Source organism: Xanthomonas sp. WHRI 8393, from assembly GCF_040203315.1.
GTDB lineage: Bacteria > Pseudomonadota > Gammaproteobacteria > Xanthomonadales > Xanthomonadaceae > Xanthomonas > Xanthomonas arboricola.
The window spans coordinates 115344-230686 of record NZ_JBEGGL010000001.1 but is presented as its reverse complement, the minus strand read 5'-3'; the positions used below and the strand labels follow the sequence as shown (position 1 = coordinate 230686).

General features: G+C 65.9%; 99 protein-coding genes (1 of these 99 only partly in view). 52 read left to right on the top strand and 47 right to left on the bottom strand.

Annotation, left to right across the window (positions count from 1 at the left end):
* Positions 1–54: 54 nt before the first annotated feature.
* From adh to ABQ137_RS00930, 4 genes are all read right to left on the bottom strand, one after another.
* Positions 55–1584: an aldehyde dehydrogenase gene (gene adh / locus ABQ137_RS00945; protein WP_184515260.1), complete on the bottom strand. Its 1530-nt coding sequence runs from the start codon at positions 1582–1584 to the stop codon at positions 55–57.
* 222 nt (positions 1585–1806) lie between these two features.
* Complete coding sequence (locus ABQ137_RS00940) at positions 1807–2187, bottom strand: cupin domain-containing protein (protein ID WP_039517928.1); 381 nt, start codon at positions 2185–2187, stop codon at positions 1807–1809.
* Between the two features lie 123 nt (positions 2188–2310).
* Positions 2311–2610, bottom strand: a complete 300-nt coding sequence (locus ABQ137_RS00935) for a hypothetical protein (RefSeq protein WP_104577484.1) — start codon at positions 2608–2610, stop codon at positions 2311–2313.
* A 285-nt stretch (positions 2611–2895) separates the two neighbouring features.
* Entirely contained in the window at positions 2896–5034 is a 2139-nt protein-coding gene (locus ABQ137_RS00930) for a TonB-dependent receptor family protein (RefSeq protein ID WP_349780963.1), read from the bottom strand.
* A 157-nt stretch (positions 5035–5191) separates the two neighbouring features.
* Between ABQ137_RS00930 and ABQ137_RS00925 the strand changes: the two genes are divergently transcribed.
* Both ABQ137_RS00925 and ABQ137_RS00920 read left to right on the top strand, forming a co-directional pair.
* Complete coding sequence (locus ABQ137_RS00925; RefSeq protein WP_102250676.1) at positions 5192–6394, top strand: amino acid aminotransferase; 1203 nt, start codon at positions 5192–5194, stop codon at positions 6392–6394.
* Between the two features lie 266 nt (positions 6395–6660).
* Positions 6661–7677 (top strand): class 1 fructose-bisphosphatase, encoded by a 1017-nt coding sequence (locus ABQ137_RS00920; protein WP_024940474.1) that lies wholly within the window; start codon positions 6661–6663, stop codon positions 7675–7677.
* 144 nt (positions 7678–7821) lie between these two features.
* On the opposite strand, the gene ABQ137_RS00915 is transcribed toward ABQ137_RS00920, so the two are convergent.
* Entirely contained in the window at positions 7822–8463 is a 642-nt protein-coding gene (locus ABQ137_RS00915) for a TetR/AcrR family transcriptional regulator (RefSeq protein ID WP_184515251.1), read from the bottom strand.
* A gap of 178 nt (positions 8464–8641) precedes the next feature.
* On the opposite strand from ABQ137_RS00915, the gene ABQ137_RS00910 reads away from it, so the two are divergent.
* The 11 genes from ABQ137_RS00910 to ABQ137_RS00860 all read left to right on the top strand — a co-directional run bounded on the left by ABQ137_RS00910 (position 8642) and on the right by ABQ137_RS00860 (position 24395).
* Positions 8642–9556, top strand: coding sequence for an NmrA family NAD(P)-binding protein (locus ABQ137_RS00910; RefSeq protein ID WP_349781489.1), 915 nt, complete (start codon positions 8642–8644; stop codon positions 9554–9556).
* A gap of 1 nt (position 9557) precedes the next feature.
* Complete coding sequence (locus tag ABQ137_RS00905; RefSeq protein ID WP_349780962.1) at positions 9558–10712, top strand: epoxide hydrolase family protein; 1155 nt, start codon at positions 9558–9560, stop codon at positions 10710–10712.
* A gap of 195 nt (positions 10713–10907) precedes the next feature.
* Positions 10908–12536: a TldD/PmbA family protein gene (locus ABQ137_RS00900; RefSeq protein WP_180968548.1), complete on the top strand. Its 1629-nt coding sequence runs from the start codon at positions 10908–10910 to the stop codon at positions 12534–12536.
* Positions 12537–13084: 548 nt separating this feature from the next.
* Positions 13085–14719 carry a TldD/PmbA family protein gene (locus tag ABQ137_RS00895; RefSeq protein ID WP_164739551.1) on the top strand — a complete coding sequence of 545 codons (1635 nt, stop codon included), beginning with the start codon at positions 13085–13087 and terminating at the stop codon, positions 14717–14719.
* Positions 14720–14733: 14 nt separating this feature from the next.
* Positions 14734–16068 (top strand): TldD/PmbA family protein, encoded by a 1335-nt coding sequence (locus ABQ137_RS00890; protein WP_039517956.1) that lies wholly within the window; start codon positions 14734–14736, stop codon positions 16066–16068.
* Complete coding sequence (locus ABQ137_RS00885) at positions 16065–16883, top strand: DUF4159 domain-containing protein (protein WP_184515242.1); 819 nt, start codon at positions 16065–16067, stop codon at positions 16881–16883. Before ABQ137_RS00890 ends, ABQ137_RS00885 begins: the two co-directional genes overlap by 4 nt.
* 244 nt (positions 16884–17127) lie before the next feature.
* The gene (locus ABQ137_RS00880; protein ID WP_024940482.1) at positions 17128–18120 is read left to right on the top strand and encodes an AAA family ATPase; all 993 of its coding nucleotides are present in this window, start codon (positions 17128–17130) and stop codon (positions 18118–18120) included.
* Positions 18121–18133: 13 nt separating this feature from the next.
* Positions 18134–19030, top strand: coding sequence for a DUF58 domain-containing protein (locus ABQ137_RS00875; protein ID WP_184609679.1), 897 nt, complete (start codon positions 18134–18136; stop codon positions 19028–19030).
* A 43-nt stretch (positions 19031–19073) separates the two neighbouring features.
* Positions 19074–20261 carry a BatA domain-containing protein gene (locus ABQ137_RS00870; RefSeq protein ID WP_349780961.1) on the top strand — a complete coding sequence of 396 codons (1188 nt, stop codon included), beginning with the start codon at positions 19074–19076 and terminating at the stop codon, positions 20259–20261.
* Positions 20258–22525, top strand: coding sequence for a hypothetical protein (locus ABQ137_RS00865; protein ID WP_349780960.1), 2268 nt, complete (start codon positions 20258–20260; stop codon positions 22523–22525). Before ABQ137_RS00870 ends, ABQ137_RS00865 begins: the two co-directional genes overlap by 4 nt.
* A 115-nt stretch (positions 22526–22640) precedes the next feature.
* A complete protein-coding gene (locus ABQ137_RS00860) occupies positions 22641–24395 on the top strand; it encodes an amino acid adenylation domain-containing protein (protein WP_349780959.1) in 1755 nt (584 codons plus the stop codon).
* A gap of 121 nt (positions 24396–24516) precedes the next feature.
* Here the strand turns inward: ABQ137_RS00860 and ABQ137_RS00855 are convergent, their stop codons facing one another.
* The gene (locus tag ABQ137_RS00855; protein WP_349780958.1) at positions 24517–25161 is read right to left on the bottom strand and encodes a DUF938 domain-containing protein; all 645 of its coding nucleotides are present in this window, start codon (positions 25159–25161) and stop codon (positions 24517–24519) included.
* A 213-nt stretch (positions 25162–25374) separates the two neighbouring features.
* Positions 25375–26169 (bottom strand): EcsC family protein, encoded by a 795-nt coding sequence (locus ABQ137_RS00850; protein ID WP_104569358.1) that lies wholly within the window; start codon positions 26167–26169, stop codon positions 25375–25377.
* Between the two features lie 172 nt (positions 26170–26341).
* Here ABQ137_RS00850 and ABQ137_RS00845 point away from each other — a divergent pair, with 172 nt between their 5' ends.
* Positions 26342–26815 carry an SRPBCC family protein gene (locus ABQ137_RS00845; protein WP_184380671.1) on the top strand — a complete coding sequence of 158 codons (474 nt, stop codon included), beginning with the start codon at positions 26342–26344 and terminating at the stop codon, positions 26813–26815.
* Between the two features lie 127 nt (positions 26816–26942).
* On the opposite strand, the gene proP is transcribed toward ABQ137_RS00845, so the two are convergent.
* The 5 genes from proP to ABQ137_RS00820 all read right to left on the bottom strand — a co-directional run bounded on the left by proP (position 26943) and on the right by ABQ137_RS00820 (position 31520).
* Entirely contained in the window at positions 26943–28433 is a 1491-nt protein-coding gene (gene proP, locus ABQ137_RS00840) for a glycine betaine/L-proline transporter ProP (protein WP_349780957.1), read from the bottom strand.
* Positions 28434–28790: 357 nt separating this feature from the next.
* A complete protein-coding gene (locus ABQ137_RS00835) occupies positions 28791–29126 on the bottom strand; it encodes a thioredoxin family protein (protein ID WP_047126468.1) in 336 nt (111 codons plus the stop codon).
* Positions 29127–29147: 21 nt separating this feature from the next.
* Positions 29148–29546 (bottom strand): host attachment family protein, encoded by a 399-nt coding sequence (locus ABQ137_RS00830; RefSeq protein WP_016902952.1) that lies wholly within the window; start codon positions 29544–29546, stop codon positions 29148–29150.
* Positions 29547–29646: 100 nt separating this feature from the next.
* Positions 29647–30783: an alpha/beta hydrolase gene (locus tag ABQ137_RS00825; protein ID WP_260214081.1), complete on the bottom strand. Its 1137-nt coding sequence runs from the start codon at positions 30781–30783 to the stop codon at positions 29647–29649.
* 281 nt (positions 30784–31064) lie between these two features.
* Positions 31065–31520 carry an NUDIX hydrolase gene (locus tag ABQ137_RS00820; protein ID WP_184380669.1) on the bottom strand — a complete coding sequence of 152 codons (456 nt, stop codon included), beginning with the start codon at positions 31518–31520 and terminating at the stop codon, positions 31065–31067.
* Positions 31521–31841: 321 nt separating this feature from the next.
* On the opposite strand from ABQ137_RS00820, the gene ABQ137_RS00815 reads away from it, so the two are divergent.
* The 4 genes from ABQ137_RS00815 (at position 31842) to ABQ137_RS00800 (ending at position 35535) form a co-directional block, all read left to right on the top strand.
* Positions 31842–32498: an SDR family oxidoreductase gene (locus ABQ137_RS00815; RefSeq protein WP_184381371.1), complete on the top strand. Its 657-nt coding sequence runs from the start codon at positions 31842–31844 to the stop codon at positions 32496–32498.
* Positions 32499–32608: 110 nt separating this feature from the next.
* Positions 32609–33679 (top strand): M4 family metallopeptidase, encoded by a 1071-nt coding sequence (locus ABQ137_RS00810; protein WP_349780956.1) that lies wholly within the window; start codon positions 32609–32611, stop codon positions 33677–33679.
* Positions 33676–33987 carry a protealysin inhibitor emfourin gene (locus ABQ137_RS00805; RefSeq protein WP_026064425.1) on the top strand — a complete coding sequence of 104 codons (312 nt, stop codon included), beginning with the start codon at positions 33676–33678 and terminating at the stop codon, positions 33985–33987. Before ABQ137_RS00810 ends, ABQ137_RS00805 begins: the two co-directional genes overlap by 4 nt.
* 387 nt (positions 33988–34374) lie before the next feature.
* Positions 34375–35535 (top strand): HDOD domain-containing protein, encoded by a 1161-nt coding sequence (locus ABQ137_RS00800; protein ID WP_349780955.1) that lies wholly within the window; start codon positions 34375–34377, stop codon positions 35533–35535.
* Between the two features lie 68 nt (positions 35536–35603).
* Here ABQ137_RS00800 and ABQ137_RS00795 read toward each other — a convergent pair whose 3' ends face one another.
* Positions 35604–37892: an ATP-binding protein gene (locus ABQ137_RS00795; RefSeq protein WP_349780954.1), complete on the bottom strand. Its 2289-nt coding sequence runs from the start codon at positions 37890–37892 to the stop codon at positions 35604–35606.
* A gap of 169 nt (positions 37893–38061) precedes the next feature.
* Here ABQ137_RS00795 and ABQ137_RS00790 point away from each other — a divergent pair, with 169 nt between their 5' ends.
* Entirely contained in the window at positions 38062–38241 is a 180-nt protein-coding gene (locus ABQ137_RS00790; protein ID WP_016902944.1) for a CsbD family protein, read from the top strand.
* 267 nt (positions 38242–38508) lie between these two features.
* On the opposite strand, the gene ABQ137_RS00785 is transcribed toward ABQ137_RS00790, so the two are convergent.
* Positions 38509–38886 (bottom strand): winged helix-turn-helix transcriptional regulator, encoded by a 378-nt coding sequence (locus tag ABQ137_RS00785; protein ID WP_349780953.1) that lies wholly within the window; start codon positions 38884–38886, stop codon positions 38509–38511.
* 92 nt (positions 38887–38978) lie between these two features.
* Here ABQ137_RS00785 and ABQ137_RS00780 point away from each other — a divergent pair, with 92 nt between their 5' ends.
* The gene (locus ABQ137_RS00780) at positions 38979–39386 is read left to right on the top strand and encodes a DoxX family protein (RefSeq protein WP_102596585.1); all 408 of its coding nucleotides are present in this window, start codon (positions 38979–38981) and stop codon (positions 39384–39386) included.
* Between the two features lie 358 nt (positions 39387–39744).
* Positions 39745–40191, top strand: a complete 447-nt coding sequence (locus ABQ137_RS00775) for a hypothetical protein (RefSeq protein ID WP_184380659.1) — start codon at positions 39745–39747, stop codon at positions 40189–40191.
* Between the two features lie 6 nt (positions 40192–40197).
* On the opposite strand, the gene ABQ137_RS00770 is transcribed toward ABQ137_RS00775, so the two are convergent.
* From ABQ137_RS00770 to ABQ137_RS00755, 4 genes are all read right to left on the bottom strand, one after another.
* Entirely contained in the window at positions 40198–40737 is a 540-nt protein-coding gene (locus tag ABQ137_RS00770; RefSeq protein WP_167763428.1) for a hypothetical protein, read from the bottom strand.
* A 144-nt stretch (positions 40738–40881) separates the two neighbouring features.
* Positions 40882–41217, bottom strand: a complete 336-nt coding sequence (locus ABQ137_RS00765; RefSeq protein ID WP_115510107.1) for a hypothetical protein — start codon at positions 41215–41217, stop codon at positions 40882–40884.
* A gap of 177 nt (positions 41218–41394) precedes the next feature.
* Entirely contained in the window at positions 41395–42132 is a 738-nt protein-coding gene (locus tag ABQ137_RS00760) for an RNA polymerase sigma factor (RefSeq protein WP_349780952.1), read from the bottom strand.
* Positions 42133–42192: 60 nt separating this feature from the next.
* Positions 42193–42546, bottom strand: a complete 354-nt coding sequence (locus tag ABQ137_RS00755; RefSeq protein ID WP_349780951.1) for a SymE family type I addiction module toxin — start codon at positions 42544–42546, stop codon at positions 42193–42195.
* Positions 42547–43156: 610 nt separating this feature from the next.
* On the opposite strand from ABQ137_RS00755, the gene ABQ137_RS00750 reads away from it, so the two are divergent.
* On the top strand, positions 43157–43372 hold the full coding sequence (locus ABQ137_RS00750; RefSeq protein ID WP_349780950.1) for an XAC0095 family protein: 216 nt from the start codon (positions 43157–43159) through the stop codon (positions 43370–43372).
* Positions 43373–43496: 124 nt separating this feature from the next.
* Here the strand turns inward: ABQ137_RS00750 and ABQ137_RS00745 are convergent, their stop codons facing one another.
* The 3 genes from ABQ137_RS00745 to ABQ137_RS00735 form a co-directional block, all read right to left on the bottom strand.
* The gene (locus tag ABQ137_RS00745; protein ID WP_349780949.1) at positions 43497–46784 is read right to left on the bottom strand and encodes a DEAD/DEAH box helicase; all 3288 of its coding nucleotides are present in this window, start codon (positions 46782–46784) and stop codon (positions 43497–43499) included.
* 574 nt (positions 46785–47358) lie between these two features.
* Complete coding sequence (locus ABQ137_RS00740) at positions 47359–47502, bottom strand: hypothetical protein (protein WP_181109670.1); 144 nt, start codon at positions 47500–47502, stop codon at positions 47359–47361.
* A 199-nt stretch (positions 47503–47701) separates the two neighbouring features.
* Positions 47702–48049 (bottom strand): winged helix-turn-helix transcriptional regulator, encoded by a 348-nt coding sequence (locus tag ABQ137_RS00735; protein WP_349780948.1) that lies wholly within the window; start codon positions 48047–48049, stop codon positions 47702–47704.
* Between the two features lie 86 nt (positions 48050–48135).
* On the opposite strand from ABQ137_RS00735, the gene ABQ137_RS00730 reads away from it, so the two are divergent.
* Positions 48136–48462 (top strand): nuclear transport factor 2 family protein, encoded by a 327-nt coding sequence (locus ABQ137_RS00730; protein WP_349780947.1) that lies wholly within the window; start codon positions 48136–48138, stop codon positions 48460–48462.
* A 146-nt stretch (positions 48463–48608) separates the two neighbouring features.
* Here the strand turns inward: ABQ137_RS00730 and ABQ137_RS00725 are convergent, their stop codons facing one another.
* Positions 48609–49085, bottom strand: coding sequence for a hypothetical protein (locus ABQ137_RS00725; RefSeq protein ID WP_349780946.1), 477 nt, complete (start codon positions 49083–49085; stop codon positions 48609–48611).
* 134 nt (positions 49086–49219) lie between these two features.
* Positions 49220–49972 (bottom strand): SDR family oxidoreductase, encoded by a 753-nt coding sequence (locus ABQ137_RS00720; RefSeq protein WP_349780945.1) that lies wholly within the window; start codon positions 49970–49972, stop codon positions 49220–49222.
* 140 nt (positions 49973–50112) lie between these two features.
* On the opposite strand from ABQ137_RS00720, the gene ABQ137_RS00715 reads away from it, so the two are divergent.
* The gene (locus ABQ137_RS00715; RefSeq protein WP_184609645.1) at positions 50113–51006 is read left to right on the top strand and encodes a LysR family transcriptional regulator; all 894 of its coding nucleotides are present in this window, start codon (positions 50113–50115) and stop codon (positions 51004–51006) included.
* A gap of 10 nt (positions 51007–51016) precedes the next feature.
* Here ABQ137_RS00715 and ABQ137_RS00710 read toward each other — a convergent pair whose 3' ends face one another.
* Positions 51017–51730 (bottom strand): hypothetical protein, encoded by a 714-nt coding sequence (locus ABQ137_RS00710; protein ID WP_349780944.1) that lies wholly within the window; start codon positions 51728–51730, stop codon positions 51017–51019.
* 456 nt (positions 51731–52186) lie between these two features.
* Here ABQ137_RS00710 and ABQ137_RS00705 point away from each other — a divergent pair, with 456 nt between their 5' ends.
* Complete coding sequence (locus tag ABQ137_RS00705) at positions 52187–53257, top strand: ATP-grasp fold amidoligase family protein (protein WP_349781486.1); 1071 nt, start codon at positions 52187–52189, stop codon at positions 53255–53257.
* 158 nt (positions 53258–53415) lie between these two features.
* On the opposite strand, the gene ABQ137_RS00700 is transcribed toward ABQ137_RS00705, so the two are convergent.
* Positions 53416–53712, bottom strand: coding sequence for a YciI family protein (locus tag ABQ137_RS00700; RefSeq protein WP_039529401.1), 297 nt, complete (start codon positions 53710–53712; stop codon positions 53416–53418).
* A gap of 134 nt (positions 53713–53846) precedes the next feature.
* Positions 53847–54650, bottom strand: coding sequence for an SDR family NAD(P)-dependent oxidoreductase (locus ABQ137_RS00695; protein WP_349780943.1), 804 nt, complete (start codon positions 54648–54650; stop codon positions 53847–53849).
* Between the two features lie 233 nt (positions 54651–54883).
* Here ABQ137_RS00695 and ABQ137_RS00690 point away from each other — a divergent pair, with 233 nt between their 5' ends.
* The 4 genes from ABQ137_RS00690 to ABQ137_RS00675 all read left to right on the top strand — a co-directional run bounded on the left by ABQ137_RS00690 (position 54884) and on the right by ABQ137_RS00675 (position 56871).
* The gene (locus tag ABQ137_RS00690) at positions 54884–55321 is read left to right on the top strand and encodes a winged helix-turn-helix transcriptional regulator (RefSeq protein WP_349780942.1); all 438 of its coding nucleotides are present in this window, start codon (positions 54884–54886) and stop codon (positions 55319–55321) included.
* Between the two features lie 170 nt (positions 55322–55491).
* Complete coding sequence (locus tag ABQ137_RS00685; protein ID WP_016902924.1) at positions 55492–56013, top strand: hypothetical protein; 522 nt, start codon at positions 55492–55494, stop codon at positions 56011–56013.
* Between the two features lie 85 nt (positions 56014–56098).
* The gene (locus ABQ137_RS00680) at positions 56099–56572 is read left to right on the top strand and encodes a hypothetical protein (protein WP_228315113.1); all 474 of its coding nucleotides are present in this window, start codon (positions 56099–56101) and stop codon (positions 56570–56572) included.
* Complete coding sequence (locus ABQ137_RS00675; protein WP_349780941.1) at positions 56569–56871, top strand: type II toxin-antitoxin system RelE/ParE family toxin; 303 nt, start codon at positions 56569–56571, stop codon at positions 56869–56871. Before ABQ137_RS00680 ends, ABQ137_RS00675 begins: the two co-directional genes overlap by 4 nt.
* Positions 56872–56952: 81 nt before the next feature.
* Here the strand turns inward: ABQ137_RS00675 and trhA are convergent, their stop codons facing one another.
* Positions 56953–57615: a PAQR family membrane homeostasis protein TrhA gene (trhA, locus tag ABQ137_RS00670; protein WP_184432719.1), complete on the bottom strand. Its 663-nt coding sequence runs from the start codon at positions 57613–57615 to the stop codon at positions 56953–56955.
* A gap of 173 nt (positions 57616–57788) precedes the next feature.
* Between trhA and ABQ137_RS00665 the strand changes: the two genes are divergently transcribed.
* On the top strand, positions 57789–60284 hold the full coding sequence (locus tag ABQ137_RS00665; RefSeq protein WP_349780940.1) for a DEAD/DEAH box helicase: 2496 nt from the start codon (positions 57789–57791) through the stop codon (positions 60282–60284).
* Positions 60281–61789, top strand: coding sequence for a ribonuclease H-like domain-containing protein (locus tag ABQ137_RS00660; protein ID WP_349780939.1), 1509 nt, complete (start codon positions 60281–60283; stop codon positions 61787–61789). Before ABQ137_RS00665 ends, ABQ137_RS00660 begins: the two co-directional genes overlap by 4 nt.
* Positions 61790–61823: 34 nt before the next feature.
* On the opposite strand, the gene ABQ137_RS00655 is transcribed toward ABQ137_RS00660, so the two are convergent.
* From ABQ137_RS00655 to ABQ137_RS00645, 3 genes are all read right to left on the bottom strand, one after another.
* Complete coding sequence (locus ABQ137_RS00655; protein ID WP_349780938.1) at positions 61824–62954, bottom strand: saccharopine dehydrogenase NADP-binding domain-containing protein; 1131 nt, start codon at positions 62952–62954, stop codon at positions 61824–61826.
* Between the two features lie 211 nt (positions 62955–63165).
* Positions 63166–65010, bottom strand: a complete 1845-nt coding sequence (locus ABQ137_RS00650; RefSeq protein WP_349780937.1) for a M56 family metallopeptidase — start codon at positions 65008–65010, stop codon at positions 63166–63168.
* A 2-nt stretch (positions 65011–65012) separates the two neighbouring features.
* The gene (locus ABQ137_RS00645) at positions 65013–65411 is read right to left on the bottom strand and encodes a BlaI/MecI/CopY family transcriptional regulator (protein ID WP_024940429.1); all 399 of its coding nucleotides are present in this window, start codon (positions 65409–65411) and stop codon (positions 65013–65015) included.
* Between the two features lie 439 nt (positions 65412–65850).
* Between ABQ137_RS00645 and ABQ137_RS00640 the strand changes: the two genes are divergently transcribed.
* The 4 genes from ABQ137_RS00640 to ABQ137_RS00625 all read left to right on the top strand — a co-directional run bounded on the left by ABQ137_RS00640 (position 65851) and on the right by ABQ137_RS00625 (position 76264).
* Positions 65851–66681 (top strand): S1 family peptidase, encoded by an 831-nt coding sequence (locus tag ABQ137_RS00640; protein ID WP_349780936.1) that lies wholly within the window; start codon positions 65851–65853, stop codon positions 66679–66681.
* Positions 66682–66813: 132 nt separating this feature from the next.
* Positions 66814–75474 carry a glycoside hydrolase family 94 protein gene (locus tag ABQ137_RS00635; RefSeq protein ID WP_503021174.1) on the top strand — a complete coding sequence of 2887 codons (8661 nt, stop codon included), beginning with the start codon at positions 66814–66816 and terminating at the stop codon, positions 75472–75474.
* Entirely contained in the window at positions 75471–75692 is a 222-nt protein-coding gene (locus ABQ137_RS00630) for a hypothetical protein (protein ID WP_046345213.1), read from the top strand. The genes ABQ137_RS00635 and ABQ137_RS00630 overlap by 4 nt, the downstream gene beginning before the upstream one ends.
* Positions 75693–75919: 227 nt before the next feature.
* On the top strand, positions 75920–76264 hold the full coding sequence (locus ABQ137_RS00625) for a hypothetical protein (RefSeq protein WP_024940425.1): 345 nt from the start codon (positions 75920–75922) through the stop codon (positions 76262–76264).
* A 201-nt stretch (positions 76265–76465) separates the two neighbouring features.
* Here ABQ137_RS00625 and ABQ137_RS00620 read toward each other — a convergent pair whose 3' ends face one another.
* Positions 76466–77743, bottom strand: coding sequence for a DNA topoisomerase IB (locus ABQ137_RS00620; RefSeq protein WP_179464965.1), 1278 nt, complete (start codon positions 77741–77743; stop codon positions 76466–76468).
* Between the two features lie 58 nt (positions 77744–77801).
* Between ABQ137_RS00620 and ABQ137_RS00615 the strand changes: the two genes are divergently transcribed.
* The 4 genes from ABQ137_RS00615 (at position 77802) to ABQ137_RS00600 (ending at position 86281) form a co-directional block, all read left to right on the top strand.
* Positions 77802–78182: an I78 family peptidase inhibitor gene (locus tag ABQ137_RS00615; RefSeq protein WP_016901590.1), complete on the top strand. Its 381-nt coding sequence runs from the start codon at positions 77802–77804 to the stop codon at positions 78180–78182.
* Between the two features lie 202 nt (positions 78183–78384).
* Positions 78385–82857 (top strand): glutamate synthase large subunit, encoded by a 4473-nt coding sequence (gltB, locus tag ABQ137_RS00610; RefSeq protein ID WP_065033297.1) that lies wholly within the window; start codon positions 78385–78387, stop codon positions 82855–82857.
* Positions 82858–83033: 176 nt separating this feature from the next.
* A complete protein-coding gene (locus tag ABQ137_RS00605) occupies positions 83034–84515 on the top strand; it encodes a glutamate synthase small subunit GltD family protein (RefSeq protein ID WP_102580105.1) in 1482 nt (493 codons plus the stop codon).
* A 680-nt stretch (positions 84516–85195) separates the two neighbouring features.
* Entirely contained in the window at positions 85196–86281 is a 1086-nt protein-coding gene (locus ABQ137_RS00600; RefSeq protein ID WP_349780935.1) for an acyltransferase family protein, read from the top strand.
* A gap of 188 nt (positions 86282–86469) precedes the next feature.
* Here ABQ137_RS00600 and ABQ137_RS00595 read toward each other — a convergent pair whose 3' ends face one another.
* Complete coding sequence (locus ABQ137_RS00595) at positions 86470–87528, bottom strand: NAD(P)-dependent alcohol dehydrogenase (RefSeq protein WP_039514696.1); 1059 nt, start codon at positions 87526–87528, stop codon at positions 86470–86472.
* Between the two features lie 309 nt (positions 87529–87837).
* Here ABQ137_RS00595 and ABQ137_RS00590 point away from each other — a divergent pair, with 309 nt between their 5' ends.
* From ABQ137_RS00590 to ABQ137_RS00565, 6 genes are all read left to right on the top strand, one after another.
* Positions 87838–88911: a glycoside hydrolase family 5 protein gene (locus ABQ137_RS00590; RefSeq protein ID WP_349780934.1), complete on the top strand. Its 1074-nt coding sequence runs from the start codon at positions 87838–87840 to the stop codon at positions 88909–88911.
* A 23-nt stretch (positions 88912–88934) separates the two neighbouring features.
* On the top strand, positions 88935–89171 hold the full coding sequence (locus ABQ137_RS00585) for a hypothetical protein (RefSeq protein ID WP_349780933.1): 237 nt from the start codon (positions 88935–88937) through the stop codon (positions 89169–89171).
* A 532-nt stretch (positions 89172–89703) separates the two neighbouring features.
* On the top strand, positions 89704–90693 hold the full coding sequence (locus ABQ137_RS00580; protein ID WP_184457943.1) for a glycoside hydrolase family 5 protein: 990 nt from the start codon (positions 89704–89706) through the stop codon (positions 90691–90693).
* A 148-nt stretch (positions 90694–90841) separates the two neighbouring features.
* Positions 90842–91066, top strand: coding sequence for a hypothetical protein (locus ABQ137_RS00575; RefSeq protein ID WP_349780932.1), 225 nt, complete (start codon positions 90842–90844; stop codon positions 91064–91066).
* Between the two features lie 108 nt (positions 91067–91174).
* Entirely contained in the window at positions 91175–92236 is a 1062-nt protein-coding gene (locus tag ABQ137_RS00570; protein WP_104608597.1) for a glycoside hydrolase family 5 protein, read from the top strand.
* 337 nt (positions 92237–92573) lie between these two features.
* The gene (locus ABQ137_RS00565) at positions 92574–93023 is read left to right on the top strand and encodes a PepSY domain-containing protein (RefSeq protein WP_026064113.1); all 450 of its coding nucleotides are present in this window, start codon (positions 92574–92576) and stop codon (positions 93021–93023) included.
* 361 nt (positions 93024–93384) lie between these two features.
* On the opposite strand, the gene ABQ137_RS00560 is transcribed toward ABQ137_RS00565, so the two are convergent.
* Both ABQ137_RS00560 and ABQ137_RS00555 read right to left on the bottom strand, forming a co-directional pair.
* On the bottom strand, positions 93385–95181 hold the full coding sequence (locus ABQ137_RS00560; RefSeq protein WP_349780931.1) for a M28 family metallopeptidase: 1797 nt from the start codon (positions 95179–95181) through the stop codon (positions 93385–93387).
* Between the two features lie 60 nt (positions 95182–95241).
* Complete coding sequence (locus ABQ137_RS00555) at positions 95242–95898, bottom strand: DUF4097 family beta strand repeat-containing protein (RefSeq protein WP_349780930.1); 657 nt, start codon at positions 95896–95898, stop codon at positions 95242–95244.
* Positions 95899–95995: 97 nt separating this feature from the next.
* Here ABQ137_RS00555 and ABQ137_RS00550 point away from each other — a divergent pair, with 97 nt between their 5' ends.
* Entirely contained in the window at positions 95996–97294 is a 1299-nt protein-coding gene (locus ABQ137_RS00550) for a murein hydrolase activator EnvC family protein (protein ID WP_349780929.1), read from the top strand.
* Between the two features lie 142 nt (positions 97295–97436).
* A complete protein-coding gene (locus ABQ137_RS00545; protein ID WP_349780928.1) occupies positions 97437–98945 on the top strand; it encodes a S41 family peptidase in 1509 nt (502 codons plus the stop codon).
* Positions 98946–99149: 204 nt separating this feature from the next.
* On the opposite strand, the gene ABQ137_RS00540 is transcribed toward ABQ137_RS00545, so the two are convergent.
* The 3 genes from ABQ137_RS00540 to ABQ137_RS00530 all read right to left on the bottom strand — a co-directional run bounded on the left by ABQ137_RS00540 (position 99150) and on the right by ABQ137_RS00530 (position 101217).
* Positions 99150–100136 (bottom strand): D-2-hydroxyacid dehydrogenase family protein, encoded by a 987-nt coding sequence (locus ABQ137_RS00540; RefSeq protein ID WP_046345202.1) that lies wholly within the window; start codon positions 100134–100136, stop codon positions 99150–99152.
* Positions 100136–100456: a DUF1820 family protein gene (locus tag ABQ137_RS00535; RefSeq protein WP_016901574.1), complete on the bottom strand. Its 321-nt coding sequence runs from the start codon at positions 100454–100456 to the stop codon at positions 100136–100138. Before ABQ137_RS00535 ends, ABQ137_RS00540 begins: the two co-directional genes overlap by 1 nt.
* Before the next feature lie 68 nt (positions 100457–100524).
* Positions 100525–101217, bottom strand: a complete 693-nt coding sequence (locus tag ABQ137_RS00530) for a rhomboid family intramembrane serine protease (RefSeq protein WP_024939139.1) — start codon at positions 101215–101217, stop codon at positions 100525–100527.
* 217 nt (positions 101218–101434) lie between these two features.
* On the opposite strand from ABQ137_RS00530, the gene ABQ137_RS00525 reads away from it, so the two are divergent.
* Together ABQ137_RS00525 and ABQ137_RS00520 are read left to right on the top strand one after the other, a co-directional pair.
* Positions 101435–102775, top strand: coding sequence for an outer membrane protein transport protein (locus ABQ137_RS00525; RefSeq protein WP_024939140.1), 1341 nt, complete (start codon positions 101435–101437; stop codon positions 102773–102775).
* A 120-nt stretch (positions 102776–102895) separates the two neighbouring features.
* A complete protein-coding gene (locus ABQ137_RS00520; protein ID WP_349780927.1) occupies positions 102896–103600 on the top strand; it encodes a 2OG-Fe(II) oxygenase in 705 nt (234 codons plus the stop codon).
* Positions 103601–103685: 85 nt separating this feature from the next.
* On the opposite strand, the gene ABQ137_RS00515 is transcribed toward ABQ137_RS00520, so the two are convergent.
* The gene (locus ABQ137_RS00515; protein WP_349780926.1) at positions 103686–104780 is read right to left on the bottom strand and encodes a PA0069 family radical SAM protein; all 1095 of its coding nucleotides are present in this window, start codon (positions 104778–104780) and stop codon (positions 103686–103688) included.
* A 135-nt stretch (positions 104781–104915) separates the two neighbouring features.
* Between ABQ137_RS00515 and cls the strand changes: the two genes are divergently transcribed.
* The 3 genes from cls to ABQ137_RS00500 all read left to right on the top strand — a co-directional run bounded on the left by cls (position 104916) and on the right by ABQ137_RS00500 (position 107498).
* Positions 104916–106376 (top strand): cardiolipin synthase, encoded by a 1461-nt coding sequence (gene cls, locus ABQ137_RS00510; protein ID WP_349780925.1) that lies wholly within the window; start codon positions 104916–104918, stop codon positions 106374–106376.
* Between the two features lie 74 nt (positions 106377–106450).
* Positions 106451–106720, top strand: coding sequence for a hypothetical protein (locus ABQ137_RS00505; protein ID WP_024939143.1), 270 nt, complete (start codon positions 106451–106453; stop codon positions 106718–106720).
* A gap of 10 nt (positions 106721–106730) precedes the next feature.
* Positions 106731–107498: a pyridoxine 5'-phosphate synthase gene (locus ABQ137_RS00500; protein WP_349780924.1), complete on the top strand. Its 768-nt coding sequence runs from the start codon at positions 106731–106733 to the stop codon at positions 107496–107498.
* 127 nt (positions 107499–107625) lie between these two features.
* Here ABQ137_RS00500 and ABQ137_RS00495 read toward each other — a convergent pair whose 3' ends face one another.
* The 9 genes from ABQ137_RS00495 to gyrB all read right to left on the bottom strand — a co-directional run.
* Positions 107626–108033, bottom strand: coding sequence for an ExbD/TolR family protein (locus ABQ137_RS00495; protein ID WP_166771431.1), 408 nt, complete (start codon positions 108031–108033; stop codon positions 107626–107628).
* Between the two features lie 354 nt (positions 108034–108387).
* Positions 108388–108798: an ExbD/TolR family protein gene (locus ABQ137_RS00490; protein WP_011035269.1), complete on the bottom strand. Its 411-nt coding sequence runs from the start codon at positions 108796–108798 to the stop codon at positions 108388–108390.
* Positions 108799–108801: 3 nt separating this feature from the next.
* Positions 108802–109224: an ExbD/TolR family protein gene (locus tag ABQ137_RS00485; RefSeq protein ID WP_011035268.1), complete on the bottom strand. Its 423-nt coding sequence runs from the start codon at positions 109222–109224 to the stop codon at positions 108802–108804.
* Positions 109225–109269: 45 nt separating this feature from the next.
* Positions 109270–110031: a TonB-system energizer ExbB gene (exbB, locus tag ABQ137_RS00480; protein WP_005912445.1), complete on the bottom strand. Its 762-nt coding sequence runs from the start codon at positions 110029–110031 to the stop codon at positions 109270–109272.
* 85 nt (positions 110032–110116) lie between these two features.
* Positions 110117–110788 carry an energy transducer TonB gene (locus ABQ137_RS00475; RefSeq protein ID WP_046345197.1) on the bottom strand — a complete coding sequence of 224 codons (672 nt, stop codon included), beginning with the start codon at positions 110786–110788 and terminating at the stop codon, positions 110117–110119.
* Between the two features lie 153 nt (positions 110789–110941).
* Positions 110942–112138, bottom strand: coding sequence for a tetratricopeptide repeat protein (locus tag ABQ137_RS00470; protein WP_065033262.1), 1197 nt, complete (start codon positions 112136–112138; stop codon positions 110942–110944).
* Between the two features lie 152 nt (positions 112139–112290).
* Positions 112291–113097 (bottom strand): M48 family metallopeptidase, encoded by an 807-nt coding sequence (locus ABQ137_RS00465; protein WP_016901838.1) that lies wholly within the window; start codon positions 113095–113097, stop codon positions 112291–112293.
* A 62-nt stretch (positions 113098–113159) separates the two neighbouring features.
* Positions 113160–113996 carry a CPBP family intramembrane glutamic endopeptidase gene (locus ABQ137_RS00460; RefSeq protein ID WP_102255252.1) on the bottom strand — a complete coding sequence of 279 codons (837 nt, stop codon included), beginning with the start codon at positions 113994–113996 and terminating at the stop codon, positions 113160–113162.
* 67 nt (positions 113997–114063) lie between these two features.
* Positions 114064–115343 carry the 3' portion of a DNA topoisomerase (ATP-hydrolyzing) subunit B gene (gene gyrB, locus ABQ137_RS00455; protein WP_349780923.1) on the bottom strand. 1165 nt of this gene lie beyond the right edge of the window, so the window shows 1280 of its 2445 coding nt (coding positions 1166–2445); its start codon lies off the right edge, out of view — the gene reads right to left on this strand; the stop codon is at positions 114064–114066.

Genomic DNA, 115343 nt, shown 5'->3' with positions numbered 1-115343 from the left:
GTTCCTGTGCCCGATCCATCACGCATTGCAGTCGAGCAGTAGCGGGCCTACGCATCAGAAAAACCCTAGCGCCTTCGGCGAATAGCTCACCAGCAGGTTCTTGGTCTGTTGGTAATGGTCGAGCATCATCTTGTGATTCTCGCGGCCGATGCCCGACTGCTTGTAGCCGCCGAACGCGGCATGCGCCGGGTAGGCGTGGTAGCAGTTGGTCCACACGCGCCCGGCCTGGATCGCGCGGCCCATCCGGTACAGGCGCGACGCATCGCGGCTCCACACACCGGCACCCAGGCCGTACAACGTGTCGTTGGCGATCGCCAGCGCCTCGGCCTCGTCCTTGAAGGTGGTCACCGACACCACCGGCCCGAAGATTTCTTCCTGGAACACGCGCATCTTGTTGTGGCCCTTGAACACCGTTGGCTTGACGTAGAAGCCCTCGGCCAGCTCGCCATCGAGCGTATTGCGCTCGCCGCCGATCAACACCTGCGCGCCTTCCTGCTTGCCGATGTCGATATAGGACAGGATCTTTTCCAGCTGCTCGCTGGAGGCCTGCGCGCCGACCATGGTGTTGGGATCGAGCGGGTTGCCCTGCTTGATCGCGGCCACGCGTGCCAGCGCCTTTTCCATGAACCTGTCGTAGATCGATTCCTGGATCAGCGCGCGCGAGGGGCAGGTGCACACCTCGCCCTGGTTGAAGGCGAACAGCACGAAGCCTTCCACCGCCTTGTCGAGAAAATCGTCGTCTTCGGCCATCACATCGGCAAAGAAGATGTTGGGCGACTTGCCGCCCAGCTCCAGCGTCACCGGGATCAGGTTCTGGCTGGCGTATTGCATGATCAGCCGGCCGGTGGTGGTTTCGCCGGTGAAGGCGATCTTGGCGATACGCGGGTTGCTGGCCAGCGGCTTGCCGGCCTCAAGCCCGAAGCCGTTGACCACGTTGAGCACGCCCGGCGGCAACAGGTCGCCGATCACCTCCATCAACACCAGGATCGAGGCCGGGGTCTGCTCGGCCGGCTTCATCACCACGCAGTTGCCGGCGGCCAGCGCCGGTGCCAGCTTCCAGCACGCCATCAGCAGCGGAAAATTCCACGGGATGATCTGCCCGACCACGCCGAGCGGTTCGTGGAAGTGATAGGCGATGGTGTCGCTGTCGATCTCGGAGATGCCACCTTCCTGCGCGCGGATGGCGCCGGCGAAATAGCGGAAATGATCCACGCACAGCGGCACATCGGCATTGAGCGTCTCGCGCACCGGCTTGCCGTTGTCCCAGGTCTCGGCATAGGCGAGCAGCTCCAGATTCTGTTCGATGCGGTCGGCGATCCTGAGCAGCACATTGGAGCGCTCGGTGGTGGAAGTCTTGCCCCATGCGTCCTTGGCCGCATGCGCCGCATCCAGTGCGGCTTCGATGTCCTGCGCGTTGGAGCGCGCGATCGAGGTGAACACCTTGCCGTTGATCGGCGTGGTGTTGTCGAAGTACTGGCCGCTGTGCGGCGTCACCCACTGGCCGCCGATGAAGTTGTCATAACGCGGTTTAAAGATGGACTGCGGGTCGGTGTTGAGCGGTTTTGCAGAGGCAAGCGCGTTCATCATGGTCTCCTGCGGAGGTGGTCCGATGCGCACGTGTATACCCGCGCGAGCGCTAGCGCAATGTCATGTCATGCGCTGTTGCGCTGCGTCATTGCAGCGCAGCCGTGTTTCCCCGCGCCGTGGTGGACGTTGCGCTGCAGCGCATCATTGCGTGCACGCGGCGAGGGCTCCGCAACCAGGCGCCGGATCGGCCGCCGTGCACCAGCACGCATTGCACAACCATCAAATCCAGACGTCGTTGTCTGCGGTGTATGCGCCGCCCGCATCGCCGGTATTGACCACGCCGCGCGGCTCGACCAGCAGCACGCTGCATTCGTGCTCCGCCGCCGGGCGGTGTTCGACACCCTTGGGCACCACGTGCATCTGCCCGGCCGACAGCGCCACCACGCCGTCGCGAAACTCGATAGTCATGTTGCCGTCAAGCACGATGAACACCTCGTCCGTGTCCGCATGCTGATGCCACACGAACGCACCTTGCAGCTTGACCAGTTTGAACTGGTAGTCGTTCATCTCCGCGACGACACGCGGGGACCAGTGCTGCGACAGCAGGGCGAGCTTGTCGCTGAAATCGATCGGGGCGTAGCGCGTGTTCAACGGAAACATCCTTGTGCGGGGAATGCGCTTGCAAGCTTAGTGCATCGCATTGCCGGCAGTCACCGCTGCATCAACGCGGCGCATTGCAGCCGCGCGGCGAACAGCGCAAGCGGTTTGCCCGGCGCGATGGGTTCATGCGCGTGCGGTGCTGGCGTCTGCCGCGCGCCACGCCCGCACCGCTGCGATGACCTGCGCACCGTGGCTGGCGCTGACATCACGCGCGGCAAAGTCGTGCGGCCGCCATTGTACCTGCGCGGCCAGCCGTGCGCAGGCGGCATGCCCGTCTGCCAGCACGTCGGCCTGCTCGGTTGCGTTCAACGCCAGCAGGAGCGAGAAGCCGGTGGCCGAGATCGTGCAGTTGATGTCCAGCCAGTAGCGGTTGTCCGCACGCAGCAGAAACCAGTCTGCGGGGGCGTGATCGATGACGATCATGGTGGGGCCTGATGTGGTGGTCATAGGTGTGACGTGTCGATGGCAGACCGTGCGTTGGCGGGATGGCTTTGTCGCGCCCGGGGGCGCTCCTACGGGCGGTGTGCATGTTGTTGAATGCGCACCGCCTGCGGCCGGATCAGCCGCCGAAAGCACGCTGCAGGCCGAGCGTTTATTGGAGGCGCATCGCCGTGGCGACGCGCGCGTTGGCGGGACGGCTTTGTCGCGCCCGGGTGCGCTCCTACGGGCGGTGTGGGCGGTGGTGTGCACGCACCGCCCATTGACGGCTCAGCCGCCGAAATCCCATTGCAGGCCAACCGTGTAGGTGCGGTCCGGACCCGGTTCGTAATAGCGCCCGTTGCCGTCGTTGACGATCACCGAGCCGATGTAGTGCCGGTCCAGCGCATTGTCGATGCGGGCGAAGGTGCGCAGCCCGCCCAGCGTAGTGGTCCAGCGTCGGGAGGCTTCCAGGTTGACCAGCGCGTAGCCGGGCGCACGCTCGCTGGCCAGGTCGTTGACCACGGTGGCGTCGGAGGCCACCGTTTCGGCGGCGAACTGCCACTGCGCCGGCTGCCACTGCCAGCGCGCGAACAGCTGCTGGCGCGGCACGCCCGGCAGGCGCGCGCCGCTGGCCACCGGCGCGGTGGGCGTGGCGCAGCCGCTGCTGGCGCAGGTGAGGTAGCCATCGCGCACGGTGGCATCGACGAAGGTGTAGGCCAGCTGCAGCTGCTGGGTGGTGCCCACCGGTTGATTCCAGCTCAGCTCCGCGCCCTGGCGGCGGGTGGCACCGATGTTGCGATAGGTGCTGCGGCCATTGGTGTTGCTGGCCACGGCCAGTTCGTCGTCGGTGTCGGCGCGAAACAGCGCCACTTCCACCGCTGCGCCGCTCTGCGCGCGCCACTTGCTGCCGATCTCGTAGTTGCGGCTGGTCGCCGCGCCCAGATCCAGCGCCAGGCCGGCGCCGCCATCGCTGCGATAACCGAGCTCGTTGAAGGTGGGCGTTTCGAAACCGCGGCCGACCGAGGCGTAGAAACGCAGGTCCTCGGCGGCACGGAACACGATGCCGGCCACCGGCGTGGTTGCCGAATAATCGCGCTGGCCGCTGTCGTCGGGATTGCGCCCGAGGATGTAGTGATCGTCCGAGTCGAAGCGCACCTGGCTATGGCGCACGCCCAACAAGGCGGACCAGCGCGCGCTCCATTGCCACCACGCCTGCGCAAACTGGTCCACGTTCTCGACCTGGTCGCGCTGGTTGCGGCGCAGCGCGCCCTTGACGCCGAGCGTGTCGCCAACAAAGTTTTCGTAACCGGTGCGGTGCTGGCGCTGGCGATCGACGTTCGCGCCCACGGTCAGCTGCAACGGCCGGCCCAGCGCCTCGCCCTGCCAGGCCCAGCGTGCGTCGGCACCTTCGTAATTGCTGTCCAGATCGATCACCCCGCCCGAATGCAGCGGGTTGCGCTGCACCGCCACCGGGATCGCCAGGAACTGCTCCACGCTGCGCTGCCCGCCGTAGGCCATCAGCCGCAGCGTCTGGCTGTCGAACTGCTGGGTGAAGATGGCGCCGGCCTGCGACTGGCGCACCGATTTGCGGGTGTTGAACTGGGTGGCCACCGCCGTGGCCTGCGCCGGGTCGGCATTGAACTGCGCGCGGGTCAGGCCGAGCGGGTCCTGCGCATCCGGTGCGTCCAGATAGTTGAGCACCAGGTCCAGCCGGCGGCCCTCGGCCAGATCGAAGCCGAGCTTGGCGTTGACCGAATCGCGCTTTGCGCGGCTATGGGCGCGGAAGCCGTCGGTTTCGAAATGATTGGCGGCCAGGTTGTAGTGCACCGCGCCCTGCTGGCCGAGCAATTGCGCACCCGTGTTGACGGTGGCATTGCTGCCATAGGTGGCGCGCAGCCGCCACGGGTCGCCCGGCGCGCCGTCAGCGCTCCACAGCTGCAGCACGCCGCCGGAGGAGTTGCCGTACAGCGCCGAAAACGGCCCGCGCAGCACTTCCACCCGCTCGGCGCCCAGCACGTTGAAGTGCGAGAGCTGGCCCTGGCCATCGGGCATGCTGGCCGGGATGCCGTCGACCAGCAGGCGCACGCCGCGCACGCCGAAGGTGGAACGCGCACCGAAGCCGCGGATCGACAGCTGGGTGTCCTGCGCGTAGTTCTGGCGATCGCGCGCCACCAGGCCGGGGATGCCGTCCAGCAGCTCGGACACCTGCGCGCCGCGGCGGTTGTCGGCATCGGCCGCCACCACGGTGAAGGAGGCCGGCAGGTCGAAGTCGTCCACCCCGCGCACGCGTGCGGCGTCCACCTGCACGGTGGGCAATCGCTGGATCGGCGTGGAGGCGGGCGGCGCCGGATCGGCGGCCAGGACGGGCGGCGCGGCGCTCGTGGCGAACAGGCCGCAGGCGGCGGCCAACAAGGTAAGTCTGGGCATGGGCGTAGTGTCCCTCATCCGTACTGTGGCCGCATCGTTGCGTACGGAACGAAGCATGCTACGCCGGCCATGGGCTGCTACGATGAAGTGGTTTGGCCCAGCCGCGGCCGAGCATCCCGGAAGTCCCTCACTCTTTCGTCCTTCAGCGAGTCATGCCGTGTCCTTCTTTGCAAACGTGGAACAGGTTCCAGGCGACCCCATCCTGGGCCTGACCGAGGCCTACAACGCCGACAGCCGCCCCAACAAGGTCAACCTGGGCGTGGGCATCTATTACGACGAAAACGGGCGTATCCCGCTGTTGCGCGCCGTGCACAAGATCGAGCAGCAGCTCGCGCTGGACGCCAAACCGCGCGGCTACCTGCCCATCGACGGCCTGGCCGCCTATGACAAGGCCACCCAGGAGCTGCTGTTCGGCGCCGAGTCGGCGCTGGTGGCCTCCGGCCGCGTGGCGACCTCGCAGACCGTCGGCGGCAGCGGCGCCTTGCGCGTGGGCGCGGACCTGCTCAAGAAGCTGCTGCCCACCTCCACCATCGCCATCAGCAACCCGAGCTGGGAAAACCATCGCGCAGTGTTCGGCGCGGCCGGCTTCGAGGTCGTGGACTACACCTATTTCGATGCCGCCAGCCATGGGCTGAACTTCGACGGCATGCTCGCCGACCTGGCAAAACTCGAACCGGGCACGGTGGTGCTGCTGCACGCCTGCTGCCACAACCCGACCGGCGCGGACCTGAGCAAAGAGCAGTGGAAGCAGGTTGCCGGGCTGTTGAAGGAACGCAACCTGTTCCCGTTCGTCGACATCGCCTACCAGGGCTTTGACAAGGGCATCGAGGCCGATGCGTATGCGGTGCGCCTGCTCGCTGCCGAAGGCATCGACAGCTACGTGGTCGCCAGCTCGTACTCCAAGTCGTTCTCGCTGTATGGCGAGCGCGTGGGCGCGCTGTCGGTGGTCTCGGCCACTGCGGCCGAAGCCAAGGCCGTGCAATCGCAGGTCAAGCGCATCATCCGCACGATCTACTCCAGCCCGTCCACGCATGGCGCCGCTTTGGTGGCCGGCGTGCTGACCAGCCCGGAGCTGCGCGATCTGTGGGAGCAGGAGCTGACCGAGATGCGCGAGCGCATCCACGCCCTGCGTGCGGGCCTGGTGGCCAAGCTGGCCACGCTGGGCGCGCCGGAGTTCGACTTCATCCAGCGCCAGGCGGGCATGTTCTCGTACTCGGGCCTGACCAGAACGCAGGTGGACCGCTTGCGCGAGGAATTCGCGATCTACGCCGTCGGCACCGGCCGTATCTGCGTGGCCGCGCTGAGCCAGCGCAACCTGGACTACGTGGCACAGGCCGTGGCCACCGTCAGCCGCATGTAAGCGAGCGCATCGCGATCGGCCACCGCGGCCGACGCCTGCAAACCGGGAGCGCGCCAGCCTCCCGGTTTTTTTATGCGTGTTCGCAGCTCCTGCGCGTGTGCAGAGCTGCGCCAAGACCGCGTGGTACATGTCGGCAACCCCAGTCTTGGGCACCACATTCGCGCATGTTCGATCAGGTTTGCTGCAAAACGCGCATCCAGTGATCGAAATCTAACGGCGCAATGGCGACAATGGCGGACCACTTCCTACACAGGCTGCCCGCTCCCATGTCGCGTCCCTCGCTGACCCGCTTCCTGATCGAAGAGCAACACGCCGGCCGTATCGACCCGGAATTGCGCCAGCTGATCACCATCGTCTCGCGCGCCTGCAAGCGCATTTCCATCGCCGTGAGCAAGGGCGCCCTGGGCGGCGTGCTCGGCGATGCCGGCACCGGTAACGTGCAGGGCGAGGCGCAGAAGAAGCTCGACGTGCTCAGCAACGACATCCTGCTCGAAGCCAACGCCTGGGGCGGCCACCTGGCTGCGTGCGCGTCGGAAGAAATGGATCACAGCCAGCCGGTGCCCGACCAGTACCCCAGCGGCGATTTTCTGCTGCTGTTCGATCCGCTGGATGGCAGCTCCAACATCGACGTCAACGTCTCGGTGGGCACCATCTTCTCGGTGCTGCGCGCGCCCAAGGGCACCGAGAAGCCCGGCGACGAGCACTTCCTGCAGCCGGGCACCCAGCAGGTTGCCGCCGGCTACTGCATCTACGGCCCCAGCACGATGCTGGTGCTCACGCTCGGCCACGGCACCCACGCCTTCACCCTGGAGCGCGAGGAAGGCAGCTTCCTGCTGACCCAGGCCAACATGCGCGTGCCCGAAGACACCGCCGAATACGCCATCAACATGTCCAACCAGCGCCACTGGGAACCGGCCATGCAGTCCTATGTCAGCGACCTGCTGGCCGGCAAGGACGGCACCCGCGGCAAGGACTTCAACATGCGCTGGATTGCCAGCATGGTCGCCGACGTGCACCGCATCCTCACCCGCGGCGGCATCTTCATCTACCCCTGGGACAAGAAGGACGCGTCCAAGCCGGGCAAGCTGCGCCTGATGTACGAGGCCAACCCGATGAGCATGCTGGTGGAACAGGCCGGCGGCGCAGCCACCACCGGGCGCGAGCGCATCCTGGACCTCCAGCCGACGCAGCTGCATCAGCGTGTGCCGGTGTTCTTGGGGTCGAAGAACGAAGTGAACGAGGCCACGCGCTATCACCTTGAGTTTGATAACGCACAAGGCTGATATTTCAGGTCTTTTTAGCGGCCCTACGGGCGCGGCATCCGAGACCTGATTCCGGATGCCGGTTCCATGGAGCCCCATCGCCATGCGTGGGGACTGTCGCGGCGTTCCGCTGCGTTGTACAAGGATTCCTGCAATTCCAGGGTGTCACTGAGGACTTCCGGTCTCCAGCTGGCCAGCATCCTTGAGAAGTGCAAGCGCCCACTCCACACGGGCCGATGCGGTGGCGACCAGGTCGTCCGGGTGTTCGCCCAGCAGCGCGCGCAGTTGGTGCGGGGCGAACACCAGGTCGACGAAGTGGCTTGCCAACGCAGACGGATTGGCCGGTTGATCCGGGCCGTCCAGGATCGTCATCTGCACGCGTCGTAGCCCGCCCTCCCAGCCGATGCGGTTGACTTCAGCGGCAAGCGCCGGCGCGCGGATGGAGGTGCCGACGACCAGGCGCATCATGGCCACCGTCTGGGGCTGTAATGCATGCGCAAGTATTCCTTGTCCTGCGTGTCTCAGGCGCCCCTCCAGATCCATGGGGACGCTGGCTGCGGCAGGCAGCGGCTGGGTGTCGACATCGCGACGGACCACCGCCTCGAAGATGGCGTCTTTGTTGGCATAGCGCGCGTAAAAGCTTGCCTTGCCCGCGCCTGCTAGCCGCGCGATGTCCTCGCACGAGGTGTGCTCGAACCCGCGTTCCAGGAAAAGTTGCAGTGCCGCATCGAGTAAGCGCCGTTCGACATCGCCCGCCTTATCGAGTGGCGGCCGTCCGCCTTTTGATTTTTGCTTGACCGCTTTCATGCACGAAAACTTACACGCCGCTTGCATTGCCATCAACTGAACGTTATCGTTCAGTTATTCGCTGCGTGGTCTGCCAAGCCGGCGAATGGCCTGGGTGCTGCGTGACAGACAGCTCGCATCTTCTGTTGCAGTTCCCGTTGCCGTCGTTGGCGCAAAAGACCCAAGCGAGAGGCAAATCGTGACGTCAGATGTGAGATCCCCAATCGTTGTTGCAGGCGCCACCGGCGACCTGGGTTGCCGCATCGCCTTTGCCCTGCAGGACCAGGGCGCCGCGGTGGTTGCGCTTGTTCGGCAAGGCGCAGGCAAGGACCGTATTGCGGCCTTGCAACGCAGGAACATCACGATCCGCTACGTCGAGATGGAAGACGCCAACTCGTTGCGTGAAGCGGTCGGGAATGCGGCATGCGTCGTTTCCGCGCTCAACGGCCTGGAAGACGTCATGCTGGGTCAACAGGGAAAGCTGTTGCATGCAGCGGTCAGTGCCGGCGTGCCTCGCTTCATCCCGTCTGATTTCTCGCTGGACTATACGAAGACACGGCCGGGCGACAATCGAAACCTGGATTTGCGGCGCCGGTTCAGAGACCAACTGGATGCCGCGCCGATCGCGGCCACCTCGGTTCTGTGCGGCGGTTTTCTGGAGCTTCTCGAGGGCAGTGCGCGCCTTGTGGTGCCGGGCCGTCGCGTCATGCATTTTGGCGACGCCGACCAGCAGCTCGATTTCACCGCCAAAGATGACGTTGCCAGCTACACGGCGGCGGCGGCACTGGATTCCACGGCACCACGGGACCTGCGCATTGCCGGCAACAGCATTTCGCCCAACGACATCGCGCAACTGCTCACCCAACTCACCGGGCAGCGCTATCGCACGCTCAGGCCGGGCGGGCTCGGGACGATGTCGGCAATCATCAGTGCGGTGCGTGCACTCACGCCCGCAAGCGATGATCCCTTCCCTCCCTGGCAGGGCATGCAATATCTGCGCGACATGATGAGCGGGCGCGGCAAATTGGTCCCACTGGATAACGATCGCTACGGTGCGCGCTCCTGGCAAACAGCCCGCCAGACACTGGCCAATACGTACGTACGGGAGTCTTGAGATGCGCGATGGCATTGCAGCATTCCACATCCAGGTTGCACAGGCCGAGCTGGATGACCTCGCACACCGGCTCAGGCAAACGCGGTGGCCGAGTAAGGAAACCGTGGAGGACCACAGCCAGGGCCCGCAAAGCGAGCGCATCCGGCGCCTGGTGGACCGCTGGCAGTCTGGCTACGACTGGCGTGCGACCGAGCGGTTATTGAACGGCTGGAACAGTAGTCGCACCACGATCGATGGACTGGAGATCCAGTTCCTGCATGTCCGCTCGCCGGAGCCAGACGCGCTTCCGTTGCTGCTGACGCACGGGTGGCCCGGATCGGTGCTCGAATTCCGCGAGGTGATCGGCCCCTTGAGCGATCCGGTGGCCCATGGCGGGCAGGCGTCGGACGCCTTCCATCTCATCATCCCATCCTTGCCTGGCTTTGGTTTCTCTGCAAAGCCAACCGCCCGTGGCTGGGGCGTCGGGCGCACAGCTGCCGCATGGGTCGAACTGATGCGCCGTCTGGGTTATGGCGAGCGTTGGGCCGCACAGGGCGGCGATTGGGGCAGTGCGATCACCACCGCGCTTGGATTCATGCAGCCACCCGGCTTGCGGGGTCTCCATCTGAACATGGTGATGTTCGAACCCAGCACGCAGGACATCGCCGAGGCCACACCGGGCGAGCAGAAGATGCTGGAAGACGCCCAGCGCTACTACGCGGAATTTTCCGGCTACATGAAGCTGCAAAGCACACGGCCGCAGTCGGTGGGCTTCAGTTTGGCTGACTCCCCGGTAGGCCTGGCTGCATGGATCTATGCACTCTTTCAGGACGTCTCACAAAGCGACGGCGAACCGGAGAACGTGTTCGCCCTGGACCACCTCATCGACGACATCATGCTGTACTGGCTCCCGAACGCAGGGCCCAGCTCTGCACGCCTGTATTGGGAAGCCGCGCATGAGGCGATGGCGGAGATGCCTTCGCATCCAATGCCCACACCCACCGGCATCAGCATGTTTCCCGGGGAGCAGGTGCGCATTTCCCGGCGCTGGGCAGAGCGACGCTTTGCCGACCTCCGCTTTTTCGGCGAAGCGGAGCGGGGCGGACATTTTGCGGCAATGGAGAATCCGCCGGTGTTTGTCGATCATCTGCGAACGACCTTTCGGTTGCTTCGGTAACGGCGGCCGAGCCCGGCATGCCGGCACGGCCTTCGCGCCACGGCCCTGCCGACGCTGCCGATGTCTCCGCTTTGCAGCTGGAGTTGCCTGACGCCAGGCCGGCATTGCCCCCTTGACCGCCGTCGCCTGCACGGGCCAGTCTCGGGGGCTGGCGCGGCGGGGAGTCGTGCCGCTGGCCTTCAACGGAGAACCGCCGTGGACCGTCGTACCTTCCTCACCTTGTCCGGCATCGGTGCTGCCGGGCTGCTGCTGCCGAACACGCGCCTGATCGCGGCCGAGCAGTTGCTCACACCCAACGATGCCGCGCGCAGCCGTCGCTTGTCCGATACCGCGCTCAGCACCGCCAAGGCGGCCGGTGCCAGTTATTGCGATGTGCGCGTGGGCCGCTATCTGCGCCAGTTCGTGATCACCCGCGAGGCGCAGGTGGAGAACGTGGTCAACGCCGAATCCAGCGGTGTGGGCGTGCGCGTGCTGGCCGATGGCGCGTGGGGGTTTGCGGCCACCAACACGCTGACCAGCGATGGCGTGGCCACCGCCACCCGCCAGGCGGTGGCGATCGCCAAGGCCAACGCGCGGCTGGGTGGCTCGCCGGTGCAGCTGGCGCCGGTGACGCCGGCCGGACAGGTCAGCTGGAAGACGCCGATCAGGAAGAATGCAATGGAGGTGCCGCTGCAGGACAAGGTGGCGCTGCTGATGGACGTCAACGCGGCCGCGCTCACTGCCGGCGCCACGTTCGTGGCTTCGCGCCTGTTTGCGATCAACGAGCAGAAGTACTTCGCCAGCAGCGATGGCTCCTATATCGATCAGGACGTGCACCGGTTGTGGCTACCGTTCACCGTCACCGCGGTGGACAAGGCCAGCGGCAAGTTCCGCACCCGCGACGGGCTGTCCTCGCCGATGGGCATGGGTTACGAATACCTGGATGGCGATGCCAGCCAGAAGCACCGGTTGCCTGGCGGACTCATCGGCTACGGCCACAGTTACGACGCGCGCGAGGATGCGATCGCCGCCGCCAAGCAGGCACGCGCCAAACTCACCGCACCGTCGGTGAAGGCCGGCAAGTACGATCTGGTGATCGACCCGAGCAACCTGTTCCTCACCATCCACGAGTCGGTGGGCCACCCGCTCGAGCTCGATCGCGTGCTCGGTTATGAGGCCAATTACGCCGGCACCAGTTTTGCCACGCTGGACAAGCGCGATGCCGGTTTCCGCTGGGGCAGCGATGCGGTGACCTTCGTCGCCGACCGCACTCAGCCCGGCAGCCTGGGCGCAGTGGGGTACGACGATGAGGGCGTCAAGGGCAAGCAGTGGGAGCTGGTGAAGGACGGCATCCTGGTCGATTACCAATGCACGCGCGATCAGGCACATCTGCTCGGCAAGACGGCATCCGATGGCTGCAGCTATGCCGACTCGTGGTCCAGCGTGCAGTTCCAGCGCATGCCCAACGTCTCGCTGGCGGCAGGCAAGACGCCGCTGGCTGTTGCCGACATGATCAAGAACGTCGAGCGTGGGTTGTACATCCACGGGCGCGGCTCGTATTCGATCGATCAGCAGCGCTACAACGCGCAGTTCGGCGGGCAGTTGTTCTACGAAATCGAGAACGGCCAGGTCACGCGCCTGGTGGAAGACGGCGCCTACCAGATCCGCACGCCGGAATTCTGGAATGCCTGCAGCGCGGTCTGCGATCAACGCGATTTCCGCCTGGGCGGCTCGTTCTTCGACGGCAAGGGCCAACCCAGCCAGGTATCAGCGGTCTCGCACGGGTCGTCCACGGCGCGCTTCGATGGCATCAACGTGATCAACACCGCGCGCGCCTTGGGTTGAGAGAAACTGGTCGGTCGCGGGCGCGGTGTCCTCACTAAGCAGTTGATTGGTTGCCTTGTTTAAAACCATGCACCCCGACCATCGTGACTGGTCCTTGCCCGCCCACCGTCGCGGGACCTTACGCGGCATGGATGCCGCGTAAGAGCCTACACGGACGTACTTGCGGCGTGTCCTGCGATGGTGGGCGGGCAAGGGCCCTGCAACCAAGCAGCAGATCAAACGCTTTCCAACCAGAGCCCCCTACAGCGCCACCGCCCCCGATGACCTGCTGATCGCACATGCACGATTGCAAACAAACCACGCATGCCTGACATCCAGAGCTCTCGACGCGCAGCCACATCCATCGCAGCCGGTCAGCAGCGCTCGCCACACGCGCAGGCTTGCTGCGCTACTCGCTTCATGCGGGTACAGCGTTTGCGCACGGACCCCTGCCGAAAGTCATTTGACGCAGCGTTCATCGCCCGGCAAGAATCGGCGATACCGCGCAGATAGCGATCTGTGCGTCACCACACTACCTGCGCGCCGCGCGGGATCATTGGGGAGTTGCCGTGCAGCGACGTGATTTCCTGGCCCTGACCGGGCTGACCATGGGCGGCCTGATCGTGCCCGCCTACTTCGGCAAGGCGATCGCCGCCGAGCAGTTGGTGACGCAGCTGGATGTGGGCCGCAAGAAGCGTCTGGCCGACGCCGGCCTCAACGCCGCGCGCCAGGCCGGTGCGAGCTATTGCGATGTCCGCATCGGCCGTTATCTGCGCCAGTTCGTCATCACCCGCGAGGACAAGGTGCAGAACGTGGTCAACACCGAATCCATCGGTGCGGGCGTGCGCGTCCTGGTGGCGGGCGCCTGGGGATTTGCCGCCACCAACGAGCTCACCGAACAGGGCGTGGCCAAGGCCGCCTCGCAGGCCGCCGCGATCGCCAAGGCCAATGCCAAGGTGCAGGGCACGCCGGTGCAGCTGGCGCCCACGCCGGGCGTGGGCGAGGTCAGCTGGAAGACGCCGATCAAGAAGAACGCGATGGAAGTGCCGATCAAGGACAAGGTGGACCTGCTGCTGGGCGTCAACGCTGCCGCCACCGCTGCCGGCGCCAACTTCGTCAATTCGATGCTGTTCGTGGTCAACGAGCAGAAGTACTTTGCCAGCACCGACGGCTCGTATATCGACCAGGACGTGCACCGCATCTGGGCGCCGCTGAGCGTGACCGCCATCGACAAGGCCAGCGGCAAGTTCCGCACCCGCGACGGCTTGTCCGCGCCGATGGGCCTGGGCTACGAATATCTGGATGGCGCCGCCTCGGGCAAGTTCGTCTCGCCCAATGGCGTGGTGAATTACGGCCTGTCCTACGACATGAAGGAGGACGCGATCGCCGCGGCCAAACAGGCGCAGGAAAAGCTCAAGGCGCCGTCGGTGAAGCCGGGCAAGTACGATCTGGTGCTGGACCCCTCGCACACCTGGCTCACCATCCACGAGTCGGTCGGCCACCCGCTGGAGCTGGATCGCGTGCTCGGCTACGAGGCCAATTTCGCCGGCACCAGTTTCGCCACGCTGGACAAGCTCAAGGCCGGTTTCCAGTACGGCAGCGACAAGGTGCATATCCTGGCCGACAAGATCCAGCCCGGCAGCCTGGGCGCGGTGGGCTACGACGATGAAGGCGTCAAGACCAAGCAGTGGGATCTGATCCGCGACGGCAAGCTGGTGGACTACCAGGCCATCCGCGACCAGGCGCATATCCTCGGCAAGACCGCCTCCGATGGGTGCTGCTACGCCGACTCGTGGTCGAGCGTGCAGTTCCAGCGCATGGCCAATGTGTCGCTGGCCGCCGGCAAGACACCGTTGAGCGTGAGCGATCTGATCAAGAACGTGGAAAACGGCATCTACATCATCGGCGACGGCTCGTTCTCCATCGACCAGCAGCGCTACAACGCGCAGTTCGGCGGCCAGCTGTTCTACGAGATCAAGAACGGCGCGATCACCCGCATGCTCGAGGACGTGGCCTACCAGATCCGCACGCCGGAATTCTGGAACGCCTGCAGCGCGGTGGCCGATCAACGCGACTACCGCCTGGGCGGCTCGTTCTTCGACGGCAAGGGCCAGCCGAGCCAGTCCTCGGCGGTCTCGCATGGCTCGTCCACCGCCCGTTTCGACGGCATCAACGTCATCAACACCGCCCGCTCGCTCGGCTGACAGGAGAAACCCACATGAGCATCCTTACCGAAGCGCAGGCCAAGGCCATCCTGGACAAGGTCATCAAGCTGTCCAAGGCCGACGAGTGCACCGCCACGCTCAGCGGCTCGATCGACGGCAATATCCGTTTCGCACTCAACAACGTGTCCACCAGCGGCATCGTCGACAACACCGACCTGCAGGTGCAGGTGGCGTTCGGCAAGCGCGTGGGTATCGCCACCATCAACGAGTTCGACGACGCCGCGCTGGAGCGCGTGGTGCGGCGTGCCGAAGACCTGGCGCGGCTGGCGCCGGAAAACCCGGAATTCATGCCGGCGGTGGACAAGCAGACCTACAAACCCAGCCCCACCTTCAGCGAATCCACCGCCGCCATCGACCCGGCATTCCGTGCGCAGGTGGCCGCCGATTCGATCGCCCCGTGCAAGGGCAAGGGATTGATCGCGGCCGGCTTCCTGGAAGATGGCCAGAGCTTTACCGCGTTCGCCAACAGCAAGGGCAACTTCGGCTACCAGCGCGGCGCGCGTTTCGACTACACCTGCACCGTGCGTACCGAAGACGGTCGCGGCTCGGGCTGGGTGGGCCGCAACCTCAAGGATGCCGCCGACTTCAAGGCCGAGCAGGACATCCGCATCGCCATGCGCAAGGCCAGCGACTCGTCCGAAGCCAAGGCGCTGGAACCGGGCAAGTACACGGTGATCCTGGAGCCGGCAGCGGCGGCAGGCCTGATTTCTTTCATGATGCGCTACTTCGATGCGCGCATGGCCGACGAGGGCCGCAGCTTCCTGTCCAAGAAGGGCGGCGGCAACAAGCTGGGCGAGCAGGTCTACGACCCGCGCGTGAACATCACCGCCGACCCGTGGGATGCGCGTGCCGCCGTGCTGCCATGGGACGAGGAAGGCCTGCCGCGCGAGAAGATGCCGATCGTGGAGAACGGCAAGATCGCCAACCTGCAGTACTCGCGGTTCTGGGCGCAGAAGAACGGCAAGCGCGCGGTCGGCGAGCCCGGCAACCTGCTGATGGCCGGTGGCGACAAGAACATCGCCGAGCTGGTGCGCGGCACCGAGAAGGGCATCCTGGTCACGCGCACCTGGTACATCCGCATGGTCGATCCGCAGACCGTGCTGCTGACCGGGCTGACCCGCGACGGCACCTTCTACATCGAGAACGGGCAGATCAAGTACCCGGTGAAGAATTTCCGCTTCAACGAATCGCCGATCATCATGCTCAACAACATCGACGAGCTGGGCAGGCCGGTACGCGTGGCCGGCGATGAATCCAGCTACGTGATGATGATCCCGCCGATGCGGTTGCGCGACTTTACGTTTACCTCGTTGTCGGATGCGGTGTGACTGAGAGCCGGGAATCGGGATTGGGGAATCGGGAATGGGAGAGCGGAGCAAGCTCTTCGCGGCCCGATGGTTTTCCTGCACATCCCGTTCCCGGTCTACACGCCCTGGCGGCGCACGCGACGCGCCGTCATTTCCTTGGGTTGCTGCTCGGTAGCGTCGCTGCGTTGGCGTTACCGCGGCAGGCGCGGGCGGCGGGCAATTACGATTTCTGGTTTACCCGGCTGCGCTACGACTCGGGCGATTGGGATGTGGATGCGCGCATGCCGTCCAACCTGATCACCTCGCTGATCGACTACACCCAGCTGCGCGTGGACCCGCAGGAACATGTGCTGGATCTGGCCGATCCGCGCATGCTGCAGGCGCCGTTCTGCTATCTGTCCGGGCACAAGCTGGTGGAGTTCAATCCCGCCGAGCGGCGCTACTTCGAGCGCTATGTGCGCAATGGCGGCTTCGTGTTCGTGGACGATTGCAACCACGATATCGACGGCCTGTTCGCCACCTCGTTCGAAGCGCAGATGACCTCCATCTTCGGCAAGGCCGCGCTGCAGAAATTGCCCAAGAACCATCGTCTCTACAGCGCATTCTTCAAATTCCCCGACGGCCCGCCGGCCACCAGTTTCGAGCTCAACGGCTGGGGCGACGACCTGGTGCACGATTATCTCAGGGGCATCAGCATCGACGGCCGGCTCGGCGTGTTGTACAGCAACAAGGATTACGGCTGCGAATGGGATTACGACTGGCGCAACAAACGCTTCCTGGCCGAAGACAACACCAAGTTCGCAGTGAACATCGTGATGTATGCATTGACCAACTGAAATCGATCCGTAGGAGCGCGCTGGCGCGCGATGCCGTACCGGTAACACCGCCTCGCGCGCCAGCGCTCCTGCACACATCGCGTGAGATGTTTTGCAGGCACGGGCACGGCATCCACCGCCAACCACCGCCATCGCACCCGCGAGCCCCGCACGCCTTTGTAGGAGCGCGCCTGCGCGCGATGCCTTATCGCTAACGCCGCATCGCGCGCTCTTACGCCAGCAGTCCCACAACGAGACGTTTCCCATGACTTCCCCCAACGACGACACCCTCACCCGGCAGCTCTCCCAACTCGGCGCGTTGCGTGCGGCCCTGGCGCAGGCGGTGGTGGGCCAGGACGCGGTAGTGGAGCAACTGCTGATCGGCCTGCTCGCCGGCGGCCACTGCCTGCTGGAAGGCGCGCCCGGCCTGGGCAAGACGCTGCTGGTGCGCTCGCTGGGGCAGGCGCTGGAGCTGCAGTTCCGCCGCGTGCAGTTCACCCCGGACCTGATGCCCAGCGACATTCTCGGCACCGAGCTGCTGGAAGAGGATCACGGCACCGGACATCGCCAGTTCCGGTTCCAGCAGGGGCCGATCTTCACCAACCTGCTGCTGGCCGACGAGCTCAATCGCACCCCGCCCAAGACCCAGGCCGCGCTGCTGGAGGCGATGAGCGAGCGCACGGTGAGTTACGCCGGCACCACCTATGCGTTGCCGGCGCCGTTCTTCGTGCTGGCCACGCAGAACCCGATCGAGCAGGCCGGCACCTATCCGTTGCCGGAAGCGCAGCTGGACCGCTTCCTGCTGCATGTGCGGGTGGACTATCCCAGCGAGCAGGAAGAGCGCGACATCCTCAGCCAGACCACCGGTACCAGCAGCGCGCAGGTGCCCAGGGTGATGGACGCCGATAGCGTGCTGGCGCTGCAGCAACAGGTGCGGCACGTGCACGTGGGCGCGGATCTGCTGACCTGGATCAATCGCCTGGTGCGGGCCAGCCGCCCCGGCCCGCAGGCCAGCGAGGACGTGCGCCAGTGGATCAAATGGGGCGCCGGCCCACGCGCCGGGCAATCGCTGGTGCTGGCGGCCAAGGCGCGTGCGCTGTTGCATGGCCGCCTTGCCGCCACCCGCGAGGATGTCGTCGCGCTGGCCGCGCCGGTGATGCGCCATCGCCTGTTGCTGTCGTTCGCCGCCGAGGCCGAACAACGCAGCGCCGACGATGTGGTCGCCGCGCTGCTGCGCGCCGTGCCGTTCCCGGCGTGAGGCGCGTTGCGGCGTGAGCATGGACGTGCCGGCACTGATTCCCGCCGAGCTGCGCAGTCGCCTGCGCGGCCTGCAGTTGCGTGCGCGGCAGGCGCAGGGCGCGCAGGGGATCGGCCAGCACGCCAGCCGCAGCCGCGGCGCCGGTCTGGAATTCTCGCAATACCGCGCCTACGAGCCCGGCGATGCCTTGCGCCAGATCGACTGGAAGCTCTACGCCCGTTCAGACCGGTTCTTCGTGCGCGAGGCCGAGCGCGAAAGCCCGCTGACGCTGTGGGTGTTGCTCGACGCCACCGCCTCCGCCGGCCAGGCCGACCAGGCGCGCCCGCAGGTCACGCGCCTGCAGGCGATGGCGACCCTGGCCGCGTGCGCTACCGAGGTCGCGCTGCAGCAAGGCGACCAGGTCGGCCTGTTCGCGGTGCATGGCAATGGCCTGGTGGCCGTGCCGGCCGGTGGCGGGCCGCGCCAGCGCGACCGGCTCTGGCTGGCCCTGCACGGGCTGCGCGCCGGTGGGCGCTGGCCGGGCATGGACGCGCTGCGTCCACTGTGGGAACGCATCGCCGCTCATTCACTGGTGCTGTCGATCGGCGACGGCTTCGACCAGGACCTGCTCGGCGCGCTGGAAAAACTCGCCGCCGCACGCCGCGAGGTGATGCAGCTGCAGGTGCTGACCTGCGACGAACGCGATTTCCCCTTCAGCGGCGGGCATCGCTTCCGCGACCCGGAAACCGGCGAAGAACTGCTCGGCGACGGCGCCGCGATGCGCGCTGCGTATCTGCAACGCTTCGGCGCTGCCCAGCGCGCGTTGCAGGCACGCTGGCAGGCGGCCGGCATCGCGCACGCGGTGCACTACCTGGATGCGCCACCGGATGCGGCATTGCGCGAGCTGTTTGCACACGGTGCGCGGCGATGAGCCAGCGCACCGGCGCCAGTGCCGCAGCTGAGGGAGCGCAGCAATGAACCTGCTCCTGCTGTTCCCCGCCGGCCTGGCCGCGTTGGCCGCACTGCTGCTGCCGTTGCTGATCCATCTGGCCCGACGCAGCGAACACCGGCCCACCGACTTTGCCGCATTGCGCTGGCTGCGCGCGCAGCCGCGGCCCCGGCACCGGCTGCGTTTCGACGAATGGCCGCTGCTGCTGGTGCGCCTGCTGCTGCTGGCCGCAGTGGCGCTGCTGCTGGCCGAGCCGGCCTTGCGCGACCACCAGCAGGCGCGCCCGCGCGTCGCGGTCAGCCCCGGCGTGGATCTGGCCGCGGCCCGGGCGCTCAGCCACGCGGCCAACGCGCAGTGGGTGTGGCTGGCCCCAGGCTTCCCGCCGATCGCTGCCGATGCCGCACACCCACCCGCCACGCCCGCCGGCACCTCGCCGCCGGTCGGCAGCCTGCTGCGCGAACTCGATGCCAGCCTGCCGCCGGAGACCGCGCTGCGCGTGATCGTGCCCAGCCAGTGGGGGCCGCTGGATGCGCAACGCCTGCAGCTGTCGCGCGAGGTGCGCTGGCAGGTGCTGCCCGGCCAGTCGCCGGCGGCCGCCGTGGCGCCCGTCCCACCGTTGCGGCTGCAGGCAATCGCCGATGCCCCCACCGAGCCGGCCCTGCGCTATCTGCGCGCCGTGCATGCCGCCTGGGCACTGCCCGGCGCATTGCCGGTAAGCACCCCCGACGCAGCCGAGCCGGCACGCTGGCCAGCCGGCACGGTGGTGGCGTGGCTATCGCAGCGCCCACCACCGGCGCCGGTCATCGCCTGGGTCGCGGCCGGCGGGCAACTGCTGCTCGATGCGCAGACGCCGGCCCCGCCCGCACTGGCGGGCCCGCTGCAAGCGCTGCTGCAGGACGCACACGGCGCCGCGCTGATCGATGCCGCAACGGTCGGCCGCGGCCGCCTGCTGCGCTGGGCCGCGCCATTACAGCCGCAGCGGCTGCCGGCGCTGCTGGATGCCGACTTCCCCACCCGCCTGCACGACGCCCTGCAGTCGACACCCGCACCACAGCGCGCGCTGGCGCAGACCCAGCAGCCGCAACGCGGCCCCGCCATCCGCCTGGCCAGCGCCCCCTGGCCGCTCGCGCCATGGTTGATCGGCCTGGTGCTGCTGCTGTTTGCGATCGAACGCTGGCTGGCCACCGCGCCCCGCCGGAGCCGCGCGGCATGAGCACGCCGGCCCTGCACCACGCCTGGCAGGCCGCGCGGCGGCGGCAGGCCGCAGGCGTGCTGCTGTGCGGGCTGCCGCTGGCCGCGCTGCCGGCGCTGCTGGTGTGGCGCACCGGTCCGCAGCCGGCGATCCTGCCGTTGCTGCTCCTGGGCGTGCTGGCGCTGATCGGCGTGGCGCTGCTGGCGGCACGCCGGCTGGACCAGACCTGGCTGATCCGCCGGCTGGATCGCGACGCGGATCTGGAAGACAGCAGCGACCTGCTGTTCGCCCCGGCAGGGCAGCTCGGCCCGTTGCAGGCCCTGCAGCGCCAGCGCCTGGAACAACGCCTGCGCAGCACCCCGCGTGATCTGCGCCCGGCCTGGCCCTGGCGGCGCGCCTGGGCTTGGGGCCTGCCCGGCCTGCTCGCCTGCGCCGCGGTGCTGCTGTGGCCGCACCCCGCTCACCGCCCCACCGCAGGCAACGACCGGATCGCCGCCGCCCGCGCCGGCACCGGCGCCCCCACCCTGGGTCAGGCGCGGCTGCACAGCACCCCGCCCGCCTACACCGGCCTGCCGCCCGCACGCCTGCCCGGCCTGGATGCACGCGTGCCGGCCGGCACCCGGCTGCACTGGCAGCTGCAGGTCAACCCGGCTCCGCGCAGCGTGGCGCTGCGGCTCAGTGACGGCCGCAGCATTGCGCTGGCCCGGCAAGGCAGCACCGATCAATGGCAGGGCCAGTGGGTCGCCGAGCGTGCCAGCCTGTACCGCATCCTCATCGACGGCGCGCCGGCCGACCGCCAGCTGCACCGCCTCGACGTGCTGCCGGACCGCCCGCCACAGGTGCGCGTGCTGGCGCCCGAAGAGAGCCTGGTGCTGTGGACGCCGTCCCAGACCGGCAATCGAGGCTGGGCGCTGCGCTTCGAAGCCAGCGACGACTACGCGGTCGCCGCCAGCGCCGAGCTGCGCCTGACCCTGGCCCAGGGCAGCGGCGAAAACATCACCTTCAAGACCCAGCGCCGCACGCTCGGCGGCAGCGGCCCGGCCCGGCTGCGCGGTTTTTCCACCACGCTGCAGCCGCAGGCGCTGGGCATGGCCGCCGGCGACGACCTGATCGCCCAGCTCATCGTGCACGACACCCGCCAGCCCGGCCCGCAGGAAGGCCGCAGCGCCAGCGTGATCCTGCGCTGGCCACCGCCGGAGCAGACCATGGCCGCCGGCCTGGAGGCCAGCGTCAAGCAGACCTTGCCGGCCTACTTCCGCAGCCAGCGCCAGATCATCATCGACGCCGAGGCGCTGCTGAAGGAAAAGCCGCGCCTGGACCCGGCCACCTACCTCAAGCGCGCCGACGCCATCGGCGTGGACCAGCGCCTGTTGCGGCTGCGCTACGGCCAGTTCCTGGGCGAGGAGAGCGAAGGCGCGCCCAAGGGCCCGCCGACCGCCGACGAAGCGCCGACCAGCGACGCCCCGGCCGAGGATCTGCCCACCGCCGACATGCCCACCGCGGATGCGCCGGCAATGCCTGCGGCGCCCGCGCCCGCCCGGGACGAACACGGGCACGATGCGCACGACCACGCCGCCGAGTCCGGCGCTGCCGCGCTGGACGACCACGACCATGGGCATGGCGACGGGGCGCCGGAGCGCGGCGGCTTCGGCCAGGCGCAGGACGTGCTGTCCGAGTTCGGGCACACCCACGACCATGCCGAAGCCGCCACCCTGCTCGACCCGCAGACCCGCGCGCTGCTGCGCGCCGCGCTGGACCAGATGTGGCAGTCCGAGGGCGAGCTGCGCCAGGGCCATCCGGAGCGTGCGTTGCCGTTTGCCAACAAGGCGCTGGGCTTCATCAAGCAGGTGCAGCAGGCCGAACGCATCTACCTGGCGCGGGTCGGCACGCAGTTGCCGCCGATCGACCCCGGCCGCCGCTTGAGCGGTGACCGCGCCGGCCTGGGCGACCGTGCCGCCGGCCTGGACAGCCGCCCGGATCCGGACCCGTCGGCGCTGCAGTTGTGGGACGCCCTCGGCGAGCAGGCCCCGGTACCCGACGCCACCCTGGCCCACTACGCGCAGTGGCTGCAGGCCCAGCAGGAGCGCCTGCAGGATCCGCTGGGCCTGGCCGCGGCGGTGGAAACCCTGCGCGCCGAACCCGATTGCGCCAGCTGCCGCGCCCAGCTGCGCGCCCAGGTCTGGCGCACGCTGGTCGCCCCGCCGGCCCCGCTGCACCGCCGCGCCCCTGCCGACGCGCGCGGCCAGCGCTATCTGGATGCCCTGCGCCAGGAGCCGCAACCATGATGCTGCCACCACCCCGGTTGACCGCACGCGGCAAGTTCCGCCTGCTGCACGCGCGCGCGGCGACCCGGCGCCTGGGGCCACGGCGGGCTGGATGTACGCAAGCGGAGCCGCAGGCATGACGCTTGCGCTGCCCTGGCTGGTCGGCAGTGCCTTGCTGCTGCTGGTGATGCTGAGCTGGTTCCGGCTGCTGCGCGCACATACCCGGCAACCACGCGCGCGGCTGTGGCTGTTGCTCGCCGCCCAACCGCTCCTGGCCGGCCTGCTCTACCCGGTGCTGCTGCCGCCGCCGCGCGCCGGTAGTGCGAGCGAACTGCATGTCGCCACCGCAGGCACCCAGGCAGACCAGGTTCGCCCGACTGCTGCGGCGTGGGTCGCCCTGCCCGAGGCGCCCACCTTGCCCGGCGTGCCACGCGTCCCGGACCTGGCCACCGCGTTACGGCGCGCGCCCGGCACCACCGCGCTGGTCGTGCATGGCAGCGGCCTGCCGGCGCGCGACCGCGACGGCCTGCGCGTCCCTGTGCGGCTGGCGCTGGCTCCGGCGCCGACCGGTCTGGTCGCCGTCTCCACGCCGCCGCCGGCCGCACCCGGCGAACGCATCGCCATCAGCGCGCGTGTGCAGGGCCTGCCGGGCGCGCGGGTGGAGCTGCTGGATCCTGCCGGGCAGGTGGTCGACACCGCCACCGCCGATGCGGCCGGCCAGGTGCAGCTGCGTGGTCCGGCGCGCGCACCGGGGCAGGTGCTGTTCGCGCTGCGCCTGCGCGATGGCGCAGGCGCCGAACGCGGCCGCGTGCAGGTGCCGGTGCTGATCGCCGCGGTGCCGTCCGCACGCGTGCTGTTGCTGGCCGGCGCGCCGCAGCCGGAATTGAAATACCTGCGCCGTTGGGCCAGCGATGCCGGCATGCAGGTGCGCAGCCAGATCGCCATCGGCCCGGGCGTGCAACTGGGCGAGGGCGCTGCACTGGATGCCGCCAGCCTGGATGCGCTGGACCTGCTGGTCATCGACCAGCGCCGCCTGGTCGCCCTGGGCAACGCGCAGCGCCAGGGCCTGCGCGCCGCGATCGGCCGCGGCCTGGGCGTGCTGGTGCGCACCGACGGCCCCCTGGATGCTGCCGCCCGCGCCGCGCTCGGCGAGCTGGGCCTGGCCGTGACAGGCGGCAGCACCGGCGCAGCGGTCCCCGCGCCGCGCTCGCTGGCATCGCCCGGCGCCAGCGACGCAGCCGCAGCGCCGGCCGACGCCGCGCCACTGCCGCCCCTGCAACGCCGCACCCTGCAGCCGCAACAGGCCGATGCCGTGATCGCCGCACGCGCAGACGACGGCAGCGCGTTGGGCTGGTGGCGGCCGCAAGGCCGCGGCCGCATCGGCATCGGCCTGATCGAAGACAGTTTTGCCCTGGTCCTGGCCGGCCGCAGCGACCTGCATGCCGCGCTGTGGGCGCAGCTGGTGAGCGCTGTCGCCCGCGCAGGCGGCAGCGCGCAGGCTGCGGTGCAGACTGGCTGGTCGCAGCACCGCATGACGCTGTGCGGTGTCGCCGCGGACGCGGCCGTCATCGGCCCTACGGGCGCATCTCAAGCGCTGCTGATCGATCCCACCAGCGGCGCGCGGGCCTGCGCCGCCTACTGGCCCACCACCGCAGGCTGGCATCGTCTGCAGACCGGCACCGAACAGCGCTGGCTCTATGTCCGCGCGCCCGGCGATGCCCCCGCGCTGCACACCCAGCAGATCCGCGACGCCACCGTTGCAATGGCCGCCGTCGACGCGCCCGCAAGCGTCGGCGCGCCAACAGCACAGCCCGGCGCCCGCTGGCCCTGGCTGCTGGCCTGGCTCACGCTGGCCGCAGCACTGTGGTGGCTGGAACGACGCCGGCGCTGACTGCGGCAGTGCACGGCCACATCAGCGCAGGCCCGCGTGCGGCGCGCTTTCCAGGGCCTTTGCACTCCACTGCACTGGAAAACAGCAGTGCTGCAACATCGGCAACGTCTTGGTGACACATTCAACGCGACTGACGCGACCACACCCGGCAACAGTTGTTCGCCGGCAACGCCACATCGTCGATCAACTGCAAGCCCACCGACGCCGCCAGTGCATCCACCGCTTCGGCATCGCGAATGCCCGATGCGGCATCGCGTTCGCGCAGCATCGCATCGAACGCGCGATTGCTCTGGCTGGTGAATTGGCCATCGCGGTTGAACGGCCCATACACCACCAGCAGCGCATCCGGTGCCATCACCGCCGGCAGCCCTGCAAACAGCGCCTGTACCTGCGGCCAGCCCATGATGTGCAAGGTGTTGGCGCTGTAGACCGCGTCGTAGCCGGCAGGCTCGCCCGCCTGCGCAGGCGGCAATGGCGGCGTGGGCGCCAGGCCCGGTGTCGGCGTCAGCACCGCCTGCAATGCAATCGGTGGCGGCGTATTCGGTAATGCCGCCTCGTCCAGCCACTGCGTCATGCCCGGCAGATGGTCGGCATGATCGCTGGCCTGCCAGCGCAACCACGGCATCGCCGCGGCAAAATGCACCGCGTGCTGCCCGGTCCCGGCGCCGACTTCCAGCACATTGCGGCGGTCGGCAAAGTGCCGTTGCAACACCTCCAGGATCGGGTCGCGGTTGCGCGCGGAGGCTGGCGAAAAGGGTTTGGTCATGGAAGACATCCAGGAAGAGCGAACCCGATTGTCGCGCGCGGCGGCGGCGTTGCGCAGTGCGCACGAGGGCATCGATGCGGCACCGCGCCCGCATGCGCGTGCGAGTGCGCGTGCATCAATGCAGGCCCGCAAATTCCGTGGATGCTTGCAGGTTGCCTGGATGGCGCCTGCAGCTTGCCCGCCGCAGATGTGCGGCACCGCCTGGCGTTAGGTTCAACGCGCCGCCGGCAATGCGTCATACGCACGTCGCACCGCGTCCTCGCCATAGCGCCGCTCCAGCCGGCGCACGATGAAGTGCCCGCGCGCCATCGCCTGGAAGTGGCGCATGAACACCGTATTGAGGGTTGCGCCGCTCACCGCACCGACCAGCGGCACTGCCTGCACGGCGAGTTTTTCGCCGACATTGACCGAGAACTTGGCCGCAACGCGCGACACCAGCGACACCAGCACCGGCGCGCCCTTGCTGGCAAACCCGTGTGCGGCAACGTATTGCGCCGCAGCGCTGAGTTGTTGCGCCATCGCCGCGCGTACCGCGAAGTAGCCCGATTCGGCGCCATCATCGCCGACACTGCGCCCGCCATGCGCCAGCACTTCCAGGCAGGCCAACGCGGTGTCCGGATCGTGCAGCGATTCCCCTTCGGAACGGGCGATATCGGCGATGGAGCGCAACATCACCGTGGTGGTCACCGGCAGCTCCACCAACAGCCCGGGCAGGCCGAAGAATCCGCCCGCACCACCGGCGACAGCCACCGCCATGGTGTGGCGTGCGGTGGACGCAGGCTGCTGCAGATCGGTCTTGCCGCGCAGGCTCAGTAATGCCGATTTCATCGCCACCTGCAGCGCGCGGCGGGTCACGCCGTCGATGCTGCGGGTGACCAGCTTCGGCAGCCGTCGGCTGATCAGGCTCTCGATCGGCGCGCCCATTGCATTGGCCAGTCGGGCGGCCACGCCGGGGTTTTCCAACAGCGCGTGCGCGGTGGCCAGATCGCGTTGCGCGGCAACGTCCATCACCGGGATCGGAAGCGTCGTCATGCCTGCTCTTCGTCGTTGGGGGCTTGCACCGATGGTACCCAGCGCCATGTGAGCGCCGGACGAGCGAACTCGGCAAGCGAAAACGCCGCCCTGCAATTGGCTGGCAAAATGCGCCATCATCGGGGTTCAAGCAGCTAATGCCGATCAGATGAATCGTGAGATCCGCCACAGCATCGTCATTGCGGCCGCGCCGGAAGTGGTCTGCGCCGCTTTGTCAGAGCCCATGCAGCTGGCGCGCTGGTGGACGCGCGAGGTGAGCCTGGTCGAGAACCGGGTGCGGCTGGACTGGAGCCGGCAGGGCTGGCGGGTGGAGCTGAGCATCGACGACGGTGCCGACTACCGCCTGGTGCGCTGGCGCTGCCACGCCTCCAACATGCTCGACACCGACGCCTGGGAGGGCACGGTGATGCGCTTTGACCTGCGTTCCACCAGCCAGGGCACGCAGGTGGAGTTCGAACACTCCGGCTATCGCGACTCGCCCTGCAAGGAAGCCTGTGCGCGCGGCTGGCGCTTCTTTTTGGGCAGCAGCCTCAAGCGCTATGTGGAAACCGGCGAAGGCATGCCGTCAGCCGACATGCGCAGCCCCGAGCTGCCCGACAGCGGCGGTAGCGTACCGCGCTAGCGGCGCCGACTGCAGGGATCCATTGGCATCGCGGCGTGCACGCTCGCCCGCCTCTGTGTGCATCCAACCGGACTTGTGTGCCAACCGCGTTGGCGACCTCATGGCAGATCGCTCACGCCGGGTCCGCTTACGCCGTATGCGGCTGGCCCATGGCAGGCGCCGTGCTGCCGGGCAGCTGCGCATCCACCGTCACCGGGCTGTCGCTGCGCAGCAATGCGCGCGCCTCGGCGTCGGTGGCCACCGCCGGCGGCGAGCCGCGCAGCGGCAGGCCGGCGGTTTCGCGCACGAACAGCATGGTCACCAGGCCGATCGCCGCCGCGCCCATCAGGTAGTACGCCGGCACCAGCGGGTCGCCGCTGCGCTCCACCAGCCAGGCGGTCACCAGCGGCGTGGTGCCGCCGAACAACGACACCGACACGTTGAAGGCGATCGACAACGCGCTGTAGCGCACCGGCGTGTAGAACAGCGCCGGCAGCGTGGACGGCATCGAACTGGTGAAGCACACCAGCGCCAGGCCGAGCAGCATCAGGCCGGCGAAGATCAAGCCGTCGTGGCCGCTGCCGATCAGCAGCAGGCAGGGGATGGCCAGCGCGAACAACGCGACGCAGGCGCCGATGATCATCGGCCGGCGGCCCAGCCTGTCGCTGAACAGGCCGCCGACGATGTTGAGCGGCATCATCACCAGCATCACCAGAATGATCAGCAACAGGCCCTTGCTCTCGGCATAGCCCATGGTCACGCTGAGATAGCTGGGCATGTAGGTCAGCAGCATGTAGTCGGTGACGTTGAACACCAGCACCAGCCCCACGCACTTGAGCAATTGCGGCCAGTGCAGGCGCAGCATCGTCAGCAGGCCCTGCGCGGCGGTTTCGCGCTCGCGCTGTTCGGATTGCTCGGTATAGGCGCGAAATGCCGGGGTTTCTTCCAGCTTCATACGCATGTACAGGCCCAGCAGCCCCAGCGGGCCGGCAATTAGGAACGGCACGCGCCAGCCCCAGTCGAGCATCTGCGCCTGGGTCACCGTCATGTGCAACACCGTCACCGTGGCGGCGCCGGCGATGTAGCCGCCCAGGGTGCCGAATTCCAGCCAGCTGCCCATCAATCCACGATTGCGGTCGGTGGCGTATTCGGCGATGAAGGTCGCCGCGCCGCCGTATTCGCCACCGGTGGAAAACCCCTGCAACAGCCGCGCCAGCAACAGCAGCGCCGGTGCCCACAGACCGATCTTGGCGTAGGACGGAATCAGGCCGATGCTGAAGGTGCCCAGGGCCATCAGGATCATGGTCGCGGCCAATACCTTCTGCCGCCCGTAGCGGTCGCCGAGCGGGCCGAACACCAGCCCGCCGATCGGCCGCACCAGGAAGGCGACGGTGAAAGTGGCAAAGGTGGCGATCAACTGCGCGGTGGGATTGCTGGCCGGGAAGAACACCTGCCCCAACGTCACCGCCAGATAGCCGTACACGCCGAAGTCGAACCACTCCATCGCATTGCCCAGCGCGGCGGCGCCTACTGCCTTGCGCAGCATGCCGCGGTCCACCACGGTGACTTCGTCCAGTTGCAGTTGGCGGCGGCGCTTGAACCAACCGAAGTGCGAGGCAATCGCGCGCGCGTCGTGCATGTGTTGTGTCTCCATGTGCGGCCATCGCTGCCCGCTCGCCCTGGCAACGCACAGGACACGGCGCATCACGCAGGCATGGCAATGGCACATGCACAAGATGACGCCGGAGGCATTCCCGGACGGCCGCGTGGACTCAGCGACGCTGCGGGACAGACGACCAAGGGATGGGCAATGCCCAAGGGCTTGATCAGCCCGTTATGGTACTACAGCGCGCAGATCGCTGCAGCCGCGATGGCGGCGCATCGCTCAAAAGTGCTTATTTCACGGCATCTGGCGCATTTGGCGCGTACATTGCGCCCTCAGTGCACTGCGCATGTCCTGCCGTAGTGCGCGCCATCGATCAGGCGCTGTGCATGCTTACACCAGCGCCTCACCCAGCTGCGACAGCAGCGGCTGCAGATCCTCGCGCGTCTGCGGGCGCACGGCGCGCGCCACTTCCACACCGTCGCGCAGCAGGATGATGGTCGGCCATAACTTGACGCGGAACGAGCGGCCCAAAGGCCGCCCTTTTCCATCTTCGATCTTGCGGTAGTCGAGCGCCGCCACGCCACCCAGCAGTTTCTGCAGCAGCGGTTGCGCGGCAATGCAGTGGCCGCACCAGTCGGTGCCGAACTCCAGCACCTGCAGACCGGCCTGTGCATCCACCTCACTGCGTTCGGGCGCCTGGGTGGCGTAGTCGCGAACAAACCCCATGGTCTAGCCGCTCCGGTGTGCTTACGACAACGCGCGCTGGATCTCTTCCAGCGGCAGGTTGGTCAGGTCCTTGGCCAGATCGCCGACCAGGCGCTGCTGGGTTTCCTTGTGCAGCAGCGGGCGCACGCGGCCCAGCGTGGTCGGGTCGGCGACCAGCACCAGATGCGTGTACTCGTGCTTCAGCGCGCCATCGTTCAAGGCGTGCGACAGCTGCTTGGCGAAGGTCATTTCATCCATGTCCGCCTCACTGAGATCCTGCGGCGCCTTGCCGGCCGGGCCATCGTCGTCGACGTTCTGCACATCGGTGCGCGCGTGCTGGCGCAGCACCACCTTGGCTTCGTTCCCGGTGTTGGTGAACCAGCGCGCTTCGCCGCCATCGGCCACCACCACCAACGCACCCTGAGGAATTTGCAGACTCATTCGATTCTCCTGATAGAACGGCGCTGCATGTGCAACGCCAGTCGGCCTCAACCTAGGTGAGAGGATGTAAGCGCCGCGCCTAGCCGGTGTCAGCGTGGCGTTAGCGTGGTGCGGCCAGCGGCGGAGGCGGCAGGCCCAGGTGCTTGCTGAAGAAACGCGCGGCTACCCGCAGCGCCTGCTGGCTCTCCGGCAGTGCATTGGTGAGGTGGAAGGCGTGCCCCAAGCCATCCCACACATGCAGGTCCGATTCGCGGCCCAGATCCACCAGGCGCGCATGCGTGTAGGCGGCATTGCTCAGCTCGGCAGCACGCGTGGCGGTCAGAAACAGCGTTGGCGGGAACTGCTGCAGCACCGCATCGGAAAACACCGGCGACACCAGCGGATCGTGGAAGTCCACGTTGTCGCCGTAGTACAGGTCTTCCCAGATCGGCAACGCACCGGCCTTGTCCGGCAACAAGGCATCGTTGACTGCCGCCACCACAATGCGCGAATCGCCGCGGTAGCGCGCATCGCCTGCGGCGCAGAACAGCCCGGCCGCCGCCGGCATCGGCAACTTTTCCTTGGCAAACCACGCCAGCGATTCACCGGTGAGCACGCCGCCGGCCGAACAACCGAACAGGCCGATGCGCTCTGGCGCATAGCTCTTGAGCGCGGCGCGATACACCGCCGCCACATCCTCGCTGGCAGCCGGGAAATGGTGCTCAGGCCCCATGCGGTAATCCACCGCGACCACGGTCATGCCGGTCATCGCCGCCAGCGGAATGGCTTCCATCAAGCCGAACGAGGCCGCGCTGCCCATCACGAAGCTACCGCCATGCAGTTCGATCAACATGCGCTTGGCCTGCTCGGGTGTGCGCGTGCGCGGCTCCACCCGCAGCACCGGCACACCGTTCCAGGTTTCGGGCGTGATCTCCACCGCGTAGCGCGTGCGCAGCTGCGCAATCACGCCTTTGGCCCAACGCTCGGTGTCGGCGCGGATGCTCGGCAATTGCTTGAGCAAGGTGGCGTTGTCGGCCTTGTCCAACGGATCGGCACGGGCCACCCCGGCGGCCATATGCGCACGCGCAGCCGGGCTCAGATATTCCGACACCGGCAGGTCGAACGCAGGCACATGCCGGATGCCATCGGGGGCCGATGCGGCCGCCGGTGGTGCCGGCTCGGCGGCGATTGCGTGCACGCTGCACGCGGTACAGATCAATGTGAGCGCCAGCGTCTTGTTCAACCAATGACGTGTCATGCAGTGCCCTCCCAGGCAAGTCGAACCGCCAAGGATACCGTCAGCGGCCGGCTTGCATCGCGTGCAGACAATGGCGCTGCATGTAACGACGCGATGTAACGAAAATGCTGCAACTACGCACACCACAGCGTGCAATCGGACCATCGCATCAAGCGTGCGCTAGCGTTCTCTATCGCAGGCAGGTGGATGCGTTTGCTTGCATCCGGCGGACATCGACATCGCGATCAACGGCACCGCCACGGCGTGCGCCGGTGCATCGACGCATGCACAAAGCGCTGCGCTCAGGCAGGTGTCGACGCTGCAGTCGGTGGCAGATGCTGCAATGCCTGCAGCGTGGAGGTGGTTAGTGGCGACGGCAGTGCGTCCAGTGCGAACCAGCCGATGTCGGCGATCGCCTCGGGCTCGCGGCGCTCGGCGTGCTCGCTGCCCTGGATCGCGGCCAGATACACCGGCGCAACCCAATGCTGCGGCGGCGTCAGGTCCGGCTCGAAGTAGCTGACGATGCACAGCACGCCTTGCAGTTGCACGTGCAGGCCGGTTTCTTCCAGCACTTCGCGCACCACCGCGTGTTCCACCGTTTCCATCCAGTCCACCTTGCCGCCGGGCAGGCCCCAATGGCCTTGCTCGGGCGCACGCCCGCGCTGCACCAGCAGCAGGCGGCCATCGGCGCGGCGGATAAACGCGCCGCAGCCAACGCGTGGACGTAGGTCGGTATCGATTGAGTTGGACATAGGCATTCCGGACGTTGTGGCGCGTAGTGTCCCAGATGTGCGGCAGGCAGGTGGTGCATCTGCGCCCTGCATGCCGGTGGCGAGGATGCCGGCAAGGCTGCGCGATGCCGCAAGTCGATGCGGTGCCTCGCACGCGCCTGCTCGCGTGATGCGCAGGGCGATCGCCATGGCGCCGCACTACGCAAGCACCCGCTGCATCGAATCCACGCACCTGCAAGTGCATGCGCATACGGAGCGCCTGTCCACGCCATCCACGCTGCCTTAGCGCCAGGTTGGCGAGGATGCGTGCAGCCCGCGCCGTGATGGCGCACCGTCTTGGAGGTTGGAATGTCGCGTATCGTCGTGATCGGTGGCCATGGCAAGGTCGCGCGTCTGCTGACGCCGTTGCTGGTGCGTGGTGGGCACTCGGTCACCGCACTGTTTCGCAATCCTGCACACGCAGACGATGTGATTGCCGACGGCGCCACCCCGCAGGTGTTCGATATCGAACAGGCCGACACCGATGCGATCGCCGAGCAACTGGCCGGCCACGATGCGGTGGTGTGGTCGGCCGGCGCCGGTGGCGGCAATGCGGCGCGCACCTATGCGGTGGACCGCGATGCGGCGATCCGGTCGATGCATGCCGCCGCGCAGGCACGCGTGCGCCGCTACGTGATGGTGTCTTATCTCGGGGCCGGGCTGGAACACGGCGTCGGCCCAGACGATGGCTTCTTCGCCTACGCGCAGGCCAAGGCCGCCGCCGATGCGCAGCTGCGCACCACCCCGCTGGACTGGACCGTGCTGGGGCCGGGGCGGCTCACGCAGGAGCCGCCAAGCGGCCGCATCACCCGCGATCCGGGCAGCGATGCCGATGGCGGCGTGTCGCGCGCCAACGTGGCGCAGGTCATCGCCGCGGCACTGGCCATGCCGGCCACCATCGGCAAGACGGTGGGCTTCATCGACGGGCAGACGCCGATCCAGCAGGCCTTGTCGCAGCTGGAATGAACGCCAGGCCTATCGCGATGCCTGCGCGCGGTGCACCGTGCGCCGGCCTAACGAATTCCTAAAGCCGGCCTCGGCATAGTCGCGGGCGCAGCCCATTGTGGAGGTCGCTTATGTCTGCATTCGTCACGCCACGCCGTGCCGGCATCCTGCCGCCGTACCTGCTGGACCATGTGGCCCAGGCCGCGCCCGAGCGTGCGCGCCAGTGCGCGCTGCTGTCGCGGCAGATCACCGCGCAGCTGCGCCAGCAGCGCGCGCTCGGCCTGCTCGCACGGGCCCAGGCGCTGGCCGCCGATGCTGCCAGCACGCCTACCGTGCAGGCCGTGCAGCGGCAGATCTACGACGCCCAACAAGGCACCGCACTACCCGGCACCCTGGTGCGTGCCGAAGGCGCTGCCGCCACCGACGATGTGGCGGTGACCGAGGCCTACGATTATCTCGGCGCCACGCACGACTTCTTCCAGACGGTGTACGGGCGCAATTCCATCGACGGCGACGGCATGCCGTTGATCGGCACCGTGCATTACGAGCGTGGCTACGACAACGCCTTCTGGAACGGCGAGCAGATGGTGTTCGGCGATGGCGATGGCGAGGTCTTCAACCGCTTCACCATCGCCATCGACGTGGTGGGCCACGAGCTGACCCACGGCGTGACCGAGCGCACCGCCAACCTGATCTACCAGGGCCAGTCCGGTGCCTTGAACGAGTCGCTGTCGGATGTGTTCGGCGTGTTGATCAAGCAGTACTCCTTGCAGCAGCAGGCAAGCGAGGCAGACTGGATCATCGGCGCCGGCTTGTTGATGCCCGGCATCAACGGCGTGGGCCTGCGTTCGATGCGCGCGCCCGGCACGGCGTACGATGACCCGGCCCTGGGCAAGGATCCGCAACCGGCCAGCATGGCCGGCTACGTCGACACACAAGAGGACGATGGCGGCGTGCACTACAACTCCGGCATTCCCAATCACGCGTTCTATCGCGCGGCCGTGGCCATCGGTGGCTACGCCTGGGAGAAGGCCGGGCGCATCTGGTACCGCGCGCTCAGCGGCGGCAACCTGGCCGCCGGTGCGGACTTCGCCACCTTTGCCGCGCTCACCGTCAGCATTGCCGGTGCGGACTACGGCGCCGGCAGTGCCGAGGCAACCGCGGTGCAACAGGCCTGGCGCGACGTGGGCGTGCTGGCATGAGTCCACAGCGTCCACCGGTGGATGCAGGCGTGACCTTGCGGCTGGCACGCGAGGGCGGGGTGGCCGCCTTCCCCGCCATGCGGCGCGAACGCCAGCTGGTGATGGATGACCTGGACGAGGCGCAGCGCCTGCAGCTGCGCACCTTGCTGGACCAGTGCCTGGTGCATGCGCTGCCGCGCCCGCAGGCCGGTGGCGGCGACCGCCGTTATTTCAGCATTGCCTGGGACGGTGCCAGCGAACCGCTGCGCATCCCCGAAGAGCATGCACCGGCCGCGATCGTGCGGCTGTGGAAACAGGGCACGCTGTAGCGCGCCTGTGCCGCAATGCCGCCGCAAGCGATGCCGCGCGCGTGCCCATCGCCATCCACAAACGAAGACACCGCGCAGTGCGCGGTGTCTTGGTATCGAAAGTGGTCCAACTGCGGATGCCTGCACCCTTTAAGCTGCCTAGATGCTCTAGGGCTGCACAGCTGGTGACGCATAGTGCGGCCTGCGGCGTTAGCGCCACGTGCAGCGCAGCGGTCAACTTGAAGACACCCTACTCATCGCTGCAGTGCAGCAGGTCATTGCCGTTGTCCGGGCCTGGCGCGCGCGTGGCGGGCGCCATTGGCATCGCACGCCGCCGCATGCCTGCATTGCCGTCAACACCGGCTTCGCGGATAGTCGCTGCACCGATCGGACGACTCCTGGACCTTTGTGATTGTGTTGCTGCTTGCTGCCGGACTGCTTGCCGGCCTGGGACTCGCCGGCGTCGTCGCCTGGCTGCTGCTGCGCCAGCGCGCGCGCACCACGGCTGCCTCTGCCGCGTCTGCCACCGTCACGCATGCCGCACCAGCGCCGCACGTGCCGCAGCCGGCGGCTGAGCAGGTGCCGGCGCCGCCGCAGGCCCAGGCGCATGCCGCCGCTGCAGCACAGCCCCTGCCGTCCGGGCCGCCACCGATGCAGCCGCTGCTGCGCCGCATGTATGCCGCGGTGATGTCCACCCCGGCGCTGGCCGACGGCCACCTGCCGACCGACCCGGCCCAGGCCGCGGTGCTGGCGGCGGTCGGCGCTGCGCTCGACCACGTGGACCTGCGCCCGCAGCTGTTACCGCGCCGCCCGCAGTTGTTGCCGCAGCTGATGCGCGCGGTCAACGACCCGGATGCTTCCGGTCGCGGCATCGCCGCGATCATCGCGCAGGACCCGGCGCTGGCCGCCAACCTGCTGCGCATCGCCAACAGCGCGCTGTATCGCCCGCAGGGCGGCCCGCTGGAAAGCCTGGAGCGGGCCGTGGTGCATATCGGCACCGAGGGCGTGCGCCAAATCGTCGCCGCCGCGGTGATGCAGCCGGTGCTGAGCCTGGAGGGCGGCCTGTACGCGCGCCTGTCGGCCGCGGTGTGGGACTACGCCCTGCGGACTGCCGCCGCCGCAGCCGCCTACATGCGCGAGCGCGGTGGCGACACCTTGTCGGCGCAGCTGGCCGGCCTGCTGCAAGGCCTGGGCGCGGTGGTGATCCTGCGCGTGCTGCGCGATACCTATGCCGAGCGCCCGAGCCTGCCCTACAGCCTGGAAGTGGCCGCCGCGCTGGTCGAGCGCCACACCGCCGCAGTCGCCAAGACCATTGCCACCACCTGGGACCTGCCCGCCGCGCTGGGCACCGCGCTGGACGAGCAACGCCCCGAGCACGACACCACCCTGCTCACCACCTCACTCGGCATGGCATTGCGTTACGGCCGGCTGGCCGCCGCGCTAGCCATGCTCGCCCGCCACGGCGCCGAGCAGGAGGAGCATGCGCTCAGTGTGCTGTCCACGCTGGAGCCAGACCACGCGGCCAATGCCGCGCTCTGGCAACGGCTGGTCGCCGCCAGCGTGGAGTGAGGCCGGCCCGGTCGCCGCAGGCCGGGCACACGCACCCGCCCTGACAGGCGCATGCGCAGCGCCACCGCTCAGCACTCGCTCGCAATCATCTCCTTGACCCGCGCCGCCAGCAGGCTGACGCTGAACGGCTTGGCCAGCACCGCCATGCCCGGTTCCAGGTGGCGGTCGTTCAACTGCGCGTGTTCGGCAAAGCCGGTGATGAACAACACCTTGAGCCTGGGCCGGCCCACGCGCGCGGCATCGGCCATCTGCCGGCCATTCATGCCGCCGGGCAGGCCCACGTCGCTGATCAGCAGGTCGATGCGAGCCGGCGACTGCAGGATGCCCAGCCCGGTGGCGCTGTCGCCGGCTTCCAGCACGGTGTAGCCCAGCTCTTCCAGCACCTCGGTGAACAGCAGGCGGATGGACGGTTCGTCGTCGACGATCAACACGGTTTCGCCGGCCAGCGAGGGCGCCAGTTCCAGCGTGGCGGCACCGCCATCGCTACTGTCGTCGGCACCGGCATGCTGCGGCAGGTAGATGCACACCGTCGAGCCCTTGCCCACTTCCGAATGGATGCGCACCTGCCCGCCGGATTGCTTGGCAAACCCGTAGATCATCGACAGGCCCAGGCCGGTGCCCTCGCCGATCGGCTTGGTGGTGAAGAACGGATCGAACGCGCGCGCCACCACGTCCGGCGGCATGCCGGTGCCGGTATCGCTCACGCACAGCGACAGGTAGTGGCCTTCCGGCATGCCCAGCTGCTGGCCCATCTCGCGGTCGATCCGGCGGTTGCTGGTCTGCACGCACAGGCGCCCGCCGTCGGGCATCGCATCGCGCGCGTTGATGCACAGGTTGAGCAGCGCGTTCTCCAGCTGCGGCGCATCCACCAGGGCCAGCCACAGCTCGGCCGCGGCAAGGTTTTCCACGCAGATCCCCGGGCCCACCGTGCGCTGGATCAGCTCCAGCATGTCCACCACCAGCCGGTTGACGTTGGTCGGCTTGGGCAACAGCGTCTGCCGCCGCGCGAATGCCAGCAGCCGGTGGGTCAGCGCGGCCGCGCGCGTGGTGGCGCCCTGCGCGGTGGCCACGTAACGCTCCAGGTCGCGGAAGCGGCCTTGTTCGATGCGCAGGCTCATCAGCTCCAGCGCGCCGGAAATGCCCGCCAGCAGGTTGTTGAAGTCGTGCGCCAACCCGCCGGTGAGCTGCCCCACCGCTTCCATCTTCTGCGATTGGCGCAGCGCTTCTTCCACCGTCATCAGCTCGCGCGTGCGCTCGGTGACCCGCTGCTCCAGCGTGTCGCTCAGCTCGCGCAGTGCCGCCAGCGCGCGGTCGCGCTCTTCCGACAGCGCGTGGCGCGCCTCAATGTCCAGCAGCACACCGGGAAAGCGCAGCGGCGTGCCATCGGCGCCCTTTTCGACCCGGCCATTGGCTTCCAGCCAGTAGTACTTTCCGTCGCGCCGCTTGACCCGGTACTGGTGCGCGTAGGCACCGCCACGGGCGAGCGCTTCGCCAATCGCCACGCGCAGCCCCTCGCGGTCGTCCGGGTGCACGGTCTGGATCACCTGCTCCAGCGACAGGCCGGTGCGGCTGGTGGACGGATCGAAGCCGAAGTTCTGCGCAAACGCCTCGTCCACCGAAAACGCGTCGGTGGGCAGGTCCCAGATCCAGGTACCGATGATCGCCCCGGCCGCCAGCGCCAGCTGCACGCGCTCGGCGTTGCGGCGCGCCACGGTTTCCGCCTCCAGCGCGCGATCGCGCTCGCTGGTGCGGTTGACCACCTCGTGCACCAGGTGGGTGTTCTCGTTGCTCAACATCGCGTGCTGGATGTCGCGGTTGCGCTCGGCCGCCACCTGCGCGGTGGTTTCGATGGCGATATTCATCAGCCCCACGATGCTGCCGTCTTCGCCGCGGATCGGCGAGGCGGTGGCATTCCAGTAGGTCATCTCGCTGACGCCGTTGCGCAGCATCGGCAAGGTAATCACTTCCTGCCCGAAGCCTTCACCGGTCTGCATCACCCGGGCGAAGGCCTGCGCGATCGGCGCGTAGGTTTCCTTCCACACCTCGGTCACCGGCTGGCCCAGCGCCTGCGGATGACGGTCGCCCATCGATTGCACGTACACGTCGTTGTAGAGCAGGCGCAGCTCCGGCCCCCACAGTACTGCACCGAGCAGGGTGGAGTTGAGCACCACCGACAACGACGAGCGCAGCGACTGCGGCCAGGTCTCCGGTGCGCCCAGCGGCGTGGCGGCCCAATCGTGAGCGCGCATCAACGCGCCCATCTCGCCGCCCCCCGCAAGAAACTCCAGGCCGGCGGACTCGGTGGCGGGGCGCTGTGTGCTCACGTGACGGCATTGCCTGGCGGAAAGTGCGCGCATTGTGGCACGCAGCGACCTCAGCAAGCCGTGCAGACACGCGCGTGCCCCGCGGTGGCGCCGCGCGCGGCAGTTGGGCGTGCTGACGCGGGGATGACGGCATGCCCACGTCGCACTCACGTCCTGCGGGTACAGACTGGGCTGCAACATCCCCAACCGTATGAGGCACCCCGTGGACAAGAACCGTATCGAAGGTACCGCCAAGCAGGTCAAGGGTTCCATCAAGGAAACCGTTGGCCGTGTCACCGGCGACAAGAGCACCGAGCTGGAAGGCGCTGCCGAAAAGAATGTCGGCAAGGTGCAGAACAAGGCTGGCCAGGTCGCCGACAAAGTGCGCGACGCCGCCAAGTAACGCTGGCAAGTCAGCACTATAGGCAGGCATTACGCCCGCCGCGCTGAAGCAGTGGATCGGCCGTCAGGCGTCACGCATGACGACGTAGACGATGGATTCCACTTCGGCGAGAGATCGCACCGACGCCCCGACATGATCGGGGCGTTGGCGTTTTGGGCTTTGGAAATGGTGTTTGATTTACCAGGCTGACGGTCAGGATTGTTTGCACGTCGCCGCAACAATGATCAAGCCACGTGCACGCGCACAACGCACTCCCTGGGCTGCGTCCTAAACGCGGGGCTTGCGCCCGCGTGCAGCGGGCCGCTTCGCAACGCTTTTGCCATGTTGCTGCCACCACGCGGTCAGCGCTTCCATCGTTGGGCCCAGTCCGCGCGCCTTTGGCGTGATGGTGTATTCCACGCGCGGTGGCACCTGCGCAAACACGGTGCGCGTGATCAGGCCATCTGCTTCCAGCTCGCGCAATTGCGCCGTGAGCATGTGCTGGGTAACACCGGGGATGGCCTTGCGCAGCTCGCCAAAGCGATACACGCGCTGATTGAGCAGCCACATGATTTCCAGCTTCCATTTGCCAGACAGCAACGCAAATGCACGGCGCATCTGTTCGTGCATGTTGCGCTCGCCGTCCTCAATGGTCTGCTTTTTCATACTAGGCCCTGGTGATTCATCCTACTTTTCAATCGATATCTTAGGCGACATTCTGATGGCCGGTTGCATTTAAATATTGACTGGCAAACACCATGAGCATTTCTATTTACTGGATCAGTACCGCATTGCTGTGCCTGTTGTACCTGGCTTCTGCCGGCATGTATCTGGCCAAGGGCGAGTTCGTGCGCAAGGCGCAAGCCGAGCTGGGGTATTCGGCACCGTTGCTGGTGCCCTGGATGATCGTCATCAAGATCCTGGGCCCGGTGGCGATTGTGTGGCGCTTCAACACCGCGTTGAGCGATCTGGCCTACGCCGGCATGTTCTACCACCTGCTGTTGTCGGGCATGGCGCACCTGGGTGTGCGCAAGCCCAAGGGCGCGGTACCGGCCGCGTTGGGGCTGCTCTTCCTGCTCGCTTCGTTCGGTACGCAAAACGCCGCGCGCCAGCCGCCCTCGCCCTATGCACCAACTGCAGCGGCCATCCACGCAACGCTGCAGTAACGCGACACAGGGTGGACGCTGCCAGCTGGGCGGCTGTACCGCACCAACTCCCGGTCAGCACCCTCACCCGCAAGCTAGTTCCAGATCGCTGGGTACGCGTCTTCAATGCATCGGTGAGGCCATCGATTTGCTCGGCACCGGCAGGCACGGCAAGGCGCGAAGCATGGGGTGGCTCTGCCCGATAGCTGAGCCCCCTGCGCGCTGCTACGCGTCTGCGGTCATATGTTCCGAAATGGAACCCTCCTCCCGCATCCCGCTGGGTGGTGCAGCGACAGTTCCCCCGGCTCGGCACCAAGCGGGCTGAACCACCCGCGTGCGCGGCGCGTAGTCTAGGATCGGTGCGTACAGGGGGAACACCATGGACAGGATCATCACCGCGCGCCGTGTCGCGCTGGCACTAACAACGCTGTGCTTGCTTGCGTGCGCACAAGGCTTGTCGGCGCAGAGCATGCGCTCGGCCACAGGTAAGGCGAACAGCAAGTACATCCCGCCAACACGGCAGCCGTACAACTCCATGGCGCGCGACACCACGCCCTTCAATTGCGAGCAATACCGTGCGCACCCGCACCCGGGCATGGTGCGTTACTGCCAGGGCATCGAGAACATGATGCTGCGTAATGAGGCGCGCAGCCAGGGGCGCCCCGCTCCTTCCGATTCCATCATTGCGCTGCCGGGGCTGGGGACTGCAGAGGCCAAACAGCTGGGCTATGCGTGTGTGGGCGGGCAGGCGATGAAGCGGCTGCGCAATGGATGGGAGCAGGTGTCGGCCGCTGCGGGTGGATGGCAGCGGTGTCAGGGTGGGTAAGTAAGCCTACGCTGCGCTGGCTCTAAACGAGGCTAATAGACGCCAATAAATGGCGGCACTGATCAACAAGGAAATCCCCACCGCTAGCAGCGGAGCGAAACGAAGTGGCGCACGGTTGAAGCTTGGCCACGAGAATGCCCGCTTGGTCAGCAAGAGCGGATATCCCAGTACAAAGGCGAACAGGATCGGATTCCAACTGAATCCGGCGCCATGTGGTACGCCATTGAAGACTACCTCAAGGCCAACATAGAGCATGTAGGCAGCAAGGCCGATGAGTATCGCAGCATGGACTTTGAGGGTGGTGCCAAGCTTTTCCCGGCGAATGAACGCAAGCACCGAGAATGCCAAGGCAATGATCACAGCGGGTACAGAGACATAGGCAATGGCAACGCGTTGCGCCATCTCGGGCACCTTGCCGGTGCTAACCAGCAGCAAGGCACCCCCATGCGCGAGGAGTACGAACGCACACAATGCAGAGTTTATGCAGAGCATCGCAAAGGAACTGATGCGGTCCAGCCCATCCATCAATGAGTCAATAACTTTCACGGCTACCTGATTAGTTGTGCAGTGACGCGAAGCGGCTATTTTCGACTAGCTCGTTCAACATGCTAGTCCACGAGGTTGAACCTGGCTCGTGCCCACCTGGCAGGTTAAGCCTAGGCAAGAAGCGGACTTGGCTTGGGTGAAGTGTCACGGCGCGGCATCGGATTGATTGACTTTTTTGGGCTTAAGCTCGTCCAGCCGGGCGCGTAAACTTTGGCGATCGAGATGACCACGAACCAGGGGCCACTGTCTCGCCCAGCAGGCAGCGTAGCCTACCCATGCGCCAACAAGGCCCAAGGATAGAGAACCTAGTGCAAGAGCAACTGGATGGACTGTGTAGCCCTGAGCAATTTGAAAGACAAGCATAATAAACGCTACAAAAGCCAGATTGAGCAACACTAACGGCCAGCGTGTTGCAAGCAGCCGGGGATTCGGACGATCCATGCGTGCTAGAAGTGCTGATAAGAATTTGCGCTCATCCATAATATGTCTCTTGAACCCTAACTGCTGTTGCGCTGGTTGGAATGCGGCCTAGCATAGGCCGCACTTAGTCATCGATCGCTGTCAGTTTCTTTCACTGCGCCACTTTCCGATCCTGCAAAAAGATTGGGGGTCAAAGCGGAACTCGCTGCCGACGCCGACCTGTGCAGTGCCCCAATATTACTCGCCCACCGCCGCGCGGCAGGCGGCCAGGGCGCGGCTGATGTGTTTCTCCACCATCTTGACCGAGATGCCCATGACGGCGGCGACTTCCGGGTAGGTGAGGCCGTCGAAGCGATTGAGCATGAAGGCCTGGCGGCATTTGGGCGGCAGCGCGGGCAGCGTGTGGGTGTGCAGGTACTGCAGGGTGCGGCGGGCGTCCACCAGCTGGTCCACCGCCGTGCCGGCGGCGGCGAGCGGTTCGCTGCCCTCCAGCGGCACGTGGCGGGAGGCGTGCCTGCGGTGGCGCGTGCGCCAATGCTCCAGCACCACGTTGTGGGCGATGCGGTACAGCAGCAGCTTGTAGCTGTGGATGTCTGGCGTGTCGCGGTAGGCCAGCAGGCGCAGCAGCGCTTCCTGGGCGAGGTCAGCGGCGGTGTGCGGGTCGCGCAGGCGCCGCCGCATGTAGGTGAGCAGCTCCGCCTGCAGCTGCACCACGGCCTGGTCGAAGCGTTCCCTGGCTGGCGCGCGCTCCTCGCGCACCTGCCAGCGCGTGGTGAAGCGGCCAAGCGCGTAGATGCCCGCCATGGGCGCGCGAGCCGGCAGCTCGCGCACGGCGTAGGCGCAGCGGTGGCGCCACGGGCGGCTGCCGTAGCGCTCAACCGGCACCGCGCTTGCGGCGTACGCGCGCGCCGCGACCGTCTTGCCGATAACACCGTGGCGGTCTGCACGCGACGCGCCGGTCATGCCCTCACTCATCATGCGACGTCTCCAGCAACGGGCCGGGCACATGCGGTGCGCGCATGCGCTGCGGCGTGATCAGTGTCGGTCTACAACGCTGATGACCAGTTCGCCATCGCGCTGGCGGATGTGCAGCTTGCTGCCGATGGCAAAGCCCAATTGTTCCAGCCAGCGGCCGCGCAGGCGCAGGGTGGGAATGCGCTGGTGACTGTCGGGATAGTACCCATAGCCGACGGTGCACTGCTGCGGCGCACGCGGGCGGCCGGGCCGCCGCGGTGTGCGGGGTTCGGCGCGAGGTTCGGGGATGGGCGTGCGCTCGAGGTAGCGCCGCGGCTGGATCGAGGGATCCAGCGAACGCCAGACGACTTCGGTAGGCGGTGGTACCGTGGCGCGCTTGCGCGATGGCTTGGGACTGGACGTGGACCGACGCATGGCAAAGCCCTCCTTGACGAACAAGCCCCGTCGCACGACGCGACGGGATGTCGGGAGGCTAGAAACCATAGACAGACTTCAGAATTGTTTTCCCAAACATCTTTGCATTAGCTGCACTCCGACATAGGCATCGCGTCGGCTGCACTCGTACAAAAAGTCCAGGCACAAAAAACCCACCGGTTTGACGGAGGTGGGTACCGCTGTCTGAGGAGTTTCTAGGCTCCTTGCAGCCGAGATTGCTACCTGTTTGGGGATGTGTCAACTGATAACTGGTGCGTCATTGCCGTCGCACGTCCATTCGAAAAATTACGTGCAAAGCCGCACATGTGGGCGCCGGACATCGCTTCAACTTGACCCAACTCACCGCCACACGCACACTTCCGCTCGGAGCCTAGAAACTCCACACAGACAGCGGCACCCACCTCCGAAAACTTGGTGGGTTTTTTGTGCTCGGCCATCTGGCCTGGCACTGCTCGGCGTTCTTGCGCCGGGAGGGCGGCGAATACAACACCCGCAAGGGGAATAAGCCCGCCGGCTGTCTGCGGTTTCTAGCCTCCCGGCATCCCGCTGCGTTGTGCAGCGGGAGCTGCCTCACGGCAAGGAGAGCGGCATGCACGACGAACCCGGTTACTGGATGTCCGAAGGCACGCAATACCACCTGCTCCGCGTACGCGACCAACTGCGCCTGCTCGCTACCTTGGCTACACCGCGCGCGCGCGACGAAGGCGCCATGGGCATGCCGGCCATTCCACTCCAGCAATGGGCGCACTGCCTGCAACACCTGGCCGAGCAGGTGGACGATGTACTCGAAGACTTGAATGGCTGAACGTAGTTGCTTTACTCCAGTGTCGGGAGGTTTTGGTACAAATCCCTTGTAATGCTCATAACCCTTGGGACTGAACAGGTAGCGATTGGTCTGGTCCGTTTAAAAATCGTCAGCTTTCACTTCTTCAGCGGCTTCCAATTACTCCGAGGCGACGCCCCGTAAATTCAAGAACAAAATTATCTGCCGCACCCAATATCGATGAGAGATCAGGCGTAAGAGCCTTGGCAGACAGCCCAGGCTGAACAATATATACATTTAAATTCATTCGGTAATTTGATGCGGTCTTCTGAAGAGAAATAATTTCTGACTCGCTACCTTTTTCGAATCGTGATGGACGCCCACCAAGCTTTTTTTCGCGCCGCAGGATATGCCCAATCAAGTCCTCTGGCCTGTTAACCATACGGCAGCTCTTTATCGCTTGCCCACAGACTTCATAGAGGTCAGCCACTCTACTGCCTGGTGCAGAACCATGAGAATACTTACAATGGTAAAAAGAAACATTGAGAACTTTCGCCGATTGATCCACTTCGATCGCGATTATGTCAGCAACCTCACCGCTATCGTCATCGTCAATGACATAATTACTTGATCCATTAATCAGCATGGATATTATAAATCCTTGCACCGAATTTGCTCTTGCAACTCCGGCCTTCCACTTTGACTCTGTAACTATATTAGTTTTCCCCCAGGCCAAAACCTGCATAGAGGCGGAACTATAAGTGTAGATAGGCGAAGATGAATATCTATAATGATATTTTCCTATTAATTCAGATCCGTCAACTAGTATGAAAGAAGGAGGATTTTTGGATAGATATTCTTGAAGAGAAACTTCTTGGCCGTCATCCAGAATATACAAATCCGGGCCCGATACGCGAGAAATCTTAAATCCATTTGCCCAAGTAATTTTGAAGACGGCGCTGCCCCGCCCGTCAGATGAGACCTCAAAATTTAGTGAAGTTTTATCTGCTGATTTAAAATTGAAATCTAAGAAAGATTGAGTAACAGTCGAGGTCGAGCCAGTATATCTAATGTGTTTTTCGCCGTGATAGCTACCAGGCAATAGTTCGTCTGGTGGAATACAAGAAAAAACTCTCACTTGAGGCGGCGAATTAATCTCAACTGGAATTAGAGTAAAGGATAGGAAACTATTTGTCGCTATGCTAGCGTCAAACACTTTGGTTGTTACCTTTTTTGCCCAGGATATCCAAGCAGGGATAGATGCCGACGTCATTGACCAGACGCTGCCTTTGAACGAAGCACCGATAGTCTCTTTTACACCATCGTCGTAACCTGCGGCAAAAAGATTAGATTTTGAGCTCCCCACCTGAACAGCCTGCGAAACATGTTCGCCCACGTCTATTCCCGCGGTCATTTGAAATCGCACTTGTCCGCGTTTGTAAAGACCTACGTTATGAAGAATTGCCCGTCTGAGCCCGTCAAAAACCCTGAACATTTTTTCGCCGTCAATCTGAAACGCATCTTTTCCACCAACGGCTCGTACAAGACGAAGATTGCTACTAGCTCCTAAAGTACTATTCACCATTAGAATGTGACGATTCGAGTCGTAAGCAGCGATAAATAGGTTCCAGCTAAATCCCAGAGCCTCTTTACTCTTTGACCAGTCTGGTGATGAAAAATCCCTAGTGATCGCAATTACTATTTCACGATCTTGATCGACCCAACTCTGATGTAATATTGAGTTCCTTCCAACGCCTTTGATTAGTGAACCTGGTTCAAACTTCCCGACCTGATACAAAAGTAATGATAATCCAGGAGAAAGAAGAGATACCTCAAAAAACTTATCGTCGGGTGCAACCACTTGCCTAAGATTTTTGGCTAGATCTTGGAGCTCTATATCCGCATCGATTGCGCTCGCACTGAGCTGTGGAACAAGCTCATTCCAGTCCGCGTCTTCCGCAAATAAATCTGAGACGGCCGTACCCGCCATAGGCGCACTCATATTTATTACTACAGTTGCAGACCCGACTCCATCCGCAGCGCGGGTAAACCTACCGATGAACTGAAGGGTGACTGGTAGACTTTTATGTAGCTCGTGCATGGCAGCGATTTTTAACGCCGACAAGTCAAACCCTTCACCGAGCATATCCACACATACCACTACTCTGCTTTCCAAATTTCTTAGGGCCGATATTGCCTTATTTTTTTTTGCATCACTTAACCCCGTATATAAAAGAACGGGCGACAAATCGGGCGCAATAGAATTGTAAATTTCAAAAATTCTATCGGCGTGCTCGATAGACTTGGATCGCGCAAGAATAATGTGTTTGAACCCGTTCTGCTGATCTTTCCGCAAAGTACTTACAGCTGCATTAGCTATGTCTATATCCGCAATTTCAGATGCAGACTGGTCAACTCTCAGAACATCTATTTTTGTAAAATATCCATACTGCTGGGCAATTCTAAGGGGGAATTGATAAATAAGCTCGCCAGAAAGTCGTTTCCCATCGTTCCTATATGGAGTGGCAGTTAGAGATAGCACTTTTGTTGTGTCCGCAATCGCCTTGCTAATTCTTGTCCAAGAAGGAGCTGGCAGGTGATGCGCCTCATCAAAAGCGATAAAATCGAATATTCCCAAAAAATCGCCCAATAGTGATGAACTAATATTTAGCAACATTTGCGTGGTTGTGATGACGACGTTGGCCCGCATAAGCGGCTCAAAGTCGTCTCTACCTTTAGGTTTCTTCTTAAAAACTCCAACGACAGGGTTTAAACAACTTTCTGATATAGATCCAACATCCTCTAATATTCCCAAACTTATGAACTTATTTTTTATTTGTGTGCGCAGAGCATCACTAGGCACTAGCACAAGCGTTCGTTTTGCGGATGCGAGCAAAGCGGCTGCGATGATTACATCTGTCTTCCCAGTTCCTGTCGGCAAAACTACAAGTGCATGATTTTTCTTTACGCTCCAGTGTGCTGCGATTGCGTGAAGTGCACCAGCTTGGGCAATCCGAAGACCTTTTCTTACTACGTCGCCTTGGTTATTTCTTAATTCTTCTTTCAAGACTGGGTACCCGCACCAGGACTCTGCCACCTTCTCCCTTCTGTTTCCGGTGACCAAGGCGTCTTTGTGTGGATGCTGTTTCCATTCTGCAGATTTCCCGAGATCCAAGACCCCATTTTCGATTGCTGCTAAAGGTGCGTGAAGCGCTCTTTCGAATGTACCCACTTTATAATTTCGTTCAAAACAGATGGCTACTTTCACGCCATCAATTTCTATAACTGCGCTGGTCACCTTTCCCGCACGTTCCCCCAGGGTTGTCAGGGTCGCGCTTCCTTCAACTTCTTTTTCAACACAGACGACGATTTCAACTGAATCGGTATTCTCAGAAAATTTGGCGGCTGGTATTTTAGTTTTTATGCTGTGTACTGCGTCATCCGAGGCAATCATCCCATTTCCTTATTCTGATAGCTGATGCCGCCTTCGACTCAACCCATTTTTTTTTACGCTGCGAAGCCTTGGTAGAAGAGGGTGTGCTCACCAGTAGTATCAACGGGCGCAAAAGCTGGTAGCAGAGCTCATGTGGTGCGAGTATCGAGTAGTTGCACTGCTGATAGCCGCCGACAAGCGGAGCAAACATGGTCAGCAAACACATGCACGCCATCATCCATGCGATGCGAGCGATTCACTAATATTTGATTGAGTTCTTGTTCGATTGGGCCGCTGGTGAGGCAGCGGCATAGCGCGCCCATACAGATGGCGAATAAAGCGCCAACCTCCACAGCGAACCCAAGCGGCCATGGTAATGGCCGCACAGCTGTAAACTCGGTACTTCCCCATCTGCTTTCCATGCATGAAACCCCCGTTCCAGCCTGTACCCTATCGTTAAGTAGTGGTTTTGTCAGCGGGGTACCGGACATTTTGTCTCAGCGGTGTCATCCGCTGTGATTGCACGCACTAAATTGCATGACTAGAGACGCCCACCGTTGTGCGAACGCCTCTACTCATTTACTGCAGCGCTCGCTTACTTCTTTTTGCTTTTCTTGTCCGGTGCTTGACTCAAAGCGGACGCGGCCGCTGTTTTTGAATCCTTGCCGGTACTGCCGCTACGCAAGACCTTGCTTGCGGCCTTGGCCGCTTTGGGGCCGGTTTTCTCGTTGGTCGCCATGCGTGTGACCTCCTCGCCACCGAATGGTGACGTGGCGAAACTAGGCCGATTATGTTGGCCGCACAAGTCTGGTTGCAGCGCGCGAGACGGCAGATACCGCAAGACCGCCGGTGTGTTAGCTGGGCAAGTTATCTGGCGACATGCGTGGCGCTAGTGCCTGATGTTTTAAGGCCGGCGTGCACAGCAGTGCGCCAAGCGTTTACTGCGACGACGTGTCGGGCAACGGCTGCCGCGCCTGGCCCCAGGTGAGCATTGCGTCCAGCGCGGGGCACAGGGCCTGGCCCCATGCCGTCAGGCGGTAATCCACCTGCGGCGGTACCTGCGCGTAGACGGTGCGCAGCACCAGGCCGTCGCGTTCTAGCTGGCGCAGCTGTTGGGCCAGCATCTTTTGCGAGATGGCGGGAATCAGCCGCTCCAGGTCCGAGTAGCGCTGCACCTTGCCGTCGAACAGGTGAAACAGCAGCAGCAGTTTCCAGCGGCCTTCGATGAGTTTGAGCAGGGCTTCGACATCGCACGCGGCGGTGTCCGGGGTATGCGGCTTTCCCATGGGTGCGTGACTTACCTTTGCGTGCGTTCTTGCGGCAGGCGATGCCGCTGCCGATCATGGCATACCGTTTCCACCGGACCGCCACCATGTCGCTTGCCCTGCCCGCCGCCATTGCCTGCTTTTTTACCGCCAGCAACGCCGGCGATGCCGCCGTGCTGCTGCCGCACCTGGCCGACGATGCGGTGGTGCACGACGAGCACCGCCAGCACCGTGGCGCTGCCGCCATTGCGGCCTGGCTGGCACAGACGCAGGCCGCCACGCCGTATCGTGCGGTGCCGGTTGGCGTGCACACCCAGGGCGAGCAGGTGAGTGTCACCGCGCAGGTGTCTGGCGATTTCCCGCAGAGCCCGCTGCAGCTGGAGCATGTGTTCCAGCTGGTGGGCGGCAAGATTGCGGCGTTGCGGATTCAGTGACGCGGCATGCCGGCGTGTTGCGCCGGTAGCACGTGCCCGGATGCGGACCTTCCACAGCCGCATGACGCAACCGCACGCGCGGCTAGTGAGCGGTTGCTTGGTATCTCGAATGCGCGTTGCGCCTCTGAGCAAAATGTAGGGTGGTGCTAGTCGCCTTCTGCCTGAAGTCGAAACACCCTGCCGCCCTGTTCCGTCTCTTCGCCAAAGGTGACTGTGATCGTCGCGCCTGCGTTGATGGCCTCATGACGAAAGGACAGCTCGGCGTGATGCAGTCTCAGGCTGCTATCAAATGTGGTGCCGCTCGCTAGGCAGGCCACCGAGTCCATTACCGTGGCGTCTGCAAGCTCTGTTTGCCCATGCTGCATCAGGTAGGCGCAGACGGCCTGCGCGGCAGGGTCGCCACCGTGCTCACACCGTTTGGCGGAAAGCGCCTGCTCTTGCGCATGCTTGAAGTTGGTTCCCCATGAGGTGTGGAACGCAAAACTACGCACCTGGCCCGGCTGTACTGCACCGACAAAGGCGCGCAAGACCTCGCATAACTCAGCGGCAGGGGCTGCATGGGCGGTTGCCACCGCCGTTAGCAGGATCGCGGGGACAGCGGCATAGACGAATAAAGCGCGCACGTGTCATCCGCTGAAGAGGGCGTGCGCATTATTGAGTCGCGGCACTTGCGCCGCAACGTGGACCCACACTGCAGCGCTCGGTGTCGCGCTTGAGGTGTGGGGTGGCCGTTCGCCTGCTACTGCCTTCGAAACACTCAGCCGTTGAGCGTGCGGCCGCCGTCGACGATGAGTTCCGAGCCCACCGTCCAGCGGGATTCGTCCGAGGCCAGGTACAGCACGGCCTTGGCTACTTCGTCCGGGGTGCCGAAGCGGCCGAGCGGGATGGTGGCGGCGATGTCCTGGTTGACCTGGTCGCGGTACGCGGCGGGGATGCCGAGCTTGTCGTACAGCGGGGTTTCCACCGGGCCGGGGCTGACCGCGTTGAGGCGGATGCCGCGCGCCAGCAGTTCGCTGGACAGGGTCTTGGTCATGCTCAGGAACGCCGCCTTGGTGGCCGCATACACCGATGAGCGGGCCGCGCCCACATGCGCATTGATGGAGGTGTTGAGCACCACCGCGGCGGGGTTGGCGAACACCGGCAGCAGCGCCTGCATGAGGAAGTACGGGCCTTTGACGTTGATGGCGAAGGAGGCGTCGAAGGCCTGCTCGGTCCAGTCTTCGATCGCTGCCCATACCGACACGCCCGCATTGAGGAAGGCGATGTCGAGCTGGCCGTAGTGCGCCTGCACCGCCTGCGCCAGCTGCTGCTGCGCGGCGACGCTGGCCGAATCGGCCCGCAGCACCAGCACCTCGGCGCCCAGCGCGGCCTTGGCGTTGGCGATGGACTCGGGATTGTTGCCGGTGACGATGACGCGGGCGCCTTCGGCCAGGAACTGGCGGGCGGTTTCCAGGCCAATACCGCTGGTGCCGCCGGTGATGAGGGTGCGTTTGCCTGCTAGACGGGACATGGGGTGCTCCTGGGAGGGTGGCAGGCCCGCCGCATGTGGCCGGCCTTCGATGGGGTGCAGCGTGCGCCCATGCCGAATGTGGCGGAAGACCGCGCGGGCACATACCATTCATGCGGTATGCGCATGAATGAGGATGGGCGATGGACCGGTTTCTGCTGATGACCTGCTTTGCGCGTGCGGTGGAAACCGGCAGCTTTTCAGCGGCCGGGCGCGACCTGGGCCTGGGCCAGCCCAATGTCAGCCGCCACGTGGCGGCGCTGGAAGAGCACCTGCACACCCGGCTGCTCAACCGCTCCACCCGCAAGCTGGTGCTGACGCCGGAGGGCGAGCGCTACTACGCGGAGGTGCGCCGCATCCTGGATGCAGTAGGCGAGTCGGAGATGGCGCTGCACGACAACGTGCAACCGTCCGGCTTGCTACGGGTGGCCTGCCCCACGGCGTTGTCGCACCACTATGTGATGCCGCTGGTGCCGGAATTTTTGCGGCGCTTTCCGGGCCTGGAGCTGGATCTGCAGATCAACGACCGCTTCGTCAATCTGCTCGACGAGGGCGCGGAGCTCGCCATCCGCATTGGCCACCTGGAAAACAGCGCGCTGCGCGCACGGCGGATCGGCACGTTCAAGCGCGTGTGCGTGGCAAGCAACGCCTATCTTGCCGAGCGTGGCGTGCCCCGCGTGCCCGACGACCTGCGCCAGCACGATTGCGTGCTGTACACCCTGCTGGCCTCCGGGGCGACGTGGCGTTTCAAGGATGTGGAGGTGCCGGTGTCCGGCCGGATCCGGGTCAATTCGCCGGAAGCCGCGCGCGAGTCGGTGAGCGCGGGCCTGGGCATCGGGCAGGGGCCGGAGTGGTTGTTCGAGCAGGGGCTCAAGGCCGGGCAGCTGCAGATCGTGCTGGGCGCCTTCTCCGCACCTGCGGTGCCCATGCACATCCTGTATGCGGCCAACCGGCTGGTGCCGAAGCGGGCGATCGTGTTTATGGATTTTATTGCCGAGGCGTTTGCCAAGATTCCGCAACTGAATGTGGGAGGCTGATCGCCCGGCGTTATTCCAGCGGCCGTGGCGAGGGGCGCTGGTACTTGGAAAACGTCTTGTGCAGTGACGCGGCGCGCTCGTCGGCAACGACGTTTTCAACACTGCTCAGGCCACGCGATGCGATGACGGCCGAGGCTTTTGCATCGCCCAACAGGTAGGCCAGGCGCAGGTAGGCCAGGCTGTCGACCAGGTTCTTGTTTGCGGTGTCGCTGACGTATACGTCCGACAGCCCGTAGTACGCGTACAGGTTCCCCGCCACCGCGGCCCGCCGCAGGATGTCGATGCCCTGATAGAAACGGCCCGCCAGTGCGGTCTTTTTGCCGTAGATCACCGTTGCGGGCTGGTTGCCTGCCTGCGACTCGGCCTTGAGCTGATCCAGCGTCAGGGTTTCCAAGCGGGCCAGTTCGTGCTCCGTCGGGTAGCCGTGGCGCAGCAGCCACTGCGCCTCTGCATCGGAGTTGGCGATCAACGGCCCACCGGCCGGGCAGGCATTGGGGCCCTGCGGGCAGAGATAGCGCCTTGCCTGCTGGCTGACCGAAGGCGGCCTGCTATTGGTCGCCTGGGCGGGCGGCAGTGCGGCGACGTTGCCATCTGCGGTGGCGGGGCTGGCTGCTGCCTGCGCCGATGTGGGCGCCTTATCGGCTTGTGCGGGCTGGTCTGTGTCTGCGCAGGCGGCAAGCGCAAGGCACAGCGCTGCCAGGGACAGGAGTTTGGTGACGTGCATGGGCCATCCGTTGCAGGCTGCAGTGCCGGTGCGTGATGTTGCGCGATGCCGGCCTGCGATGCGACTGCCTCCCCTTGCCGGCCGCGCCGGCATTTGCTCCCACGCACTGCCGCCCAGGTGGCGGGGCATGCGTGCGCCATTGCGCGCCTGCCCCGCAGCCCGGGCCTGCGCACCCGGCGCGGCGTTGTGCCGGTTGCTGGTGCCGCACGCGCCAGGCGGCCGGTCGCAGGCCCTGGCCTGCGCAGGTTTGCGCGGCGCACAAAAGCGGGCGCTAGCGCGGGCCCGGGCGCCGGCCTTTATGCCCAAAGCGACGCGATCTTTGCGCAATCGGGTCGCTTAAGACGATTCGCAACCCTGGTCTGCGTCTTTCCGTATACCGTGACACACATCACACTCAAATGTGATGCAAGTCTCACTTCACTACGGACGAGGGATCTGGCGATGGCCGACAACGGGATGGGGCTGCAGGCGCAGCCGCTGGGCGCGCACGGTGGGGCAGGTCAGCCGTGGGCTGCGCTACTGCCGGTGTTGACGACGTCTCCGGGCGACGGCCGCGCCACGCCCACGGGCACCGACGTGGCCGGCCTCAAGCGCCTGCTGCGCAAGGGCGCGCGCGGCCTGCTGCGCACCCTGCCCTGGCGGCACCAGGACCGGCTGTACTACCTGCACACCTTCGGCCGGCTGCCGGATCTGTACGCGCCCAAGTGCTTCAACGAGAAGATCCTCTACCGCAAGTGCGTGCACGGCGATTACCCGCTGTACCGGCGGCTGGCGGACAAGTTTGCGGTGCGCCCGTATGTGGCGGCCAGGATCGGCGAGGCGCACCTGATCCCGCTGCTGCTGGACAGCACCGACCCGCAGGAGCTGCTGCGCCTGCCGCAGTGGCGGCAGACCGTGATCAAGGCCAACCATGGCGCGGCGATGGTGGAGGTGGTGCGCGATGAGCCCGATGCGCAGCAGAAGCGCCGCATCATCGAGCGCTGCGGCCAATGGCTGCGCACCGACTTCTCCGACAAGGTGCGCGAGATCCATTACCGCGATATTCCGCCGCGCATTCTGGTGGAGCAGTACATCGGCGATGCGCAGCAGGTGCCGGTGGACTACAAGTTCCACATGTTCCGGCAGGTGGACGGCAGTTTTCAGTACGTGCTGCAGGTGATCTACGGGCGCTTCGACACGCCGAAGTTGGGCATGACCTTCTTTGTGGGCAACCTGCACGAGGCCTTTCACCGCATCCGCGACGACGGGCGCGCACCGCCCTGCGCGCCGGCGCTGCTGGAACAGGCGCTGGAGCTGAGCAAGCTGCTGGCAAGCGACTTCGATTACGTACGCGTGGACTGGTACATCCAGCACGGGCAGGTCTATTTCGGCGAGCTGACCTTTACCCCGGGTGCGGGGCTGGTCACCGGCCTGGACCGCGGGCTGGACCGGATGATGGGCGACATGTGGGTGCAGCGGCGTGCGCCGGTGGAGGCGGCGTTTCCCACGCGGGGTTTGGGCGCCAGCGCGCGGGTGCCGGTGCGGTGAGAGCGTTCGCCCGCCTGTTCGAAAGACCGGCAACTGACAGCGTGGCCTGAGCGCAGCACGCCTGCGGCCGCCATGGCTTGCTGCATGCGCGGCGCGCTCTGGCCACCGCAACGTGCGGCTGCGATGACGATTTGAGCGTGCCGCCTGCAGCGCGGCGTTTATCCGCGCGCCTTCAAATGCAGCATGGGGTAATGCGCATACTGCCCGACGCCATGTTTGATGATCGGGTCTTGTGCGGTGATGGCGGCAATGTCCTGGTCGTCGGCAATCTGATACAGCGACAGACCAAAGCCGCCGGTTTCATCGATGACCGGGCCATGCGCCAGCAGCACGCCCTCGGCCAGGCGCTGGTCCAGAAACGCGGCATGCTGCTGCATCAGGGCTTTTTCCTGATCCGACATGGTGGCCAGAAAGTCCGCGCGCGGCGGGATGAATTTGCAGAAATACGCTTTCATTCTCGTGTACTCGTGGCAAAGGGGATGCGTCACGGCTTTAGCAAAGCCGTTGATCGGGTGATAACACGGGGGTTTTGTGGGGTTTACTTGATTGAATCAGCGGCTGGATTGGCGCTGCATGTAACGCACAGCACTCAGGCTGTTTTGATGCTTTTGAAAATCGCGCCTTCAAACATCTTTGGCAGGTAACTCTGCAGGAACAGGATCATGCCGGTCATCTTTCCGACCGGGTTGCTGAACTTGGGGTCCTTGGCCTGGATCAGTTTCTGGATGGTGTTCACCACGGCATCCGGTGCTTCTGCAGTGTCGATTCCCTTCTGGGTCGCCGCATTGGCCTGCCTGCGGTAAGCGTTGTAGTCGGCAATGGAGTTGCCGGCGGCAGGGACTGCGTTATGGCCCAGATTGGTCTTGAACCAGACCGGCTCCACCATATTGACCTTGATATTGAACTGGGCAAGTTCGAACCGCAGCGATTTGAAATACCCCTGCACCGCATGTTTGGAGGCCGCGTAATACGACAGGTTCGGCGGCCCGATCAGCGCCACGATGGAACTGACGGTGATGATCTGCCCGCTCCGTTGCTTGCGGAAATACGGCAGCAGCGCGTTGGTGGTTTTGACCGTGCCCCAGAAGTTGGTTTCGAACTGCTGGCGGCCCACGTCGATGGCGGTTTCTTCGGCGATACCGGTGACCATGTAGCCGGCGTTGTTGACCAGCACATCCAGGCGGTCGACCGATTGAAACAGCGTTGTGGCAAATGACTGGATCGAGGCGTCATCGTCGATATCCAGGCGCAGCAGCTTGAAAGGCAGCTTGGCCTGGTGCTTTTCCGGCTCGCGGCTGGTGCCGATGACGTTGAAGCCCTGCTTGTGCAGGTTGGTGGCCAGCAACAGGCCAAACCCTGAGGATGCGCCGGTGATTAGCACTGTCTTTTTCATCGTGGTGTCTCTGAAGGAATGCGGTTTAGGGAAGGTGGAGAAACATCGCCAGCCATCGGCGTGCAGCTGCGCGGTGCCTGACGCTGACCTGCATTGCGGTGTGCGTTGATGCGGACTGCCGCCGCGGTTGCCGCCGCGGCCTGGGCGCCCGTCACCTGCCTGGAACGCGCGGTTGGACTGCCCATGCGCCGCATGCTAGTATCGATTTGATAGTGAGTCAATACGGAAATGATATGAACTCAAAAAATGCGTCGGACAGCCTGTGCCCGATCGCGCGCAGCCTGACCTTCCTGGGCGATGCGTGGACGATGCTGATCCTGCGTGACGCCAATTCCGGGCTGACCCGCTTCGATCAGTTCCGGCAGAGCCTGGGGATTGCCCCGACCATGCTGACCAAGCGGCTGGCGACGCTGACCGAGGAGCGGCTGCTGGAAAAGCGCCTGTACTCAACCCGCCCGCCGCGCGAGGAGTACGTGCTGACCCAGGCAGGGCGCGATTACCTGCCGGTGCTGTTCATGATCGGCGCGTGGGGCCGCAAGCACCGTGGCGAGGGCAAGTTGCTGCGTTTTCTGGATGCGGAAACCGGCACCGAGCTGCAGCCGATCGCCATCGACGCAGTCACCGGTGCAGAGATCGGCACACGCGCGATCCGCATGGTGATGCCGGAATGAGCGCGGCGGCGTGGTTGATGGCTCTCAGCATGCGTTGACGCCTGGCGCGCTACCCTCGCGCGCCCTGGCTGCCTCGACCTGGGCGACTGCGTGACGCGTTGGCGTCCTGCTTGCACGTCGGCGTCGAGGCAAGCCGTACCGCTTTTCCATTCACTACAAGGACGTCACCGTTGTCGCACGTTTCCCTACGCCGCTTCCTGCCGCTCGCCTGTCTGGGCCTGCTGTCTGCCTGCAACGGTGGCACGGCCACCCCCAGCGCGCCGCGCCCGGAGTCCGAGCACTTCACCCTTGCCGAGCTGCAGCAGCTTGGCTGCACCGTCACCGCCACGCCCAAACGCGATGTCCGCAAGATCCCGTTGCTGGGCGAGGTCGATGGCTATGGCGTGACCAGTACCAACGCCTGCGCGACCCACATGATCAGCCTGCTGCAGCCGATGAGCTACGAAGACGCGGTGTGGGAGGGCGCACGCAGCGCCGCCGGCACCTTTGCCAAGGAGCACGGGCTGGAGCGCGAGAGTTATGAAGGCCGGCTCGGTGAGTACAGCGAGATCGAGGTGTTCAGCCGCGGCGGCAAGCCGGTGGGCTTTGAATACAACGTGCAGGCAAAGGGCACGTTGCATTCGGTGGTCGTGCTCTCCGACAGCATCGCGCCGGATGCGGCGTTCGAGGCGGTGATGAAGACCAAGCTGTAGGGCGTGAGCCTGGCTGACAACCGTTAGCTGGCGCGCCAGATCAATGATAAAGTGGCTACCATCTAATCGTTAACTGGATAACGCCATGACGAATCTGGTCAAGCTGGCGACCGCACGTGCCCTTGTCGACGCCAGTGCGGTCAGGCACGCGTCGGTCATCGGGGAAGCCGGTGCCTGGACCGTGCAATTGCAGACCCATGACCAGACCCGTGTGCTGGCCACCAAGGCGAATGCGCCGCGCCGGTTTGGCAGCTTCGAAAGTGCGTTGAAGGTCTTGCGCGAGATGGGCATGCCATTGGACGTGCTTCACGTGGACGCTGCGCAGTGGGACGCCGAGGGCGGCAATGCGAAGCGCCGGCCTGACCGCTCCGAGGCGATGAAGGTCAAGGAGTTGGATGCACGCTATGCGGTGTCGCTACGCACCCAGACCGAGCATGCCCTGGCCGACCCCCGCCCCGCACTCTCCAGCGCGCAGGCGAAGCAGCAGATGGAGACGCTCAAAACGCAACACCGTGCGGCGCTTGAGGCAGCCCTGGCTGCAAAGGGCACGCGTGCGTGAGCGTGGCCTGGAAGCAGAGCGCGCTGGATGCGCGCACCGCGTTGCTCGCTTCAGCATTGGCGCGCGCGATCGAAATCTCCGACCCGCAGATTTATTTCGCCGCATGTGAACAGGACGACCGGATCGAAACCGAGGGCGACGCGCTGGATGGTGCAGCCACCTATCACTCTGGGCCACTGCCGGGAACGCGTTTGTACACCTGCCAGGACGGCAAATATCTCTTGATCTACACACGCGACGGCGACGATGTGCTGATCCTTGCCCTCGTACCTGCGCGCTCTGATTGGAAGCCGACGTAGTCAGGCGATCAATAGATCCATGACGTGTCGATGCTACCGAGCGATGGGCATACGCGACTGCTCGACGACATCGACAGCGCGCTACACCCCGCCCAACGGCTGCAGGCACAACCAGATTGCGCACCAATGCGAGAGCGCGCCGCCCAGCACGTGGGCGTGCCAGATGGCGCGGTTATAGACCAGCGACTTGCGCACGTAGAAGGTGACACCCACGGTGTAGAACGCGCCGCCGGCGGCGATCAGCCATAGCACGGTGCTGTCCAGGCCGGCGAGCAGCGGCTTGATCACCACGATGCCGGCCCAGCCCAGCAGCAGGTAGATCACCACCCAGAAGCCCTTGGCGATGCCGGGCAGGAACAGCTTGGCGAACACGCCGAACAAGGCCACGCTCCACACGCCCAGGATCATCGCCCAGCGCCAGGTGCCGTCGAGGGCGACCAGCAGGAACGGGGTGTAGGAGCCGGCAATCATCACGAAGATGCCGGCGTGGTCGAACTTGCGCAGCATCGGCTGGCGTTGCGGCGGGGCGAAGTTGTACGCCGCCGAGCAGCCGAACATCACCAGCAGCCCCAGCGCGTAGACGCAGGTGGCCAGCAGCATGGTCTGGTTGGCATGCGCGCGCCAGACCATCCAGGCGCCGCCGACGATGGCCAGGAATAGGCCGGCGGCGTGCACGATCACATCGGCACGGCGGGCGGAACGGGTCTTGTAGTGCGGCGCGGTGAGGCTGGGGGAAACGGGCACGGCGGTTCTTCGAAATGGGGGAGCCACAGCGTGCAGGGCAACGGTGACGCGGTGGGGGCAACAGAATACCCGGCTTGCTGAATCCGCTCAGTGACACAGGCTCGCCGGTTCGGCGCTGGTCTCATACCCTGAGACACCTCCCCTGTCTCATGCCCCTCTTTGGGAGCCGCCGTATGCCTCCGTTTGCCCTCGCTCCCCGCACCGAAACCGCCGAACGCGCGCTGGCCACCACCGATGGCCGGCCCAGCCGCGATGGCGCACTGCTCACCGAACGCCTGGAACGGCGCTACCACGACCGCATCACCGGCAGCTTCACCCTGCCCGGGCGCGACGGCCGTTATGCGCCGATTCCTGCCGACGTGCCGGCCGCGCTGGCCGACGCCTTGCGCGCGCGTGGCATCAGCCAGCTCTACAGCCACCAGGCCGATGCCTGGGCGGCCACGCAACGCGGCGAACATGTGGCGATCGTGACGCCCACCGCGTCGGGCAAATCGCTGTGCTACACGCTGCCGGTGGTGAGCGCGGCGATGCGCTCCGGGGCCAAGGCGCTGTACCTGTTCCCGACCAAGGCGCTGGCGCAGGACCAGGTGGCCGAGCTGCTGGAATTGAACCGCGCCGGCGAGCTGGGGGTGAAGGCCTTCACCTTCGACGGCGATACGCCCGGCGATGCGCGCCAGGCGATCCGCCTGCATGGCGACATCGTGGTGAGCAACCCGGACATGCTGCATCAGGCGATCCTGCCGCATCACACCAAGTGGGCGCAGTTCTTCGAGAACCTGCGCTATGTGGTGATCGACGAGATCCACACCTACCGCGGCGTGTTCGGCAGCCACGTCACCAATGTGTTGCGCCGGCTCAAGCGCATCTGCGCGTTCTATGGCGCCAACCCGCAGTTCATCCTGTGCTCGGCCACCATCGGCAACCCGCATGCGCACGCGCAGGCCCTGATCGAAGAGCAGGTGCATGCGATCACCGAGTCCGGCGCGCCCACCGGCGACAAGCACGTGCTGCTGTGGAACCCGCCGGTGGTCAACGCCGACCTGGGGCTGCGCGCATCGGCACGTTCGCAGAGCAACCGCATTGCGCGCATCGCGATCAAGAGCGGCCTGAAGACGCTGGTGTTCGCGCAGACGCGCCTGATGGTGGAGGTGCTGACCAAGTACCTGAAGGACATCTTCGACCACGACCCGCGCAAGCCGCCACGCATCCGCGCATACCGCGGCGGCTACCTGCCCACCGAGCGGCGCGAGGTGGAGCGCGCGATGCGCGCCGGCAATATCGACGGCATCGTGTCCACTTCGGCATTGGAACTGGGCGTGGATATCGGCGCGCTGGATGTGGTGATCCTCAACGGTTACCCCGGCAGCGTGGCGGCGACCTGGCAGCGCTTCGGCCGCGCCGGGCGCCGCCAGCAACCCGCGCTGGGCGTGCTGGTGGCCAGTTCGCAGCCGCTGGACCAGTACGTGGTACGGCACCCGGATTTCTTTGCCGATGCCTCGCCCGAACATGCGCGCATTGCGCCGGACCAGCCGCTGATCCTGTTCGATCACATCCGCTGCGCGGCGTTCGAATTGCCGTTCATTGCCAGCGAGCCGTTCGGGCCGATCGACCCGCTGGTGTTCCTGGAAGCGCTGGCCGAGAGCGAAGTGATCCACCAGGAAGGCGACCGCTGGGAGTGGATCGCCGACAGCTACCCGGCCAATGCGGTGAGCTTGCGCTCGGTGGCCGACGGCAACTTCGTGGTGGTGGACAAGAGCGACGGCAAACAGCAGATCATCGCCGAGGTGGATTATTCGGCCGCCGCGCTGACCTTGTACGAAGGCGCCATCCACATGGTGCAGAGCACGCCGTACCAGGTGGAGCGGCTGGACTGGGAAGGCCGCAAGGCCTATGTCACGCGCACCCATGTGGACTACTACACCGACAGCATCGACTACACCAAGCTGAAGGTGCTGGACCGCTTCGACGGCGGCGTGGCCGGGCGTGGCGACTCGCATCACGGCGAGGTGCATGTGGTGCGGCGCGTGTCCGGCTACAAGAAGATCCGCTATTACACGCACGAGAACATCGGCTACGGGCCAGTCAATCTGCCCGACCAGGAACTGCACACCACTGCGGTGTGGTGGCAGCTGCCGCAGGCCACGCTGGGCAAGGCGTTCGCCTCCAAGCAGGATGCGCTGGATGGTTTTTTGGGTGCGGCCTATGCGCTGCACGTGGTGGCCACGGTGGCAGTGATGGCCGATGCGCGCGACCTGCAAAAAGCGGTGGGCAATGGCGACGGCGCGTGGTTTGCGGTGGCCGACCAGACCGGGCGCGGACAGCTGCGCGGCGTGGACGAAGGCGAAGAAGGCGCGGTGGAATTGCAGCAGGCCTTCGTGCCCACGGTGTATCTGTACGACAACTTCCCCGGCGGGGTGGGCCTGAGCGAGCCGCTGTGGCTGCGCCAGGCCGAGCTGCTGCAGCGCGCCGACGAGCTGGTGCGGCGTTGCGACTGCAGCGCCGGCTGCCCGGCCTGCGTGGGCCCGGTGCTGGCCGCGCATGAGGAAGGCAAGGGCGAGTCGCCCAAGTCATTGGCCTTGACCGTGCTGGCGCTGTTGTTCGATGCGGATACGCCATTGCGGCATGCCACCCAGGTGGACGACGACCTGGCGCTGGACGTGCTTGCATGAGCGTGAGTGCAGACCGGTTGCGCTTGTTGCGGCGTCAGGCCGGGCATGCCGATGTGCCGGCGCCAGCGCCAGTTGCAGATGGCGCTGCAGTGGATGGTGCGGATGTTTCCGCTGCGGGCGATGCGCAGGCCGATGCCCACCCGCTGCGCGCGGCAGCGGTGGCGCGCACCTCGGGTGATGCAGTCGGTGCGGATGCAGTGGCAGGCGATGCGCACACGCGTGCCGCAGGTGACATGCCCGCGGCGGCGCAGCCGATGCGTGCGCCGGCAGCGCCGGTGCCTGGCAGCGATCCTGGGGTGAGCGCAGAACGCTTGCGCCTGCTGCGCCGCCAGGTCGGCGGGCTGACACCCACGGCGCGCAAGGACGATGCGGTGATGCCCACGCGTGCGCAACGCCAGCCTGCGCCGGGTGCTGCTGCGTCTGGGTCACGCGCTTTGCCGCGCGAGGCGGCTGTGCGAGGCACGCAGCCCGGCAGCGCAGAGGCGGCCGGTGCGCCGCGCACCCCGCCCACCGCACCGGCCATGACGCGCCGCGCCCTGCAGGCTCCGGTTGCTGCAGCGCCTGCGCGCGATAGCTCGGCGTTTGCCTGGGTGGACCACGATGTGCGCCACAAGCCCGCAGGTGCAGCGGCCAATGCGGCAGCGCGCGTGCCGGCGATGCGCGCGACACCGGCTGCACCCACATCCAACCCGCCACCGCAGCGACGTACCGATATCGCCGGCCTGCGCAAGATGATCGGCCTGCGTGAGCGCGCGGTCTCGGCACACGCGCCGGTACGCGTGGCGTCCACCGATCGGCATCTGCCCGGCAACGAGATCGCGCCCGGCCTGCACCTGATCGAAGCCTTCCTGCCGCAGGCGATCCCGCGCCAGGCGCTGTCGCTGGCCTTCGCCAAGCGCGAGGACGCGGTGGACCCGATGGATCTATTGTTCTTCGACACCGAAACCACCGGCCTGGCCGGCGGCACCGGCACGCGCGCCTTCATGATCGGCGTGGCCGATTGGTACACCGACGCTACGCAGGGCAGCGGGCTGCGCGTGCGCCAGTTGATGATGTCCACGATGGCGGCCGAAAGCGCGATGCTGGATCTGTTCCGCAGCTGGCTGTCGCCGCAGACGGTGCTGTCCAGCTACAACGGCCGCTGCTACGACGCGCCGTTGTTGAAGACGCGCTACCGCCTGGCGCGCCGCGGCGACCCGATCTCTGCGCTGGACCATGTGGACCTGCTGTTCCCCACCCGGCGCCGTTATCGCGGCACCTGGGAGAACTGCAAGCTGTCCACCATCGAACGGCAGCTGCTGCGCGTGGTGCGCGAAGACGACCTGCCCGGCTCCGAAGCGCCGGCCGCCTGGCTGAGCTACCTGCGCGGCGGCAGCGCGCGCAACCTGCGCCGCGTGGCCGAGCACAATCACCAGGACGTGGTGACCTTGTCGCTGCTGATGCAGCGCCTGGTGGCAGTGGAAGCGCAGGACCGTGACGTGATTCCGATGCTGGAGACGCCCTGACAACAGGCCGTCATCGGCCGTGGCGCCAGCGCACTCACACAGGCACTTCCAACAGCTCGGTCACCATCTGCCACGCCGCGAACTCCTGCTCGAATTCGGCCAGGGTCAACAAGCCCATGCAGGCATGCGCGCCGATCGGTAATGCCTGCCCTGCGGCAAGCTTGCGCACCAGCAGGATGGCGGCGAAGCAGGGAATCTCAGGGCCGTGCAGCATCGCAGCGGTGAGGTCCCACTGCAGTCGCAGCGGCCGGGGATCGCCAGCCTGGGGATGGCTCATGCCTCGCAGCTCCACGCGCATGCCACCGAGGTCGGTGCCGAAGCGGTCAAACCAGCGTGCCGCACGTGCAAACACCTCGGCCAGGCGCGCCATCGGCAATGGCACGCCGTGCTGACGCAGCCAGGCGACACCGGCCAGGCAGCGCTGCAGGAACGGCACCTCCAACGCCGCGCGAAACTGCACGCTCTGTACGCCCGGATAGCGCTGGGGCAGCAGATCGTGATCGGGCACATCGCATGGCGACGCAAGCCGCGGCGCGAGCTGGGCGAACTGCACGCGCATGGGTCTGGCCCAGCCCACCACCGTTTGCCAGCGGCCCTCATGCAGCCATGTGAACGGCGTGCCGCAGTACGACAACACCGCACGCACGGTGGCCAGGCCAAGCGGTGTGCCTTGCGCGGGTGCGATCACCATGCGGATGTCATGCAACGCCGAAAAACGCGGCAGCAAGGCATCGATGACCGCGCTCGACAGCGCGGGCAAGGTGCTGGCGCCGCTGATGGCCACACGCTGCGCTTGCCTTGCCGCTGCATCCACTGCCGCGGGGAAATCGCGGACGAACGCGCGGCCGTCGGCCAGGTCGATGTAGTGCATGCCGGCCTGCAGGCAGGTGTGCGCCACGGCGTAATCCTGGCCCTGGAACGGGCCTGCGGTGTGCACCACCGCATCGGCGGCAGTGGCCGCCAGTTGCGCGGCAAAATCGCTTGCGTCGATATCCAGGCGACAGCACGCGATGCGACCGGGTGCCACATCCGGCCACGTGGCCGCCACATCGCCGGGATGCCGTCCGGCCGCGATCACCTGCAGTTGCGCCGTCGCCGCCAGCGCCCGCACGATGCGCGCGCCGAAATGCCCGAAGCCCCCCAACACCACCACCCGGTACGTCATTGTCTGCTCGCCGTCTGCGCCTGTTGCGCAGTATCGGCGAGTCGCGGCGTCACCGAGTCACCAGCGCTGTGTGTCGCCCGCCGCGCGTGCCTGCACGGCGCGTGCGGCGCCGAGCCGGTTTGACGCCCGTCACTGCCTCCGGCCGAGAGGGCGCCAGCTGCTCGCCGTCTGCGCGTGCTGCACAGTCCCGGCGAGCAGCGGCCTGCGGCGATCAGCCCTCGATCTGTGTGGCCAGCCCCTGTGCGATCGCCTCGCGCATGATGCGCTGGGCTTCCTTGTCGGCGCGCACGCTGGCGGCGGCCTGCTGGCTGGCCAGATCTGCCTGCTCGGTGGCGAGCGCCGCCTGCTGCCTGGCCAGCGCCTGCATCCGCTGTTGGGCGCCGCTGCGCTGCATGGCCTGTTCGGCCTGGCGTACTGCGCGTTCTGCTTCCCGCGCCGCACGCTCGGCGGCCTGCTGTGTGCGCGCATCGGTGTCGAGCAAGGATGCATTGACGTGCTTTGCGGCCGCGTCGGCAGCACGTGCACCCAGCTCACCCATCTGCGCACCCAACTCGCCCTGCTGCTCGCCGAGCTCGCCCTGGCGCTCGCCCAGCGCGCCCTGCGCCTGGCCCAGTTTGGTGACTGGCGCATACACCGCATTCAAGCGCTTGAAGGTGTCGGGATCGCGCACGACGTATTGCTTGCCATCCTTGCGGAACCACATCAGCTGGCCATCCTTGCCGGCCAGACGACGCACATGCTTGAGATCGTCCACCGAGCCATTCATGACGCTGTCGTTGCCCTGCAGCAGCACGTAGGCATCGCGGTCGGGGTCATGCGACAGGTTGATCTGGCCGTGCGTGGAGGTGGTGGTGAAAGTCTGGCTGGTGGATGACGCCGCTGCAGCCGGTGCGGCGGCGTTTGCCGGTGCGGCGGTTGCTGCCGCAGTTGCCGGTGCAGCTGCAGCGGCGGCAGTGGCCGGTGCCGCTGTGCTGGACACGCCGGCAGCGGGCTTGGCCGGGGCGACCGCTGGTGCGGCAGCAACAGCCGGCGCGGCGGGCATCGCCACCAGGCGCAGCGGCAGCACGCCGGTGATGGCCACCGCGCCCAGGATCAGGGCCGCGCCAAACCGCGGGAACGAGGTCGGGTTCTGCAACATGAGCAATCTCCGTTTGAGGCTGAGGAAGGACGGCGAGGCGCTGGCCACGCCGCCGTGCGGGCGCGGTGCCACGCCCAGTTGCAGCAACAGCCGGCCATAGTCGTGCCGGCAATGACGGTGGCCTGCGACCACCGCGGCATCGCAGGCGGCCTCGCGGGCAGTGGCGTATTCGCGCGCGGCCAGATGCACCAGCGGGTGGAAGAAGAACAGGTGCTGGGCCAGCGACGGCAGCAAGCCCCACCACAGATCGCGCCGGCGCAGATGGATCAGTTCATGGGTCAGCGCCATATCCAGATCGTCGTCGGCCATGTGCGGCAGGCGTGCGGCGGGCAGCAGCAACACCGGGCGCCAGGGCCCGATCAACTGCGGCGAGGCAATCTGCTGCGACAGCCGTATTTCCGGCGGCTGCGACAGGCCATGCGCTTCTGCGGCCATGCGCAGTGCGGCGACCAGGGCGCGATCGGTGCACGGTGCGGCAGCGCGTACCAGGGCACGGCTGCGTCGGTATGCGCGCAACGTGCCGAGCGCCATCACTGCAACGCCGGCAACCCATAACGCGGCCAGCCACAGCGCCCAGGACGGACCGCCTGCACCCTGCAGCACGTCTGCCGCGCCCGCACTGGCCACCGCGCTGGCGCCGGATGCGCTGGCATTGGCCATCACCATCGGCGCCAGGCTGTCGCCGGCAATCAAGGCAGGCGTGGGCGTGGCTGCGGGCAACACCGGCAACTGCAGCGGCGCGTTCCACAGCAGGCCGACCACGGCCTGCACTCCCACCAGCCACCACAACCAGGTCTGCGTGGTGGCCGGCAGCCGCCGCACGCTGCGGCACAGCGCCCACACCGCCAACGCCAGCACGGCGGTCTGCATGCTGGTGGCGCCCAATTTCCAGAGCAAGGCTTCGATCATCGGCGACATGCTCAATCCTCCTTGCGCTGCGACTGCAGCTTGGCAACCAGGGCTTCGAGCTCGGCCAGCTCGCTGTCGCTGACCTCGGCGCGCTGCGACATCCACGCCACGAACGGCGACACCGAGCCCTGCAAGGTCTTTTCCACGAACTGCCCCACCGCCGAGCGCACCACCGCGTCCTGCCCGCTGGTGGCGCTGTAGCGATACATGCCGTCCACCTGCTCACGGCGCAGAAAGCCCTTGGCGCGCAAGCGCTCCATCATGGTCAGCACGGTCGAGCGCGCCAGCCCACGCGGCTCACCGAACGCGGCCGCCACTTCGCCGACACTGGCCTGCCGTTGTTCTTCGATGTGTTGCAGCAGGGCCAGCTCCTGGTCCCCGATGGTCTTGCCACGCATGCCGCTCTCCATGACTACAGTTGTCGCTACCGTAAGCGTGACGACAACTGTAGTCAATAGGTCGGATGGCAGGGGGACGGTACAGATGAAGAATCAGACGGAAAGCCGTGACGAAGAGGTTCGCCAAGATTGGCGCCTCCGACGGACCGTTCCCCACTGCAAGATTTACCAACCTGACGGAGCCAACCGGGGCATCAGGGCTGCGTCAGTTATCGCTCCTCAGCGGACAGCCGACTCGAACTTGCTGCCGCGCATGCATGCATCTCAAGGTTGGCGATGGAGTCAAAGGCTGCTACCGGCTTCAGACATCGTTTCCTGGAGTTCGTCGTTCACCAGCGCGTTTCGTCAGATTGTGTGCCCTATCTTGAGCCTGCTCAGCTATGTTGCGCCGGGATCTGCAAGCACATTGCAGATGGGGCTCAGATCAATACCTACAAGGACGTGCGGACACATGAAACGCTGGCTGTTTGTTGCTTTGCTCACCCTTTCATTCGGGGCGAACGGCGTTGTCATTCGTGCCGATGTTGACGACTCAAATTATCGAATCGATCAATCCGCGTTTCCAGCTCTGGCGGACATGCCAGGCGAAGGGCACGGCGTCCTTATCGCGCGGAAGTGGGTCCTCACCGCCGCACACGCGGCTCCCATGGACGGCATGGACGCGGAGGTGGTCATCAACGGGAATGCCTACAAAGTTGCTCGGGTCTTCGTCCACCCTGGCTACAAGCGCATGCCCGACGCACTGGGCCAAGAAGCGTTGAAGTCCGGCGATCCGTCCAGAATTCATGCCTTTCTGGCAGGTTCGGATGACATTGCTTTGATCGAATTGGATGCACCTGTTGAGCAGGTTGTACCGGTCGCTCTTTATCGAGGTGGCGATGAGGTCACGGAAGTCGCCATGTTTGTAGGAAAGGGGGCAACCGGCAATGGCATTAAGGGGCAGATTCCCGGCTCTCCACATCGTGGCGCGCTGAGGCGGGCTTACAACGCCATTACTGGAGCGAACGACCGCTATCTCTGGTATCGATTCGATCCCCCTGCACAGGAGCTTCCCCTCGAAGGTGTATTGGGAAGCGGTGACAGCGGCGGCCCGCTCGTGGTGCAAGGTCAGGGCGCCTGGCAACTCATTGGACTGGGATCTTGGATCACGGCAGTTCCGGAACACGCGCTAGAGGCCGGTTTCTATGGGCAAATGGTCTATAACGTCCGCATCTCGCGATATGTCACCTGGATCGATGACGTGATGTGTGCGGCAGATGGAGCCTCCTGTGCGGAGAACTAGCCAGCGCCGCTGCCACTAGCGCGTGCCAGGGAGAAACCATCGCGATGAAGCGGGCGGCCTTCACGTGCGCCACCATGCCGGCGCGCATGATCGTGGTTCTAGCGGCTCTTATGCTGCACAGGTCATGTCTCGATGCCGCCACAGCGGAAGGCTTCTGCGTTTTCTCTCTGGTGGCAGTCGATTACCCAGCCAGCAGCAACCCTGCAGCATCCGTCGGTGCGCGATGCCGTGCCTGAAGGCGCGGCCTTGCTTGGCGACGAGCAGATGGAGGCGCTGGGGCACAGCCTGGCGCAGGCGCATGTGCTCTATACCGGGCCTACCCGCGAGCTGCTGCTGTCGCAACTCAAATTCAACGAGCGCTCGCTCGGCACGGCCGCAGCGCGATTGGCCGAAATGTCTGCCGATGGCTTGCGCCTGCATCCGGCCGGTGAGTGGTTATTGGACAACTATTATCTGGTGGAAGAGCAGATGCGCCTGGCGCGTCAGCATCTTCCGCCCGGGTATAGCCGGCAATTACCGCGTCTGCGCACGCCAACGTCGGTGGGCCTGCCGCGCGTCTACGAGCTGGGCTTGCAGGTGGTGGCGCATGGCGACGGGCGCGTGGATGTCATCACGCTGAGCCGTTTCATCGCGGCCTACCAACAGGTGGCACCGCTCAAGCTCGGCGAGTTGTGGGCGATTCCGATCATGTTGCGGCTGGCGCTGATCGACAACCTGCGCCGCGTTGCCGACGACATCATGCACGACGGGCGCGACACCCGCCTGGCCGCGCATTGGGCCGCGTTGCTCAACGCCACGGCGGCGGCGCAACCCAAGGATGTGGTGGTGGTGGTGGCCGACCTGGCGCGCTCGCAGCCGCCGGCGACCGGTGCATTCGTGGCCGAGCTGACGCGCGGCATCCAGGGCCGTGGGCCGGTGTTGTCGATGGCCAGCGCCTGGGTGGAGCAATGGCTGGCAAGCGAGGGCCACAGTGTGGAAGCGCTGGTGCACGCCGAAAGCCAGCGCCAGGCAGCCGAGCAGGTCTCGATCAGCAACAGCATCGGCAGCCTGCGGTTCCTGGACGACATGGATTGGCGCGATTTCGTCGAGGCCATGAGCGTGGTCGAGCAGACCTTGCGCAAGGATCCGGCCGACGTCTACGCACGCATGGATTTCCACACCCGCGATAGCTACCGGCATGTGGTGGAACAGCTGGCGCAGCGCCTGGACCGCGACGAGCCGGACGTGGCTGAGGCCGTGCTGCAGCTGGCGGCGCACGCAGATGCCGCGATGCCGGTGGCCGGCCACGTGGGCTATTACCTGGTGGATGCGGGATTGCCGCGGCTGCGTGCCGCGCTTCGCGACCCAGCTGCGGCAGATACGCCGCCCCCCGCTCGCCCGCGCGCGCATCGCGTTGCGCTGCCGCTCTACCTGTTGCCGATCGCAGCCATCGCGTTGCTGTGGACCGGCGTGCTGCTGCAGGGCGTGAGCGCACTGCCGCCGGCGCTGTGGTGGATCACCGCTGGCATCGCGCTGCTGGCCGCCAGCGAGCTGGGCATTGCGCTGGTTAACTGGGTGGCAACGCTATGGGTGCGCCCACGTCCGTTGCCGCGCATGGACCTGCGTGCCGGCATCACGCCCGACTGCCGCACGCTGGTGGTGATGCCGAGCATGCTCGCCAGTCACGAGGCCATCGACGAGCTGGTCGGCGCCTTGGAGGTGCATTACCTGGCCAACCGCGACGCACAGTTGTACTTCGCGCTGCTCACCGATTTTCTCGATGCCACGCAAGCGCTGTTGCCTGGCGACATGGCATTGGTGGCACATGCGGCGCAGCATATCGACCGGCTTAACGCGGCCTATGCCGATGCGCACGGCGATCGCTTCTTCCTGCTGCATCGCGCACGCCAGTGGAGCGCGGGCGAAGGCTGCTGGATGGGCGCAGAACGCAAGCGCGGCAAGCTCGAGGCGCTCAACCGCCTGCTCTGCGCCGACGACGCGCGGCTGCAGGCGGCCAGCGAATTCCTGCAGGTGCAAGGCGATGTCGCCGCGCTGGTGCAGGTGCGCTATGTGATCACGCTCGATAGCGACACCCACCTGCCGCGCGATGCGGCACGCGCGCTGGTCGGGGCGATGTCGCATCCGTTGAATGTGCCGCGCATGGATGCGGCCGGGCAGATCGTCGAGGCCGGTTACGGCATTCTGCAGCCGGGCCTGGGCACCGGCATGAGCGAGGGCGGCGAGTCGCGGTTTGCGCGCATGTTCGGCATCGAGCCGGGCATCGACCCGTACACGCGTGTGGTGTCGGACGTGTATCAGGATCTGTTCGGCGAAGGCTCCTTCATCGGCAAGGGCATCTATGCCGTGGCCACCTTCGAGCAGGTGCTGGCCGGCCGCTTCCCCGATAATCGCGTGCTCAGCCATGACCTGCTGGAGGGCTGTTACGTGCGCGCCGGGCTGCTCAGCGACGTGCGGCTGTACGAGCGCCACCCGCAACGCTATGCCACCGATGCCAAGCGCCGCGCGCGCTGGGTGCGTGGCGACTGGCAGTTGCTGCCGTGGTTGCTGCCGTGGGTGCCCGACCGGGGTGGCCGGCGCGCGCGCAATCCCTTGTCGTGGCTGTCGCGCGGCAAGCTGCTGGACAACCTGCGCCGCAGCCTGGTGGCCCCGGCCGCGCTGAGTCTGTTGCTGATCGGCTGGTTGTGTTCGCCCACGCCATTGCGCTGGACGCTGTGGCTGCTGGTGCTATGGCTGCTGCCGGGGCTGTGTTCGGCGCTGTATGCGCTGGCGCATCCGCCCGAGGGCCTGGGGCTGCGTCATCATGCGCGCCAGGTCGGTGTGGGGCTGCGTCAGCATCTGCTGCGCACCGGCGTGGTGCTGGCCTGCCTGCCGTTCGAAGCAGGGATGCAGCTGGCCGCCATCGCCCGCACGCTGGTGCGGATGTCGATCACCCGGCGCCATCTGCTGCAGTGGGCGCCATCCAGCGAAGTGGAACGCAGCGCGCGCAGCGGCAATGCCGAGCAACAGCTGATGGCCGGCGCCGCGTGCAGCGCGGCATTGGCGATCGCTGCGGTGGCGTGGTGGTCGCCGTTGGCGCTGTGGGCGGCATTGCCGCTGGGGCTGGCATGGATTGCCGCGCCCTGGCTGATGGCCTGGCTGGGCGAACAACCCGCCGCACCGGTGGCGCAGTTGTCGCAGGAACAATGCGCTTTCCTCGGTGGATTGTCGCGGCGCACCTGGGCGTTCTTCGAAAGCCATTGCACTGCGCAGCACCACTGGTTGCCGCCGGACAACGTGCAGGAGTATCCGGTCACGGTGGTGGCCAACCGTACCTCGCCGACCAATATCGGGCTGGGCCTGCTGGCCAATCTGGCCGCCTACGATCTGGGCTACCTGACGGTGGCCGGCGTGATGACCCGCGTGGCCGATACCTTGACCACGCTGGAAACGCTGCCGCGTTATCGCGGCCACTTCTACAACTGGTACGACACCGAAACGCTGGTGCCGTTGTTGCCGCGCTACGTCTCCACCGTGGACAGCGGCAACCTGGTCGGGCATCTGCTGACGCTGCGGCAGGGGCTGCTGGCGCTGGTGGATGCGCCGGCGGTGTCGATGGCGGTGTTCGATGGGCTGGCCGACACCCTGGGCGTGCTGGCATCGCGAGCGCAGACACGCAGCGACGACGCCGCCAATGCGCTGGACGCAATGTCGCAGAGCTTGCAGAGCATCCGCAGCCAGCCCGCGCCGAGCCTGCACCAGGCCGACCAAGCGCTGCGCCTGCTGCTGGCGCAGAGCCACACGATCCTGGCGCTGATGCCGGACAGCGACAATGACGAGCCGTGGCCGCAACGCTTGATCGACAGCTGCGAGGCGGCCCTGGCCGAAGTGGGCCACTGCACGGCGGCGCCTGCCGGCAGCGCTGCGCAGGCGACCGAACAACCCGGCGATGCGGTCGCCACGCTGCGGCAACTCGCCGCCAGCGACCACGCACCCGGCGTGCAGACCTGGGCCGCCGGACGCGTGCAGGAGCTGCAACGGCTGGCGCATATCGCCGGGCAGCTGGCGCAGCTGGACTACGACTTCCTCTACAACCCCGCCCAGCAGTTGCTGTCGATCGGCTACAACGTCGACGACCAGCGCCTGGATAGCGGCCATTACGATCTGCTCGCCTCCGAAGCGCGCCTGGGCATCTTCGTGGCGATCGCCCAGGGCAAGTTGCCGCAGGAGAGCTGGTTCGCACTCGGCCGCACGCTCACCGACACCGGCGCCGAGCCCACGCTGCTGTCGTGGAGCGGCTCGATGTTCGAGTACCTGATGCCCGATCTGGTCATGCCCAGCTACCCGCAGACGCTGCTGAGCCGTTCGATGCGCGGTGCGGTACAGGCGCAGATCCGCTATGGCACCGCACGCGATGTGCCGTGGGGCGTGTCCGAATCGGGCTACAACACCGTCGATACGCAGCGCAATTATCAATACCGCGCGTTCGGTGTGCCCGGCCTGGGGCTCAAGCGTGGCCTGGGCCAGGATCTGGTGATCGCCCCCTACGCCAGCGCGATGGCGCTGATGGTCGAGCCGGATGCGGCCTGCCGCAATCTGCAGCAACTGCAGGCGCTGGGATTTGGCGGGCGCTTCGGCTTGTACGAGGCGATCGACTACACCCCCTCGCGCGTGCCGCGTGGCGAACAGCATGCGCTGGTGCGCTCGTTCATGTCGCATCACCAGGGCATGGCGCTGCTGGCGCTGGACCAGGTGTTGCGCGACGCGCCGATGCAGAAGCGCTTTGTCGCCGACCCGCAATTCCAGGCCACGCTGTTGCTGTTGCAGGAGCGTGCACCGCGCGCTGGCGTGTATGTCAAAGGCCTGGCCGACGCCGCCGAGCGCCCGGTGGCCACCGAAGCCGGCATGGCCTTGCGCATCCATCGCGACCCCAATCTGCCGCAGCCGGCGCTGCAATTGCTCTCCAACGGGCGTTACCACGGCATGCTGACGTCGGCCGGTGGCGGCTACAGCCGCGCGCGCGACATGGCGGTGACGCGTTGGCGCGAAGACGGCACCCGCGATCACTGGGGCACGTTCTGCTATCTGCGCGATGTGGACAGCGGCGCGGTGTGGTCGGCCGCGCATCAGCCCACCTGCGTGCCGGTGGAGCGGTACGAGGCGATCTTTTCCGATGCCAAGGCCGAGTTCAAAGGCAGCCACCAGCGTTACGACAGCCATCTGGAAATCGCCATTTCCGCCGAAGACGATGTGGAGCTGCGCCGCTTGCGCATCCGCAACCGCTCCCGGCAGACGCGGGTGATCGAAATCACCACCTACGCCGAAGTGGTGCTGGCACCGGCGCAGGCCGACGAGGCGCATCCGGCTTTCAGCAACCTGTTCGTGCAGACCGAAATCCTGGCCGACAAACAGGCGTTGCTGTGCACGCGTCGCCCGCGCGGGCATGACGAAGCGCAGCCGTGGATGCTGCATCTGGTGGCAGTGCACGATGCCGACGTGGCGTCGATCTCCTACGAGACCGATCGCGCTGCATTTGTCGGGCGCGGGCGCAGCAGCCGCAATCCGCTGGCCCTGCGCGATCAGGCCAGCCTGTCCGGCGCGGCCGGCTCGGTGCTGGACCCGATCGTGGCGATCCGCTGCCGCATTTCGCTGGCGCCGGATCAACAGGCGCAGGTGGACATGGTCTACGGCGTCGGCACCCAGCGCGCGGCCTGCACCGCGTTGATCGACAAGTACCGCGACCGCCGTCTGGCCGACCGCGTGTTCGACCTGGCGCTGACCCAGAGCCAGGTCATCCGCCGGCAGATCAACGCCTCGCTGGAAGACGCGATGCTCTACGAACGGCTGGCCGCACGCGTGCTGTTCGTCGACCCGCAATTGCGCGCCGACAGCGAGGTGCTGCTGCACAACCATCGCGGCCAGTCGGCGCTGTGGAGTCACGCCATCTCCGGCGATCTGCCGATCGTGCTGTTGCGCATCGCCGACCCCGACAATCTGGAGCTGGTGCGCCAGCTGGTGCAGGCACACGCGTACTGGCGCCTGAAAGGCTTGCGCGCGGATCTGGTGATCTGGAACGAAAGCCAGGCCGGCTATCGGCAATCGCTGCAGGACGCCATCCTGGGCCTGATCGCCGCAGACCCCGAGGCCAATGTGCTCGACCGCCCCGGCGGCATCTTCGTGCGCGCCATCGAACACATCTCGCAGGAAGACCGCGTGCTGCTGCAGACCGTGGCGCGCGCGATCCTCAGCGATGCCAACGGCAGCCTGGACGCGCAATTGCAGCGCCACCCCAGCGCGCGTGCGCATCCGCCGTTGCTGGAGCCCATCAAGCAACTGGACAGCGCCGATTACCTCAGCAGCACCCACGCCGCCTACCTGGACCGAACCCTGCAGGCCGCCGCCGAAGAACCGGTGTTGTTCGACAACGGCCTGGGCGCGTTCGCCGCCGACGGCCGCGAATACCGCATCACCCTGGACGAAGGCGCGGCCACGCCGGCGCCGTGGTGCAACGTGATGGCCAACGCGCAGTTCGGCAGCGTGGTCAGCGACAGCAGTCCCGGCTACAGCTGGGCTGAAAACGCGCACGAATTCCGGCTCACGCCGTGGCACAACGACCCGGTCGGCGATGCCTCCAGCGAAGCGTTCTACCTGCGCGACGAAGACACCGGCCAGGTGTGGTCGCCGATGGCGCTGCCATGCCGCGGCAGCGGTCGCTACACGGTGCGCCACGGCTTCGGTTACAGCGTCTACAGCCATATCGAACACGGCATCGGCAGCGAGCTGTGGGTGTTCGTGGATGTGGAGCGCCCGATCAAGTTCAGCCATCTGCGGTTGAAGAATCTTTCCGGCCGCCCACGCCGGCTCAGCGTCACCGGGTACGTGGAATGGGTGCTGGGCGACATCCGCACCCGCTCGCAGTTGCACGTGGTCAGCGAGGTGGATCTGGGCAGCAGCGTGCTGACCGCGCGCAACCCGTACAACACCGAGTTCGACGGGCGCGTGGCGTTCTTCGATGCCGATGCACCCAGCCGCAGCATCACTGCCGACCGCAGCGAATTCATCGGGCGTAATGGCAGCCTGGCCGCGCCCGCCGCACTCAGCCGGCAACGTCTGTCCGGGCGCGTGGGTGCCGGCCTGGACCCGTGCGCGGCGATCCAGATCCCGGTCACGCTGGCGGCCGAACAGAGCTTCGAAACGGTATTCCGCCTGGGCGCGGCGGTGGATCGCGACACCGCACTGACACTGGCCCGCCAGAGCCGTGGCGTGGCCGCCGCGCACACCGCCTTGCTGGCGGTGCGCGCGCATTGGCAGCAGGTGCTGGGCACCGTGCAGGTGACCACGCCCGATCCAGCGGTGGATCTGCTGGCCAACGGCTGGCTGCTCTACCAGACCATCGCCTGCCGGTTCCTGGCACGCAGCGGCTACTACCAGTCCGGTGGCGCGTACGGCTTCCGGGACCAGTTGCAGGACAGCATGGCGATGGTGCACGCGCAGCCAGCGCTGGCACGCGCGCATCTGCTGCGCTGCGCCGCGCATCAGTTCGTGCAGGGCGATGTGCAGCATTGGTGGCACCCGCCACAGGACCGCGGCGTGCGCACGCAGTGCTCGGACGATTTTCTGTGGTTGCCGCAGGCGCTATGCCGCTATCTGGATGTCACCAACGACGCCAGTGTGCTGGACGAGCGCGTGAGCTTTATCGACGGGCGCGCCCTCAAGCCCGACGAGGAATCGTATTACGACCTGCCGCAGATCACCGCCAACATGCAGTCGCTGTACGCGCACGGCGTGCTCGCCCTGCAACGCGGCATGGCACGGCTGGGCGAACGCGGCCTGCCGTTGATCGGCAGCGGCGACTGGAACGACGGCATGAACCGGGTCGGCAAGGACGGCAAGGGCGAGAGCGTGTGGCTGGGGTTCTTCCTCTACGACACGCTGCTAAGGTTCGCAGACGTGGCCGCGCAGCACGACGATGCGACATTCGCGGCGACCTGCCGCACGCATGCGCAGGCCTTGCGCACCGCGCTGGAGCAGCATGCCTGGGATGGGCGGTGGTACCGGCGGGCCTGGTTCGACGACGGCACGCCGCTGGGTTCGAGCGATTCGGACGAATGCCGCATCGATTCGCTGTCGCAAAGTTGGGCGGTGCTGTCCGGTGCGATGGACCCGGCGCGCGGTGCACAGGCGATGGACGCGATGCACCAGCAGCTGGTGGATCCCGACGCCGGCATCGTCAAGCTGCTGGTGCCGCCGTTCGACCGTACCGAACACGACCCCGGCTATATCCGCGGCTATTTGCCCGGCGTACGCGAAAACGGCGGCCAGTACACGCATGCGGCGGTGTGGGCGACGATGGCCTTCGCGCATCTGGGCGACAGCGCGCGGGCCTGGCAACTGGCCGGCCTGATCAACCCGATCCACCACGCCCGCGACGCGGCGGGCGTGCAGCGCTACAAGGCCGAACCCTATGTGCTGGCGGCCGATGTCTACGCGGTGGCGCCGCACGCCGGCCGCGGCGGCTGGAGCTGGTACACCGGTGCAGCCGGCTGGATGTACCGCTTGCTGACCGAATCGCTGCTCGGCCTGCAACGCCATGGCGAGCGCCTGCACCTCGTGCCGTGCATCCCGGCCAGCTGGCCCCAGTACCAGCTGCGCTATCGCTTCGGCACCAGCACCTATGTCATCGACGTCACCCAGCGCCCCGGTGTCGAGCCACGGCTGGAAGTCGACGGCATAGCGCAAGCCGAGCTTGCTTTCACTCTGGTCGACGATGGTGCGGTCCACGCTGTCGCCCTAGACTGGCCGGGAGACGCGACATGAGCACACGCATACGCACCCACACCAATCACCAGCTTTCCGATCTGGGCAAGATGTTGTCGGTCTGGCCGCAGCGGGTGCGCGACCCGAGCCAGTTCTGGCCGCAATTCGATGCCTTGGCCAAAGGCATTCTGGATGAGGCGGCTGCAGCCGATCTGCAGCGGGTGCAATGCCGCCTGCGGCAGCTGCTGCGCCGTCACGGACTGACGCGGACGCAGTAAGCACGCAGGCAGTCTCCGCACACGCCAAGGCCGCTGGTGGTCGATCTCGGTGACATTGCGCTGTACGTGCAGATGGTACGCAGCGCCGGTTTTGCCGGGGCCGCGCGCCGACTGGGGCGCCACGCCCAACAGCGTCAGCCGGCGTGTGCACGGGCTGCGGGCAGTCTTCATGCCACGCCAACAACGCTTTCTTCACGCTTGCGCCATTCTTCCGCTGGAGATCTCCGATGATCCGCACCCTTGCTCCGCTCGCTGCCGTGTTGTTGCTCTCGGCCTGTGCCTCCAACCAGGTCGTGCAGGTGCAGCCCATCGACGGGGCCATTTCCGGGCAGTGCCATATCGACAAGGTGCGCGGCGCAGTCGGCCTGGCCGCGGCGGCACAGACCATCGAACGCGCGCGCGTGGACAGCGACAGCCTGCAGGTCAGCGTGCGCCGCGGCGAGCGCGCCACCGGCGGCACCACTGCCAGCGGCCTGGCCGACCCGGCCCAGGGCGCCAGCGAAAGCGGTGGCGATCACCTCACCGTCGAGACCGGCCCGAACAACAACATCACCGCGATCTACTGCGGCTGAGTCGTTTGGGATTCGGGATTGGAGATTCGGGATTCGGTAAGGCACTGCTGCTATCCGGCTCCCGGTCCTCCACTTGGAGTGGCTGACAAAATCTAGCGCGTCGGCTTCACGTAAGCGTGGACGGCGAGCAGCAACCGCACTGTCCTTGTGGCACCTGCCGCGCCCGCCTGGGGGTCAGCGCAGTCGTTTTTGTCGCCGTTTTCAAGCGGACTTCCGCTTTGATGCAGGCCTTGCCCGCGCCTTGGGCTTGTTACGCGAAGCGCTCAAGAACTTCAGCGTGGCCGCCTCCCATTGGCGCTCGCCGCGCACGCCGGTGGCCATGGCCTGCAAGTGACCGGCGCGCCAGCCTTCGAACACGCACGGGTCGATATACGCCTTGCGACACACCGAGGGTGTATTGCCCAGCGCATCGGCCACTTCGCGGATGACATCGTTCTGCACCTGGGTCAGCGCGCGCTCGCTCATGCGCTCGGGCAGCGGCAACCGTGCCAAGCGTTGCAATGCCGCCAGCGTGCCGCCCCAGGTACGGAAATCCTTGGCGGTGAAATCCTCGCCCATCGCCTCGCGCAGGTAGTCGTTGACCTCGCCCGAGTCCACCGGCTGCAGCTGGCCGTCGTCATCGCGGTACTGGAACAGCGATTGCCCCGGCAATTGCTGGCACTCGCGGATCAGTTTGACCAGTTGCTTGTCGTCCACCTCGATATCGTGATCCTGGCCGCTCTTGCCGCGGAACTTCAGCCGCGCACGTCCGCCGCGCAGGAATTCCATGTGCCGGTTGCGCAACGTGGTCAGCCCGTAGGACCGGTTGCTGCGCGCATATTCGGCGTTGCCCACGCGCACCAGCGTGTCGGCCAGCAACGCCACCACGATCGCCAGTACCTTCTCACGCGGAAATCCCGGCAAGACCAGATCGCGGCGTAGCCGGCGGCGCAGCTTGGGCAGCGCCTGGCCGAAGGCGATCACCCGTTCGAACTTGCCTTCGCCGCGCACCTGCGCCCAATCGGCGTGGTAGCGGTACTGCTTGCGCCGGCGCGCATCGCGGCCGGTGGCCTGCAGATGGCCGTTGGGCTTGGCGCAGATCCACACCTCGGTATACGCCGGCGGAATCGCCAGCGCGCGGATGCGCTGCAAGGTGTCGGCATCGGCTACGCGTTGTCCATCCGCGCTGCGGTAACTGAAGCTCTTGCCGGCCTTGCGGCGGCTGATGCCGGGCTGCTGATCGTTGACGTAGGTGAGCCCGGCCGCGCGCGCGGTGGCCTTGGCCTGTGCAACCGCGGCCACGCTCGCCACCGCGGCGGTGGCGGCCACCGCGCCGGCGGCAACGGTGGCCAACTTGCCGGCCGCGCTGGCGGTGGCGGCGGCATTGCGAAGAACACGTTTGGCTTTCATTGCGCACGGATCGAAGGACAGGCGCCGATTGTTGAGCCGGTCAGGACTAGGCCGCGTCAACGCTGCGACAACGCCATGTGGGCAAGCGATGCCCGCGAGCGGGTTTTCTGCTTATGCTTGGACCTCCCCTACTGTGCTGGAGTCATCGATGCGCGCTGTCCTGCCTACCGCCCGTCTGGCCTGTACCCTGGTCGTGCTGGCGGCATTGACTGCCTGCGGTTCGCCGCAACCGGACGAGCAGGAAGCCGTCTCCGCCAAGGCGCAGCAAGCCGCCGAACAGGCCGCCGCACCGGCACCGGCGGCCGCGCCCGAAGCGCCGCCGATCGGCAGCTGCGATGCCACCCAGGTGCAATCGCTGGTGGGCCAGGCGCTGACCGATGCGGTGAGCGACCAGGCCCGCACCGACGCCGGCGCCAAGTCGGTGCGCGTGCTCAAGCCCGGCCAGATGACCACGATGGAGTTCAACGGCGAACGGCTCAATCTGGAAGTGGATGCCAAGAACGTGATCGCTTCGGTGCGTTGCGGCTAAGTACCGGTTGGCGCCTGTTGGCGAACAGGCGCCAAGCCAGCTGGCACAAGGCCTTGCGGCCGCTCTCGTTGCAGCTGTAACGGTGTATTGCGGCACCGCATCAACTGTGGTCTAGTCGATCATCCGGTGACCTCTTCGAAACGCTCCACGGATCGAGCGCTGCAACGTCGTCGCCGCTCTCCCAGATCGCAAAGAGGCAGACATGGCCCCCCGCACTCGCCAAGGGCTCAACGACCACGGTCTCTACAACAGCGCGCGCGATGAGCGCGACGCCTGTGGTTTTGGCATGGTCGCCCAGTTGGACGACCAACCTTCCCGCTCGCTGGTGGACACCGCAATTGCGGCGCTCTCGCGCATGACCCACCGCGGCGGCGTGGCGGCCGACGGCCTCACCGGCGATGGCTGCGGCCTGCTGATCCGCAAGCCCGATGCGTTCCTGCGCGGGCTGGCGCGCGATGCCGGCATCGCCCTGGGCACGCGCTACGCGGCCGGTGTGGTGTTCCTGCCGCTGGACGAAGCCGATGCCGCACGCTGTCGCACCGAACTGGAAACCCAGTTGCACAGCGCCGGCGTGCAGTTCCGCGGCTGGCGCGTGGTGCCCACCGACGACAGCGTCTGCGGCCAGCTGGCACGCGACACCTTGCCGCGCATCGAACAGGTATTCGTCGATGCCGGTGCCGAGCAGAGCGAAGATGGCTTCACCCTGGCGCTGTTCCTGGCGCGCCGCCGCGCCGAGCAGGCGCTGCGCGAGGTGGAAAACTTCTACGTCACCACGCTCTCGCCCAACGGCATCAGCTACAAGGGCATGGTGCTGCCGGACAAGCTGAGCACGTTCTACCCGGACCTGCAGCGCAGCGACCTGTCCTCCAGCGCGATCGTCTTCCACCAGCGCTTTTCCACCAACACGCTGCCGCGCTGGCCGCTGGCGCATCCGTTCCGCCTGCTCGCCCACAACGGCGAGATCAACACCATCGAAGGCAACCGCCGCTGGGCGCAGGCGCGCAGCAAGGTGTGGCAGACCCCGCGTTTCGACATCGCCGAGTTCGACCCGGTGATCTCCATGCATGGCTCGGACTCGCAGAGCCTGGACAACATGCTCGAGCTGCTGATCGCCGGTGGCATGGACCTGCTGCAGGCGCTGCGCATCCTGGTGCCGCCGGCGACCCAGTCGCTGGAGTTCAAGGACGCCGACCTGGCCGCGTTCTACGAGTTCTACGGCCTCAACACCGAGCCGTGGGATGGCCCGGCCGGCATCGTCGCCTGCGACGGCCGCTATGCCGCCTGCATGCTCGACCGCAACGGCCTGCGCCCTGCGCGCTGGATGCTGACCTCCGACCGCCATTTCCTGGTCGCTTCCGAGGCCGGCGTGTGGGAACTGCCGGCCGAGCGCATCACCCGCAAGGGCAAGCTAGGCCCGGGCGAGATGATGGCGATCGATCTCAAGCGCGGCGACCTGCTGGACTCGGACGCCATCGACCGCATCAACCGTGCGCGCGCGCCGTACAAGCAATGGCTGCAGCAGGGCGTGACCTATCTGCAGACCGAACTGATCGACCCCTCGCTGGTGGAAGAACCCTTCAGCGAGCAGACCCTGCGCAGCTACCACAAGCTGTTCCAGCTCAGCACCGAAGAAGTGGAGCAGATCCTGCGCCCGCTGGCCGAGACCGAGCAGGAAGCCACCGGCTCGATGGGCGACGACACCCCGATGGCGGTGCTCAGCCGCCAGACCCGGCCGCTGTACGACTACTTCCGCCAAGCCTTCGCGCAGGTCACCAACCCGCCGATCGACCCGCTGCGCGAAGGCATCGCGATGTCGCTCACCACCCAGCTCGGCAAGGAGACCAACATCTTCCACGCCGGTGCGGAGACGGTGAACCACGTCATCCTCAACTCGCCGGTACTCAGCCAGCGCAAGCTGCGCCAGCTGCTGAAGATGGAGCAGTACGTCGAGCGCAACCGCCTGATCGACCTGTCCTACAGCGTGGAGGAAGGCCTCAAGGCCGGCCTGGAACGCATCTGCCAGGAAGTGGAAGCGGCCGCGCGCGCCGGCGCCGTCATGCTGTTGCTGTCCGACCGCTACCCGGTCCCGGACCGGCCGATGGCGCATGCGCTGCTGGCCACCGGCGCGGTGCACCACCACCTGTGCAAGGTGGGCCTGCGCTGCGACGTCAACCTGATCATCGAAACCGGCACCGCGCGCGATGCGCACCACATGGCCTGCCTGCTCGGCTTCGGCGCCACCGCGGTCTATCCGTACCTGGCCTACCAGACGCTGTTCGACCTGGGCCGGCGCGGCATCCTGCAGCTGAGCAAGGGCGGCGAGCAGTCGCAGATCGGCCGCCGCTACCGCAAGGGCATCTACAAGGGCCTGTCCAAGATCATCTCCAAGATGGGCATCTGCACCATCGCCAGCTACCGCGGCGCGCAGTTGTTCGAGATCGTCGGGCTGGACCCGGACGTGGTGGAGCTTTGCTTTGCCGAGACGCCCGCACGCATCGGCGGCGTGGGCCTGTCACGGCTGGATACCGAGGCGCGCGAGCTCACCGCACGCGCCTGGAACGACCAGCTCAAGCCGGAAGTGGGCGGCCTGCTCAAGTACGTGCACGGCGGCGAGTACCACATGTACAACCCCGACGTGGTCATGACGCTGCAGCGCGCCACCCGCACCGGCGATGCCGGCGACTGGCAGAAGTACGTCGATGCGGTGCATGCGCGTCCGGCCTCCACGCTGCGCGATCTGGTCCAGCTCAAGCGCGCCGACACCCCGACCCCGCTGGACGAGGTGGCCCCGGCCGAAGATGTGTTGCGTCGCTTCGACACCGCCGCGATCAGCCTGGGCGCGTTGTCGCCCGAAGCGCATGAGGCGCTGGCCATCGCGATGAACCGCCTGGGCGGGCGCAGCAATTCGGGCGAAGGCGGCGAAGACCCGGCGCGCTATGGCACCGAGAAGCGCTCCAAGATCAAGCAGGTGGCCTCCGGCCGCTTCGGCGTGACCCCGGAATACCTGGTCAACGCCGAAGTGCTGCAGATCAAGGTCGCCCAGGGCGCCAAGCCCGGCGAAGGCGGCCAGCTACCCGGCCACAAGGTCAACGAGCTGATCGCGCGGCTGCGCTACGCCAAGCCCGGCATCGGCCTGATCAGCCCGCCGCCGCACCACGACATCTATTCGATCGAAGACCTGGCCCAGCTGATCTATGACCTCAAGCAGGTCAATCCGACTGCGCTGGTGTCGGTGAAGCTGGTGGCCCATGCCGGCGTCGGCACCATTGCCGCCGGCGTGGTCAAGGCGGGTGCCGACCTGATCACCGTGTCCGGCCACGACGGCGGCACCGGGGCCAGCCCGGTCAGCTCGATCCGCTATGCCGGCGTGCCGTGGGAACTGGGCGTGGCCGAGTCGCACCAGGCGCTGGTGGCCAACGACCTGCGCGAGCGCACCATCCTGCAGACCGACGGCGGCCTGAAGACCGGCCTGGACGTGGTCAAGGCCGCGTTGCTGGGCGCCGACAGCTTCGGCTTCGGCACCGCGCCGATGATCGTGCTGGGCTGCAAGTACCTGCGCATCTGCCACCTCAACAACTGCGCCACCGGCGTGGCCACCCAGGACGAGCGCCTGCGCGCGAACTACTTCACCGGCCTGCCGGAGCGCGTGGAGCATTTCTTCCGCCTGCTGGCCGAAGAGGTGCGCCAGTGGCTGTCCTACCTGGGCGTGCGTTCGCTGGACGACATCGTCGGCCGCACCGACCTGCTCGAACAGCTGGAGGTCTCCCCGCGTGCCGGGGTCAAGGTCGACCTGTCGCGCCTGCTGACGCATGCCCGCTACGACGGCAGCCATTGCGCCGCCCAGCGCCTGTACGAATCGCCCGACAGCCTGGCCACGCAGATGGACGGCCTGCTCGCCGATGCGATCGCCAACAAGCGCGGCGGCGACCACCGTTTCCTGATCCACAACACCGACCGCTCGATCGGCGCGCGCCTGTCCGGCGCCATCGCGCGCGTGCACGGCAACCACGGCATGAGCGATGCGCCGTTGAATCTGCGCTTCCGCGGCACCGCCGGGCAGAGCTTCGGCGCGTTCAACGCCGGTGGCCTGCAGCTGGAGCTGGAAGGCGAAGCCAACGACTACGTCGGCAAGGGCATGGCCGGCGGCCGGCTGGTGGTGCGCCCGCCGCGCGGGGCGCGCTTCGAGGCGCGCAGCACGCCGATCGTCGGCAACACCTGCCTGTACGGCGCCACCGGCGGCGAGCTGTTCGCAGCCGGCCGCGCGGGCGAGCGCTTTGCGGTGCGCAACTCCGGCGCGCTGGCGGTGGTGGAAGGCGCAGGCGACCACTGCTGCGAATACATGACCGACGGCGTGGTGCTGGTGCTGGGCAAGGTGGGCCTGAACTTCGGCGCCGGTTTCACCGGCGGGCTGGCCTACGTGCTGGATATCGAACGCGACTTCGTGGACCGCTACAACCACGAGCTGATCGACATCCACCGCGTCTCCGCCGAGGGCTTCGAGAACCATCGCCAGCACCTGCACACCCTGATCAGCCGCCACCGCGAGCTGACCGGCAGCATCTGGGCGCAGCAGATCCTGGACGAGTTCCGCGACTACATCGGCAAGTTCTGGCTGGTCAAACCCAAGGCCGCCAGCATCGAGTCGCTGACAGAGTCGCTCAGGCGTGCCGCCTGAGTGACGGGATTGGAGAGTCGGGATTGGGGATTCGCTCAAGCTATGCGAATCCCGATTCCCGAATCTCCACTCCCGGCCTTCCAGCGTCGTGATTGTTTGTTCGAGATTCGCACCGCGTCCGCCCCCCGTCGCCCGCTGTTGCGAATCCCCAATCCCAACTCCCGAATCCCAGCCCTATGAGCCGCAAGCAAGCCTTCCAATTCCTCGACCTGCCCCGGACCATGCCCACGCGCATTCCGGTGGAGCTGCGTACGTCCGGTGACTGGGGCGAGCTGTACGGCAAGTTCGACAAGGCCGACGCGCAGTACCAGTCCGGCCGTTGCCTGGACTGCGGCAATCCGTACTGCAGCTGGAAATGCCCGGTGCACAACGCAATCCCGCAGTGGCTGCAGCTGGTGCAGGAAAACCGCATCGAAGAAGCCGCCGCGCTGTGCCACTCCACCAATCCGCTGCCGGAAGTGTGCGGGCGGGTGTGTCCGCAGGACCGCCTGTGCGAAGGCAGCTGCACGCTGGAGGAATTCGGCGCGGTCACCATCGGCGCGGTGGAGAAATACATTGTCGATACCGCCTTCAAGATGGGCTGGCGCCCGGACCTGGGCAACGTGCAGCCGAGCGGGTGGCGGGTGGCGGTGATCGGCGCCGGCCCGGCCGGCCTGTCCTGCGCGGACCGCCTGGTGCGTGCCGGCATCGAGGCGGTGGTCTACGACCGCTACGAGCAGATCGGCGGGCTGCTGCAGTTCGGCATTCCCAGCTTCAAGCTGGACAAGTCGGTGATCGGCAAGCGCCGCGAGATCCTCGAAGGCATGGGCGTGCAGTTCCGCCTGGGCGTGGAAGTGGGCCGCGACGTCAGCATCGAGCAGTTGCTGGGCGAGTTCGATGCGGTGTTCCTGGGCACCGGTGCCTACCGCTACACCGATGGCGGGCTGCCCGGGCAGGACCTGAAGAACGTGCTGCCGGCATTGCCGTTCCTGGTGCAGAACAGCCGCATCGTCAGCGGCAACGACCCGCACGGCCGGCCGATCGCCGGCTGGGAAGACCAGATGGCGCTGCCCGATCTCAACGGCAAGCGCGTGGTGGTGCTGGGCGGCGGCGACACCGGCATGGACTGCGTGCGCAGCGCCATCCGCCTGGGTGCGGCCAAGGTCACCTGCGCGTACCGGCGCGACGAGGCCAGCATGCCGGGTTCGGCACGCGAGGTCGCCAACGCGCGCGAGGAAGGCGTGCGCTTTTTGTTCAACCGTCAGCCGCTGTCGATCGAATCCGGCGCCGACGACGAGGCGATCGGCGTGACCGTGGTGGAAACCCGCCTCGGCGAGCCCGATGCCAGCGGGCGGCGCAACGCGGTACCGGTGGAAGGCAGCGAATCGCTGCTGGAAGCGGACGTGGTGATCATCGCCTTCGGCTTCTCGCCGACCCTGCCCGACTGGCTGGCAGCGCAGGGCGTGGAAGCCGGCAACAACGGCCGCATCGTCGCACCGGCCGACGACAACGGCCGCCTGCCCTACCAGACCAGCAATCCGCGCCTGTTCGCCGGTGGCGACTGCGTGCGCGGCGCCGACCTGGTGGTCACCGCGGTGGCCGAAGGCCGCGATGCGGCCGGCAGCATCGTGCAGCTGCTGGGCGTCAAGGCGCAGGTCAAGGAACCGGCCGCGGCCTGAGTGCCGACCAGCGCGTGGGCTCGGCGCCCACCGCTGGTTACCGGCTCGCGTGCGGGCAACCCGCACGCTGCGTTGGCGGCCAGGCCGCATGACGCTGCTCGATGCAGCGCATCCACCGCGACCTACCGCGCGGAAAACGCTCCTGTAGGCGACCAGACTCTCGCCTGACTCATGCCCCAGGGTTCCACCTGCTTGCCACGCAGGCCACACGCCTCGTGGCGTAACGCCGATATCGCATCCGCAAGGTCGTGGCTTGTCCGACCCGCAGCGCGCGAGGCCACACGCACGCCTCTTCCGCGATCGGCATCTCGCTGGACACACGGCGCGCCGGACGGGAGTGCCAGCAAACGCAAGCGCCCAGCCGCCATGCAGCCTTTCGCACATACGCTTGAGCCTGCCATCGGCATGCGCCCGGGCCTGCATCGATCTGCAGCCTCGACGATTGCACCCACTATAGAAGTGTGATTTAAGTCACATATCTGCTGTCGCCCCCTAACGCGATCCTGCCGACCCACCTCCCGACGCGCAGGACGCCCTGCGCCGAACCGGATGTGCTCGGCAATGACGGCAGTCGGTCCCATCCCGGTGCGCGATACCGCCGCCGCGGACTCCAGACCTCATTCATCTGTCGCCGCGCCCCGCGGCGGCGAAGCCGTGGGCCCCACCAAGGAAGCAACCTCATGACACAGCAACTCACTACCGGCCAATACGGACGCGACGACTGGGTGGACTGGCTCCGCGGTGCCAGCGTGTTGATGGTGATCGTGCTGCACGCCTACGGCTTTGCCTTCGATGCCTACCCGGAACTGCGCGGCGGCGCTGCTGAAGAAAGCAGCGCACTGATGCTGTCGATCGAGCGCCTCAACCGCTCGCTGGCGCCGCTGCGTATGCAGCTGATGTTCCTGCTCTCGGGCCTGTTCGTGGCGCGTGGGCTGGACAAGGGCATCGCGCCCTACCTCGGCGGCAAGCTGCGGCACGTGCTGTATCCCTACCTGCTCTGGTCGGTGCTGATCTTCGCCCTGCGCGAGGCCGGCTCGGTGCTGGCCAAGGCCGAACCCATCGCCTGGGTGGACCTGGGCAAGATCGCAGTGGGCAACGTGGCACTGACCTGGTTCCTGTTCTACCTGTTCGTGTTTCTGGTGCTGATGCCCTTGCTGCGCCGGCTGCCGGCGCCGTTGGTCCTGGCCGCGACCGTGCTGGGCTCGGTTTGCCTGGGTCCGCTGCTGCGTCAGGGTGCCGATCCGTTCTATTACTTTGCGTTCTTTTACATCGGCACGCTGCTGGCCGGCCGGGTGCCGGCACTGCTGCGGCAGGCACCGCGCTGGATCTGGCCGCTGTCGTGCCTGAGCCTGTGCGCCATCGTGCTGATCGCCAATCTCACCGCGCTGCACAGCATCTGGATCGGCTACCTGCCGCTGGTGCTGGTCGCGCTGCCGCTGCTGATCACCGCGGCGATGTGGGCGAACCGGCAACCGGCCGCGCAGGCAATCCGTTATGTGGGCCGCAACTCGGTGGTGTTCTACCTGAGCCACTTTCCGCCGTTCATCGTGCTGGCCTACCTGCTGCCGCGCTGGATCGACGAGGGGACGGTGCTGTTTTTCGCCTTATTGAGTGTCGGCGTGCTGGGGCCGGCGGTGCTGTGCCTGCTGCGCGCACCGGGCCGCCTGCCCGCGCTGAACCTGCTGTTCTCCGCACCGCTGCCGGTGCGTCGCCCACACAGCCTGCCTGTCGCCGGCAAGCTGCACGCCTCGCCGGTGTCGGCATAGCCGCAGTCCTTGCCGGCAGTGCCGCCCAGCGGCGCTGCCGATCCGGCTGGTACGGCTGATGTCGTGCGGTCATACGACCACACACCGCCGTCCTAACCCGGGTGATGCATTCCATGCCGCATCACCTGGGCCGACTGTAGCGACGGCAACCGACCTGCAGCCCTGTGGCAGGGCTGCAGGCCAGGCGATCAGGCCGCCTTGTCCAGCGTGGCCATGTCGATCACGAAGCGGTACTTCACGTCGCTCTTGAGCATGCGCTCGTAGGCCTCGTTGATCTGGTCGGCGCGGATGGTTTCGATGTCCGAAACGATGTTGTGCTTGGCGCAGAAATCCAGCATTTCCTGGGTCTGGCGGATGCCGCCGATCAACGAGCCGGCCAGGGTGCGGCGCTTCATCACCAGATTGAACACGCTCGGCGAAGGATGCGACTCCTCGGGCACGCCCACCAGCACCATCGCGCCGTCGCGCTTGAGCGCATTGAGGAACGGGTCCAGGTTGTGCGGCGCGGCCACGGTGTTGAGGATGAAGTCCAGCGTGTTCGCCTGTGCGGCCATCTGCGCCTCGTCCCGGGACACCACTACTTCGCTGGCGCCCAGGCGCAGCGCATCGGCGCGCTTGCTCTCGGAGGTGGTGAACAGCACCACGGTGGCGCCCATCGCCTTGGCGATCTTTACCGCCATGTGGCCCAGGCCGCCCAGACCGACCACGCCCACCTTCTGACCGGGACCGACCTTCCAGTGCGCCAGCGGCGAATACGTGGTGATGCCGGCGCACAGCAACGGCGCCACTGCGGCCAGGTTGTCGCTGTGCGAGATGCGCAGCACGTATTTCTGGTCGACCACGATGTGGTCCGAGTAACCACCGTAGGTGTTCTCGCCGCCACCAAACATCGGGCCGTTATAGGTGCCGGTGAAGCCCTGCTCGCAATACTGTTCTTCGCCTTCCTGACAGGACGCGCAGCTGCGGCAGCTGTCGACCATGCAGCCGACGCCGGCCAGATCGCCAACCTTGAAGCCGGTGACCGCATCGCCGACTGCGGTGACGCGGCCGACGATCTCATGGCCGGGCACCGACGGGTAGCGCGTGTTGTGCCATTCGTTGCGTGCGGTATGCAGGTCCGAGTGACACACGCCGCAGTAGGCGATATCGATCTGCACATCGTTGGGGCCGGGCGCACGCCGTTCGAACACGAACGGTGCAAGCGGCTGATCGGCAGTTTGGGCGGCGTACGCGTGGGCTTGGCTCATGGGGGAGACTCCAGATGTGACGTCCCCCGCGACAGTGCGGGAGACTAAAAAAAGGGTGGCGCTAGCTTAAGACAGGCGCCTGTCGCACTCCTGCGACAGTGCGTCTTGCCTGGCGGCTTGCGGACGCGACCGCAGCGGCATGGTGCGCCCTGCAGGTGTTTGCGCGCGATCAAATCGGCGTTCGCCGGCGTGAATGGCGCGCTAACGCCGGAGCTTCTACGCTGACCAACCACCATCCTGCGCTGCACCATCCCTGCTGGCCGTGCCCTCCCCCTGCGGCCGCCTACGTCGATGCCGAAGGAGGCTTCCATGTTCCGCTCTCCCCCCAACCTCCCATCCTTGCGCAGTGCCGCACTCGCACTGACCTTGCTGGCCGCACTGCCGCTGGCGCACGCCAAGGAGCCTGCGCGCCCCGGAAAGGAATCCAGCGGCCTGAAGTATGTCGGCGTCAATCTGTCCGGCGCCGAGTTCAACTCACGCAAGAAACCCGGCACGCTGTTCAAGGACTACACCTACCCGGCCGCGTCGGATTTCAGTTATTTCGCAGGCAAGGGCATGAACACGATTCGCCTGCCGTTCCTGTGGGAACGCCTGCAGCCACAGCTCAATGGCGATCTGGATCCGGCGCAACTGGCGCTGCTGAAGAAATCGGTGGATGCGGCCAAGGCCAACAAGCAGTACCTGATCCTGGATGTGCACAACTACGCCAAGTACAACGGCAAGCGCATCGGCAGCAGCGAGGTGCCCACCGGCGCGGTGGCGGATCTGTGGCGCCGGCTGGCGCTCGAATTCAAGGACGACAAGTCGGTGATCTTCGGGCTGATGAATGAGCCCAACGGCATTTCCGCCACCGATTGGGCGAGTGCGGCGCAAGGCGCGATCAACGCGATCCGCAAGACCGGCGCCAGAAACCTGATCCTGGTGCCGGGTACCGCCTACAGCGGCGCGCACAGCTGGCGCAGCTCCAACTATGGCGTCTCCAATGCCAAGGCGCTGGAAATCCTCAAGGACCCGGCCAATAACCTGGCCTTCGAAGCGCACCAATATCTGGACAACGACTACAGCGGCACCAAGCCGGTGTGCACCAGCGCCACGGTCGGCGAGGAAAAGCTGCGCGGCTTTACCGCTTGGCTGCGCGAGAACAAGCAGAAGGGCTTTCTGGGCGAGTTCGGCACCGCCAACAATCCGGTCTGCGACCAGGCGCTGGAAGGCATGCTGACCTACATGGAAAAGAACAGTGACGTGTGGCTGGGCTGGACCTGGTGGGCTGCTGGCGCCTGGTGGAAGCCGGAATATTTCTTCACCGTGCAGCCGGGCAAGGACGGCAGCGACAAGCCGCAGATGTCGATTCTGAGCAAGTACGCCCGCCGCGCGACCAAGTAAGCCGCGCGGTCCGGTCGATCGCGGTGGTCGCAGCTATTGCTGCGGCCACCGTTTTTTTTGCCATCCGCCCTGTCCTGCCACGCGTCACCGATGAGATCCACCAACGATTACAGACCGCGCGCTGCATCCATCTCAGCCGCAATCCGATCTTCTTATTGCAGCAGGTGCACTGGCTGCCCGCTGCCGAAAGCATGACGCCGCCCACACCAATTGCGCGTTGCACATGGCAAGTGCCGAGGTTGCGCGACCGCACCAGGTGACTTTTGCATGTGCGTGCGCGTTGATCGCGCAGCAGCACGGTGGCGATGGCAGGTGCTGTGCTGCGCCGCGCGTTGCGTTTCGATGATGCCCGCGCAATGCGGCGTACGTCGCAATTGCGATGCGCACCACTGCCAGGCGCACGGCGCCATCGACCTGCAGCGTTGCGATCGCACCATGGCGGTCCAGCGATGCGGGAGGCGGCGTTCCGCAGCCATTCGGCGCAGATTGCAATCGGCATGCAATGCGCGTGACCGTGCGGTGTCGCCTTACCACAACAAAGCGTGCGCATGTTTGGCAATAAACGCGAAGTCGCTCACAGCTCCAATTAAGTGATAGCTCGCATTCGTAGTTTGAATGTCTCGATGCGCTTAGGGTGAAACGCGATGCAGTGTCGTCATGCACGTGGCAGGTCCACGCCAGGGCAATGCATCTCCCCCGCGAATGCTTCAGGAGTCACCCATGTTGCCCTCCCCCACGCCGACGCGCCGGCTGTCCAGCCGTGCGTTGTCATTGCTGCTGCTTGTCATCGTGCTGCTTGCAGGTGTGCCGTTCGCACAGGCACAGAACCGCCTGAAGTACGCAGGCGTCAATCTTTCCGGTGCCGAAATCAAATCCTCGCAAAAGCCCGGGGTGCTCAACGTCGACTATCTGTATCCGGCCGCCAGCGATTACCGCTACTTCGCCGGCAAACACATGAACATCGTCCGGCTGCCCATCCTGTGGGAGCGCCTGCAACCCAAGGCCGGCGGCGAGCTGGATGCGGCGCAGCTGGCACTGATCCGCCAGGCCGTGGCCAACGCGAAGGCGGCCAAGGTTTACCTGATCCTGGATATCCACAACTACGCCCGGTATTACGGCAACAAGATCGGCAGCGCGCGCGTGCCGATCAGCACCTTTAACGATCTGTGGCGACGCCTGGCGATCGCCTTCAAGAACGACAACAGCGTGATCTTCGGGCTGATGAACGAGCCTTACGACATCAATCCGCAATCCTGGGCCAACGCCGCGCAGGCATCGATCGACACCATCCGCAAGACCGGTGCCAACAATCTGATCCTGGTGCCCGGCGCGCTATGGAGTGGCGCGCACAGCTGGTATTCCACCGTTGCCGGCCAGTCCAACGCAGTGGCGCTGGCCTCCATTCGCGACCCCCTCAATCGCTACGCGATCGAAGTGCATCAGTACCTGGACACGGACTCCAGCGGCACCAGTGCCGGCTGCGTCAGCAGCACCGCCGGTGCCGACCGCCTGCGCAGTTTCACCCAATGGCTGCGTCTGAATCACAAGCAGGGCTTTCTCGGCGAGTTCGGCACCGGCAACAACGCCACCTGCAATAGCGCACTCAACGGCATGCTGGGCTATCTGGAAACCAACCGCGACGTATGGGTGGGCTGGACCTGGTGGGCCGCCGGCGCGTGGTGGAACCGCAGCTACCCCTTCAACGTGCAGCCCGATGCGCAGGGCCGCGACAAGCCGCAGATGTCGATCCTGAGCGCGCGCGCAAAACGCATCACCCAGTAGTCGAAGCAAGCAGCAAGCACCCAGCTCACGCATGTACACCCGGTATATGCCGATGCCCGGCAACAGCCGTGCCCAGTCGCGGTGAGCACAGTCGTCACGCAGCAAAACGCCAGCACTCAGCACGCGCTATAGCGCTCGCTGCGTGTGCGTGCGCAACAGCAGTGCAGCGTCGGTGATCCGGCGCCGCGCCGTTGACGGCGAGCGCATCCATCCGCCGATTTTTCGACAGCGCCATGCATGCGATGGCGGTGTCGACAAGCGTGCGCGACCGCTTTTCAGCGCGGCGCGTCACAGCGTGCTGTTCCAGAACGTGACCCTTGCGGTAAGTGACTGCGACCCAGCCTACACATTTGATTCACATTCGATGTGGTGAGCGTTTAGGCACGGCAGATGCATTGGTTACGACAGGTGTGGCGCACCTCGCGCAGATCGCACGCAAACCGCTGCGACACACCATCCCCGTCGTCGAAGGAGTTGTTTCATGTCTGCTGTCTCTCAAACGCTGCGCACCGTTTTCCGCTGCGCCCTGCTCTGCATTCTGTTCGGCACATTCGCACCCGTCTACGCACAAACACGCGCACTGACGTATGCCGGCGTCAATTTATCCGGTGCCGAATTCGCATCGTCCAAAAAACCCGGCGTCCTCAATAAGGACTATATGTATGCCTCGGCCAGCGATTACACCTATTTCGCCGGCGTCGGCATGAACACGATCCGCCTGCCGGTGCTGTGGGAACGTCTGCAGCCCAGTGCACGCGGTGAACTGGATCCGACCCAACTGGCCCTGGTGCAGCAAGCCGTGGCACGCGCCAAGGCATCGGGCATGTATCTGGTGCTGGACATCCACAATTACGGCAAATACTACGGTTACAAGATCGGTGGCGACGAGGTGCCGATCGCCACATTCGCCGATTTGTGGCGCCGCCTTGCGCTGGCATTTCCCAGCGACAACGCGGTGATCTTCGGGCTGATGAATGAGCCCAATGGCGTCTCGGCCAGCGCCTGGGCTGCCACTGCACAGGCAGGCATCAATGCGATTCGTGCCACCGGTGCGAACAACCTGATCCTGGTGCCGGGCGCATTATGGACCGGTGCACACAGCTGGTATTCGCCCACCAACGACGGCTATTCCAACGCAACCGCATTGGTTTCCATCTACGATCCGCTCGATCGCTACGCGTTCGAAGTGCATCAATACCTGGATGCCGATTCCAGCGGCACCACCAATGTCTGCGTCAGTGCCACCGTCGGTGTCGAGCGCCTGCGTAGTTTCACCGAGTGGCTGCGCACCAACCACAGGCGCGGGTTTCTGGGCGAATTCGGCACCGCCAACAACCCCGTCTGCAATGAGGCACTGCGCGGCATGCTCCGCTATATCGATGCCAATGCAGATGTCTGGTCGGGCTGGACCTGGTGGGCCGCCGGTTCGTGGTGGAACGTCAGCTATCAGTACAGCGTGCATCCCAACAAGGACGGCACCGACAAGCCGCAGATGTCCATCCTCTCGCCGCAGGCGGTGCGCGCCACACGCGCCATTCCGTGATGTGAGGCGGGTGGGTTGAGTCGAGCGAGCCGCCGCAAAGCGGCTCGCTTCTTTTGCATCTTCGTACTGGCTATCTATTGGATGACAGGCCGGGCAGGACGGTTTCGATGTGACACCGTTTACGTCGCTCCCAGTACACTACGCGCTCATTGCGCCGCAATGCCGCAAACCACTGGCTGATGAACGTGCGAACGTGCGTGCGTCATCGGACGCACCCCGATCGCATCATCACCGAAGCTTGAGCTCACTGAACTCTTGCTGCGGCTTCTGACGGCCATTCACCTGGCAGCGATAAGACCGCGTCCAGCATGGGCGCACTTCACTGCAGGAGCATCACATGGCACATCGACTGATGAAGACCGCGCTGATCGGCGCACTCGCTTTGGCAGCGCAGGGCGCGTTTGCGCAGGCCGCCGCCGACAAGCCGGCCAAGGCGCTGACCGCCCGCGAGGTCACCAGCATGCTGACCGACAAGGGCTATACCAAGGTGCACGACGTCAAGTTCGAACATGGCGTGTGGACCGCCGACGCACGCAGCGGCGACGGCAAGGATGTGGATGTGCGTATCGATCCGGTGACCGGCCGCGTGTACGGCGACCAGACCACCTCCAAACTGAGCGAGGCCGATATCCGCGCCGCGCTGTCGACCGGCGGCTATTCCAATGTGCACGATCTCAAGTTCGAAGACGGCTTGTGGAAGGCCGATGCCGAGCAACGCGGTGGGCAGAAGGTGGATCTGCATGTCGACCCGGAAGACGGGCACGTGGTGAGCGTGGATAACGATTGACCAGCGCACCCCGGAGTCGGCGGCGCGCCGACAATGCGCCGCGTTGATGGCAACGCGTTGTCGGCAGCACGATTGAAGGCCTCTCCCAGGCCGGTGGCATCCTCTCTCAGAAGAGCACCGACGAACAGACATCCTTCAGTGGGAGGCGGCACGCGATCCGACGCATCGATGCACTGCATCGACACGGATCGTGACCTCGCCCGCAACCGCAACGATCAGGACGAACCAAAACAAAGGGCCTCCAACAGGAGGCCCTTTGTTTTGATCGCGATACGCGGGCGCGCCGCTGCCGCTCACCTTGCAGGCCGCATCACGACGCCATGCAGTAGCTGCATGACATCGCATGCGGTGTTGGCGTCGTTCAACGCGCCGGCGCCGCCTTCTTGCCCTCGGCAGCTGCGTCCTTTTCGGCGTCAGGCGCCGCTGCCGCGGCGCCCGCAGCGGGCTTGCCGGCCATCATGCGATCGCGCGCAGCCTTGAACGGGTTGCCGGCATACCAGTTGGGCCAGCGCTGGCCGGCGGCCACCTCCTTGCCCACGCCATACACCGCCTGCAGGTCTTCGATGGTGCCATCGAGCTTCCAGCTGGCCGCATCGTATTCGTCGCCCGGGGCGTGATAGCGATTACGCCCGTAGTCTTCGGCGGCGGCGCGCCCGGCCGCAGTACCGCCCTCACGCAGGTCTTCGCCGCCATCGGCATACAGCGCCGGCACACCGGCCTTGGCGAAGTTGAAATGATCCGAGCGGAAATACGAGCCGCTTTGCGGCGTGGCTTCGGCATGCAGGGTGCGGCCCTGCATCGCGGCGATCGGCTTGAGGATGTCTTCCAGCTCCGAACTGCCCATGCCTACCACGGTGACATCGCGTGCGCGCCCGGCCACCGACATCGCATCCAGGTTGATCACCGCCGCGATCTTGTCCAGCGGAAAGCTCGGGTTGGCCACGTAGTACTTGGAACCGAGCAGGCCGGATTCTTCCAGCGTCACCGCAACGAACACCACCGACCGCGCCGGCTTGGGATCCTGATGCGCAAACGCGTCGGCAATCTCGAGAATGCCGGCCACGCCGGTGGCGTTGTCCACCGCGCCGTTATAGATGTTGTCGCCGCTCTCGCCCGGGTGTTTGCCCAGGTGATCCCAGTGCGCCATGTACAGCACCGCCTCGTCGGCATGCGTGGTCCCGGGCAGCACGCCGACCACGTTGCGCGAGGATTTCTCCGCGATCGTGCTCTTCAGGTCCACCGACCAGCTCGCCTTCAACGGCACCGGCTTGAAGCCACGCTTGCTGGCGTCCTTGTAGGCCTGCGCCAGATCCAGCCCGGCATTGGCAAACAGCTGCTTGGCGGTCTCGGCGCTGATCCAGCCCTGCACCGGCAGGCGCGGATCGGGATCGTCCTTGGCCGGCAGGTCGTATTGCGGGCCGGCCCAGGAATTCTTGACCACGTCCCAGCCATAGCTGGCGCCCGGGGTGTCGTGCACGATCAGCGCCGCGGCCGCGCCCTTGCGGGCGGCTTCCTCGAATTTGTAGGTCCAGCGGCCGTAGTAAGTCATGCGCTTGCCGTCGAACAGCTTGGCATCGCCGGTGTGGAAGCCCGGGTCGTTGACGAACATCACCACCGTCTTGCCCTTCCAGTCCTGGCCGGCGTAATCGTTCCATTGCTGTTCGGGCGCATCCACGCCGTAGCCGACGAATACCAGCTCGCTGTTGTCCAGCTTGACCTCGGCCTGGCCGGTGCGGGTGCCGACCACGATGTCGGTGCCGAAGGCCAGGGTGCGGGTCTGCTCGCCGCTGCGCAGGCTGGGTGCGGTGGCCGCATTGGCGGTGGTTTCCACCATTGGCACGTCCTGGAACCAGCTGTCGCCATTGCCCGGCTGCAGGCCGATGCGCTGCATCTGGTCGCGGATATAGGTGACGGTCTTCTCTTCGCCCGGCGTGCCGGGGCCGCGTCCTTCGAATTCGTCCGAGGCCAGCGTCTTGACCAGCTCGGCAAAGTCGTCGCCGGTCAGCTCCGGCGAAAAGGTGTGGCGGCTGACCGGTGCGCTGGCCGCCGTGTCCACCGGCGCCTGTGCGGCGGGCGCGCTTGGCGCGTCGGCGGATTCGCGCTTGCAGCCGGCCAGGGCCAGCGTCGCGGCCAGGCACAACAGGATCTTGCGGGGCATCGGGACTCCTCGTGCGGCGAAGGTCCCCCGATTCTAGGCGCTGGCCCCGTGGTGAGCGCGTCAGTCCTTGGGTGCCACGCCGCTGTCGAAGCTGCGCGCGGTGGCGCCGGTGACGGCACCGATCTTCGCAGTGCGATGCACGTACAGGCTGACCTCGCGCTCGAACTCCAGCGGGCCATCGACCACCGCATCCGGGCCGATCACCACGCGCGGCTTGCGCGCAGGCTTGAACGAGAAGCTGAAGTTCGGCTTGGTGACCTCGATCCCGCCATGCACATGCGAGCGCACCCCGACGGTAATGTCGCCGTTGACGGTCTCGATGCCCTTGCCGAGCTCGGTTTCCACCAGGCCGATACTGCCGTTGACCGTTTCCACACCGCCGCTGATGCGGCTGCCGCGCTCCACCAGCACGCTGCCGTTGACCGTCTCCAGCCCGCCGGACACCACCACCTTCTGCCCCAGCGTGATCGCGCCATTGACCGTGGAGACATCGCCGGTGCGGGCGTTGTCGCCGATCTGGATACTGCCGTTGACCGTTTCCACGCTCCGGGTCTGCGCGCCGGCGCCGACCTCGATGGAGCCATTGACGGTGTCCAGCCCGCCATAGACCTTGCCGGCCTCGGCGCTGATGCGGCCGTTGACCTTGCTGATGTCCTCGTCGGCCCAGGCGCTTGCGCAGACCAGGGACAATGCCAGAAGAAGATGCTGGGGCTTCATGCTGAACCTTGCGCGGCGGCGGCTGTCTTGGGCGTGGCGGTGATCACACCATGCTTGGCTACAATCGCGCACCTGCCTGAAGTCACTGGACCTTTCGTTGCCCCTGTCGCCCGCCCCGCGCTCGCGCCTGCCGTCCGCCCCCGCCACCGGCCGCTGCCGCGCGTGGCTGGCGGCGACCGTGCTGGCCTGCACGCTGCTGGGCAGCACCGCGGCCGGTGCGCAAAGCCAGCGCGAGACCGAGCGCAAACTGCAGCAGCTGCGCGACGAACTCAAGACCATCAGCGCCGACCGCCGCGAGCTGGAAGGCAAGCGCGGCACTGCCGCCCAGCAACTGCGCCAGGCCGATGAGAAGGTGGCCAGGACCTCGCGCGCGTTGAGCGAGACCGAAACGGCGATGCGCGAGCAGGAACAGCATCTGGGCAAGCTGCAGCAGGAGCGTGCGCAGCTGCAGCGCGGCCTGCAGAACCAGCGCATGCAGCTGGCTGCGCTATTGCGCGCCGCCGACCAGGTCGGCCGCAACGCGCCGTTGAAGGTGTTGTTGTCGCAGGACACCGTGGGCGATGCCACGCGCATGCTGGCCGATCATCGCTACGTGCAGAACGCGCGTGCACAGCGCATCCAGGCACTGACCACGCAGCTGGATGCGCTGACCAAGGTGGAGCAGGACATCGCCAACCGTCGCCAGGCACTGGATACGGCGCGTGCGCAGCAAAAGGCGCAGGCCGCATTGCTGCAGAAGGATCGCTCGCAGCAGGCGGCGACGGTCGCGCAGCTGGACGACCGCTACAAACAGCGCGCCGAACGCGAAAAAGCCCTGGGCCAGGACGCCAAGTCGCTGGAACAGCTGCTCGCCAACCTGCGCGCGGCGGCCGCCAAGGCCGAGGCCGAACGGCGCGCCGCCGCCAAACGCGCCGCCGCCGAAGCCGCCGCGCAGGCCAAGCGCAGCAAGACCGAGCGCCCCGAGCGTCCCGGCAAGACCCCGCCCAAGGTCATCGCCAGTGCGCCGGCACCCAAGGTCGGCGGTCTGAGCTGGCCGGTGGCGGGCAACCTGTTGGCGCGCTTCAATGCCACCTTGCCCGACGGCCACACCAGCAAGGGGGTATTGATCGGCGCGCCCAAGGGCAGCACCGTCACCGCAGTGGCCGATGGCACGGTGGTGTTCTCCGACTGGATGACCGGCTACGGCATGATCCTGATCGTGGACCACGGCAACGGCTACATGAGCCTTTACGCGCACAACGACACGCTGTTGCGTGATGCCGGCGCGTCGATCAAGCGCGGCGAAGCGGTGGCCAAGGTCGGCAGCTCGGGCGGGCAGGGCGTGCCGGCGCTGTACTTCGAACTGCGTCGCAACGGGCAGCCGGTGGATCCGTCGAGCTGGTTGCAGCGCCGCTGAGCGCACGCGCACGCCGCGCGCGTTCCGGTGCATGACCGCCGCCATACCTGGCCCCGCCAAGTCAACGCGGATTTACCGCGGCTTCGCGCATAATCCAGGCTGCTCCGTTGCGGGGCGTCTTATCTCTTTGTCGGAGTGCTTCATGCGCGTAGCCGTCCTGTCCGTTGCCCTGTCGCTGGCGTTGTTCGCCTCACCCGGTTGGGCGCAGAAAGCCAGTCCCGCCGCCGCCCAGGCCACTGCGGACGATCCGGAAGTCAACGAAGCCGCCGTCTCAAAGGTGCCGCTGGATGAGATCCGCCGCTTCGTGGCGGTGTACAACGCGGTCAAGCAGGCCTACGTCGACCCGGTCGAGGACAAGAAGCTGATGCACGCCGCGGTGCGCGGCCTGCTCTCGGACCTGGACCCGCACAGCACCTATTTCGACAAGGAAGATGCCGAAGCCTTCGACGAGCAGGCCACCGGCGCCTACGACGGCATCGGCGTGGAATTGCTGCAGCAGCAGGACAACACGCTCAAGGTGATCGCGCCGATCGACGACACCCCGGCCGCACGTGCCGGCATCCGCGCCGGCGACGTCATCGTGGCCATCGACGGCAAGCCGATCGACGCCAGCAAGGCGATGGAGCCGCTGCGCGGCGAATCCGGCAGCAAGGTCGTGCTGACCATCGTGCGCGACAAGGCTCCCAAGCCGTTCGACGTGACCCTGCAGCGGCAGACCATCCGCGTGGCCAGCGTGCGCAGCAAGCTGCTGGAACCGGGTTATGGCTATATCCGCATCAGCACCTTCCAGGCCGACACCGGTGCCGACTTCCAGAAGAACCTCAAGCAGCTGCAGGCCGGCGGCAAGTTGCGCGGCCTGGTGCTGGACCTGCGCAGCAATCCGGGTGGGCTGCTGACCTCGGCGGTGCAGGTGGCCGACGACCTGCTCGACAAGGGCAATATCGTCAGCACGCGCGGACGCATCTCCATCAGCGATGCCAAGTTCGACGCCACCCCGGGCGATCTGCTCGGCGGCGCACCGGTGGTGGTGCTGGTGGACGCCGGCTCGGCCAGTGCTTCGGAAGTGCTGGCCGGCGCGCTGCGCGACAACCAGCGCGCGCGCATCATCGGCAGCCGCACCTTCGGCAAGGGCTCGGTGCAGACCGTGCTGCCGCTGGACAATGGCGACTCGGTCAAGCTGACCACCGCGCGCTATTACACCCCCAGTGGCAAGTCGATCCAGGCCAGCGGCATCGTGCCGGAAGTGCTGCTCACCCCGGAACCGCAACCGGGCGATGCCGACGTGCCGGCCAGCCTGGCCGACTTCAGCGAAGCCACGCTGCCGGGCCATCTGCGTGGCGATGCCGAAGGCGAGGAGGGCTACACAGCCGGCGACGTGCTGCCGGGCGATGGCCCGATCGCTTCCGCGCTGGCCGAGCTCAAGCAGCCCGGCTCGGCGGCCAAGGCGCAAGCCGCGCTCAAGGCCAAGGCACAGGCAGCGCAGAAGGCCAAGGCCGCCAAGACCGCAGCCGAGCCCAGGCCGGCCGCCGCGCGCCCGGCAGCAGCTGACAAGCCCAAGCCTGCCGACAAGCCGAGCGAACCGGCCGACAAGGCCAAGCCCGCGCCGCCGGTGGAACCTGCCGCGCCTGCGCCGGCCGAACCGGTCAAGTAATCCGGCCACAGCGCAGCGGGTGAATCACCCGCTGCGCGCCAGGCCCGATCGCTACGCATCGGCACTGCCACGCCACCTGCACGCATCCCTGGATCACCCGGCCGCCACAGCGCCGGCGGGTTTGGACCCCAAGGCGCTTGTAGGAGCGACCCCGGTCGCGACAAGCCTCCCCAAGCGCACGATCACCACCGCGTCAACCACGCGCTATCGCGTAATCGCCAATGCCTCGGGATTGACCAGGTTGCGCGGCGCACCGGCGGCAAATGCCAGCACATTGTCGAACGCCGCTTCGAAGTACAGCGCATAGCTGTCGCTTTCCACGTAGCCCAGATGCGGCGTCGCCAGCACGCGCGGATGCTGCAGCAGCGGGTCGCGCGGATCCAGCACCGGCTCGCGTTCGAATACATCCACCGCCGCCTGTGCCGGCCGGCCTGCATCCAGCGCGGCCAGCAAGGCGCCGGGCGCGATCAGCTCGGCGCGGCTGGTGTTGACCAGCAACGCATCCGGACGCATCCAGGCCAGATCCTGCGCGTTGATCTGGTGGCGGGTCTGCGCGGTCAGGCGCCGATGCAGCGACAGCACATCGCTGCGTTCGAACAGGTCCTGCCGGCTGGCGGCGATGTCGAAGCCATCGCGCGCGGCCTGTGCGCACGAGGCCTCGCCGCCCCACACCAGCACCTGCATGCCGAATGCACGCCCGAAGCCGGCCACGCGCTGGCCGATCCGCCCGTAACTCCAGATGCCCAACGTGCGCCCATGCAACGCGCGCCCCAGGCCGGGATCGCCCAGCGCCTGCCAGCGGCCCTGGTGCAGCGCGCGCTGGTACTCGCCCAGGCGCCGGCTGGCCGACAGGATCAAGGCCCAGGTCAGTTCGGCCGGCGCCACCGGCGAGCCGACGCCTTCGGCCACCGCCACCCCGAACTCGGTGCACGCGGCCACATCCACATGCGCACCGATCCGGCCGGTCTGGCTGATCAACTTGAGTCGCGGCAGTCGCCGCAACAGCGTGGCGTCCACGCGGGTGCGTTCGCGGATCAGTACCAGCGCATCGGCTTCGACCAGCCGCTCGGCCCATTCGTTGGGGTCGGTGGCCAGCGCGCCCAGCACCTGCACATCGTGGCCGTGCAGGCGCTGCAGGCAGGGCAGGTGACGCACGGCGCCCTGGTAATCGTCGGGCACCAGGATGCGCATCAGCGCGGCTTGGTCGGCAACGGGAACGGCGTGACCACCTTGTCGCCGGTGGTGGCATCGCGGATCACCGACTGGCCCTTCTTCTCGACTTCCTCGATGCGCACGATGCTCTGCATCGGCAGGTGCAGCGTCTTGGTGTTGCCGAACTCTTCGCGCAGGCGCTCTTCGGTGGGGTCGACCACCAGCCCGTCGTGCACGTCGAACACCAGCTCGCCGATCTGGTTGAAGCCCCACAGATGGCTGCCGGTGACCTGGCGGGCGTAAAGCTCGTAGACCTTGCCGTGATTGAGGAAGGTGACTTTGTACAGAGGCTTGGACATGCGGCGATTATAGGCGCGCAGCCGGCGCAACACGGCGCCCCGGTGCCCCCTGCACGATTGCCGCCGCGCTAGAACCCGTGGCGCTTGCGCAGCCGCCGCGCGATCGCCGCGCGCACATACAGCCCGTACACGATGCCGAACACGAACCCGGCGATATGCGCCGACCACGCCACCATGCCGAAGGCCGGGCCGATATAGGCGAACACCACCTGCAGCAGCGCCCAGGCACCGATCAGCAACGGCGCCGGTACCCGGATGAATTCCAGAAACAGCCCCAGCGGCAGCACCACGCCCAGCTTGGCGCCGGGAAACAGTGCCAGATAGGTGCCGATCAACGCCGACACCGCGCCCGAGGCGCCGATGATCACCCGGTCCGGCGTGCCGATCGCGAAGATCGCCGCCAGATTGGAGGCCGCGCCGCCGACCAGGAACAGCAACAGCAGGCGCCACGGCCCGAGGATGCGCTCGGCCGGCAGCCCGAAGATCAGCAGGAACACCAGGTTGCCGAGCAGGTGCGACCAGTCGGCATGCAGGAACAACGCGGTGAACAGCCGCAGCACGCTGCCGTCGCGCAGCGTCGCCCACCAGTCGCCCAGGTTGGACACGCCGCTGGACAGCGCGCCCCAGTCCAGCCACAGCGTATTGCGTGCCTCGCCGGGCCGGCTGATCGACCACAGGTAGGCCAGCCAGACGGCTGCGAACAGCAACGGCACTGCCCAGCGCGGGGTGGGTTTCTTGCGGGAAGGGAGAGAGACGAACATCGGAGTGGCACTCTAGCGGGTTCACGCTCCTGAACCCATCCCTAACCTGTCCAGACGATCAAAACGTACTTCGTTATTGTTCGGTTAATTGTGGTGGGTATACTGCGTACGGCGTCGTATGTCGGGGGGGGGTCTCCGGCGCGCTCCAGCAGCCACTTGGCGCTGGGCGCGGGCGCTGTACCGACCACTGCAGTCTTTATCCGGAGAGCACCACCTTATGTCTACCGCTTCCACTCTCAGCCGCGCCACCCTGTTGGCCGTCGGTATTGCCGGCGTACTCGCCGTTGGCCAGGCCCACGGCGCCGCCTTCCAGCTGAAGGAAAACAGCGCCAAGGGTCTTGGCCGTGCCTTCGCCGGTTCGGGCAGCGCCCCGGACGATGCCTCGATCATCGCCAACAACCCGGCCGGCATGCGCCAGCTGGACGGTCGCCTGTTCCAGGCCGACGTCAGCGCCATCAGCTTCTCGGCCAAGTTCCAGCCCGACACCGCCACCTACGCCAACGGCGCCCCGGTCTCCGGCGGCAATGGCGGCGACGCCGGCATGATCGCGCCGGTCCCGGCGATGTACTTCCACGTGCCGTTCGGCGAGAACGACAACATGCACCTGGGTACCTCGCTGACCGTGCCGTTCGGCTTCAAGACCGAATACGACCGCGACTGGGTCGGCCGCTACCACGGCACCAAGACCGAGCTGCAGGCGATCGACTTCAATGTCGCGTTCTCCTACGACGTGAACCCGTACGTGTCCTTCGGTGCCTCGGTGTTCGCCGAGCGTCTGGATATCGACCTGGCCAATGCGGTCGACTTCGGCAGCGTGCTGGCCGCGCGCCGCGTGCCGGGCTTCGCGCCGGGCAATGCCGATGGCTACTCGCGCATCAAGGGCGACAGCACCGAAGTGGGCTTCACCCTCGGCGGCTTGTTCAGCATCGACGAGAACACCCACATCGGCTTCAGCTACCGCTCGGAAGTGGAGCACAAGATCACCGACGGCGATGCCGACTTCACCGTGCCGGGTCCGGCTGCGGCAGTCCTGGGCGTTGCCGCGCCGGGCACCTTCGTCGACACCAAGGGCCGCGCCACCGTCAAGCTGCCGGCCAGCGCCACCGCCAGCTTCACCCACAACGTGAACGAGCAGTGGTCGATCATGGCCGACGTCACCCGCACCGCCTGGAGCAAGTTCGACCAGGTGACCGTGGACTTCGCCTCCAACCAGCCCGACAGCGTGCTGGACTTCTCCTACCGCGACACCACCTTCGCCTCGATCGGTGCCGACTACCGCATGAGCGAGACGCTGACCCTGCGTGGCGGCCTGGCGTACGACCAGACCCCGACCACCGCCGAGCACCGCGACGTGCGCGTGCCGGATGCGAGCCGCAAGTGGGTCTCGCTGGGTCTGAGCTGGCGTCCGTCGCAGCAGGCCGAATACAACTTCGGTTACACCCACCTGTTCACCAGCGACCCGACCAGCGACACCCGCAGTGCCACCGGCGACCGCCTGGCGGGCAGCTACAAGGTGAAGGGCGACGTGCTGGCCGCTTCGGTCAACTACAAGTTCTGATCGTCGTAGCACCACGCGTGTAACGAAAAACCCCGCTTCGGCGGGGTTTTTCTTTGCTGCCTTGCGCGCGCCGCCGGGCGTGCTGTGCAGGCGGTAGCGCAGGTTGCTATGGTCGTGCGCATGAGCCAACCCGACTTCATCCAGATCACCGACAACGCCGTCTCGCGCGAGGATTGCGCCGCCATCGTGCAACGCATGCGCGACAGCCAGCAGCTGCATCCCGGCCGTATCGGTGGCGGCGTGTTTCCCGAACTCAAACACAGCCGCGACCTGCGCATCAGCGGTGTAGCCGAGTGGGCGGCGGTGGAAAACCGCCTGCAGCAAGCGGTGTTCGAAGGCGTACTGACCTATCTGCGGCATTATCCACAAGCCCTGATCTCACCGCTGATGCTGCAGGTCACCACTGCCGACGGTAGCCCGCACCGGCTGGTGGCCGGGGACATCGCGCAGATGAGCGACCAGGCGCTGGGCGACCTGGCCCGTACCTGCCTGCGCCCGGGCGCGATCAACCTGCAGTGGTACACCGCCGACCAGGGCGGCTATCCCTACTGGCATTGCGAGCTGTATCCACGCGATGCCAGCGCCGACACATTGCACCGGCATCTGCTGTGGACGCTGTACCTCAACGACGAGTTCGAACAGGGCGAGACCGAATTCCTGTTCCAGCAGCGCAAGGCCCGCCCGCGCACCGGCAGCCTGCTGATCGCCCCCACCGCCTTCACCCACACCCACCGCGGCAACCGCCCGGTCGGCGGCGACAAGTTCATCGCCACCAGCTGGATCCTGTTCCAGTCGGCGAGTGCCTTGTACGGCGGGGATTCGTGATTGGGGATTGGGGATTGGTAAGGGCCGGTCATTGCAGTGCGTCGGCTGTTACGAATCCCCAATCTCAAATCCCCAATCCCCGCCCCTAGAACAGACTGCCTTGCGGCGATTGCGGCACCGGCTTGGCCGGCAGAGCGGGGCGGCGGAACTTGGTCGTGTCCAATGCCGGCATGTCGCGTGCGTCGAAACCGCTGCGGCGGTGGGCCAGGGCGAAGCGGCGTGCCAGCAACTCCGCGTAGACGCCCTGGCCGCGCAGGCGTGTGCCGAAGGCGCTGTCGTAATCCTTGCCGCCGCGCAGTTGCTGGATCGTGCTCATCACGTGCCCGGCGCGTTGCGGGTGATGGGTCTGCAACCAGTCGCGGAACAGTGGCGCCACTTCGTGCGGCAGCCGCAACAACACATAGCCGGCACTGTGCGCGCCGGCAGCGGACGCGGCCTGCAGGATCGCTTCCAGCTCATGGTCGTTGATCCACGGGATCACCGGGGCGGCCATCACCCCGACCGGCACGCCGGCCTCGTGCAGTGCCCGCATCGCGCGCAGGCGGGCATGCGGTGCGGACGCGCGCGGTTCCAGCCTGGCCGACAGATGCGGGTCCAGCGTGGTCACCGAAAAATGCACGTTGACCAGGTCCTCGTGTGCCAGCGGTGCAAGCAGGTCCAGATCGCGGGTGACCAACGCATTCTTGGTGATCAGCGTGAACGGGTGCCGGGTCTCCCACAGCACCTCGATCAGGCGCCGCGTCAGTGCGCGTTTGCGCTCGATCGGCTGGTAGGCATCGGTGTTGATGCCCAGTGCGATCGGGCTGGGCACATAGCCCGGGCGCGACAATTCGCGGCGCAACAGCTCCGGCGCGTTGGTCTTGGCGAACAGCTTGGTCTCGAAATCCAGCCCGGGCGACAGATTGAGATAGGCATGCGAAGGCCGCGCAAAGCAGTAGCTGCAGCCATGCTCGCACCCACGATACGGATTGACCGATTGCGAAAAGCCGATGTCCGGCGATTGATTGCGGCTGATGATGCTGCGCGCGGTTTCCTCGGTGACCTGGGTGCGCAATGCCGGCGCGGCGAACTCCTCGCCGTCGTCGGCGTACCAGCCATCGTCCACCGGTTGTTGGGTGGTGGTTTCGAAGCGTCCGGGCAGATGGCCGGTCGTGCCACGGCCCTTGATCGCAGTTGCCATCGCCGCATCGTACGGCCGGCGGGTCTCAATCGATGCGACCAGGGGCGCGCCACGATGAAGCTTTCAGACCCGGCGCGGCGATCGCATCGTCCCCACGCTCACCGCAGTGGTGCGTGCGCCCCGTAGAATCCGCGCATGCTCGCATCCGTACAGGGCGCCTGGGAGTGGCTGGCCACCATTCCCCACCTCGAAGCGCTTCTCCTCGCCGCCTACGTGCTGTACCTGCTGTGGATCGCCAGCTGGATCGTGCTGCAGAAGCGCGAGCCGGTGGCCACGCTCAGCTGGGTGCTGTCGCTGGCGGCGCTGCCGTACCTGGGCCTGTTGATCTATTACTGGCTCGGCCCGCAGAAGGTCAAACGCCAGCGACTGCGGCGCGGCCGTTCGCGCTCGGGCATGGAGAGCTACAGCAGCGTCTGCCCGCCGGACGCGGACTGCACCGAGCTGGCCAAGATCGCCCAGTCCACCACCGGGCTGGCCCCCAGCAGCGCCACCGAGGTGCACTGGCTGGTCGATGGCGCGGCCACCTATGCGGCCATCATCGAGGCCATCCGCGGTGCGCGCGACCATATCCATCTGCAGTACTACATCTTCCAGCCCGACCACAGCGGCACCGCGATCTGCGATGCGCTGATGGAGCGCGCACGCGCCGGGGTGAAGGTGCGCCTGCTGATGGACGCGGTGGGGTCGTCGGCGATGACCCGGCGCAGCTTGCGCACGCTGCGCGCGGCCGGGGTGGAGACCGCCTGGTTCCATCCATCCCAGCTGCTCAAGCCGTTCAAGCGGCCGTGGTTGAACCTGCGCACCCACCGCAAAGTGGTCGTGGTCGACGGCAGGATCGGCTTCACCGGCGGCATCAACGTCACCGACGAAGAGAACGAGCAGGTCCGCAGCGATGCCTACCGCGACCTGCACATGCGCCTGCAGGGCCACGTGGTGCGCAGCCTGCAGCTGGTGTTCCTGGAAGACTGGCTGTACGCCACCGGGCAGGGCCGCGCTGCCTTCCACGGCCAGCAGCTATGGCCCGAGGACGTGTCGAGCCGTGCGCAGGGCGATGTCGACGCGCAGGTGCTGGTCTCCGGCCCGGATTCGTCGTGGGAGTCCATCCACCGGCTGATGGTCGCTGCGATTCACGAAGCCCGGCATCGGGTCTGGCTGGTCACGCCGTATTTCGTGCCCGGCGAGGCCGCGCGCATGGCGCTGACCTCGGCCGCACTGGGCGGACTGGACGTGCGCCTGCTGGTGCCGCGTGTCAGCGACTCGCGTCTGGTCACCTACGCGGCGCGTTCGTATTTCGACGAGCTGCTCGAGGCCGGCGTGCGCATCTACGAATACGGCCCGCGCATGCTGCACACCAAGGCGTTGCTGGCTGACGACGAGGTCTGCATCGTCGGCAGCGCCAATTTCGACAGCCGCAGCTTTCGCCTGAATTTCGAGCTGTCGATGCTATTCCGCGACCAGGCGGTGGCCGCCGAGCTGGCCGGTTTGATCGACGCCGACCTGCAGCAGGCGCAGGAAGTGCGCTTCGCGCGCCACCGGCCATTGTGGCGATCGCGGCTGCCCGAAGCCTGCGCACGGCTGCTGTCACCGCTGCTCTGAGCCGCATCGCCGCGCCCACGTGGAACCATGCCGGGCGCGGCGCTACACTGCCGCCACTGATCGGGGAGCTCGTCATGCACTGGCTGTTTCTGCTTATGGCATTGGGTGCGCTGGTGCTGGCTTTCAGCACGCCGCACGTGTGGTTGCTGGTGGCCTCGCTGCTGGTGGCACTGCTGTTGCTGTTGCTGTGGACGCGCGGCTGGTTCGCCTCGCGCATGGGCGATACCCAGCGCGACACCAGCAGCCTGATCGACCCGGCCGAGCTGCGCCGCCTGCGCGAGATCGCCGAAGCCCGTAAGGCGGCCGCCCTCAACGCCACGCGCGACGGCGAGCCGCAGGCTTGAGAGCGACGCAGTGACCACCAAGCTCAGCGTCAACGTCAACAAGATCGCGGTGTTGCGCAATTCGCGCGGCGGCCACGATCCGGATGTGGTGCAGGCCGCACGCACCTGCATTGCCGCCGGTGCGCACGGCATCACCGTGCACCCGCGCCCGGACCAGCGGCATATCCGCGCCGACGATGTGCTGGCGCTGAGCGCGCTGACACGCGAGCACGGTGTCGAATTCAATATCGAAGGCAACCCGTTCGCGCCGCCGCGCGACGGTTATCCGGGCCTGCTGGACTTATGTCGTGCCACCCGCCCCGAACAGGTCACCCTGGTACCGGATGGCGATGGACAACTGACGTCCGACCACGGTTTCGATTTTGCCCAGGACACCGCACAACTGGCCACGCTGATCGCCTCGTTCAAGGCCATCGGTGCTCGCGTCAGTCTGTTTGTCGATGCCGAAAATCCCGCTATCGCGCAGGCGGCAGCACTCGGTGCAGACCGCATCGAGTTGTACACCGGCCCATATGCGCACGCGCATCTGAGCGGCCAGCCGGATGCTACATTCAAGCTGTTTTCCCACGCAGCGCAGCGCGCCGCCGCCGCAGGTCTGGGCATCAATGCCGGCCACGATTTGTCGCAGGCCAATCTCGGCGACTTTCTGAGCGCTGTCCCCGGCGTACTCGAAGTCTCGATCGGTCATGCATTGATCAGCGAAGCCCTGTATCAACGCCTGGATGCGACCGTGCGCGCCTATCTGGACATACTGCGCGGCGCATCGATCGGCGCTTGAGATAATCAAGTCGATTATATGGATGCGTTGCTTGGTTACCGAATATTGAATCGGGGCAGGGTTTCTGCCCCGATTCAATTGTTATCGATGACTTACGGCTGATTTACCAGGCTGGTTAATCACCCATTTACTGCACAAAACTGATGCGATCCACCTGCGCATTCTTGGCTGCAGCCAGCACCTTGGCCATCACCGCGTATTCGGCATCCGCACTGGCGGTGATGCGCAGCTCTGGCTGATTGCCGGCTGCCTGGCCCATCTGTTCGATCAACCTGGGCTGCAATTGCTGCAGCGTTATCGGGCTGGCATTCCAGAACACTTGCCCGCTGGCGTCCACACGCAACCCGATCGGTGCAGGCGGGTCCATGCGTGACTGGGTCTGCTCGCTGCGCTGTGGCAGGTCCACCGTGATTGGCCGCGCCAGCATCGGAGCGGTGACGATGAAGATGATCAACAACACCAACATGACATCCACCAGCGGCGTGACATTGATCTCCGCCAGCGGTCCCCGATTGCCTGCCGTACTGAAAGCCATGACTGCCTCCTGTGCTATGAGCGTGGGTGCTGCACGATCGAGCATACACCTGGTCGGCAGTGAGGGAAGGGCAGGGCAGACGCCTCTGGCAGGCCGAGCCCCGAAGCGTGCCGTTGCGACTTGCCGCTGCACCTCCGGCGGTTTGCTAGCGCGGACGACCTGCGGGACGCTGCATGCATCACTCGCCCGGTGCCCGGGAAACGGATATCACGTCTTGGCAAACAGCCGGCCGCATGCATGCGCGTCGAACGCAGCGGCAGCAACCACCCCACTGATCGAGCATAAAAAAAACGCCACCGTTTCCGGTGGCGTTGCAGTCGCGTCATGACTGTTGTGTTGCGGTCTTGCGATGTCTTACTGCATGAAGCCGATTTTCTTCATCTGCGAGTTCTTCGCCGCAGCGAGGACCTTGGCCATCACTTCGTACTCCGCATCTTCATTGGCGTCGATGCGCAGTTCCGGCTGATTGGTCGGATCGGCCTGCACCACTTCTTCCATCTTCTGCTGCAACTGCGCGACCGGGGTCGGGCTGTTGTTCCAGAACACCTGGTTGCTGGCGTCGATCCGCAACTCGATCGGCGGCGGCGGTTCGGTCGTCTGCGGTGGCGGGTTGAGTACCCGCTGCGGCAGATCCACGGCGATCGGGTAGGTCATGATCGGCGCGGTCACGATGAAGATGATCAGCAGCACCAACATCACGTCCACCAGGGGCGTGACATTGATGTCGGCCATTGGGCCGCGGTTTCCACCGGTACTGAATGCCATGGCTTACTGCCCCTTCTCTTTGGTTGCGACGAAGCCGACGTCCAACATGCCCTGACCCTGCGCGATCTTGGTGATCTCGTTGATCGTACGCATCTTGGTCGTGCGGTCGCCACGCAAATTGAGCGGCGGCTGCGGTGTCTGCTGTGCGGCGGTGGACAGGCGTGATTCCAAGGCTTCCTTGGAAATCGGCTCGTCGTTCCAGTACAGCGACCCGTCTTCCTTGACGGCCAGGGTGATCGGCGCGGCGCGTTTCTCCGCATCTTCCTTCTGGATCAGGTTGGCCTCTGGCAGCTCCACCTTGACCTTATGGGACATCAGCGGTGCCGTAATGATGAAGATGATCAGCAGCACCAACATCACGTCCACGAGGGGCGTCACGTTGATGTCGGCCATCGGGCCACCGCTGTTTCCACTACTGAAGGCCATAACGGGCTCCGTCTAAATCGTTGCGAAGTCGTTCTTTACTACGGATTAGCGAACGCGCGAACCAGTGGCGAAGAAGTCGTGCAGGTCGTGGGCAAAGGTGTCGAACTTGGCGATCACCGAGCTGTTGACCTTGGAGAAGAAGTTGAACGCGAACACGGCCGGGATTGCGACGAACAGACCGATCGCGGTCATGATCAGCGCTTCACCCACCGGGCCGGCAACGGCGTCGATGGAGGCCGAACCGGTTGCACCGATCTTGATCAGCGCGCCGTAGATGCCCCACACCGTACCGAGCAGACCGACGAACGGCGCGGTCGCACCTACGGTGGCCAGCAGGGTCATGCCCGACTGCAGCTTGGTGCTTTCGCGGGTCACGGCCTGACGCAGGGCGCGATCGACGAATTCCGAACGGCTCAGGCTCTCGCCCAGGCCACCGGTGCTGCCTTCGGCGCGCTGGTGGTGAGCAGCAGCCTGCGCTGCGTCCAGTGCGATCTTGGAGAACGGCTCGGAAGCCGGCTGCTCTTCCATGGCACGGATGGCGTCCTGTGCATTCGGGGCATCCCAGAACGCGGTGGTGACGCGGTCAGCCGCGCTCTTCAGACGGGTGGCACGGAAGATGTTGATGACAGTCCAGTACCAGGAGGCAGCGGACATGGCGATCAGGGTGATCAGAACGACCCAGGACACGGCGAAATCGCCGGGGCTGGACGTCATTTCAGTGATCAAGTGCTCGAAGCCCATCTGCGACAGGGCGGCCGACGGATTGGAGCCCCCTGCAGCGGCGGCGATAAAGAATTCCTGCAGCATGACGCTTACCTTTGTTGTGTGTGGTGATGAAGGGTGGAGCGAAAGGAAGACAGGATCCTGGGCCGACCGTGGCCGGCCCGTGGGATCAGTTCAGAGCAAAGTTGACCGGGACGCGGACACGTCCGGCGGCTTTCTGCCCGTTGACAGTGGAGGCGTTGAACTTCCACTTGCGTGCTGCGTCCATCGCGGCACGGTCAAGGTCGCGGTTGCGGCTGGACTTTTCGACCGACACATTGGTCACGTTGCCGTTGGCATCCACATCCACGATCAGGATGACCTCACCTTGGACACCGGCACGGAATGCAGCCGGCGGGTACTTCGGCGGGTTCATGTTCTTGGACGAGATATCGACACTGGCGCCGATGTCACTCGGCGGTTGCGGCGGAGCCGGTGGGCTCGGCGGCGTGACGATATCGCTGGGACGCGGTTCGGGAACATCGACAACCGGAGCTTCCGGCGGCGGCGGAACCGGTGACGGCTTCGGCGGCGACAGATTCTTGACCGGCGGTGGCGGCTTGTCTTCCGGCGGCGGCGGCGGCGGCGGCGGCGGGGGAGGAGGCGGTGCATCCACCAAGGTAACCATGGTGGTGCGCTCCTTCTCTGCCGGAGCCTTCGGCGCCACTGCAGGGATCAGCAACATCATCAGTGCAGTGAGGTGCAAGGCAATTACGAAAGCAATGCCGATAATGCGGGCCCAGCTCAGACCCTGGTTCCCGGCATCATAGTCATGCCTGTGGATAACGAGTTGTTCCGTCATGCGCCAATGGCTCTTTCAGTGGGGGCCCCGGATCACTGTGATGATCCCCAGGTTTTCGGACGGCTTTGACACCGCAGGAACCCCCAAGCTTATACCAATCCCGAGTCCTGTAACCACTAAAAACACAGGGATTTCGGGGGTTTATTTTCTTTTTTACTTCAGATTGATGATCTTCTTGGCGTCATCAGGTTTTTTGACACCCTTGGCGATTGCCTGCTGCGCGGCCTGCTTGGCCTCCGGGATGCGACCTTCCGAATGCAGCACCTTGGCCAGATTCAGATAGGTCTCGCCGTCCTTGGAAAGCGGTGCGGCCTTTTGCCAATTCTCGATCGCCTTGGGCACGTCGTCGCTGTAGTAATACGACTGTGCCAGCGCAAGGTATGTCTGATAATCGGGTTTAAGGATGCCTTTTTGCATACCTTCATTGATGACCGCGATGACATCCTTTTCCTTGTTCTCGGTGTTGGCGTAGATGGAATACAACTGCTTGTACTCCTTTTCTTCGGTCAACTGCCCGGCAGCGCGCAGCTTGTCCATCACTGCGGCGGCCTTGTCCATCTGGTCGGCCTGCATATACATGCTGGCCAGGTTGAGCTGGGCTTTCTTGTCGTTCGGCGTCTTGGCGGCGAGCGCTTCGGCAGCGGCCACCGCTTCACCGGTCTGGCCGGCTTCGGCGTAGGACGCCATCAGCAACTGGTTCCAGGTGTCCTTCGGCTCGGGCGAGGCGGCGATGGCCTGCTTCAGCACCGGAATGGCTTCCTTGTAGCGCTCGGCCTGGTACAGCGCCTGGCCCTTGAGGATCAGGTCTTCCGGACGCTGCGACTTGCTCTCTTCCAGATACTTGTCCAGCGTGGCCAGGCCTTCGGCCTGCTGGTCGTCCTGCATCTGCAACTGCGCCAGCATCAGCATCGACTGGAACTGGCCGTTGTTGTCCAGCGCATTCAGGCCGATCGCCTGCTGCAGGTACTTCTTGGCAGCGGCGGTGTCGTCCATGTTGTACGCCGCCTGGGCGGCCAGCTGCGAGGCCAGCGCCTTGTCGGCTTCGTTGGCCGAGCTGTTGGCGAGGATCTCGTCGGCCTGGCTGCGCACGGCCGGGAAGTCTTCGCCCTTGTTGAAGGTTTCGATCAGCTTCTGCAGCTTGCTGCCCATCTTGGAGGAGGGCTTGATCGTCGGCGCGGCACGGGTGGACTGCGGATACAACTCTTCGGCCTTGCCGCTGTTCTTGGACTTGCGGCTGGCGCGCTCGGACGACCGATCCGACTGCGCAACCGCGTCGGTGACGACAGCCCCGCCCAGGGACGCGGCGATGAACAGGGACAACAGGGCTTGCTTGCGGTTGAGCAGTTTCATGTTTCACCTCGGACGAGCCGCCGTCGGGCGGTACGAAAAGCGGAATAAACGCTGTACGAAAAATCTGAGCCGGCAAACTTAGCAGAAAGTCTCAGTTCCCGAAAACGGTTTCCATGCTGTGTTGCGACATTCGGTACGTGAGCGCTGCGAAATCAGCCGCAACGCGGCACGCGCCCGTCCTGTCGCGCCTGCTGGTAAACCGGTTCGAGTTGATTGACGTCTGCCTGCAGTTCGCGGATGCGATTGGCGGGGTCGGGGTGGGTGGACAGCCACTGCGGCTGGCGATTGCCGCTGGCGGCCATCATGTTCTGCCATAGCGTGACTGCCTGGGCAGGGTCAAAGCCGGCCTGGGCCATCAGGCGCTGGCCGACCACATCGGCCTCGCTCTCCTGGGTACGCGAGCCGGGCAGCAGGAACACGGTCTGGGCAGTCATTCCGCCGACCTGGTTGACGGCACTGGCGGCGCCGTCGCCGTAGGCCGCACCGGCCAGCGCGCCGATGATGCCCAGGCCTGTCTGCGCGCCGAGCTGGCGGGTGATGCGCTCTTCGTGATGGCGGGAGATCACATGCCCGATTTCGTGCCCGAGCACGGCAGCCAGCTGATCCTGCGTCTTGGCGACAGTGAAGATGCCGGTGTTCACGCCGACCTTGCCACCGGGCAGCGCAAAGGCGTTGGCTTCGTTATCGACGAACAGCGCGGTTTCCCAACGGGTTTCGCGCCACTGCGGCGGCAGTTGCGCTACCAGCGCATTGACCACGCACTGCACGTAGGCGTTCTGCTTGCCGTCGGTGCTGACTTTTTCCTTGGCCTTGGTCTGCGCGAACGATTCGGCGCCAAGCTTGTCGAGCTGGTCCTGCGTGACGCCTCCCACCACCTGTCGGCGGCCGGTCGGCGAGGTTGTGGTGGCGCATGCCGTCAGTGCAAAGACGGCGACAACGATCAACAGCCTGGCTTTCATTCAATCCCCCTTGAACTCTGGGGGCATTTTGGCAGGCTCGTCTTAACTTTTCGTCAAACGGCTCAGCCGATGCCAAAAAAGTACAGCGCCGCCAGGGCGGTGGCGTTGTTGACGCCATGCGCCACGATCGGTGCCCATAGCGTGCCGGTGCGCCAGTACAGCCATGCGAACGCCGCGCCCATGCCGCCGTACACCAGCCATAGCTGCGCGATGGCAGCCGGTCCGTTGCCGCTGACGCCGGGCACTTCGTGCACCAGCGCAAAGATCGCGCTGCTCAGCGCGATGCCCAGCCAGGGCCGGCCGGCGGCGAGCAGGCGGCCGAACAAGACGCGTCGGAACAGCAATTCTTCGTACGCCGGGGCGATCGCCACGGCAAACACCACCAGCGCCAGCGGCCATTGCCTGATGGCTTCTTCCATCAGCGGCAGGTTGGTCGGCACCGGTTTGATGCCCAACGCCGACGCCGCGACGCTGACCAGATTGCTGAGCAGGAACACGCCAACCGCGATCAGCGCGGTCCAGCCCCAGGTGGAGGCACGCCTTGCAGCGGCGCGTGAGGCCCGGTGTTCGTCTGCAGTCGCACGCCGCCGCCAGTAGTACAGCAGCAGCGCTGGCGAGGCGGTGCTGACCAACGCGGTAAGCAATTGCACCAGCACGCCGGGTTGGCCGATGGTGGCCATGATCTCGCTTGAGGACAGCGTCAGGCCCTGCGCCTTGGCAGCCTGCACGGCACTGACGCCGCGGAACACGCCCCAGAGCGCGAACCCGGCCACGCTCAGCGACAGGAGCAGGCCGGTGGCGATCAGCACATCGATGCCGAAGCCGAGCAATGGCGGCAGCAGCGGGGCGGTGCCGGCGGCCGGCGTCGGTACCGGCCGCGGGGAAGGATCTGCGCTCATCGTCGTCCTGAAAAAACCGCAGGCGTCGGCGCAGCGCCTGAGCGGTGCGCCGACGGGCAACGGTGGCTCAGATGTCCAGGTTGGACACCTTCAGCGCGTTGTCCTCGATGAAGTCGCGGCGTGGCTCGACCACATCGCCCATCAAGGTGCTGAAGATCTGATCGGCGGCCACGGCATCTTCGATACGCACCTGCAACAGGCGACGCGTGTCCGGATTGACCGTGGTTTCCCACAGCTGTTCGGCGTTCATTTCGCCCAGGCCCTTGAAGCGCTGTACCTGGCGGCCGCGCTTGGCCTCTTCCAGCAGCCAGGCATGCGCCTGGGCGAAGCTGGTGATCGGGTGGGTCTTGTTGCCGCGCACGATCTGCGCGCCTTCGCGCACCAGGTCGTGCAGGGCAAGCGAGACCTCGCGCAGCGGACGCAGCTCGCCGCTTTCGAACGCGCCCATCGGCAGCACCTGGGTGAATTCCTCGCCCATGTGCCTGCGCACCGCCACCAGCGACGCCGAGGCGCCACCGGTAGCCGGGTCGAAACGCAGCTGGTAGCGCGCCGTGCCCAAGGTGCCGCGGTTGAGCACCGCCTGCAGCGCATCCAGGGTGGGATGCACCTCGCCTTCGGCCTGCAGCTTGTCCACGTCCAGCGGCGGCAGGTCGATCAGCGCGGTGAGCAGCGCCGGGTCGTAGCGGTGTGCGTTGCGCGCGATCGCCTCGTTGGCGCTGGTGAACAGCATCAACAGCTTTTCCAGCGCCTCGCCGGTGATCGGCGGCTCGTCGGTGGCGGGGATCAGCGCCGCGCCTTCGACCGCGTTGCTGGCCAGGTAGGCGTTGAGCGCCGCGTCGTCCTTCAGATACAGCTCGCTCTTGCCCTGCTTGAGCTTGTACAGCGGCGGCAGGCCAATGTAGATGTAGCCGCGCTCGATCAACTCCGGCATCTGCCGGTAGAAGAAGGTCAGCAGCAGGGTCCGGATGTGCGAGCCGTCGACGTCGGCGTCGGTCATCAGGATGATGCGGTGGTAACGCAGCTTGTCCGGGTTGTACTCGTCGCGGCCGATGCCGGTGCCCAGCGCGGTGATCAGCGTGCCGACCTGGTCGGAGGCCAGCATGCGGTCAAAACGCGCGCGTTCGACGTTGAGGATCTTGCCGCGCAGCGGCAGCACCGCCTGGTTCTTGCGGTTGCGGCCCTGCTTGGCCGAGCCGCCTGCCGAGTCACCCTCGACGATGAACAGTTCGGACAGCGCCGGGTCTTTTTCCTGGCAGTCGGCCAGCTTGCCGGGCAGGCCGGCGATGTCCAGCGCGCCCTTGCGGCGGGTCAGGTCGCGCGCCTTGCGGGCGGCTTCGCGCGCACGGG

Coding starts and splice junctions, on each gene's coding strand:
- adh (WP_184515260.1), bottom strand. CDS start 1,584: ATGAACGCGCTTGCCTCTGCAAAACCGCTCAACACCGACCCGCAGTCC.
- ABQ137_RS00940 (WP_039517928.1), bottom strand. CDS start 2,187: ATGTTTCCGTTGAACACGCGCTACGCCCCGATCGATTTCAGCGACAAG.
- ABQ137_RS00935 (WP_104577484.1), bottom strand. CDS start 2,610: ATGATCGTCATCGATCACGCCCCCGCAGACTGGTTTCTGCTGCGTGCG.
- ABQ137_RS00930 (WP_349780963.1), bottom strand. CDS start 5,034: ATGCCCAGACTTACCTTGTTGGCCGCCGCCTGCGGCCTGTTCGCCACG.
- ABQ137_RS00920 (WP_024940474.1), top strand. CDS start 6,661: ATGTCGCGTCCCTCGCTGACCCGCTTCCTGATCGAAGAGCAACACGCC.
- ABQ137_RS00915 (WP_184515251.1), bottom strand. CDS start 8,463: ATGAAAGCGGTCAAGCAAAAATCAAAAGGCGGACGGCCGCCACTCGAT.
- ABQ137_RS00905 (WP_349780962.1), top strand. CDS start 9,558: ATGCGCGATGGCATTGCAGCATTCCACATCCAGGTTGCACAGGCCGAG.
- ABQ137_RS00890 (WP_039517956.1), top strand. CDS start 14,734: ATGAGCATCCTTACCGAAGCGCAGGCCAAGGCCATCCTGGACAAGGTC.
- ABQ137_RS00880 (WP_024940482.1), top strand. CDS start 17,128: ATGACTTCCCCCAACGACGACACCCTCACCCGGCAGCTCTCCCAACTC.
- ABQ137_RS00870 (WP_349780961.1), top strand. CDS start 19,074: ATGAACCTGCTCCTGCTGTTCCCCGCCGGCCTGGCCGCGTTGGCCGCA.
- ABQ137_RS00865 (WP_349780960.1), top strand. CDS start 20,258: ATGAGCACGCCGGCCCTGCACCACGCCTGGCAGGCCGCGCGGCGGCGG.
- ABQ137_RS00860 (WP_349780959.1), top strand. CDS start 22,641: ATGACGCTTGCGCTGCCCTGGCTGGTCGGCAGTGCCTTGCTGCTGCTG.
- ABQ137_RS00855 (WP_349780958.1), bottom strand. CDS start 25,161: ATGACCAAACCCTTTTCGCCAGCCTCCGCGCGCAACCGCGACCCGATC.
- ABQ137_RS00850 (WP_104569358.1), bottom strand. CDS start 26,169: ATGGACGTTGCCGCGCAACGCGATCTGGCCACCGCGCACGCGCTGTTG.
- ABQ137_RS00845 (WP_184380671.1), top strand. CDS start 26,342: ATGAATCGTGAGATCCGCCACAGCATCGTCATTGCGGCCGCGCCGGAA.
- proP (WP_349780957.1), bottom strand. CDS start 28,433: ATGCACGACGCGCGCGCGATTGCCTCGCACTTCGGTTGGTTCAAGCGC.
- ABQ137_RS00835 (WP_047126468.1), bottom strand. CDS start 29,126: ATGGGGTTTGTTCGCGACTACGCCACCCAGGCGCCCGAACGCAGTGAG.
- ABQ137_RS00830 (WP_016902952.1), bottom strand. CDS start 29,546: ATGAGTCTGCAAATTCCTCAGGGTGCGTTGGTGGTGGTGGCCGATGGC.
- ABQ137_RS00825 (WP_260214081.1), bottom strand. CDS start 30,783: ATGACACGTCATTGGTTGAACAAGACGCTGGCGCTCACATTGATCTGT.
- ABQ137_RS00820 (WP_184380669.1), bottom strand. CDS start 31,520: ATGCCTATGTCCAACTCAATCGATACCGACCTACGTCCACGCGTTGGC.
- ABQ137_RS00815 (WP_184381371.1), top strand. CDS start 31,842: ATGTCGCGTATCGTCGTGATCGGTGGCCATGGCAAGGTCGCGCGTCTG.
- ABQ137_RS00810 (WP_349780956.1), top strand. CDS start 32,609: ATGTCTGCATTCGTCACGCCACGCCGTGCCGGCATCCTGCCGCCGTAC.
- ABQ137_RS00805 (WP_026064425.1), top strand. CDS start 33,676: ATGAGTCCACAGCGTCCACCGGTGGATGCAGGCGTGACCTTGCGGCTG.
- ABQ137_RS00795 (WP_349780954.1), bottom strand. CDS start 37,892: ATGCGCGCACTTTCCGCCAGGCAATGCCGTCACGTGAGCACACAGCGC.
- ABQ137_RS00785 (WP_349780953.1), bottom strand. CDS start 38,886: ATGAAAAAGCAGACCATTGAGGACGGCGAGCGCAACATGCACGAACAG.
- ABQ137_RS00780 (WP_102596585.1), top strand. CDS start 38,979: ATGAGCATTTCTATTTACTGGATCAGTACCGCATTGCTGTGCCTGTTG.
- ABQ137_RS00775 (WP_184380659.1), top strand. CDS start 39,745: ATGGACAGGATCATCACCGCGCGCCGTGTCGCGCTGGCACTAACAACG.
- ABQ137_RS00765 (WP_115510107.1), bottom strand. CDS start 41,217: ATGGATGAGCGCAAATTCTTATCAGCACTTCTAGCACGCATGGATCGT.
- ABQ137_RS00760 (WP_349780952.1), bottom strand. CDS start 42,132: ATGAGTGAGGGCATGACCGGCGCGTCGCGTGCAGACCGCCACGGTGTT.
- ABQ137_RS00755 (WP_349780951.1), bottom strand. CDS start 42,546: ATGCGTCGGTCCACGTCCAGTCCCAAGCCATCGCGCAAGCGCGCCACG.
- ABQ137_RS00750 (WP_349780950.1), top strand. CDS start 43,157: ATGCACGACGAACCCGGTTACTGGATGTCCGAAGGCACGCAATACCAC.
- ABQ137_RS00745 (WP_349780949.1), bottom strand. CDS start 46,784: ATGATTGCCTCGGATGACGCAGTACACAGCATAAAAACTAAAATACCA.
- ABQ137_RS00740 (WP_181109670.1), bottom strand. CDS start 47,502: ATGGCGACCAACGAGAAAACCGGCCCCAAAGCGGCCAAGGCCGCAAGC.
- ABQ137_RS00735 (WP_349780948.1), bottom strand. CDS start 48,049: ATGGGAAAGCCGCATACCCCGGACACCGCCGCGTGCGATGTCGAAGCC.
- ABQ137_RS00730 (WP_349780947.1), top strand. CDS start 48,136: ATGTCGCTTGCCCTGCCCGCCGCCATTGCCTGCTTTTTTACCGCCAGC.
- ABQ137_RS00720 (WP_349780945.1), bottom strand. CDS start 49,972: ATGTCCCGTCTAGCAGGCAAACGCACCCTCATCACCGGCGGCACCAGC.
- ABQ137_RS00715 (WP_184609645.1), top strand. CDS start 50,113: ATGGACCGGTTTCTGCTGATGACCTGCTTTGCGCGTGCGGTGGAAACC.
- ABQ137_RS00710 (WP_349780944.1), bottom strand. CDS start 51,730: ATGCACGTCACCAAACTCCTGTCCCTGGCAGCGCTGTGCCTTGCGCTT.
- ABQ137_RS00705 (WP_349781486.1), top strand. CDS start 52,187: ATGGGGCTGCAGGCGCAGCCGCTGGGCGCGCACGGTGGGGCAGGTCAG.
- ABQ137_RS00700 (WP_039529401.1), bottom strand. CDS start 53,712: ATGAAAGCGTATTTCTGCAAATTCATCCCGCCGCGCGCGGACTTTCTG.
- ABQ137_RS00695 (WP_349780943.1), bottom strand. CDS start 54,650: ATGAAAAAGACAGTGCTAATCACCGGCGCATCCTCAGGGTTTGGCCTG.
- ABQ137_RS00690 (WP_349780942.1), top strand. CDS start 54,884: ATGAACTCAAAAAATGCGTCGGACAGCCTGTGCCCGATCGCGCGCAGC.
- ABQ137_RS00680 (WP_228315113.1), top strand. CDS start 56,099: ATGACGAATCTGGTCAAGCTGGCGACCGCACGTGCCCTTGTCGACGCC.
- ABQ137_RS00665 (WP_349780940.1), top strand. CDS start 57,789: ATGCCTCCGTTTGCCCTCGCTCCCCGCACCGAAACCGCCGAACGCGCG.
- ABQ137_RS00660 (WP_349780939.1), top strand. CDS start 60,281: ATGAGCGTGAGTGCAGACCGGTTGCGCTTGTTGCGGCGTCAGGCCGGG.
- ABQ137_RS00655 (WP_349780938.1), bottom strand. CDS start 62,954: ATGACGTACCGGGTGGTGGTGTTGGGGGGCTTCGGGCATTTCGGCGCG.
- ABQ137_RS00650 (WP_349780937.1), bottom strand. CDS start 65,010: ATGTCGCCGATGATCGAAGCCTTGCTCTGGAAATTGGGCGCCACCAGC.
- ABQ137_RS00645 (WP_024940429.1), bottom strand. CDS start 65,411: ATGGAGAGCGGCATGCGTGGCAAGACCATCGGGGACCAGGAGCTGGCC.
- ABQ137_RS00640 (WP_349780936.1), top strand. CDS start 65,851: ATGAAACGCTGGCTGTTTGTTGCTTTGCTCACCCTTTCATTCGGGGCG.
- ABQ137_RS00635 (WP_503021174.1), top strand. CDS start 66,814: ATGCCGCCACAGCGGAAGGCTTCTGCGTTTTCTCTCTGGTGGCAGTCG.
- ABQ137_RS00630 (WP_046345213.1), top strand. CDS start 75,471: ATGAGCACACGCATACGCACCCACACCAATCACCAGCTTTCCGATCTG.
- ABQ137_RS00625 (WP_024940425.1), top strand. CDS start 75,920: ATGATCCGCACCCTTGCTCCGCTCGCTGCCGTGTTGTTGCTCTCGGCC.
- ABQ137_RS00615 (WP_016901590.1), top strand. CDS start 77,802: ATGCGCGCTGTCCTGCCTACCGCCCGTCTGGCCTGTACCCTGGTCGTG.
- gltB (WP_065033297.1), top strand. CDS start 78,385: ATGGCCCCCCGCACTCGCCAAGGGCTCAACGACCACGGTCTCTACAAC.
- ABQ137_RS00605 (WP_102580105.1), top strand. CDS start 83,034: ATGAGCCGCAAGCAAGCCTTCCAATTCCTCGACCTGCCCCGGACCATG.
- ABQ137_RS00600 (WP_349780935.1), top strand. CDS start 85,196: ATGACACAGCAACTCACTACCGGCCAATACGGACGCGACGACTGGGTG.
- ABQ137_RS00595 (WP_039514696.1), bottom strand. CDS start 87,528: ATGAGCCAAGCCCACGCGTACGCCGCCCAAACTGCCGATCAGCCGCTT.
- ABQ137_RS00590 (WP_349780934.1), top strand. CDS start 87,838: ATGTTCCGCTCTCCCCCCAACCTCCCATCCTTGCGCAGTGCCGCACTC.
- ABQ137_RS00570 (WP_104608597.1), top strand. CDS start 91,175: ATGTCTGCTGTCTCTCAAACGCTGCGCACCGTTTTCCGCTGCGCCCTG.
- ABQ137_RS00565 (WP_026064113.1), top strand. CDS start 92,574: ATGGCACATCGACTGATGAAGACCGCGCTGATCGGCGCACTCGCTTTG.
- ABQ137_RS00560 (WP_349780931.1), bottom strand. CDS start 95,181: ATGCCCCGCAAGATCCTGTTGTGCCTGGCCGCGACGCTGGCCCTGGCC.
- ABQ137_RS00555 (WP_349780930.1), bottom strand. CDS start 95,898: ATGAAGCCCCAGCATCTTCTTCTGGCATTGTCCCTGGTCTGCGCAAGC.
- ABQ137_RS00545 (WP_349780928.1), top strand. CDS start 97,437: ATGCGCGTAGCCGTCCTGTCCGTTGCCCTGTCGCTGGCGTTGTTCGCC.
- ABQ137_RS00540 (WP_046345202.1), bottom strand. CDS start 100,136: ATGCGCATCCTGGTGCCCGACGATTACCAGGGCGCCGTGCGTCACCTG.
- ABQ137_RS00535 (WP_016901574.1), bottom strand. CDS start 100,456: ATGTCCAAGCCTCTGTACAAAGTCACCTTCCTCAATCACGGCAAGGTC.
- ABQ137_RS00530 (WP_024939139.1), bottom strand. CDS start 101,217: ATGTTCGTCTCTCTCCCTTCCCGCAAGAAACCCACCCCGCGCTGGGCA.
- ABQ137_RS00525 (WP_024939140.1), top strand. CDS start 101,435: ATGTCTACCGCTTCCACTCTCAGCCGCGCCACCCTGTTGGCCGTCGGT.
- ABQ137_RS00520 (WP_349780927.1), top strand. CDS start 102,896: ATGAGCCAACCCGACTTCATCCAGATCACCGACAACGCCGTCTCGCGC.
- ABQ137_RS00515 (WP_349780926.1), bottom strand. CDS start 104,780: ATGGCAACTGCGATCAAGGGCCGTGGCACGACCGGCCATCTGCCCGGA.
- cls (WP_349780925.1), top strand. CDS start 104,916: ATGCTCGCATCCGTACAGGGCGCCTGGGAGTGGCTGGCCACCATTCCC.
- ABQ137_RS00505 (WP_024939143.1), top strand. CDS start 106,451: ATGCACTGGCTGTTTCTGCTTATGGCATTGGGTGCGCTGGTGCTGGCT.
- ABQ137_RS00495 (WP_166771431.1), bottom strand. CDS start 108,033: ATGGCTTTCAGTACGGCAGGCAATCGGGGACCGCTGGCGGAGATCAAT.
- ABQ137_RS00490 (WP_011035269.1), bottom strand. CDS start 108,798: ATGGCATTCAGTACCGGTGGAAACCGCGGCCCAATGGCCGACATCAAT.
- ABQ137_RS00485 (WP_011035268.1), bottom strand. CDS start 109,224: ATGGCCTTCAGTAGTGGAAACAGCGGTGGCCCGATGGCCGACATCAAC.
- exbB (WP_005912445.1), bottom strand. CDS start 110,031: ATGCTGCAGGAATTCTTTATCGCCGCCGCTGCAGGGGGCTCCAATCCG.
- ABQ137_RS00475 (WP_046345197.1), bottom strand. CDS start 110,788: ATGACGGAACAACTCGTTATCCACAGGCATGACTATGATGCCGGGAAC.
- ABQ137_RS00470 (WP_065033262.1), bottom strand. CDS start 112,138: ATGAAACTGCTCAACCGCAAGCAAGCCCTGTTGTCCCTGTTCATCGCC.
- ABQ137_RS00465 (WP_016901838.1), bottom strand. CDS start 113,097: ATGAAAGCCAGGCTGTTGATCGTTGTCGCCGTCTTTGCACTGACGGCA.
- ABQ137_RS00460 (WP_102255252.1), bottom strand. CDS start 113,996: ATGAGCGCAGATCCTTCCCCGCGGCCGGTACCGACGCCGGCCGCCGGC.